Source organism: Sulfuricella sp. T08 (genome assembly GCF_000971475.1).
Lineage (GTDB): Bacteria > Pseudomonadota > Gammaproteobacteria > Burkholderiales > Sulfuricellaceae > Sulfuricella.
In genome coordinates this window covers 1-115,343 of sequence record NZ_DF967523.1, presented here as the reverse complement: position 1 = coordinate 115,343, position 115,343 = coordinate 1, and the positions used below count along the sequence as shown (strand labels likewise).

General features: G+C 57.4%; 103 protein-coding genes and 1 tRNA gene (1 of these 104 running past the window's edge). 42 read left to right on the top strand and 62 right to left on the bottom strand.

The features are described from left to right. Positions 1-1,783, top strand: partial view of a valine--tRNA ligase gene (locus SCT_RS02260; RefSeq protein ID WP_059418595.1) — the 3' portion only. Its footprint begins 953 nt before the window's first position; 1,783 of the gene's 2,736 nt are visible here — the last part of the coding sequence; its start codon lies off the left edge, out of view; its stop codon occupies positions 1,781-1,783. A gap of 238 nt (positions 1,784-2,021) precedes the next feature. On the opposite strand, the gene SCT_RS02255 is transcribed toward SCT_RS02260, so the two are convergent. The 11 genes from SCT_RS02255 to moaC all read right to left on the bottom strand — a co-directional run bounded on the left by SCT_RS02255 (position 2,022) and on the right by moaC (position 11,308). Next, positions 2,022-2,921: a hypothetical protein gene (locus SCT_RS02255; protein WP_059418530.1), complete on the bottom strand. Its 900-nt coding sequence runs from the start codon at positions 2,919-2,921 to the stop codon at positions 2,022-2,024. Between the two features lie 104 nt (positions 2,922-3,025). Further along, positions 3,026-4,369 (bottom strand): OmpP1/FadL family transporter, encoded by a 1,344-nt coding sequence (locus SCT_RS02250; protein ID WP_059418528.1) that lies wholly within the window; start codon positions 4,367-4,369, stop codon positions 3,026-3,028. Between the two features lie 241 nt (positions 4,370-4,610). After that, positions 4,611-5,732, bottom strand: a complete 1,122-nt coding sequence (locus SCT_RS02245; RefSeq protein ID WP_059418525.1) for a radical SAM protein — start codon at positions 5,730-5,732, stop codon at positions 4,611-4,613. 1 nt (position 5,733) lies between these two features. Next, a complete protein-coding gene (locus SCT_RS02240) occupies positions 5,734-6,804 on the bottom strand; it encodes a geranylgeranyl reductase family protein (protein WP_059418522.1) in 1,071 nt (356 codons plus the stop codon). Then, positions 6,801-7,853 (bottom strand): lipoate--protein ligase, encoded by a 1,053-nt coding sequence (locus tag SCT_RS02235; RefSeq protein WP_059418520.1) that lies wholly within the window; start codon positions 7,851-7,853, stop codon positions 6,801-6,803. Before SCT_RS02235 ends, SCT_RS02240 begins: the two co-directional genes overlap by 4 nt. After that, the gene (locus tag SCT_RS02230) at positions 7,817-8,869 is read right to left on the bottom strand and encodes a radical SAM protein (RefSeq protein WP_059418518.1); all 1,053 of its coding nucleotides are present in this window, start codon (positions 8,867-8,869) and stop codon (positions 7,817-7,819) included. Before SCT_RS02230 ends, SCT_RS02235 begins: the two co-directional genes overlap by 37 nt. 1 nt (position 8,870) lies before the next feature. Continuing rightward, complete coding sequence (locus SCT_RS02225; protein WP_059418517.1) at positions 8,871-9,311, bottom strand: glycine cleavage system protein H; 441 nt, start codon at positions 9,309-9,311, stop codon at positions 8,871-8,873. An 86-nt stretch (positions 9,312-9,397) separates the two neighbouring features. Further along, positions 9,398-9,904: a DsrE/DsrF/DrsH-like family protein gene (locus SCT_RS02220; protein WP_059418515.1), complete on the bottom strand. Its 507-nt coding sequence runs from the start codon at positions 9,902-9,904 to the stop codon at positions 9,398-9,400. A gap of 58 nt (positions 9,905-9,962) precedes the next feature. Then, positions 9,963-10,190, bottom strand: a complete 228-nt coding sequence (locus tag SCT_RS02215) for a sulfurtransferase TusA family protein (protein ID WP_009206413.1) — start codon at positions 10,188-10,190, stop codon at positions 9,963-9,965. Between the two features lie 100 nt (positions 10,191-10,290). Next, positions 10,291-10,632, bottom strand: a complete 342-nt coding sequence (locus SCT_RS02210; RefSeq protein ID WP_059418593.1) for a rhodanese-like domain-containing protein — start codon at positions 10,630-10,632, stop codon at positions 10,291-10,293. A 196-nt stretch (positions 10,633-10,828) separates the two neighbouring features. Then, on the bottom strand, positions 10,829-11,308 hold the full coding sequence (gene moaC, locus SCT_RS02205) for a cyclic pyranopterin monophosphate synthase MoaC (RefSeq protein WP_059418587.1): 480 nt from the start codon (positions 11,306-11,308) through the stop codon (positions 10,829-10,831). A 51-nt stretch (positions 11,309-11,359) separates the two neighbouring features. Between moaC and SCT_RS02200 the strand changes: the two genes are divergently transcribed. From SCT_RS02200 to SCT_RS02180, 5 genes are all read left to right on the top strand, one after another. Beyond that, positions 11,360-12,790, top strand: a complete 1,431-nt coding sequence (locus SCT_RS02200) for a M48 family metalloprotease (protein WP_059418513.1) — start codon at positions 11,360-11,362, stop codon at positions 12,788-12,790. A gap of 98 nt (positions 12,791-12,888) precedes the next feature. Continuing rightward, entirely contained in the window at positions 12,889-13,197 is a 309-nt protein-coding gene (clpS, locus tag SCT_RS02195; RefSeq protein ID WP_059418512.1) for an ATP-dependent Clp protease adapter ClpS, read from the top strand. A gap of 1 nt (position 13,198) precedes the next feature. Beyond that, positions 13,199-15,463, top strand: coding sequence for an ATP-dependent Clp protease ATP-binding subunit ClpA (clpA, locus tag SCT_RS02190; RefSeq protein ID WP_059418510.1), 2,265 nt, complete (start codon positions 13,199-13,201; stop codon positions 15,461-15,463). Positions 15,464-15,551: 88 nt separating this feature from the next. Next, a complete protein-coding gene (locus tag SCT_RS02185) occupies positions 15,552-17,354 on the top strand; it encodes a sensor histidine kinase (RefSeq protein WP_059418507.1) in 1,803 nt (600 codons plus the stop codon). Next, a complete protein-coding gene (locus tag SCT_RS02180; protein ID WP_059418505.1) occupies positions 17,351-17,980 on the top strand; it encodes a response regulator transcription factor in 630 nt (209 codons plus the stop codon). Before SCT_RS02185 ends, SCT_RS02180 begins: the two co-directional genes overlap by 4 nt. A gap of 38 nt (positions 17,981-18,018) precedes the next feature. Here the strand turns inward: SCT_RS02180 and dsbG are convergent, their stop codons facing one another. From dsbG to SCT_RS02135, 9 genes are all read right to left on the bottom strand, one after another. Beyond that, on the bottom strand, positions 18,019-18,786 hold the full coding sequence (gene dsbG / locus SCT_RS02175) for a thiol:disulfide interchange protein DsbG (RefSeq protein ID WP_059418503.1): 768 nt from the start codon (positions 18,784-18,786) through the stop codon (positions 18,019-18,021). 7 nt (positions 18,787-18,793) lie between these two features. Next, positions 18,794-19,621: a TlpA disulfide reductase family protein gene (locus tag SCT_RS02170; protein ID WP_059418502.1), complete on the bottom strand. Its 828-nt coding sequence runs from the start codon at positions 19,619-19,621 to the stop codon at positions 18,794-18,796. Positions 19,622-19,632: 11 nt separating this feature from the next. Continuing rightward, complete coding sequence (locus tag SCT_RS02165) at positions 19,633-20,154, bottom strand: DsrE family protein (protein WP_202812098.1); 522 nt, start codon at positions 20,152-20,154, stop codon at positions 19,633-19,635. 198 nt (positions 20,155-20,352) lie between these two features. Continuing rightward, positions 20,353-23,604, bottom strand: a complete 3,252-nt coding sequence (locus SCT_RS02160; RefSeq protein ID WP_059418499.1) for a molybdopterin dinucleotide binding domain-containing protein — start codon at positions 23,602-23,604, stop codon at positions 20,353-20,355. A 10-nt stretch (positions 23,605-23,614) separates the two neighbouring features. Then, positions 23,615-24,754: an NrfD/PsrC family molybdoenzyme membrane anchor subunit gene (gene nrfD / locus SCT_RS02155; protein WP_059418498.1), complete on the bottom strand. Its 1,140-nt coding sequence runs from the start codon at positions 24,752-24,754 to the stop codon at positions 23,615-23,617. Positions 24,755-24,757: 3 nt separating this feature from the next. Then, positions 24,758-25,474, bottom strand: a complete 717-nt coding sequence (dsrO, locus tag SCT_RS02150; protein WP_059418496.1) for a sulfate reduction electron transfer complex DsrMKJOP subunit DsrO — start codon at positions 25,472-25,474, stop codon at positions 24,758-24,760. A 270-nt stretch (positions 25,475-25,744) separates the two neighbouring features. Then, the gene (locus tag SCT_RS02145; RefSeq protein WP_059418494.1) at positions 25,745-25,957 is read right to left on the bottom strand and encodes a DUF2892 domain-containing protein; all 213 of its coding nucleotides are present in this window, start codon (positions 25,955-25,957) and stop codon (positions 25,745-25,747) included. Positions 25,958-26,040: 83 nt separating this feature from the next. After that, the gene (locus SCT_RS02140; protein WP_059418493.1) at positions 26,041-26,709 is read right to left on the bottom strand and encodes a Crp/Fnr family transcriptional regulator; all 669 of its coding nucleotides are present in this window, start codon (positions 26,707-26,709) and stop codon (positions 26,041-26,043) included. A gap of 1 nt (position 26,710) precedes the next feature. Beyond that, positions 26,711-28,081 (bottom strand): sigma-54-dependent Fis family transcriptional regulator, encoded by a 1,371-nt coding sequence (locus tag SCT_RS02135; RefSeq protein ID WP_059418491.1) that lies wholly within the window; start codon positions 28,079-28,081, stop codon positions 26,711-26,713. Between the two features lie 251 nt (positions 28,082-28,332). Here SCT_RS02135 and SCT_RS02130 point away from each other — a divergent pair, with 251 nt between their 5' ends. From SCT_RS02130 to SCT_RS02100, 7 genes are all read left to right on the top strand, one after another. Beyond that, complete coding sequence (locus tag SCT_RS02130) at positions 28,333-28,530, top strand: hypothetical protein (RefSeq protein ID WP_059418489.1); 198 nt, start codon at positions 28,333-28,335, stop codon at positions 28,528-28,530. 63 nt (positions 28,531-28,593) lie between these two features. Then, on the top strand, positions 28,594-29,862 hold the full coding sequence (locus tag SCT_RS02125; RefSeq protein WP_059418487.1) for an NAD(P)/FAD-dependent oxidoreductase: 1,269 nt from the start codon (positions 28,594-28,596) through the stop codon (positions 29,860-29,862). A gap of 68 nt (positions 29,863-29,930) precedes the next feature. Next, on the top strand, positions 29,931-30,128 hold the full coding sequence (locus SCT_RS02120) for a hypothetical protein (RefSeq protein ID WP_059418485.1): 198 nt from the start codon (positions 29,931-29,933) through the stop codon (positions 30,126-30,128). 64 nt (positions 30,129-30,192) lie between these two features. Next, positions 30,193-31,461 (top strand): NAD(P)/FAD-dependent oxidoreductase, encoded by a 1,269-nt coding sequence (locus SCT_RS02115; RefSeq protein WP_059418483.1) that lies wholly within the window; start codon positions 30,193-30,195, stop codon positions 31,459-31,461. Between the two features lie 162 nt (positions 31,462-31,623). Continuing rightward, the gene (gene acnB / locus SCT_RS02110; RefSeq protein ID WP_059418481.1) at positions 31,624-34,179 is read left to right on the top strand and encodes a bifunctional aconitate hydratase 2/2-methylisocitrate dehydratase; all 2,556 of its coding nucleotides are present in this window, start codon (positions 31,624-31,626) and stop codon (positions 34,177-34,179) included. Between the two features lie 6 nt (positions 34,180-34,185). Then, positions 34,186-34,797, top strand: coding sequence for a glutathione S-transferase (locus tag SCT_RS02105; protein ID WP_059418478.1), 612 nt, complete (start codon positions 34,186-34,188; stop codon positions 34,795-34,797). Between the two features lie 46 nt (positions 34,798-34,843). Next, a complete protein-coding gene (locus tag SCT_RS02100; protein ID WP_059418476.1) occupies positions 34,844-35,227 on the top strand; it encodes a hypothetical protein in 384 nt (127 codons plus the stop codon). Here SCT_RS02100 and mnmA read toward each other — a convergent pair. Genes mnmA through SCT_RS02085 form a run of 3 tightly spaced genes read right to left on the bottom strand, consistent with a single transcriptional unit; the run spans position 35,221 to position 37,269 of the window. Beyond that, entirely contained in the window at positions 35,221-36,288 is a 1,068-nt protein-coding gene (gene mnmA, locus SCT_RS02095; RefSeq protein ID WP_059418474.1) for a tRNA 2-thiouridine(34) synthase MnmA, read from the bottom strand. The genes SCT_RS02100 and mnmA overlap by 7 nt on opposite strands. Continuing rightward, complete coding sequence (locus SCT_RS02090) at positions 36,278-36,799, bottom strand: hypothetical protein (protein WP_059418471.1); 522 nt, start codon at positions 36,797-36,799, stop codon at positions 36,278-36,280. The genes mnmA and SCT_RS02090 overlap by 11 nt, the downstream gene beginning before the upstream one ends. 23 nt (positions 36,800-36,822) lie before the next feature. Beyond that, entirely contained in the window at positions 36,823-37,269 is a 447-nt protein-coding gene (locus SCT_RS02085) for an NUDIX hydrolase (protein ID WP_189799639.1), read from the bottom strand. 100 nt (positions 37,270-37,369) lie between these two features. On the opposite strand from SCT_RS02085, the gene queC reads away from it, so the two are divergent. The 4 genes from queC (at position 37,370) to SCT_RS02065 (ending at position 39,975) form a co-directional block, all read left to right on the top strand. After that, positions 37,370-38,056 carry a 7-cyano-7-deazaguanine synthase QueC gene (gene queC / locus SCT_RS02080; protein ID WP_059418468.1) on the top strand — a complete coding sequence of 229 codons (687 nt, stop codon included), beginning with the start codon at positions 37,370-37,372 and terminating at the stop codon, positions 38,054-38,056. An 88-nt stretch (positions 38,057-38,144) separates the two neighbouring features. Beyond that, positions 38,145-39,329 (top strand): YeeE/YedE family protein, encoded by a 1,185-nt coding sequence (locus SCT_RS02075; protein WP_059418466.1) that lies wholly within the window; start codon positions 38,145-38,147, stop codon positions 39,327-39,329. Between the two features lie 92 nt (positions 39,330-39,421). Beyond that, positions 39,422-39,497, top strand: a tRNA-Lys gene (locus SCT_RS02070). Positions 39,498-39,588: 91 nt separating this feature from the next. Next, positions 39,589-39,975, top strand: a complete 387-nt coding sequence (locus SCT_RS02065; protein WP_059418463.1) for a glutathione S-transferase N-terminal domain-containing protein — start codon at positions 39,589-39,591, stop codon at positions 39,973-39,975. A 7-nt stretch (positions 39,976-39,982) separates the two neighbouring features. Here the strand turns inward: SCT_RS02065 and SCT_RS02060 are convergent, their stop codons facing one another. Beyond that, positions 39,983-42,160 carry a bifunctional diguanylate cyclase/phosphodiesterase gene (locus SCT_RS02060; protein ID WP_082098144.1) on the bottom strand — a complete coding sequence of 726 codons (2,178 nt, stop codon included), beginning with the start codon at positions 42,158-42,160 and terminating at the stop codon, positions 39,983-39,985. Between the two features lie 83 nt (positions 42,161-42,243). Beyond that, on the bottom strand, positions 42,244-44,409 hold the full coding sequence (locus tag SCT_RS02055) for an HDOD domain-containing protein (protein ID WP_082098143.1): 2,166 nt from the start codon (positions 44,407-44,409) through the stop codon (positions 42,244-42,246). Between the two features lie 226 nt (positions 44,410-44,635). Here SCT_RS02055 and SCT_RS02050 point away from each other — a divergent pair, with 226 nt between their 5' ends. Next, positions 44,636-45,742, top strand: a complete 1,107-nt coding sequence (locus SCT_RS02050; RefSeq protein ID WP_059418460.1) for an HD-GYP domain-containing protein — start codon at positions 44,636-44,638, stop codon at positions 45,740-45,742. 34 nt (positions 45,743-45,776) lie between these two features. Here the strand turns inward: SCT_RS02050 and SCT_RS02045 are convergent, their stop codons facing one another. The 23 genes from SCT_RS02045 to SCT_RS01935 all read right to left on the bottom strand — a co-directional run bounded on the left by SCT_RS02045 (position 45,777) and on the right by SCT_RS01935 (position 73,268). Beyond that, on the bottom strand, positions 45,777-48,101 hold the full coding sequence (locus SCT_RS02045) for a bifunctional diguanylate cyclase/phosphodiesterase (protein ID WP_059418458.1): 2,325 nt from the start codon (positions 48,099-48,101) through the stop codon (positions 45,777-45,779). Positions 48,102-48,116: 15 nt separating this feature from the next. Beyond that, positions 48,117-48,752 (bottom strand): methylamine utilization protein, encoded by a 636-nt coding sequence (locus SCT_RS02040; RefSeq protein WP_144408199.1) that lies wholly within the window; start codon positions 48,750-48,752, stop codon positions 48,117-48,119. Continuing rightward, complete coding sequence (locus tag SCT_RS02035; RefSeq protein ID WP_159107869.1) at positions 48,749-49,186, bottom strand: nuclear transport factor 2 family protein; 438 nt, start codon at positions 49,184-49,186, stop codon at positions 48,749-48,751. Before SCT_RS02035 ends, SCT_RS02040 begins: the two co-directional genes overlap by 4 nt. Before the next feature lie 200 nt (positions 49,187-49,386). Further along, the gene (gene hypE / locus SCT_RS02030) at positions 49,387-50,436 is read right to left on the bottom strand and encodes a hydrogenase expression/formation protein HypE (RefSeq protein ID WP_059418452.1); all 1,050 of its coding nucleotides are present in this window, start codon (positions 50,434-50,436) and stop codon (positions 49,387-49,389) included. Then, positions 50,429-51,538 carry a hydrogenase formation protein HypD gene (gene hypD / locus SCT_RS02025; protein ID WP_059418449.1) on the bottom strand — a complete coding sequence of 370 codons (1,110 nt, stop codon included), beginning with the start codon at positions 51,536-51,538 and terminating at the stop codon, positions 50,429-50,431. The genes hypE and hypD overlap by 8 nt, the downstream gene beginning before the upstream one ends. Continuing rightward, entirely contained in the window at positions 51,535-51,759 is a 225-nt protein-coding gene (locus SCT_RS02020) for a HypC/HybG/HupF family hydrogenase formation chaperone (RefSeq protein ID WP_059418447.1), read from the bottom strand. Before SCT_RS02020 ends, hypD begins: the two co-directional genes overlap by 4 nt. 3 nt (positions 51,760-51,762) lie before the next feature. Next, entirely contained in the window at positions 51,763-54,153 is a 2,391-nt protein-coding gene (locus SCT_RS02015) for a carbamoyltransferase HypF (protein ID WP_059418445.1), read from the bottom strand. A 3-nt stretch (positions 54,154-54,156) separates the two neighbouring features. Beyond that, on the bottom strand, positions 54,157-55,020 hold the full coding sequence (gene hypB / locus SCT_RS02010; protein ID WP_059418443.1) for a hydrogenase nickel incorporation protein HypB: 864 nt from the start codon (positions 55,018-55,020) through the stop codon (positions 54,157-54,159). 12 nt (positions 55,021-55,032) lie between these two features. Continuing rightward, complete coding sequence (gene hypA / locus SCT_RS02005; RefSeq protein WP_059418441.1) at positions 55,033-55,374, bottom strand: hydrogenase maturation nickel metallochaperone HypA; 342 nt, start codon at positions 55,372-55,374, stop codon at positions 55,033-55,035. Next, positions 55,367-56,488 (bottom strand): hypothetical protein, encoded by a 1,122-nt coding sequence (locus SCT_RS02000; protein WP_059418439.1) that lies wholly within the window; start codon positions 56,486-56,488, stop codon positions 55,367-55,369. The genes hypA and SCT_RS02000 overlap by 8 nt, the downstream gene beginning before the upstream one ends. A gap of 53 nt (positions 56,489-56,541) precedes the next feature. After that, the gene (locus tag SCT_RS01995) at positions 56,542-59,667 is read right to left on the bottom strand and encodes a type I restriction endonuclease subunit R (RefSeq protein WP_059418437.1); all 3,126 of its coding nucleotides are present in this window, start codon (positions 59,665-59,667) and stop codon (positions 56,542-56,544) included. Position 59,668: 1 nt separating this feature from the next. Continuing rightward, the gene (locus tag SCT_RS01990) at positions 59,669-60,613 is read right to left on the bottom strand and encodes a Kiwa anti-phage protein KwaB-like domain-containing protein (RefSeq protein ID WP_059418435.1); all 945 of its coding nucleotides are present in this window, start codon (positions 60,611-60,613) and stop codon (positions 59,669-59,671) included. 2 nt (positions 60,614-60,615) lie between these two features. Further along, a complete protein-coding gene (locus SCT_RS01985; RefSeq protein ID WP_059418433.1) occupies positions 60,616-61,170 on the bottom strand; it encodes a hypothetical protein in 555 nt (184 codons plus the stop codon). Between the two features lie 108 nt (positions 61,171-61,278). Next, complete coding sequence (locus SCT_RS01980) at positions 61,279-63,630, bottom strand: AAA family ATPase (protein ID WP_059418431.1); 2,352 nt, start codon at positions 63,628-63,630, stop codon at positions 61,279-61,281. Then, on the bottom strand, positions 63,630-65,249 hold the full coding sequence (locus SCT_RS01975; protein ID WP_059418430.1) for a restriction endonuclease subunit S: 1,620 nt from the start codon (positions 65,247-65,249) through the stop codon (positions 63,630-63,632). The genes SCT_RS01980 and SCT_RS01975 overlap by 1 nt, the downstream gene beginning before the upstream one ends. Then, positions 65,239-65,634 (bottom strand): nucleotidyltransferase substrate binding protein, encoded by a 396-nt coding sequence (locus SCT_RS01970; protein WP_059418428.1) that lies wholly within the window; start codon positions 65,632-65,634, stop codon positions 65,239-65,241. Before SCT_RS01970 ends, SCT_RS01975 begins: the two co-directional genes overlap by 11 nt. Before the next feature lie 60 nt (positions 65,635-65,694). Further along, positions 65,695-67,281, bottom strand: coding sequence for a class I SAM-dependent DNA methyltransferase (locus tag SCT_RS01965; protein ID WP_059418426.1), 1,587 nt, complete (start codon positions 67,279-67,281; stop codon positions 65,695-65,697). A gap of 181 nt (positions 67,282-67,462) precedes the next feature. After that, complete coding sequence (locus SCT_RS01960; RefSeq protein WP_237759552.1) at positions 67,463-67,687, bottom strand: HypC/HybG/HupF family hydrogenase formation chaperone; 225 nt, start codon at positions 67,685-67,687, stop codon at positions 67,463-67,465. A 5-nt stretch (positions 67,688-67,692) separates the two neighbouring features. Next, positions 67,693-68,184, bottom strand: coding sequence for a HyaD/HybD family hydrogenase maturation endopeptidase (locus SCT_RS01955; RefSeq protein ID WP_059418423.1), 492 nt, complete (start codon positions 68,182-68,184; stop codon positions 67,693-67,695). A gap of 68 nt (positions 68,185-68,252) precedes the next feature. Further along, a complete protein-coding gene (locus tag SCT_RS01950) occupies positions 68,253-69,956 on the bottom strand; it encodes a nickel-dependent hydrogenase large subunit (RefSeq protein ID WP_059418421.1) in 1,704 nt (567 codons plus the stop codon). A gap of 9 nt (positions 69,957-69,965) precedes the next feature. Beyond that, positions 69,966-71,120, bottom strand: a complete 1,155-nt coding sequence (hybB, locus tag SCT_RS01945; protein WP_059418420.1) for a Ni/Fe-hydrogenase cytochrome b subunit — start codon at positions 71,118-71,120, stop codon at positions 69,966-69,968. Between the two features lie 10 nt (positions 71,121-71,130). Continuing rightward, the gene (gene hybA / locus SCT_RS01940; RefSeq protein WP_059418418.1) at positions 71,131-72,096 is read right to left on the bottom strand and encodes a hydrogenase 2 operon protein HybA; all 966 of its coding nucleotides are present in this window, start codon (positions 72,094-72,096) and stop codon (positions 71,131-71,133) included. Further along, positions 72,093-73,268, bottom strand: a complete 1,176-nt coding sequence (locus SCT_RS01935) for a hydrogenase small subunit (RefSeq protein WP_189799637.1) — start codon at positions 73,266-73,268, stop codon at positions 72,093-72,095. Before SCT_RS01935 ends, hybA begins: the two co-directional genes overlap by 4 nt. Before the next feature lie 275 nt (positions 73,269-73,543). On the opposite strand from SCT_RS01935, the gene SCT_RS01930 reads away from it, so the two are divergent. The 5 genes from SCT_RS01930 to SCT_RS01910 all read left to right on the top strand — a co-directional run bounded on the left by SCT_RS01930 (position 73,544) and on the right by SCT_RS01910 (position 76,754). Then, positions 73,544-74,263, top strand: a complete 720-nt coding sequence (locus tag SCT_RS01930) for a DUF4198 domain-containing protein (protein WP_059418417.1) — start codon at positions 73,544-73,546, stop codon at positions 74,261-74,263. Then, entirely contained in the window at positions 74,260-74,685 is a 426-nt protein-coding gene (locus SCT_RS01925; RefSeq protein WP_059418414.1) for an ABC transporter permease, read from the top strand. The genes SCT_RS01930 and SCT_RS01925 overlap by 4 nt, the downstream gene beginning before the upstream one ends. 101 nt (positions 74,686-74,786) lie before the next feature. Then, positions 74,787-75,428, top strand: a complete 642-nt coding sequence (locus SCT_RS01920) for an energy-coupling factor ABC transporter permease (RefSeq protein WP_059418412.1) — start codon at positions 74,787-74,789, stop codon at positions 75,426-75,428. Continuing rightward, positions 75,425-75,976, top strand: a complete 552-nt coding sequence (locus SCT_RS01915; protein ID WP_059418410.1) for a hypothetical protein — start codon at positions 75,425-75,427, stop codon at positions 75,974-75,976. Before SCT_RS01920 ends, SCT_RS01915 begins: the two co-directional genes overlap by 4 nt. Beyond that, entirely contained in the window at positions 75,969-76,754 is a 786-nt protein-coding gene (locus tag SCT_RS01910) for an energy-coupling factor ABC transporter ATP-binding protein (protein WP_059418408.1), read from the top strand. Before SCT_RS01915 ends, SCT_RS01910 begins: the two co-directional genes overlap by 8 nt. On the opposite strand, the gene nikR is transcribed toward SCT_RS01910, so the two are convergent. Further along, a complete protein-coding gene (nikR, locus tag SCT_RS01905) occupies positions 76,751-77,230 on the bottom strand; it encodes a nickel-responsive transcriptional regulator NikR (protein WP_059418406.1) in 480 nt (159 codons plus the stop codon). The genes SCT_RS01910 and nikR overlap by 4 nt on opposite strands. A 125-nt stretch (positions 77,231-77,355) precedes the next feature. Between nikR and corA the strand changes: the two genes are divergently transcribed. After that, positions 77,356-78,414: a magnesium/cobalt transporter CorA gene (gene corA / locus SCT_RS01900; protein WP_059418404.1), complete on the top strand. Its 1,059-nt coding sequence runs from the start codon at positions 77,356-77,358 to the stop codon at positions 78,412-78,414. Between the two features lie 70 nt (positions 78,415-78,484). Then, the gene (locus SCT_RS01895) at positions 78,485-79,753 is read left to right on the top strand and encodes a mechanosensitive ion channel family protein (RefSeq protein WP_059418402.1); all 1,269 of its coding nucleotides are present in this window, start codon (positions 78,485-78,487) and stop codon (positions 79,751-79,753) included. Between the two features lie 186 nt (positions 79,754-79,939). Here SCT_RS01895 and rpmG read toward each other — a convergent pair whose 3' ends face one another. The 3 genes from rpmG to radC all read right to left on the bottom strand — a co-directional run bounded on the left by rpmG (position 79,940) and on the right by radC (position 81,120). Continuing rightward, a complete protein-coding gene (gene rpmG / locus SCT_RS01890) occupies positions 79,940-80,107 on the bottom strand; it encodes a 50S ribosomal protein L33 (protein ID WP_009206460.1) in 168 nt (55 codons plus the stop codon). A gap of 11 nt (positions 80,108-80,118) precedes the next feature. Next, positions 80,119-80,355, bottom strand: a complete 237-nt coding sequence (gene rpmB, locus SCT_RS01885) for a 50S ribosomal protein L28 (RefSeq protein WP_009206461.1) — start codon at positions 80,353-80,355, stop codon at positions 80,119-80,121. Positions 80,356-80,445: 90 nt separating this feature from the next. Beyond that, positions 80,446-81,120 carry a DNA repair protein RadC gene (radC, locus tag SCT_RS01880; RefSeq protein WP_059418400.1) on the bottom strand — a complete coding sequence of 225 codons (675 nt, stop codon included), beginning with the start codon at positions 81,118-81,120 and terminating at the stop codon, positions 80,446-80,448. A gap of 38 nt (positions 81,121-81,158) precedes the next feature. Between radC and coaBC the strand changes: the two genes are divergently transcribed. Together coaBC and dut are read left to right on the top strand one after the other, a co-directional pair. Next, complete coding sequence (gene coaBC / locus SCT_RS01875; protein WP_059418397.1) at positions 81,159-82,367, top strand: bifunctional phosphopantothenoylcysteine decarboxylase/phosphopantothenate--cysteine ligase CoaBC; 1,209 nt, start codon at positions 81,159-81,161, stop codon at positions 82,365-82,367. Between the two features lies 1 nt (position 82,368). Next, on the top strand, positions 82,369-82,830 hold the full coding sequence (gene dut / locus SCT_RS01870) for a dUTP diphosphatase (RefSeq protein ID WP_059418581.1): 462 nt from the start codon (positions 82,369-82,371) through the stop codon (positions 82,828-82,830). Positions 82,831-82,970: 140 nt separating this feature from the next. Here dut and SCT_RS01865 read toward each other — a convergent pair whose 3' ends face one another. Then, positions 82,971-83,384 (bottom strand): hypothetical protein, encoded by a 414-nt coding sequence (locus SCT_RS01865; RefSeq protein ID WP_059418394.1) that lies wholly within the window; start codon positions 83,382-83,384, stop codon positions 82,971-82,973. A gap of 62 nt (positions 83,385-83,446) precedes the next feature. Between SCT_RS01865 and SCT_RS01860 the strand changes: the two genes are divergently transcribed. From SCT_RS01860 to SCT_RS01850, 3 genes are all read left to right on the top strand, one after another. After that, positions 83,447-83,944 carry a Mut7-C RNAse domain-containing protein gene (locus tag SCT_RS01860; RefSeq protein WP_059418392.1) on the top strand — a complete coding sequence of 166 codons (498 nt, stop codon included), beginning with the start codon at positions 83,447-83,449 and terminating at the stop codon, positions 83,942-83,944. 96 nt (positions 83,945-84,040) lie between these two features. Next, positions 84,041-84,244, top strand: a complete 204-nt coding sequence (locus tag SCT_RS01855; RefSeq protein ID WP_144408198.1) for a hypothetical protein — start codon at positions 84,041-84,043, stop codon at positions 84,242-84,244. 716 nt (positions 84,245-84,960) lie between these two features. Then, positions 84,961-85,899 carry a hypothetical protein gene (locus SCT_RS01850; protein ID WP_059418389.1) on the top strand — a complete coding sequence of 313 codons (939 nt, stop codon included), beginning with the start codon at positions 84,961-84,963 and terminating at the stop codon, positions 85,897-85,899. Between the two features lie 67 nt (positions 85,900-85,966). On the opposite strand, the gene SCT_RS01845 is transcribed toward SCT_RS01850, so the two are convergent. Beyond that, positions 85,967-89,365 carry an exodeoxyribonuclease V subunit beta gene (locus tag SCT_RS01845; RefSeq protein WP_059418386.1) on the bottom strand — a complete coding sequence of 1,133 codons (3,399 nt, stop codon included), beginning with the start codon at positions 89,363-89,365 and terminating at the stop codon, positions 85,967-85,969. Next, a complete protein-coding gene (locus tag SCT_RS01840) occupies positions 89,352-92,183 on the bottom strand; it encodes a PD-(D/E)XK nuclease family protein (protein ID WP_144408197.1) in 2,832 nt (943 codons plus the stop codon). The genes SCT_RS01845 and SCT_RS01840 overlap by 14 nt, the downstream gene beginning before the upstream one ends. A gap of 276 nt (positions 92,184-92,459) precedes the next feature. Between SCT_RS01840 and trxA the strand changes: the two genes are divergently transcribed. From trxA to SCT_RS01815, 5 genes are all read left to right on the top strand, one after another. Continuing rightward, positions 92,460-92,786 carry a thioredoxin TrxA gene (trxA, locus tag SCT_RS01835; RefSeq protein ID WP_009206476.1) on the top strand — a complete coding sequence of 109 codons (327 nt, stop codon included), beginning with the start codon at positions 92,460-92,462 and terminating at the stop codon, positions 92,784-92,786. 138 nt (positions 92,787-92,924) lie between these two features. Beyond that, positions 92,925-94,184 (top strand): transcription termination factor Rho, encoded by a 1,260-nt coding sequence (gene rho / locus SCT_RS01830; RefSeq protein ID WP_059418381.1) that lies wholly within the window; start codon positions 92,925-92,927, stop codon positions 94,182-94,184. A gap of 115 nt (positions 94,185-94,299) precedes the next feature. Continuing rightward, complete coding sequence (gene rpmE, locus SCT_RS01825; RefSeq protein WP_059418379.1) at positions 94,300-94,503, top strand: 50S ribosomal protein L31; 204 nt, start codon at positions 94,300-94,302, stop codon at positions 94,501-94,503. A 76-nt stretch (positions 94,504-94,579) separates the two neighbouring features. Beyond that, a complete protein-coding gene (locus tag SCT_RS01820; RefSeq protein WP_059418376.1) occupies positions 94,580-96,034 on the top strand; it encodes a M48 family metalloprotease in 1,455 nt (484 codons plus the stop codon). A 23-nt stretch (positions 96,035-96,057) separates the two neighbouring features. Continuing rightward, positions 96,058-97,713 carry a glycosyltransferase family 39 protein gene (locus SCT_RS01815; protein WP_059418374.1) on the top strand — a complete coding sequence of 552 codons (1,656 nt, stop codon included), beginning with the start codon at positions 96,058-96,060 and terminating at the stop codon, positions 97,711-97,713. A 10-nt stretch (positions 97,714-97,723) separates the two neighbouring features. On the opposite strand, the gene SCT_RS01810 is transcribed toward SCT_RS01815, so the two are convergent. Together SCT_RS01810 and SCT_RS01805 are read right to left on the bottom strand one after the other, a co-directional pair. Continuing rightward, complete coding sequence (locus SCT_RS01810) at positions 97,724-98,674, bottom strand: PA2778 family cysteine peptidase (RefSeq protein WP_059418372.1); 951 nt, start codon at positions 98,672-98,674, stop codon at positions 97,724-97,726. A gap of 9 nt (positions 98,675-98,683) precedes the next feature. Further along, entirely contained in the window at positions 98,684-99,079 is a 396-nt protein-coding gene (locus tag SCT_RS01805) for a PA2779 family protein (protein WP_059418370.1), read from the bottom strand. A gap of 172 nt (positions 99,080-99,251) precedes the next feature. Between SCT_RS01805 and mobA the strand changes: the two genes are divergently transcribed. Beyond that, complete coding sequence (gene mobA, locus SCT_RS01800; protein ID WP_059418368.1) at positions 99,252-99,854, top strand: molybdenum cofactor guanylyltransferase MobA; 603 nt, start codon at positions 99,252-99,254, stop codon at positions 99,852-99,854. Positions 99,855-99,964: 110 nt separating this feature from the next. Here the strand turns inward: mobA and pbpG are convergent, their stop codons facing one another. Next, a complete protein-coding gene (gene pbpG / locus SCT_RS01795) occupies positions 99,965-100,882 on the bottom strand; it encodes a D-alanyl-D-alanine endopeptidase (RefSeq protein ID WP_082098140.1) in 918 nt (305 codons plus the stop codon). Positions 100,883-101,120: 238 nt separating this feature from the next. Between pbpG and SCT_RS01790 the strand changes: the two genes are divergently transcribed. Next, positions 101,121-101,336: a hypothetical protein gene (locus SCT_RS01790; protein WP_059418365.1), complete on the top strand. Its 216-nt coding sequence runs from the start codon at positions 101,121-101,123 to the stop codon at positions 101,334-101,336. Between the two features lie 4 nt (positions 101,337-101,340). On the opposite strand, the gene icd is transcribed toward SCT_RS01790, so the two are convergent. Continuing rightward, positions 101,341-102,579 (bottom strand): NADP-dependent isocitrate dehydrogenase, encoded by a 1,239-nt coding sequence (icd, locus tag SCT_RS01785; protein WP_059418363.1) that lies wholly within the window; start codon positions 102,577-102,579, stop codon positions 101,341-101,343. Positions 102,580-102,604: 25 nt separating this feature from the next. Between icd and SCT_RS01780 the strand changes: the two genes are divergently transcribed. After that, the gene (locus SCT_RS01780; RefSeq protein WP_059418579.1) at positions 102,605-103,147 is read left to right on the top strand and encodes an rRNA large subunit pseudouridine synthase E; all 543 of its coding nucleotides are present in this window, start codon (positions 102,605-102,607) and stop codon (positions 103,145-103,147) included. Between the two features lie 125 nt (positions 103,148-103,272). Continuing rightward, on the top strand, positions 103,273-103,500 hold the full coding sequence (locus tag SCT_RS01775; protein WP_059418361.1) for a hypothetical protein: 228 nt from the start codon (positions 103,273-103,275) through the stop codon (positions 103,498-103,500). A gap of 147 nt (positions 103,501-103,647) precedes the next feature. Here the strand turns inward: SCT_RS01775 and SCT_RS01770 are convergent, their stop codons facing one another. The 3 genes from SCT_RS01770 to SCT_RS01760 form a co-directional block, all read right to left on the bottom strand. Further along, positions 103,648-105,888: a bifunctional diguanylate cyclase/phosphodiesterase gene (locus tag SCT_RS01770; protein WP_059418359.1), complete on the bottom strand. Its 2,241-nt coding sequence runs from the start codon at positions 105,886-105,888 to the stop codon at positions 103,648-103,650. Between the two features lie 469 nt (positions 105,889-106,357). Next, positions 106,358-106,831 (bottom strand): DUF1854 domain-containing protein, encoded by a 474-nt coding sequence (locus SCT_RS01765; RefSeq protein WP_059418358.1) that lies wholly within the window; start codon positions 106,829-106,831, stop codon positions 106,358-106,360. Beyond that, entirely contained in the window at positions 106,828-109,128 is a 2,301-nt protein-coding gene (locus SCT_RS01760) for an ABC transporter ATP-binding protein (RefSeq protein ID WP_371257722.1), read from the bottom strand. Before SCT_RS01760 ends, SCT_RS01765 begins: the two co-directional genes overlap by 4 nt. Before the next feature lie 270 nt (positions 109,129-109,398). Here SCT_RS01760 and SCT_RS01755 point away from each other — a divergent pair, with 270 nt between their 5' ends. The 3 genes from SCT_RS01755 (at position 109,399) to cphA (SCT_RS01745) (ending at position 115,234) form a co-directional block, all read left to right on the top strand. Further along, positions 109,399-109,881 (top strand): surface-adhesin E family protein, encoded by a 483-nt coding sequence (locus tag SCT_RS01755; protein ID WP_059418352.1) that lies wholly within the window; start codon positions 109,399-109,401, stop codon positions 109,879-109,881. A 570-nt stretch (positions 109,882-110,451) separates the two neighbouring features. Beyond that, positions 110,452-112,611, top strand: a complete 2,160-nt coding sequence (gene cphA / locus SCT_RS01750) for a cyanophycin synthetase (protein WP_059418342.1) — start codon at positions 110,452-110,454, stop codon at positions 112,609-112,611. A gap of 58 nt (positions 112,612-112,669) precedes the next feature. After that, on the top strand, positions 112,670-115,234 hold the full coding sequence (gene cphA, locus SCT_RS01745) for a cyanophycin synthetase (protein ID WP_059418337.1): 2,565 nt from the start codon (positions 112,670-112,672) through the stop codon (positions 115,232-115,234). The last annotated feature ends 109 nt before the right edge of the window (positions 115,235-115,343 follow it).

Sequence of the window (115,343 nt, the reverse complement as noted above, 5' to 3'; positions counted from 1 at the left end):
GCGCAAAAAGATAATCGCTGACCTCGAAGCCCAGGGACTGCTGGTTGAAACCAAACCGCACAAGCTGATGGTGCCGCGCGGCGACCGTACCCACAGCGTCATCGAACCCATGCTCACCGATCAGTGGTATGTGGCGATGGAAGGCCTCGCCAAGCATGGCCTGGAAGTGGTCGCCAAGGGCGACGTGAAATTCGTGCCGGACAACTGGGCTCACACCTACAACCAGTGGCTGGAAAACATCCAGGACTGGTGCATCTCCCGCCAACTGTGGTGGGGCCACCGCATCCCGGCATGGTACGACGAGGATGGCAATATCCATGTCGCGCGCAATCTGGAAGAGGCCCAGAAACAGGCCGGCCCGGACAAACAACTCCGCCAGGACGAAGATGTGCTCGACACCTGGTTCTCCTCCGCACTGTGGCCGTTCTCGACCCTGGGCTGGCCGGACAAAACCCCGGAGCTTGCTACCTTCCTGCCCACCAGCGTATTGGTAACCGGCTTCGACATCATCTTCTTCTGGGTCGCCCGGATGGTCATGATGTCGGAACACTTCACCGGCAAGGTCCCGTTCAGGGAAGTCTACGTGCATGGACTGGTGCGCGACATCCACGGCAACAAGATGAGCAAGTCCAAGGGCAACGTAATCGACCCGATTGACCTGATCGATGGCATCACCCTGGAAGCGCTGGTCGCAAAACGTCAAACCGGCCTGATGAACCCGAAGCAGGCTGAATCCATCGCCAAGCAGACGCGCAAGGACTACCCGGACGGCTTCCCCGCCTTCGGCACCGATGCGATCCGCTTCACCTTCGCCAGCCTCGCCAGCCATGGCCGCGACATCAAGTTCGACCTGCAGCGCTGCGACGGCTACCGTAATTTCTGTAACAAACTTTGGAACGCCACCCGTTTTGTGCTGATGAACACCGAAGGCAAGGACTGCGGCCAGGATGAAACCCTGCCGCTGGAATTCTCGGACGTGGACAAATGGATCATCAGCCGCCTGCAACAGGCCGAAAAGGAAGTCGCCGAGGCTTTCGACACCTATCGCTTCGATATGGCCTCGCGGGCCATCTACGAATTCGTCTGGGACGAATACTGCGACTGGTACGTTGAGCTGGCCAAGGTTCAGATCGCCTGCGGCAGCGATGCCCAGCAGCGCGCCACGCGCCGCACCCTGGTGCGTGTTCTTGAAACCACGCTGCGACTCGCCCACCCTATCATTCCCTTCATCACCGAAGAACTGTGGCAGAAAGTCGCCCCGCTGGCGGGCAAGGGCGGCGAGAGCATCATGCTGCAGCCCTATCCTGACGCTGACCTGAGCCAGGTCGATGAAACTGCAGTCGGGCGCGTCGCACTGCTCAAGGAAATCATCAACGCCTGTCGCACGCTACGCGGCGAGATGAACCTCTCCCCGGCACTCAAGGTTCCGCTAATCGCACTTGGCGACATTTCCATCCTGGCACCCTACATCCAGGCACTAGCAAGGATTTCCGATGTCGCCATCGTCCAGGGTGAGTTGCCGGCAGCGGATGCCCCTGTGGCAGTAGTCGGTGACATCCGCCTGATGCTCAAGATCGAAGTGGACAAGGAAGCCGAGCAGGCACGGCTAGCCAAGGAAATCGCCCGGCTTGAAGGGGAAATCACCAAGGCGCAGGCCAAGCTCGGCAACGAAAGCTTCGTCGCCCGAGCCCCGGCTGCCGTTGTTGCGCAGGAAAAAGACCGGATGGAGAACTTCGGTGCCACGCTGGAAAAGCTCAAGGCACAACTCGCCAAACTCGACTAACGTGAAATAAAAAAAGCATTTCACCGCAAAGGACACTAAAGTTCGCAAGGTAAAACGTGTCGTTCCGCACCACCAATCGGGCAAGCAGTTTAAGTTGTTCTAGCCCTTGAATTAATTCGCGTCCTTTGAGGTTAAATTGCCTATCTACCTTTACCCCCACGAGTCGCACCAAACAAAAAAACCCCACCGAAGCGGGGCAAATTCTTATTTTTAAGCCGTTTCCGGCTTATTGTTGATTTTATTCCTTGCCGCCAGCCGCAGCCACCATGGCCTTCTTGATCGCTTCCGGAGACTCCATGATCTTCATGAAGCTGTTCGAGCCCGACATTTTCAGGTCAGGATAGTCGAGGGCGATACGAAAGCGCGCATACAGCGCGATCACCTTGTTGCCGGTAACCAGCATTTCATGGGGCAGATGCGCAGAGCCCTTGAGATCATTGAAATCGATCACGCCCATGATGTACTTGTCGTCCATGAACTTGTCGCCACCCTTCATGGCCACGCCGAACACGGATTCCTTTTTACCGGTGACGTCTACACGGTAGACCTTGGTACAGCCACCCTTCCCAGCCGCCAGATTGGCCTCGACCGCCTTCACGGCTTCCTCGTAGCTACCGTATTCAGCCAGGGGAACAGGCTCGTCGAAATACTCCATGCCGAACATGTAGTGGAATTTGCGCAGCTTCGAGGCGGTCAGGCCCTTGGCTCCGAACTCTTCCACGCTACCCAGTGCGGCCTTCAGTTTTTCCGTAGTCTGCGGCAGGTCATTCGCCATGCGATAGCCATTGGCCATGTAAGCCGGAGTAGTGTAGGAAACCTGCACGTCATTTCCAACCTTGGTCACTGAAACCCGCTGAGCCGCACCAAAACCGCCATTCTCTGTTTTAGCTGCCGTAGTCTTCATCTCATCATTAGTCACCACGATGATCGTGGTTTCAGGATAGGGGGAATAACTGCCGGCAATGGTAAAACCATTGGCCTGCAATGCAGTTTTTGCCGCTGCCACCTTTTCCGTTACGGTGCCGGGCCCCTTGGATCCCAGCGTGAAGGGTTTGAGCACGTCGGACGCCAAGGCGGACCCCATGCCCAGACCCAGGGTCAAAGCGGTTAGCAACAGATTTTTCAAGATGCGATTCATGCTGTCTCCATATCATTTTATTATTTTAAATAAAAAAGCTGGAAGTGATTTCTCACCTCCAGCCCCTTTTTTTGCTTACTTCACGATGCTAGCTAATGGCCAGATTAGAACTTCATGCCATAAGCGATGCCCAGAGAATCCTGGTGCATCTTGATTTTTTCGGTGCCCGCAGTTCCCAGCCACGAACTAAACAAGCTGGGTCCAGAAACGCTGTTTTCCTGAGCATGCATGTAGGACATAGTGACTTCGGCATCTTTGCCCACACCGTAGGTGAAGCCCAGCGTGTAGTGATCCGTCACCACGCCCGGCGCGATGATGTTGAAAGTCACATCAGTGGACTTGATCGGGTTGTCGCTATGGCTGTAGCCAGCACGCAAGGTCAGTTTCGGGCTATAGGCGTACTCGACACCCAGCTTCAGCACTTCAACATCACCCCAGCCAAAGCCACGGCCATTATCTCCACCCAAGGAATTTGCAACACCACCCCATGCAACCGGAGAATCGGCGGAAGTTCTGCTCGAATTGGCGATTGACTTAACACCAGAGTAGTTAATGCGCTGGTAGTCAAGAGCGATCGTGGTTGAAGAGATAGGCTTGAACGCGATACCCACGTTCCAGTTCTCCGGCATGTCGAAATCGCCCTGCTCGGCAAACAAATCCTTATATTTACTAAACGAGCTCATCTTGATTTTGCTTGAATAGGCCGCACCGATTGACACCATATCGCTCAGCTTTCCCATATAGCCCAGACGAACACCGTATCCCAGCGCATTGTCGTAGCCCACGTTGGTCAGGTAAGCAGTCGAACCACCTGGCGCGTAGTTACGAAACCCCTGCAAACCGTCGGCCTTGAATCGCTCGTAGCCAATCAGGGGCGAAACACCCACAGAATGTTGTTCAGTCAGCTTGTAGGCAAAAGTCGGCGCAATAACCAATTGCAACAGATCCACACCCAGCTTTCCATTACCACATAGCGCGTTATACGGGCCAGCATCACCATTAGCAAATGCGCCGCATGCGGTTCCATTTGCAATCTGGCCACCTTCATAATCAGTATTCATACCGCCATTGCCGTAGACAGTGATGCCAAACGACATTTTGTCGCCCATCATCATGTTGAAGCCGAATTCCGGGACCACGAAGTCGTTGCTTCCGCTATCCGCAGAAAAATTCATACCCGTGGCAGGGCCGCTAGTACCCGTACGCTCCGCGCTACGAATTGGCCTGAACCAATCCACGCCAACATCCAGACGATCGCCGACAAACACCATGCTGGCCGGGTTGTTCGCGCCGCCGAATGAATCCTTGGCCATCGCAGTTGCCGCGCCACCCATACCTTTGGCTGTCATGCCGTAGCCATGGGAAAAATAACCGTTGGTTGCAGAAGCAATCCCTGGCATTGCCAGACCCGCAACAGCCAAAACGCCTACCAGTGCTTTTAATTTCATCTTGTGTGCCCTCCGTTGATCAATTCGTAAATTCTCTATGCCCGGCCGGAATGAATTCGTTCCTGATTGTTAACCTAACCCAGACCTTTCGCTAGCCATGATCTGAATATGTCACAAACCGTTACATGTCTCAAATACTTTTTGAGATTTCAGTGTATTAGCCCTTTCTGATTAACCATTTAATCAACAATAACAATCAATTAACAAATATTGTTCTGTTGCTTTTTTGCAACAACCTGGGTTATTCATGAAATGGTTTTACTAATTCGCCTTTCATCTGAAGTTGAACGATTTCAATATCTTCCGGATTCAACTTAAACGGGTATGACAATATGTTGGCCGGATTGCTGTCGCCATAGGGCCGGTTGCAGGCCGATATTTCAGCATCATCCTTGCCCGGGCAGCCGGAAGTTCGGAATGGCTTGCCGGCGTTGATGAACCTCGCCAATTCTCTTTCCGCCACGCCAAAATCAACCACCTGCCCTGCCTCATCGAACGCCATGCTGCAGAAATCACCACCGGCATAGTCGATGAGGTAGCGGGCGAGTTGCACCCGCCGCCATTGCGCTTTGCCGCAGGCCGGCCAGTCCTCCATCAGGGAACCTTTCTCGGGAAAGAAGGCAAACAGATGGCTATGGCCACCCAACTCCTTGATGCGTTGCACCACTTCGAGCAATTCACGCTCCGTTTCCCCCATGCCGCAAATCAGGTGCGCCCCGAATTTTTCCGGCCCGAAAATTTCCGCCGCCCAGGTTATCGCCTGCCAGTATTTTTCCCAGCGATGCGGGCTATCCACGGCCTTGCCCCGGGTGTGCTCGAAGATTTCCGGCGTTACGGCGTCCAGCGCCACGGTGAAGATATCCGCACCGGCCTGTTTGAGGCGCACCAGGTCGTCGCGTTCCATGGTGGTGGGATTGGAGAGGATGGAAACCGGGAGATGCGGCAGCTCCCTGACCCATTGTGTCAGCAACCCCAGCGTATCGCGGTTCGAATCAGGATGGCTGATCATGGAAATGCACATGCGCTGGAACCGTCCCTTATCCCTGCCAGCTCGAACACGTGCTATCACCTCCCGGTAGCGCAGTGCCGGCCAATCCACGCGGATGAAGTTGCGATCGGCATAATCGCGCGTCTCTTGACGATGCCGCGCCAGACCACAATAGGCGCAATTGGCGCGGCAGCCTTCAGGGTAAGTCAACAGCAGATTGAGGCAATGCGTGCAATCGGTGCGGTACATGCGGCTCGGGATAAGGCCTAGCGTGATGGCGGCTGCCATGCTCATCTGAACATATTCGGGCGAGCGCATCGCCGGTGTTTTGATGCGGCAATCGGGGTGGTAAAAATCAGGGGGCGTCTCACTCATGCTATGGCTCCTCGTAATATTCCGGAAAGGCGACCCATCCGCGCCTCTGCACCCTGTCCTCACTCGCCGCTGGCGTACCCCAATACTTCCCTAACCCGGCTCGACGCACCAAAGCTCGCTCCAGACTGGCACTGAATTGGTCGCGGATAATGTTTTCAAAATTCATCAACGCATTATCCTCGCGCCCCATCAACCAGGCCACTGCGGCCTGCCCTGCCAATTCACCGGACACCACGGCGGCAGCGATGCCTGCACCGGTAATGGGATGCGTCAACCCGGCCGCATCCCCAGCGAACAGAACGTTACCCTCCACCAAATTTTGGCGCAGACCACCGACCGGTATCGCCCCGCCGGTACGATGCAGAATATCCTCTCCCGCCCTGCCCTCCACAACGAGCTTGCGGTGAAGCGCATCCAGCGCTACCTTGGGGTCAGCCGCAAAGCGCTTGTCCACACCGAGGCCGAGGTTGGCTACCCTGCCCTTGGGAAATAGCCAGGCGTAGCCGCCAGGATAGTCTGGAGACAGCCAGATTTCAGTATTCTCTGCGACCTCAGGCAGCGGTACTGAGTATTGCCGGGTGTGCACCGTTTCCAGCCGGGGTAGCCCGAGCGACCGAGCCACGAAGGAGTGCGGCCCGTCGGCTGCGACCAGCAGCCGGTAATCAAAAAGTATCTCGCCCTGTGGCGTAAGCACAACAGCCGACGAACCCGCGTCATCCAGACCGGCCAGGCGGCTGTTCAAGTACAGCCTGGCGCCGTTTTGTCCAGCCTGCTGCGCCAATGCCTGATCGAATGCGGCGCGATCTATCATCAGGCCGGGAAAATCACTTTTTTCCATCCCCCCCGAAGGCAGGTGACTGGTCATGCCCTGAATGCGCTGCTGCAGCATCCCCTCGTGCATAGCGTAACGAGCCAGCGGCAAGGGAATGAATTCGGCACACTGCACCGGCACGCCGATTTCCTTACGACACTCCACCGCGGCCACGCGCAACCCGGCTTGCGCTGCAGCTAATGCCGCCGCGCCGCCAGCCGGCCCGAGTCCGACCACGAGCACGTCCACTTCCACTCTCATCCGACCGCTTGCCGGATCACTGCTGCAAAGTCATCCGGTGTAAGCATCAGCAAATCCGCCTGCTGCCGAGCGAAAAACGACCGGATTATTTCTTCGACCCCATCCATCTGGACATTGCGTAATGCCGCCTCCAGATCAACCACCGCGCGCTTCGGGCTGACGAAGAAATCGCCGCTGAACCATACTTGCTTGATGCGACCGGCGCGCGCATCAAACGCGAGGCTTACCCGCAGCAAGCCACCGGGAAATTTGCGTGATGCCTGCAGGATCGGCATATCCGCCGCCGGACGGTCGATCAGATTGACCCAGTCCGGATGGCCGATCTCGGCCAGCGCATCTTGATAACGCGCCAACTCTGCCGCAGCCAGATTGCCCGGGACGAAGGAAACACCGAACTCCCTGGCGAATGCCCCGGTCAGTGCCGCCTTGACCACCTCAAGGTCGGGCACCTGATCAAGCAGATCGGCCAAATTCGTCACTCGCTCCCGCGCCGAAGAAATTGACTTATCAGAAAACTTTTCGGCCGGGATGCGCAGCACGCGCAGCATTTTTTCCACGTCGAACCGAAGCAGCAGCGTGCCCTGGTACATCAGGGCATTGCCCTCGAACGCGCCGCCGGTTCCGGAAATCTTTTTTCCCTGTACCTCGATGTCATTGCGCGGGCGGTATCTCGCCTCGACGCCCAGGGCAGAGATTCCCTGTGCCGCCGCTTCGCAGACACGGCGAGCAATCTGCTCCATGTCGGCACAGCCGAGAGTGTCTTTGGTAAGGTAGAGTTCCCAGCCGATCTGGGATTCGTCGAAGTAGATCGCCCCGCCGCCGGTTATGCGGCGCTGTACGGTGATATTGTTGGCACGGCAGTAATCGAGATCGAGTTCCTGCTCCGCGCTCTGGTGATAGCCGAGCAGAGCGCTTGGCCGGAAGCGCAAAAAACGCAGGGTGTCGGGGATTTCACCGGCCTGTCGCGCTTCAAGCAGGGCGCGGTTGAGGGCGATATTCTCCGCCGCCGACCTCAGACCGGTATCGATGACACGCCAGGTTTTGCCCATAGCCCGCTCTCCGCCACCATCTCGCCACCCATTGCCATCGAGCAGCAGGTAGAGGCAATACGCGCCTTCCGGCCGAGCCGGGCCGCCAGTTCGACCATGCCGTCGGCAGGATGCGCGATCCCATTCAAACCGGCCATCAGCGCATAGGCATCGATCTCGGCCTTGGCCTGACCTGCCGGGCGTGCACAGCCGAGCAGCAACGGGATATCCGGTAAGGCCTGCCGCGCGTCGAGAAAAAAACGGCCGACTTCAAGGCTGTCAGGCACGCCGAAAGGCCGGTGGGCAGGCGCGTAAAATGGCATCACCACCACCAGCACTACGGCTGACGGCTTGTGGCGACGCAGCATTTCCAGCGCGACCCGTTCGCCAAGAAAGTGACCGTAATGCAGCCCCAACACGATGTGCGGCACCACTTTGAGGCGCGTCGCCACCAGATTCTCCAGCGTGCGTTCGAAGTCGTCCACGCTGCGCTTCAGATGGTAGACCTGGGTAATGGTCTCCTGAGCGCCGATTACATCCATCATGGCGGCATCGATGCCGCTGTCTTCCATCCGTTGCGCCATATCCCTGTCCACCAGAGCTGTATGCATTGCTATCCTGAACTCCGGGAATGCATCTTTGATATGGCGGATAGTCGCGTAGTAAGGATCGTACTCGACTTCGTTGCGGTGATTGGAGCCCCCGGTCAGCAGCATGCCACGAGCGCCGTGCTCGATCTGCTGATTGGCTACGCGCCACAATTCTTCCGGGGTACAAGCCGGAATCATGCTGGCGAGAATTTTGCCCTTGCAGTGGTCACACTGCAACTTGCAGTCCGGCCCGGTAATGGAAACCGCCGGCCAGGCGCTCTTGCCGCAGGAGACGATTTCGGACGTGGCGTAGGATTTGAAGCTTGGGTTGTAGAAGTCGATAACGTCAGTAGCGCCGGCGGCACGCTGCATTTCCCCGACCAGGGCGGCATCCAGCACGATACCCTGTAGCGGCTCGATCCCGGCAACAAGCTTCAGACTATCCATTTCAGGCGCAGCCCGGGAAACCTTCCGTCTGCATCTTGGCCTCGAATGCCTCAGCCGCAGCCTGCCCATTCAGCAACGTGCCCGACTCCCCTGCCCAGTCGCAAGGTTTCATCCTGACCAGCCAGCCAGCACCGTAAGGATCGGCGTTGATCGTGCTGGGCACGGCGACTGCCACCTCGTTGACAGCAATAATTTCGCCACTGACGGGCGCCTTAACCGGGCCGACCCATTTGCCCGACTCAACGGTGCCGGTGGACTTGTTCTGGTCAACCGACCGGCCCGCTTTTTTGGCCGTCCAGGCCACGATCTCACCCGACAGTACGCAGCCGTAAGTGGTCATGCCGACGATAACGGTGCCGTCAGACTCGCGCCGAGCCCAAACGTTATCGTCCACGTTGTAATACAGATCATCGGGGAAATTGCAGCCGCGTACTAAAGCCATTCTTATCTCACCCTTCAAAAGCAAAAAAGGGCAGGCGATATCGCCTGCCCTTTTTTGACTGTATCAGCTCAACCTGCCGGCATACATCAGATGTACAGGCAAATATCGGACTCTCCAGCGAACTCGAAAAATGACGCTGCACCGACAAACTCAACATTTTCGATAAATTGGTTATGATCGAACCCAAACAGTTCCACCGTCATCTGGCAGGCGAGGAATTTCACCTCAGCCTCAACGCAAAGATCACGCAACTCGTCGATTGTGGCAACCCCACAGTTTTTGATGGTCATCTTCATCAACGTGGTCGCCAGTGATTCATAACCGGGAATGCTCGCCTGAACGATATTGGGAATATTCCAGTTGATATCTTTGAACCACTTCGGTCCGAATGGCATCTTCATCGGCATGCCAGGGTTACCCAGCGGGCTGACTTTCAGTCCGCTGGTATCCTTGCGAAGAAGCTGCAATCCGTAGAAAGTACAAAAGACCTGTACATCATAACCCAGGGCTGCGGCCGTTGAAGCCAGAATGAAGGGCGGATAAGCCCAGTCCAGCGTGCCCTTGGTCGCGATGATTGCGAGTTTCTTCGACATGTTTTGTTGCCTCCAGGTTGTAGATAGTTATTATTTGTTTGTTCAAGCTACTATTTTATTATTTCTTCTTCATGAAGAACTGGTACTTGCCGCCTGCTTCGGCAGAAGACAGCAACTCGTTGCCGGTCTGCTTGGCAAAGGCCTGCATATCCTTGACGGAACCCGGGTCGGTGGCAATCACTTTCAGCACCTGACCGGCAGTCAATTCGGCGAGAGCTTTCTTGGTGCGCAGGATGGGCAGGGGGCAGTTCAGGCCGCTGGCGTCCAATTCTTTATCGAAATTCATTTTTCTTAGTCTCCTAAAGTGGTGGGTTTAGATGTAAAAAAGGATTTTATAATATAGATAAGAGCAAATTGCAACAGCCGCGACAATTCCCTGACAAAAATCAAGCCGCCTTGGCGATCGCCAGACCGGACTGCGCCCAGGCAATAATGCCGCCCTGCAGGTTATACACGTTGTCGTGTCCCTTGGCAGCCATGAAGGCACAGGCCTGCGCCGAACGCGCGCCTGAACGGCAATAGAAGACGGTATGGACATCCTTGTCGAGCTCGTCAGCTTTGATCGGCAACAGGTGCAAGGGCAGATGTAGCGCACCTTCGATCACACCATAAGCAACTTCGTTATCACTGCGCACATCCACCAGGGCGAGATTCTTTTTCTCGCTCAACAGGGAGTGCAGCCCAGCAACATCAATTTCCTTGATGCCGAACATATTGGATCCAAACATGGCGATATTTTCCTTCATCAACAAAATCAGAGTTCGCTAATATACCAAAAAGCAGAAAATCTACAATTACTTTTATTTATGCACACTGAATTTTATTTTGCTCAACTCCCGCTACTCCTATTTTATATTAAAGACCACGCAACCGCCCCACAAGTTCCGGAACGCGAATCCCTGCCATACATCCTCCCCATACCCACTATTCTGCCGCCATCCAGCGGCCCGACTTGCCGCCCTGTTTCTCCAGCAGGCGGATGCCATCCATATGCATGCCACGATCCACCGCCTTGCACATATCGTAAATCGTCAGCAAACCGACGCTCGCAGCAGTCAACGCTTCCATCTCGACGCCGGTGCGCCCCAGGGTTTCCGCCGTGACGATGCACTCGATCGCCGCGTTGTGCTCGTCCACATTAAACTCCACGCTGACCTTGGTGAGCGCGAGCGGGTGGCATAAGGGAATTAATTCAGATGTGCGTTTCGAAGCCTGGATCGCAGCAATGCGGGCAACACCAAGAACGTCGCCCTTTTTGGCCCCGCCCTCCAGAATCAGCTTCAGAGTGGCGGACTGCATGGTAATTTTGCCGGCAGCGCGGGCGATGCGGCGAGTTTCCGACTTTTCCGTCACGCCCACCATATGCGCCTGTCCAGCCTCGTCAAAATGGGTGAATCCGCTCATTTTTGGCACCTGAATAATGAACTTATATTTTAAAGCGATTATCATAGCACCATGAATTTACGCCTCCTAGCCCTACTCATCCCGCTGCTGACCATGCCGGGCGTGTTGGCCGATGGCCTGCCCGACTTGGGGGAGGCATCGCAAAGCGGTTTCTCCCCGCAAACCGAGCGCCGCATCGGCGAGGCCATCATGGTTGACGTCCGTCATGACCGCAGCCTGGTGGATGACACCGAACTGACCGACTATCTCAACAACCTGGGCTACCGACTGGTGGCCTCCAGTACGGAAAATCGCCAGGATTTCGAGTTTTTCGTACTGCGCGACAACACTTTGAATGCCTTTGCCCTGCCAGGCGGGTTTATCGGTGTGCATACCGGACTGATACTCGCGGCACAGAGCGAATCCGAGCTCGCCGCCGTGCTCGGCCACGAGATCGCCCACGTCACGCAGCACCACTTGGCGCGCATCATCGCCAAGCAGGAGCAAAGCACGATTACCTCGCTTGCCGCGCTGGCGGTGGCGATCCTGGCTGCGCGCTCCAATCCGCAGGTTGCCAATGCCGCCATGGCGACGGCCCAAGCGACTTCCATCCAGACTCAGCTCGACTTCACCCGCGAACACGAGCGCGAGGCCGACCGTATTGGCATCCAGACACTGACCCAAGCCGGGTTCGACCCGCGTGCCGCGGTTTCTTTCTTCGAACGACTGCAAAAATCCAGCCGTCTGTACGAAAACAACGCGCCGGAATACCTGCGCACTCACCCGATCACCAGCGATCGCATTGCCGACCTGCAGAACCGCCTGGAAGACAAACCCTATCGCCAAGTTCCTGACAGCCTGGAATTCCAGCTAGTGCGCGCCAAACTGCGCGCCGAGGAAGGAACGCCGCAGCAGGCAATCGCGCACTTCGAAGAAGCGCTGCGCGAAAAGAAATACAGCAGCGAAGCCGCCAGCCGATACGGCTTGGCGGCCGCCCTGCTACGCGCCAAGGAGACCGCACGCGCCGAGCAGGAGTTGGCACAATTACGCAAAATCACTGCGCCTAACGCAATTATCGAAAACCTGGACGCACTGATCAAGACTGCCTCCGGCCCGCCAAGTGCCGCCCTCACCCAATACCAGACTGCACTGAAAAGCTTTCCCAATCACCGGGCGCTGGTTTACGGCTATGCCGAAGCCCTGCTACAGAACCGCAACAGCAGCGATGCACTGAAGCTGGTCGGTGACCGGTTGCGCCGCTTCCCCAACGATGGCCGGCTCTACGAATTGCAGGCGCAAGGCTACGCCATGCAGGGCAAGATGCTGCTCTCTCACCAGGCGCAGGCCGAAGCTTACGCCCACCAGGGCAATCTGGTCGCTGCCATCGAGCAGCTACAGCTCGGCCTGAAGGCGGGCGACAGCGATTTCTACCAACTTTCCATTGCAGAGGCGCGGCTCAAGGCATTGCGCGCCGAACATGCCGAGCTCACCAAGAAACCCTAGCATTCAGAGGGGTGTTATTTTTCCTCATTCCCCCCTGGGGGTACTTGAAAAATCCACAGGCAGCGTCAAAATAACTTTAGTATGCTTAAGGGAATCGAATGGGTAGCAAGCGTCAAGAAACTCCGGTACTGGAAACAGTAAAAAGCAGGCTGAAGACCCCGCCACTGTTCAATGTGGTATTGCTGAACGATGACTTCACTCCGATGGAGTTTGTCGTCGAGGTACTGCAGCAATATTTTTCCAAGACCTACGAACAAGCGACGGAAATTATGCTCAAAGTACATACTGAAGGCGTTGGCCTATGTGGGGTGTACCCCAAGGACATCGCCGCAACCAAGGTGGAACAGGTCGTGGCATTCGCCCGGCAGCATCAACATCCGCTGCAATGCGTGATGGAGGAAAAGTGAAATGATCGCACAGGAACTTGAAGTCTCTTTACATATGGCTTTCATGGACGCGCGCCAGAAGCGCCATGAGTTCATTACCGTGGAGCATCTGCTGCTGGCCATGCTGGACAACCCCAGCGCGGCCAAGGTGCTGCGCGCCTGTGCCGCCGACATCGACGAGCTGCGCAAAACCCTCGCCGACTTCGTCACCACCCAGACTCCCACCATAGCCGGCTCGGGTGAGGTGGACACGCAACCCACCCTGGGCTTTCAGCGCGTGATCCAGCGCGCCATCCTGCACGTCCAGTCCTCCGGCAAAAAAGAAGTAACCGGCGCCAACGTACTAGTGGCAATTTTCGGCGAGAAAGATTCCCATGCGGTGTATTTCCTCAGCCAGCAAGGCATTTCCCGCTTCGACATAGTGAATTACATCTCGCACGGCATCAGCAAGGTACCGGAAGGCAATGTGCCGCGCCAGGATCCGGAGCAGGAGGCCGAGCAGGAGTCCGCCCCCGCCGGTGCCCTGGACAACTTCACCCTGAACCTGAATACCCAGGCTCTGGCTGGCAAGATTGACCCGCTTATCGGGCGCGAACTGGAACTGGAACGGACCATACAAACCCTGTGCCGCCGCCGCAAAAACAACCCTCTGCTGGTCGGCGAGGCTGGCGTCGGCAAGACTGCCATTGCAGAAGGTCTGGCGCGGCGCATCGTCGAGAGGGAGGTGCCCGAAGTGCTGGCCGAAAGCACGGTCTACTCGCTCGACATGGGCGCGCTGCTGGCTGGGACCAAGTACCGCGGCGATTTCGAACAACGCCTCAAAGCGGTACTGAAGCAACTCAACGAGGACCCGCACGCCATCCTGTTCATTGACGAGATCCACACCCTGATCGGCGCCGGCGCCGCTTCCGGCGGGACGCTCGACGCCTCCAACCTGTTGAAGCCCGCCCTGAGTTCCGGGCAGCTGCGCTGCATCGGCGCCACCACTTACAACGAATATCGCGGCATCTTCGAGAAGGATCATGCCTTGTCTCGGCGTTTCCAGAAGATCGACGTGCCCGAGCCCAGCGTGGAGGAAACCGTGGCCATCCTGCGCGGACTGAAATCGCGCTTCGAAGCCCACCACGGCGTCAAGTACACGGCGGCGGCACTAACCACAGCGGCTGAGCTGTCAGCACGCTACATCAACGATCGCCACCTCCCCGACAAAGCCATCGACGTGATCGATGAAGCAGGGGCTGCGCAGCGCATCCAGCCGAAATCGAAGCAGAAGAAGACCATCACCAACAAGGAAATTGAGGAAATCATCGCCAAGATCGCGCGCATCCCGCCGAAGAGTATTTCCAGCGATGATCGCAACGCCCTCAAGACCCTCGATCGCGACCTCAAGTCCGTGGTATTCGGCCAGGACAAGTCGATCGATATGCTCGCTTCGGCGATCAAGATGGCTCGTTCCGGCCTCGGCAATCCGCACAAGCCGATTGGCTCCTTCCTGTTTTCCGGCCCGACTGGCGTTGGCAAGACCGAAGTGGCGCGGCAGCTGGCCTACACCTTGGGCATCGAGCTGATCCGCTTCGACATGTCCGAATACATGGAGCGGCACGCGGTATCTCGCCTGATCGGCGCCCCGCCCGGCTATGTCGGCTTCGAACAGGGTGGACTGCTGACCGAACAGGTCACCAAACACCCTTATGCGGTGCTGCTGCTCGATGAAATCGAAAAAGCCCACCCTGATATCTTCAACATCCTGCTGCAGGTGATGGACCACGGCACGCTCACCGACAACAATGGCCGCAAGGCGGACTTCCGCAACGTGATCATCATCATGACCACCAACGCCGGCGCCGAATCACTGACCAAGAGCAACATCGGCTTCACCACCGCGCGGCAGCAAGGCGATGAAATGGCGGAGATCAAGCGGCTATTCAGTCCGGAATTCAGGAACCGCCTGGACGGCACCATTTCCTTTGCGCCGCTCAGCCGCGAGATCATCCTGCGAGTGGTGGACAAGTTCCTGATGCAGCTGGAAGAACAGCTCCACGAGAAAAAAGTGGAGGCCGTGTTTACCGATGCCCTGAAGGATCATTTGGCCAAGCATGGCTTCGACCCTGCAATGGGCGCGCGACCGATGGCGCGGCTGATTCAGGACACCATCCGCAAGGCGTTGGCGGACGAACTACTGTTCGGCCGACTGGCCCATGGCGGCAAGGTGGTGGTGGATATTGACGAGCATGAGAATGTCCGCCTCGAATTTGCCGAGAATAGCGAAAAGGCTGTCAGCGTTTAACTTGGCCGCAAGAAAACAAAAAGGCGCAGGGTTGAATAATCCTGCGCCTTTTTTACAGCCAAGTTTGATAAGACGATAATAAATAGACATGCTCTTTCTGCGACCACTCTACCGGCTTGGCTTTTTCTTGATGGGCGTGACCCTGCTGCTCCAGACATCCCACGCGGACGCAAGCAATGCGACTACGGTACGGATCGGTGTGCTGGCCTATAAAGGTGCCGAGGCGGTACAGGCGGATTGGTCATATGTCAGGAATTGGCTTGTGGACAGCATTCCGGGCCATCGTTTCATTCTGCTTGATTTCGACCAAGCCGGGCTGACGGGTGCGGTGCATGAACGGGCCGTTGATTTCGTCATCACCAGCAGCGGCCACTACGTCGCCCTCGAACATAGCGATGGTGCCAGTCGCATCGCGACCATCGAGTCGCCTTGGGCCCTGTCACCAAGGCAATCGATCGGATCGGCAATCGTGGTGCGCGACGATGCGCGCTTGCACACATTGGCGGATTTGGCCGGCAAGCATGTGCTGGCGGTTGACCCGGATGCGTTCGGGGGTTACCAGATCGCTGCACGCGAATTGCTGGAAGCCGGTGTCGATCCTGAGCATGATCTCGCCAATCTGCAGTTTACGGGTTTCCCGATTCAAAAAATCGTGCATGCAGTTCGTGCCGGCCGAGCTGACGCCGGCATCATTCGCACCTGCCTGCTTGAGCAGATGATCCGCAGCGGCGAGATCGGCGCCGGGGAGTTGCGTGTGCTGGCGCCGATCGCCGCCAAGGGCTTCCAGTGCCAAACATCGTCACGCTTATACCCCGACTGGCCGTTCGCCGCCTTGCGTCATACCCCGGCGGAACTGTCCAAGCAAGTGGCCATCGCCTTGTTGCGTATGCCGCGTACCGCGGATGGCTATAGTTGGGCCGTACCCGCCGATTATCAGGTTGTCGACGAACTGTTCCGCGAACTGAAAATCGGCCCCTATGCCTATTTGCGTCTATGGACCTTCGAGGGCTTGCTGCGGCGCTACTGGGGCTGGCTGCTGCTGATTCTGACTTTGTTGGTCGTTTGGGCAGTGCATACCGTGCGCGTTGAACACCTGGTGAGTCAGCGCACCCGCGCGCTGCGCGCCGCGCAGGAGGAACAGCGCCGCATGGCAGAAGAGGCGCTCTTGCGTCAAACCACGCTCGACCATACCGCGCGACTGGCCATTCTCGGTGAAATGGCAAGCGCGATCGCGCACGAGTTGAACCAGCCGCTGGCGGCGATCCGCAACTTCGCCCGCGGCATGGCGCGGCGCATTACAGCAGGTCGATTGGAGCCTGCGCCCTTGCTGGACGGAACCGGCGAAATCGTCACGCAAAGCGAGCGGGCGGCAAGCATCATTCGGAACATCCGCGCTTTCGCCCAAAAAAGAGCATCCGAACAGAAGTCGGTCGATCTGATAGCCGTCCTGGGTGAAGCCATCGCCCTTTTCACCGGCACCCATCCGCAAGCGCGCGTTATTTGGCAACCCGACGCGACACAACGCGCCAAGGTGTTGGCCGACCCCGTGAAGATCCAGCAGGTCATGCTCAATCTGCTGAAAAACGCGCTGGATGCGCAGCAGACCGCCGGCCATGCACAGGAACCGATCGAGGCGCGGTTCCGGGTGGAAGCCAGCACCTATCTCGTCACCGTACGCGATTCCGGTTGCGGGCTTAAGCCCGAACAATTCGCGCACCTGTTCGAACCGTTCTTCACCACCAAACCCGAGGGCCTCGGCTTGGGTTTATCGCTCAGCAAAAGCATTATCGAATCGCTTGGAGGAACGCTGTCGGCTGTGGCCAACGATAACAATGCAGGGCTGACGGTGTGGTTCAGCCTGCCGAGAGAAGAATTACAGGAAGGTATATGAACGAACGCGATGCGGTGCTATTTGTGGTCGACGATGATGCGGCGATGCGCCGCTCGCTGGTTTATCTGCTCGATTCGGCGGGATGGCATGTAGCGTCTTTCGAGTCGGCGCATGATTTTCTCGACCGTTACGACGGACATGTGCCCGGCTGCCTGGTGCTCGACGTGCGCATGCCCCTGATGAGCGGATTGGAGCTGCAACAAACGCTCAAAGATCATGGCGTACATCTACCCATCATCTTTCTGACCGGCCATGGTGATTTAGCCATGGCAGTACAGGCGATGAAAACCGGTGCCTGCGATTTTATCGAAAAGCCATGCAAGGATCAGGTATTGCTCGATGCGGTTACGCGCGCGGTGCAGCGCAGCATTGAGGAGGGCCGGATCAGTACACAAACCCGCACAGCACAAACCGCTCTGGCGACTTTGACCGCGCGCGAACGCGAGGTGGCGGAGTTGATGGCCGCCGGCAAGCCCAACAAAATCATCGCCCGCGAGATGGCCATCAGTGACAAGACCGTCCAGGTGCACCGCCATAACACGATGGAAAAGCTGGGTGTGCATTCGGCGGCGGAAATCGCCCATCTGTTGATGGAGGCCAAAGCGGGCCATCCTGGCTCGCATTAAGGAAGGCCTGATCGAGCTTTTTCATGAACCGCCCAGGCTCAACGCGGGCCAAGAATCTGGGTCAGCGCCTCTGCCGATGGCGCTCCTTGTATCTTTTGCAGATTGCCGCTGGCATCCTTGTAGAAGATGGTCGGAGTGGCAGAGGCCCCGAGTTGCTGCATCAATCTCTGGTTGGCGTCGAGCTGCGCGCGAACTGTTGCCGATATCTGGCCCAAGGGCTTGACGCCACCACTGGCATGCTGTTGTTCGTGTTGGGTCAGGGCGACTTGCGGATCCTTGGCAGAGAGCAGTGCCGCCGCCTTGCCCGCGCTGGTATCTGTCAGGATGGCGACGATGACGTGACGCAACTGCACCTTGCCGGCAGTGACCCAGGGTCGGGCATCATTCCAGAACTTATTGCAGTAGGGGCAGTTAGGGTCGGTAAACGTGTAGATGACACGCGGGGCATTCTTACCGCCATCGGCAATCCAGGCGCTCTTCTCAAGCTGCTTCCAGATTTTCCCGGTCATGGGTTTGCTGACTAGCCTGTCCAACGGTTCCTGGCTCAGGTTGGCCCCTTTTGCGTCGGTCATGGAGCCGATGATCGCCTGTTTGCCGTCGGCGGTCAGGTAGATGGCCAGCGGCTGTTGCTCGATCATGCCGGCATAGCCGGTCAGCCCGCCTGGCGCAGCAAAGGTGCCTATCACCTCAACACCCCGGGCTTCGAGCGCCTTGATCGGAGCCGGCCAGTCTTTCGCATGTGCACCCAGGGTCATGCCGAGCAAGGCCAACAAAGCGGCAAACAGAACGTATGGGTTTTTAATCATGGGTGATTCACTCCTTATTTGAGAGGTTTTTACGCGAGCGCAGCTGGTTTAATTTACTCGCCAGCGAGGCGGCCGATAGCTCGCCCAGGTGGGTATCGATCAGCCGTCCGTTGGCGTCGTAGAAAAGTGTGGTTGGCAACGCCATGGAGCCAACCTCCCGGCCGACTCCGGCGCCGTGGTCGAGCAGAACGTTGGCGAGATCGAGTCGAGCGGCGGTGAGATAATGCTGGGCTGTCGTCCCATCTTCGCCCTGGTTGGCAAAGACAAAGCGCACTTCCGTTTCCTGTTTTTGCGCGGCGGCGAGCACCGGCATTTCGCGCCGGCATGGAGGGCACCAGCTGGCCCACAAGTTGACGACCATGGGCTTGCCGGCAGCCAGCGCAGCGAGGTCTGCCGGCTCGCCCGCAAGCGTCGTCAACGCCACCTTGGGCAGAGCCGTATTGTCCATCATGAGTATCGCCCCGAACATCGCTCCCCAGGCAATCGCCCCTGCCGCCAGCCCCAGTGTCAGCGGTTTGCGTAGTGCCGCACGGCGCCAGCCCCGCCAGATCGCCACCAGCAACGCCGCCGCCACCCCGGCCCACGGAGTGAAGCCGCCGTCGCGGATATCGAGCATGGACCAGGGCGTGCCGCGGTAAGTGTCGAACCAGATGGCAACGAAGGCGATGCGTGCCACCAGCACAGCTGCGATCAGCATGTCGGTCAAGATGTTGCCTATGCCCGTTTGCTGACCACGCCCGACTAGGCGGCCAACCCCAGCCGCAACTAGCAGAGCCACCATCATCAGCAACAGGGTGATCGGCACGGGGAGGGGGCCCAGATTCACTGTCAGCATGCCCAGCCTCCCTATGGCTGGATCATCACGTAGCCTTCCTGCACCAATTGCACGATCCGTCCGAGTGCACCGGAATTCACCTTCACCCCGGGCAACAGGTTCTCATTGCCCCACTTATTGGCTTTCATGGTGACAACGCATTCCTCGATCTGGGCACCCTGCTTGATCAGGTCTTCGACCATGCCCTTGTAGGGGTTGCCGGTGCTGGTCTTGCGCGCCGCATTGTAAGCTTCGTCGTTAAGCAGCATGTATCCGGCATCCCCATGGAAAACAGCAACCAGGCTCGACTCGGTACCGGCCTGTTTGAACCGTTCCAGCATCAGGTTCATGTGCTTGAGACCAACAGGGGTATCGCCGCTAAATGCGGCATGGTCCAGGTTGAAAACGACCTTCGCCTGTTTTAGTGCGACCGGGACGTCGATCCGGATCTGGGGTGCAGGCGCCGGCTGTTCGGCAATGGCAGGCATGCTAATGGCGGAAGCCATGAGAGTGGAAAGGAAAAGTTTTCGTGCAAAGTGCGACATTGGTTTCATTTTAATTCCTTGGTTGACGTTGAAAATTGGATACGCGAGAAAACACTATCGACCGCGCCAAAAGTCATATTTGACGCGGCATTCCGGAAGATTTTGATTAGCCCTCGATTAGGCGATGCTCGGCATATTTCTTTATGAGGACCGGATAAGCCGCGCAAGAGCACCCCCACCTGCTGTCGGGCAAGCCCGGCCCTCCCGTCACGCCCGCACCAGACGCGCCGGCAAACCCTGCCGCACAGTGGTTCCCGCCACTGGGTCGACGAACACGTTGCGTCCGTTGCGGGTCGGGTCGCTCAATCCCATATCATTGAGATTGATGCCGGCAGCAATCGCCGGCTCGTGCGGCTGCACTTTGTCACCGATGCGATGCGCCCGTGCACCGAGCTCGCGATGGCCAAAACCGTGCTCAACCGCAACTACTCCGCGCTGCACGCCGTGGCGCAGAATCACCGTCGCCTTGGCGCGCCCTCCCGGGGTTTCGAGATAGACCTGGTCGCCGCTGTGCAAGCCCAGTCGAGCCGCATCGTCCGGATGCAGCGCCACCGGGTTGTCGGGGTGAATGCCACGCAAGCGCCGTGCACCGATGCTGTAAGAGTTTTGCAGCGGCGATTTGTAGCTGATCAATTGCAGCGGCCATTCCGCCTCGGGGTACTTCTTGCGTACCGGCGTGCCGTCGGCGAAAGCTGGTTCGTGCCACGATGGAGTGCCGGAAAAACGCTTGCCGGTGAAACTATTTTTGGTGGTGCCAACGTTTTCGTTATAGAGCATCATGGGCTTGGTGTAGCGATGCGTGGCCCAGTCAGATGGGTAAGGCGCTTCCTCCTTCACCGCGTGGACGGCAGCGCCTGCCACCGTCGCCGCTGCCAGCGACTTGATGCCGGCAGATGTGGAGGTTTTGGCCAAGACGGCCCCTGCTGGCGCGGCATGCGCTTTGGGATCGGCCGGAGGTGGTAAGCGCAGGCCGAACATTTCCTTGTAGTTCTGATACCGTCCGCCCCGCGCCAGCATGAAAGCCACCTTGCGCCACTCTTCGGGCTTGAGTGTTTTTTCCAACAGGGGACGGATACGGGCCACGCCGGACAGTTCGATATCCTCGTCGCTCGCTTCCGGCACCGGCGTCTTGCCCTGCCACGCGATATTCGCACCCCCGCGCAGATACCAGTCCTCGGGGCGCTCCAGCGAGCAGGGCTGGCCTTCGTTGTCGGCGAGGCCGGTCGGGCCGAAGCCGGGCAATTGCATGGCCTTGGCCAGCGCGATGAAGAAGGTTTCCATGCCGATCGCCTGGCCATCCGGCAGCTTCTGGGCCTTGGGTTCGACCACCGGCCAGCGCGCCGTGCTCATCTTGACCGCCACCCCACCCCAGGCGCCAGCCCAGCCCCAGCTTTCATAGAGCAGCGAATCCGGCACGATATAGTCGGCAAAGGCCGAGGTTTCATTGATAAATGGGTCGACTGCCACGATCAGCGGCAGCTTCTTCGGGTCGACCAGATCTTTTTCGATTTGCGCGCGCAGTCCCGGCACGCCGTAAAGCGGATTGCAGCTCCACAGGATCAAGGCCTTGAGCGGATAGGGATAGCCGTTGATCGCGCTGGTCAGCCATTCGGACGCCAGGCCGGGGGCATTCGGATACCACGGTGCCTGCGCCGGGTAGGCCTTGCCGCCTTCCTTTTTGCGCTTGAACTCGGAAGTCTTTTCGTAGGGCACGTTGCGTCCGATCGGGATGCCGCTCGGCTTGACCTCGCCGGCAAAATTTTCCAGATTGTAGCGCGGCCCTTCACCGACATCCTTGAAACTGCCTCCACTGACCAGGGTACCCCCCTGGCGGTTGAGATTGCCGATCAGAGTATTCAGCATCACCACCGCATAGGCGTTGTAAAATCCGCTGCCGGACATCATGCCGCCATGCGCGTTGACAGCGGCACGTTTGCCATGGCTGGTGAATTCGCGCGCCAGTCCCTCGATGATCTCCAGCGGCACACCGCAGGCGGCGGAATAGTCGGCCAGGCTGTGCTTCAACGCTTCTTCACGCAGCAGGCTCATCGCGCTTTTGAGCTTGAGCGTATCCGCACCGACCTGTGCCTCGCCGTCAAAGAACAGCTCTGCCACACCCCTGGCTTCAGTGTGAACGACGAGCTTCTTCGCCACCTGATCGAACACGACGAAGGGGTCCTTGTCCTTGTAGCGTTCTTCTTCGGGGAAGACCATGCCCAAGTCGGAACCGCGCAAATAGCGGCCGTCACGCGCATGGCCCGGCTGGACGATCACCAAGTGCGTGGCATTGCTCCAGCTCGCTTCGCCGGACGCCTCGGCCACTTTGAGGTTGGGCTGGACGAGGTAATGCCGGTCGTAGCGTTCCTGCTCGATAATCCAGCGTATCATCGCCATCGCCAAGGCGCCGTCGGTGCCGGGCTTGATTGGCACCCAGCGGCTGCGGTCGCCGGCGGCCAAGCTGTCGGCATTGGTCAGCACCGGATCGACCACCACGTAGCTGAACTGCTTATTGCCCGAGCGCGCCTTGGCAATCAGCGTGCCCTGTCGCTTGAATGGGTTGCCAGCATTGCCGGGCGCAGTCCCGATGAAGATGCAGAACTCGACGTTTTCCAGGTCCGGCTTGGCGTGCGGCATTTTCTTCATGTCGCCGAACATCGCCCCCGAGCCGCTGCGATAAGCACCGCCGCAGTAGGAGCCGTGTCCCACCATGTTGAGGCTGCCGTAGGATTGCTTGATAAAACGGTCGACAAAGGCAAGGCGGCCCTCGTTGGTGCTGGCCATCAGGCCGACCTGATTGACCCTGGCGCCGAGTTCGGGCTGCTGCGCGTCGATCGGCGTCTCCAGGTCGCGCAAGGCGCGTAATCCCTGCACCTCGCCCTCGCCGAACAGGTTGCCGCCTTCGACGATCTCCTTGATCAACTGGTCGAACTCGATCGGCTGCCACTGGCTGCTGCCGCGCGGGCCGACGCGCTTCATCGGGGCCAGCACGCGAAACGGCGAATCCATTTGCTCGAGCACGGCATTACCGCGCCCGCAGGCGGTGGATCGCCCCGCCAGGCCTTTTTCCTCATAGCGCGTGAGCGACACGAAGCTTTCGCGGATCGGCGTCTGGAATGGCAGCGGCGGATCGGCCGACATCGGGCTGTACGGATTTCCTGCCACGCGCAACACCTTGCCGGTTTTTTTGTCGATGCGCACCCGCACGCCGCAGAAGGTGGTGCAGCCCGTGCACATGGTGTAGCTGACCTGCTGTTCCGGGTTGATGCTCAGCGCACCGGTGGCGGGATTTACGCTGAACTCGGGTGCCAGCGAATTACCATTCAACCGCTGCTTCGGCTGGTCCTTGCCAAGCACGTGGTCGAGCATTCTTCCGGCCGTGGTCGAGAAGCCCGCGGCAAAAGCGGTGAGACCGCCGCCTATCGCGGCCTTGCGCAGAAACGAACGACGTTTGTCTTCCATGCTAATCTCCTTAGTGCTGAGCAATCGCGCTGGTGGCGAGTGCGTTGGTTTCTTTTTTGTTGCGGCTGGCAAACGCCTGTCCGGCCCATGGCAAATAATCCACCATCAATACCAGCAGCGCGATCCACAAACCCAGCGTGCCGACTATGCCGAGCAGGCCGTCACCGCCGAGTGGCAGATGGTAATCATAAAGACCGGCGCCGGTTTTAGGGATAGACTGGCCGCCGATGAAGATGGTCCAGCGCATCATCCATGCGCTGTGCACGGCAATCAGCCCGGTAATCAGGCCGCTTGAGGCCGGACGCCAGATGGCCAGCGCCATCGGCAGGATCGTTGCCAGCACCGCCCACACTGCGGTCAGCTGCCATTGCGGCATGCCTGCCACCTGGCTGAAGGCGGCGCTGTGCGAGGGACTCACCCCGGACAGGCTGACGAAAAGCCATCCCCCGCCCAGCGTCAGTACTACCGCTAGAGCGAGCACAAGAAGGCGGTTGAGGCCAATTTCCAGCTGGGTATCATGGTCACCGACAAACCGGTTGAACAACAGGGCCAAACCGATTGCACCGGCGAAGGCGGTTGCCGCGAACTGCAGTGGCAGGAAAGCCGTATTCCACAGCGGGCGGGCGTGAACAACCATCACCTCCATGCCGGTATATAGTGCCACCAGCACGGCGCCCACCAGAGTCAGCAAGGCTGCGGCGGAAATGGCCATTCGCGGCGCTACGCCGCCACGCCCGGCAAGGCGATAGAGGCGGGTCAGTAATGAGTCGCCGCCTTGGCCCTGCACGGCAAAATCTCCGCGCAACGCCAACCATGCATAGAGCAGCAAGCCGACAAGGTAAACCGGGATAAAGAATGAACCCCACGACATCCAGGATTGAGGCTGGAAATGCAGGTAAAAATTCAAGAAACGCCCCGGACCGTGCAGGTCGGCCAGCAGGGCGACGGGCGCCGTCAGTCCGCAGGCCAGCGCACCGAGCAGGGCCAAACGGCCAAGCTTTTCGTACTGTGCGCGACCGAAGACAAAATACGGCAGTGTCAGCATAAAGCTGCCGTAACTGAGCCCGATCAGGAAAAAATACTGCACTGCCCACGGCAGCCAGGCGGTTTCGCGCGTAACGTTGAGTACTTCGATGATTTGGCTGTCCATGATTTAAGCTCCGTGTCCGCTTGGTTGCCATAAAGTACCTTCGCCCTCGACGCGCCCCTGGAAGCGCTCGTCCAGGCCAAGATAAAATACATGGGGTTGTGTGCCCATTTCCGGTTTCAGCACTTTCATCTTGTTCTGATCGACCAGGTGGCGGACTTTGCTGTTCGGATTGTTGAGGTCACCAAAGATGCGCGCTCCGCCCACGCAGGTTTCGACACAGGCCGGCAACAGCCCGGCATCAACCCGATGTGCGCAGAAAGTGCATTTATCCGCTTTGCCGGTTTCGTGGTTGATGAAGCGCGCGTCGTAAGGGCAAGCCTGCACGCAGTAGGCGCAGCCGACGCACCGGTCGCCATCGACTACCACCACGCCGTCCTTGCGCTGAAAGGTTGCACCCACAGGGCACACCGGAATACAGGGCGGATTAGCGCAATGGTTGCACAAGCGCGGCAACATGTAGGTGCCGGTATGCTTACCTTCGTGCACCTCGTAAGTGGAAACGATGGTGCGGAAACTGTTCTCCGGCACGGCATTTTCCATGATGCAGGACACCGTACAGGCTTGGCAGCCGATGCATTTTTGCACATCGACCACCATCGCCCAGCGATGCTTGCCCTCCTCTTCCCCTGCCGCCGAAGCGATTGCCGGAGCCGGAGCCAACGCCGCTCCGACGGTGATGGCCGGCAAGGCGCGCAAGAAATTGCGTCGGGATTGAATCATTTGACCCTCCTTTTGCTGTAAGCGAGCCTTATTGGCTTATGTGCATGATAGGAGAGCAGGCGCCTTGAAGATATTGGATGTTTGTTGCGGTCGACTACACAAAATAACCTATATACATGAATCGGATTTTATGGCACCCGATGAAATCTTGCCGCCAGCAAGGTGGCCCGAAGGGCGGCATTGAAAAGGCCGTCAGCGTTTAGCCTGACCGAAAAAAAGCGCAGGATCTCTAGAATCCTGCGCTTTTCGTTTAAAACCTGGCCGGCTGATTTACTTCTTTTTTTCTTCCACCTGGCAAGTGCTCATGCCGAACAGACTATAGGCCGGGCACCAGTTCATCAGCCCGGTGGCCAGTGGCACGACGCCGATCAGACCCCACAGCCACAGGCCGTCTTCGCTCTTGAGAACGAACACCAAAGCCAGCAATACTATCCCGGCCACGATGCGAAGTACCCTGTCAATTCCACCCACGTTTGCTTTCATTTTCACATCCTCCATTCAAAAAATATTTACGGTATGCAAATCTTAAGCGCGACGGCGCCGGATGTCTGTGACTTTGGTTACACTCACGGCGAAGCTTGCGCAATGTTGCGCAGCACGACCGCATCGAGAATTCTGATCTGTTCCCGGCCCAGAGCGACTAGGCCCTGATCCTGAAAATTTTTTAACAGCCGGCTGATCATCTCGCGTACGCTGCCGAGTTCATCAGCCAGACCCTGATGGGTGGCATTGACGACTTCTCCCTTCGCCAGCAGCAGCGCCGCCAAACGCTGATCGAGCTTGTGAAAGGCAACTTCTTCCACCAGTTGCATCAGGTCGGCGAGGCGTTCGCCGAACAGGTTGAAAATATACGCGCGAAAAGGCGGATGCTGCTCGATCAACTGGGTAAACAACGCCCTCGGCACCACTACCGCCGTCAAGTCATGCTCCGCCACGCCGCGCGCCGGATAGGCGACGTTGCCCAACAAACAGCTGCTGGTAATGATGCAGCTTTCACCGGGCAGAACACGGTAGAGCTGGAGTTCGCGCCCATTCGCCCCAGCCTTGGCCACGCGCACCGAGCCCGACAGAAGCATGGGGAAAGCCTGGCACGGACCGCGTGATTCGAACAACACTGCCCCCGCCGGTGCTTCGATATAGGCGGCCTCCTGGTCGAGCCGCAGCCGCAGGTCGGCGGGCGTATCCCGTAGCGCAGGAAACAGGGTGAGAAGCCGATCCTTGATGATATCGTCCATCTCACTTCTCCGAATGCAGCCCGTAGCGGTTCAGTTTACGATACAACGTACGCTCGCTGATGCCAAGTATATCCGCCACTGTGCGGCGATGGCCGCCGTGATGTTTCAGCAGCTCGCAAATATGGCGGATTTCCATTTCCTCAATAGAGAGGGAAGAGGGAGTAACCGCTACGGTGAGGAGCACCGGATTACCCTCAGACAGCCTCTCCCGCGCTACCGGCTGTGCTTTGTCCCCGTTCAGGCTGTCAAATTGAATATGCCTAGCATGAATCATCCCCTTGCCGGACAAAGCAATCGCCTTCTGCAAAACATTGCGCAGCTCGCGCACATTGCCGGGATAATCATAGCTCATCAAGCGTGAAATAGCGTCTGCAGCAAATCTTGGCACATTCTTCCCTACCCCGCTGATGCGGGCAAGCAATGCATCAGCCAGCGCAGGAATATCTAGACGGCGCTCGCGCAGCGATGGAAGCATGACATCAATACCCGCTATCCGGTAGTACAGATCCTCGCGGAACAAGCCCTGATCCACCCGCTCCAGCAAATTTCGGTTTGTGGCGGAAATGACCCGCACATCCGCCGTCAGGTTTACCGTACCCCCCACCCGACGGTATTCACCTGTTTCCAGCACGCGGAGTAGTTTGGGTTGCATGGAAAGAGGAATTTCCCCGATTTCATCGAGAAACAGCGTGCCGCCATCCGCCAGCTCGAACAAACCTTGCTTGCGGCCGATGCAGCCCGTGAAAGCTCCGCGCTCGTGGCCGAAGAATTCGCTCTCGAACACCGATTCGGCGATAGCAGCGCAATTGACTGAGACATATGGACGCCCCACCCGGGTCGAACGCTTGTGTACGAATTCCGCCGCCAGTTCCTTGCCGACGCCACTTTCCCCATACAGCAGTATCGGTGCATCCGACTCGGCCACACGACCCAGCTTGTCCGCACACTCCAGAAAGGCGGGCGAATGACCGATCATGCGCATTTCGTCGCAATCCAGCTCTTCCGAAGACCCCAACGGCACGATGGCCTCGCCCAAGTAAAGGCAACCGTCCCGCCCGTGAATCGGATACCCCTTGAGGCGCACCCGCTCGGCACGATTATCATTGTCGTAATGAATATGCAGTACCTGGCAAGCCTCACCGGTTGCAAATACCTTCTGGTGTGGGCAGACCTCGCCGTTCTCGTGGCAGGGCACGGAGGAATGATGAGAAATTTCGTGACACAAGCGACCCACAATCTCATCCGGACTCATGCCATATACCTGACAATAAGCATGATTTGCAGAAACCACACGGTAATCCTTATCGATCAAGACGAATGGATTTTCCTGGATATTGATCAGGGATTGCAAATCGAGAGAAAGATCGTTCATTTTGGCGCCGCTCCATGACAAATTGTCATGACACAGTATAGTCATGCCTAAGCCGCCATGCAAATCAAAAAGTTATCGCCTCAGCAAGCCGAAAAAACATTCCCCATGAATGACTATACTGACACATTGGCATGACAGTCTGTCATCACAAAAATAATACCGATTAAATATCATTAATAATCAATAGGTAAAGTTATGGCACGTTGATTGCTTATGGACATACTACAACCTCGTTAAATATGGAGAAAAAAATGGCCGCAAATTGGATCCTGCAAGAAGGTGTAAAAATGGACGACGCGACTGCCAGCGAAGTCGCCAAGATCGCCTGCGCGCTGAAATCCCTGTCAGCCTATACAAGCATGGCGATGGAGAGCGAAGACGCACCGGAAGACCTGCAAGCCATCGTAGACGAAGGACTTGAGGCGATGGCCCGAATTTTCGTCTGGTAACTCGGGATTACTCCCAAAAAAACGGTACCTCAGAAAAACGCTTAACCCAAAGGAACTATAAACATGGCACATATCGTAATTCTCGGAGCAGGCATCGGCGGCATGGCATGCGCATACGAAATGCGGGAGCAAGTTCGCCCCGAAGACAAGGTTACCGTCATTTCAGACTCACCATTATTCCAATTCACCCCTTCCAACCCCTGGGTCGCCGTCAACTGGCGCACCAAGGAAGACATCACCATTCCCATCGCGCCCTATTTTGCGCGCAAGGGCATCAACCTGATCGCGACACCGGCGAAGCGCGTTCACCCAGAAAAAAACCAGATCGAACTGACCGACGACCAGATTATCGACTATGACTTCCTGGTCATCGCCACCGGCCCGAAACTCGCCTTCGACGAAGTAGAGGGCATGGGCCCGGGCAAAAACACTTATTCCATCTGCCACGTCGATCACGCAGTCGAAGCCGGCAAGGCATGGGAGCAGTTCATACGGGATCCGGGCCCAGTCGTAGTGGGTGCCGCGCAGATGGCTTCCTGCTATGGGCCTGCCTATGAATTTGCCATGATCATGGACACCGACCTGCGCAGACGCAAGATCCGCGACAAGGTACCGATGACCTTTGTCACCGCTGAACCCTATATCGGCCATCTCGGACTAGGCGGCGTGGGAGATTCCAAGGGACTGATGGAGTCCGCCATGCGCGACCGCCACATCAAGTGGATTTGCAATGCCAAGGTCACCAAGGTCGAGCCGGGCAAGATGTTCGTCACCGAACTGGACGACATGGGCAACGTCAAGAAGGAGCACGAACTGCCGTTCAAGCACTCGATGATGCTGCCGGCCTTCAAGGGCGTGGATGCCGTATTCGGGATCGAGGGCTTGGCCAACCCGCGCGGGTTCATCCTGATCGATCCGTTCCAGCGCAACCCGAAATACAATAATATTTACGCAATCGGCGTGTGTGTCGCCATTCCGCCGGTGGAAGCCACTCCAGTGCCAACCGGCGCGCCCAAGACCGGCTACATGATCGAAACTATGGTCACCGCCACGGTACACAATATCCGCGCAGTACTCGACGGCAAGGAGCCGGATTTCAAGGCCACCTGGAACGCCATCTGCCTGGCCGATTTCGGCGACACCGGCGCCGCCTTCGTGGCATTGCCGCAGATTCCGCCGCGCAACGTCAACTGGTTCAAGGAAGGCAAGTGGGTGCATCTGGCCAAGATCGCCTTCGAGAAATACTTTTTGCGGAAAATGAAAAAAGGCACCACCGAACCGATTTACGAGAAATACGTACTCGGCGTGCTCGGCATCAAGAAGAAAAAATAAAGCATTATTTTATTGTTGTGCCTCCGTTTTGGGCGGCTTCGGCCGCCCTCTTTTTTAAGGTGAACAGAGTGTCCGTCCAATGGAAACTGCGGGAAGGGGTAAACCTGGATGATGCGACCGCCTGCAATGTCTCCAAGATCGCCTGTGCGCTGAAGTCCCTGTCAATTTATACCCGCCTGGCGATGGAAAGCGAGGACGCGCCTGAAGACCTGCAGACCATCGTAGACGAGGGACTGGAAGCGATGGCCCGAGTCTTCGTCTGGTAATCCCTTATCGTACGAAACTGATCACCCTGAAAACAACGGCATTAACCCCAAGGAACCCGTGCATATGGCACATATCGTAATTCTCGGCGCAGGCACCGGTGGCATGACGTGTGCGTATGAAATGCGGGAGAAGGTCAGGCCTTGGGACAAAGTCACCGTAATCTCGGATTCACCCAATTTCCACTTCGTCCCATCCAACCCCTGGGTCGCTGTCAACTGGCGCACCCGCGAAGACATCGAAATTCCGATCGCCCCCTATTTCAAGCGCAATGGCATCGACCTGATCGCCACGCCAGCAAAACGGGTGCATCCAAAAAAAGACCAGATCGAACTCACGAACGGCCAAATCGTCGATTACGACTTTCTGGTCATCGCTACCGGGCCGAAACTCGCCTTCGACGAAGTAGAAGGCATCGGTCCGGGCAAGAATACACATTCCATCTGTCACGTCGATCACGCAGTCGAAGCCGGCAAGGCATGGAACCAGTTCATCAGGGATCCCGGGCCGATTGTCGTTGGCGCAGCGCAGGGCGCTTCCTGCTTCGGACCGGCCTACGAATTCGCCATGATCATGGAAACCGACCTGCGCAGACGCAAGATCCGCGACAAGGTGCCGATGACCTTCGTCACCCCCGAACCCTACGTCGGCCATATCGGCTTGGGCGGAGTGGGCGACTCCAGGGGGATGATGGAATCAATCATGCGCGAGCGCCACATCAAGTGGATATGCAACGCCATAATCACCCGGGTCGCGCCGGGCAAGATGTTCGTCACCGAACTGGACGACATGGGAAACGTCAAAAAGGAGCACGAACTACCCTTTAAACATTCGATGATACTGCCGGCTTTCAAGGGCGTAGACGCGGTATTCGGCATTGATGGCCTGACCAATCAGAGCGGTTTTATCCTGATCGATCCCTACCAGCGCAATCCCGAGTACGACAATATCTACGCAGTGGGCGTATGCGTCGACATTCCTCCGGTGGAATCCACCCCGGTGCCAACCGGCGCACCCAAGACCGGCTACATGCTTGAGAGCATGGTCAGTGCCACAGTTCACAACATATGCGCTACTCTTGACGGCAATGTTCCCGATCATAAAGCCACCTGGAACGCCATCTGCCTGGCAGATTTCGGCGACACCGGTGCAGCCTTCGTGGCGTTGCCGCAAATCCCACCGCGCAACGTCAACTGGTTCAAGGAAGGAAAATGGGTGCACTTGGCCAAGATCGCCTTCGAGAAGTACTTTTTGCGGAAAATGAAAAAAGGCACTACCGAGCCGATTTATGAAAAGTACGTCCTCAATGTACTGGGTATCAAAAAGCTTAAATAGCGACCTCTGAAGTTTTTCTGTTGTGTCTCCGTTTTGGGGCGGCTTCGGCCGCCCCTTTTTTTGACATTACGAGCAACCGGCATTTCAAGAAGGGTTAAGCGACCTGTCAATAACGGATATAATAGAATATTGTCAAAACACTTTCTTTATCGAGCGCATACCATGCTGAAAGCCTATCGTGACCATGCTGCCGAGCGCACCGCGCTTGGTCTGCCGCCGCTACCTCTTGACACAGGGCAAACTACGGCACTAGTCGAACTGCTGATGAATCCTCCTGCGGGTGAAGAAACTTTCCTCGTCAATCTTCTGGAAAACCGCACTCCTGCCGGCGTGGACGATGCAGCCAAAATCAAGGCAGCTTTCCTCGCCGATATCGCCAACAATAGAGCAAGCTCGCCGCTGGTGAGTCCACAACATGCAGTCAGGCTGCTTGGCACCATGCTGGGCGGATATAACGTCACCGCCTTGATCGCGTTGCTGGATACCGCTCTTGCCGCCGATGCTGCCGAAGCGCTGAAACGCACCACCCTGATTTTCGACGCTTTCCATCAAGTCGCCGACCGGATGAAGGCGGGCAACGCCCATGCCAAAGCCTTGATTCAGTCCTGGGCTGACGGGGAATGGTTTACCGCCAAGCCTGCGCTGGCAGAAGCGATCAAAACCGTGGTGTTCAAAGTGCCGGGAGAAACCAACACCGACGACCTGTCACCAGCCCAGGCAGCCTGGTCGCGCCCCGACATCCCGCTCCACGCCACAGAAATGCTGGTCGCCAAAATGCCTGACGGTCTTGCCACCATCGCCAAGCTCAAGGAAAAAAATCTTCCTATCGCCTACGTCGGCGACGTAGTGGGTACTGGCTCTTCACGCAAATCCGCCATCAATTCGGTGCAGTGGCATATGGGTACAGATATCCCCCACATCCCCAACAAACGCACTGGCGGTATCGTACTGGGCAGCAAGATCGCGCCGATTTTCTTCAATACCGCAGAGGATTCCGGCGCACTGCCGATTGAGTTTGACGTTTCCACCCTGAATACCGGCGACGTGATCGTCATCCATCCCTACAAGGGCCAGGTCACCGACGAAGCAGGCAAGCTCATCGCCAGTTTTACCCTGGCACCGGTCACCTTGGCGGACGAAGTGCGTGCGGGCGGACGCATCCCGCTGATCATAGGACGCGGACTCACTACCCTGGCACGCACCACGCTTGGCCTTCCACACTCGACGCTGTTTGCCCTGCCCACCCCGGTAAATGATTCCGGCAAGGGCTACACCCTGGCGCAAAAAATGGTTGGCCGTGCCTGCGGCGTGGTTGGCGTACGCCCTGGTACTTATTGCGAACCCAGAATGACTACCGTTGGCTCGCAGGACACCACCGGCGGCATGACCCGCGACGAGTTGAAAGAAATCGCCTGCCTCGGCTTCTCTGCTGACCTGGTAATGCAAAGCTTTTGCCACACTGCCGCCTACCCCAAGCCAATAGACATCAAGCTACAACATGCCCTGCCGGATTTCATGACCAGCCGAAGCGGCGTGAGCCTCAAAGCAGGCGACGGGATCATCCACTCCTGGCTGAATCGCATGCTGTTGCCTGATACTGTCGGCACCGGGGGTGACTCTCATACCCGCTTCCCGATCGGGATATCCTTCCCCGCCGGCTCCGGCCTGGTAGCCTTTGGCGCGGCCATGGGCATCATGCCGCTGGACATGCCGGAATCGGTGCTGGTGCGCTTCAAGGGCAAGATGCAACCGGGCATTACCCTGCGCGATCTGGTCAATGCCATCCCCTACGCAGCGATTCTGGAAGGCTCCATGACAGTCGCCAAACAGGGCAAGAAAAATGTGTTCTCTGGCCGTATTCTCGAAATTGAGGGTCTGCCTGACCTGAAAGTAGAGCAGGCGTTCGAGCTTTCCGATGCTTCGGCTGAAAGATCCGCTGCTGCCTGCACGGTGCATCTCAACAAGGAACCGGTGATCGAGTATCTCAACTCCAACATCGCCCTGCTTGGCAATATGATCGAGAATGGCTACCAGGATGCTCGCACCCTGCAGCGCCGCATCGACGCCATGAAAGCCTGGCTGGCCAAGCCCGAATTGCTTGCGCCGGATGCAGATGCCGAATACGCACACATCATCGAGATCGACCTCGCTACTATCAAGGAACCGCTGGTGGCTTGCCCCAATGACCCTGACGACATCAAGCCGCTGTCCGCCGTCGCTGGCGACAAGATCGACGAAGTATTCATCGGCAGTTGCATGACCAATATCGGGCATTACCGCGCCGCTTCGAAAATGATCGAGGATGCCGGAATGGTGACGCCGCGCCTGTGGGTGGTACCGCCTACCCGGATGGATGAATCAGAGCTACGCGAAGAAGGCGCCTACGGTATATTTGGCCGCGCCGGGGCGCGCACCGAAATGCCCGGTTGCTCCCTGTGCATGGGCAACCAGGCGCGGGTTGCCGACAATGCCACGGTATTCTCCACCAGCACGCGCAACTTCGACAACCGGATGGGCAAGGGCGCCCGCGTCTACCTCGGTTCTGCCGAGCTGGCGGGAGCTTGCGCGCGTCTGGGACGCATCCCGACGGTGCAGGAGTATCTTGATCTGGTGAACAGCAAGATCGCTCCCGAGGCCGAGAATATTTACCGTTATCTCAACTTCGACCGGATGGAGGAATACCGTCCGCACAAGATCATTAAACTGTCGCAGGTGTAGCAAGAAATGAAACTGATCATGACCCCTACCAGCCCGTTCGCGCGCAAAGTGCGTATTGTCCTGGCGGAAAAACGCATCGAATACGAACAGGTGATCGACAGCCCATGGGAAGCTGGCTCTCACGTACCCGACTACAACCCGCTCGGCATGGTGCCGGTGCTGGTGCTGGACGACAACCACACCCTGTTTGATTCGCGCGTGATCGTTGAATATCTCGACACTGTCAGCCCGGTGTCCCAGCTGATTCCCAAGGACAGCCGCCAGCGTCTGGCAGTGCGCCGCTGGGAAGCACTGGCCGACGGCGTATCCGACGCCGCTGCCGCGATCTATATCGAGAAGAAACGTCCGGAATCGCAGCAAAGTCCAGAGTGGATCGTGCGCCAGGAACAGAAGGTGTTCCGCGGCCTCGAAGCAATGGCGGAAGAACTGGGCGAAAAGAACTGGTGCACCGGCGAGTTTTTCAACCTGTCCGACATCGCTGCCGGTTGCGCCATGGGGTACCTCGACCTGCGCTTTCCCGAGATTGAATGGCGCAAGTCTCACCCTGTGCTGGCCCGTCTCGCCGACAAGCTGTCGCAGCGACCTTCTTTCAAGGAAACCCTGCCGCCAGCAGCTTGAAGTGTGACGCCCGGATGAACTCCGGGTTAGCTGCTATATTTCAAGGATGATCCGCACGCTCAGCCTCATCCTGCTCTGCCTTGCTCTGCCTCTCACCTCGTGGGCGGCGGGCGAAGCTGTGGCTTATACCTCGCTGGCCATCACCCAACCCGCTGCGGAAGAAACCATCCACGGCAATACCGGCACCTTGGTCGTGGAACTAACGCTATCCCCTGCACTGCAAATCGAGCAAGGGCACCGGATCAAGCTGCTGCTGGACGGCACAGCCATGCCCGTCACGGGAACGACAAGTCTGACGCTTACGGAAATCGATCGCGGCGCCCACACTCTGCAAGCCGCGGTGGAGGGGCAATCGGGGGAAGTTTTGATTTTATCAGAGCCAGTCAGCTTCTATATGTGGCGGGCTTCAGCCCTGTTCCGCCGTTACTGAATCACACCTCCCCCCAGGCACACTTCGCTTTCATACACCACCACCGACTGTCCCGGCGTCACCGCCCACTGCGGCTGGGCGAAATCGATCTCGCAGTTTTCCCTATCCACGCGATGGATGCAGCACGGCGCATCCGCCTGGCGGTAGCGAATCTTGGCGCCATAGACCCAATCCGTGTGGGGCGCATGGCCTGACACCCAGGACAAGTCAGCGGCAACCAGAGCTTCCCTGAACAAAGCGGGATGGTCATGGCCCTGAACGACGATCAGCACGTTGCGCGCCATATCCTTGCCGGCGACGAACCACGGCTCACCCTGCCCGCCGATACCCAGCCCCTGTCTCTGTCCGATGGTGTGATAGGCCAGCCCCTCGTGCCGCCCCACCACTTTACCTTCCGGCGTTTCCATGTCGCCCGGCTGCTTCGGCAGGTAGCGAGAAAGGAATTCGCGAAACGGCCGCTCGCCAATGAAACAGATGCCGGTGCTATCCTTCTTTGCGTGGACCGGCAAACCAGCCTCCCTGGCAATGTCTCGCACCTCGCGCTTATATATTTCGCCCAAAGGAAAAATGGCCCTGGAAAGTTGCGCCTGATTGAGGCGATGCAGAAAATAGCTCTGGTCCTTGCTGCCGTCTTCCGCCTTGAGCAGCTCGAACAGCCCTGCCCGCTCCCGCACTTGGGCATAATGACCGGTGGCAATCTTGTCGGCGCCAAGAGCGATGGCATGATCGAGAAAGGCCTTGAACTTGATTTCTGAATTGCACAGCACATCCGGGTTGGGGGTGCGACCAGCCTGATATTCGCGCAGGAAAAGTGCGAATACCTTCTCACGGTATTCCTTGGCGAAATTCACCGCCTCGACCTTGATGCCGATCTTGTCGGCCACCGCCAGTACGTCCATGAAATCCTGCTTGGCCGGGCAATAGCCGTCTTCGGTATCGTCATCCTCCCAGTTCTTCATGAACAGGCCAACCACATCATAGCCCTGTCGCTTCAGCAGCAACGCCGCGACAGCGGAATCCACCCCGCCCGACATACCCACCACCACACGCTTATTCCTCATTGGGTTCCGCTCCAGCTAGCCATTCATCCAGTGGCACTACGAATGCCGGTTGTCCATTGTCGAAAAACCAGGAATCCACCGCAAACTCCTGGCCAGTCATTTGTTCCACGATGCGCGCCGCCCAATGGTCATTCACCAAAAGCGGAGCTCTCTTCACCGGCTCCAGCACACGGTGGTATTTAAGCCAGTCCTTACTTTCAAGCAGGCGAAGATAACTATTGGCATTGGCAGCTTCATCGATGCAATCCATCCGTCCATCCACGCCATCATCATTCACATTGCGGCCTTTATCGGCCCAGGTCGGAGTCTGCCGTCCAGCGGCAACCTCGAACAGTCCGATCACCAGGGAAATTGCCTTTCTTTCCTCGACTGCATCCGTTGCACGCAGCAACAACCTTCTGGCTGCGAGCAGTTGGTACGCTCTAAGATTAACCCTGGCGGTTGCGGCGCAGTCATAGTTGTAACAAATACTGACTTCATCGGCCTGCGCGGCCAGGCCGAAACACAACATCACCAGGATTATCCACGCCCTCATCAGGAAAGGTGGGTAACCAGTTCCAGAGGATAACGTGTGCCGGCCAGATAATCCTCAATGCACTGAAGCACTAGTGGACTGCGGTGACGCTCAGCCGTGGCTCGAATTTCTTCCTGACTCAACCATACGGCGCGCAGGATACCGCTATCCAACTGTCGCTGCAGCTCGTGTCCATGCACGCTCCCGACAAAGGCAAAGCGCAGGTAAGTGATATCCTTACGGGGGTGACGCCAGCGATAAATGCCCAGCAACCACTCCGGAGTGAAATGATAAGCGGTTTCTTCCAGAGCTTCGCGAACTGCGCCCTGCGCCAGCGTCTCATCAGCTTCCCAATGGCCGGCAGGCTGATTGAAACGAATGCCCTCACCGGTTTCTTCCTCTACCATGAGGAACTTTCCATCTTGCTCAATCACCGCCGCCACGGTGACATTGGGCTTCCAGATCATGGGATTTTCCTGCAAAAAAAGTCGATTTTATCGCTTTTCGAGTTTGATTCAAAACCGGAAGGGCTAAGTGTAGAATTGAAAGCCATTTGAGGGGAATGCCATCTTGAACAAAGCAGTTGTGCTACTGTCGGGCGGACTGGATTCCGCCACCACTCTTGCCATCGCACGTAGCGAGGGATTTGCCTGCTATTGCCTGAGCCTGGATTATGGTCAGCGCCACGGCTCGGAACTGGAAGCTGCACAGCGTGTTGCCGCCGCGCTGGGTGCCAGCGAGCAGCGCACGATTAAACTCGATTTGGCGGCATTCGGCGGCTCAGCCCTGACCGACGAAAAAATTGCCGTGCCAAATGCACCATCGGCCGGCATCCCCGTTACCTACGTACCGGCACGCAACACCATCATGCTGTCGCTCGCGCTGGCGTGGGCGGAGGTACTCGGCAGCCGCGACATCTTCATCGGTGCCAATGCGGTGGACTACTCGGGTTACCCTGACTGCCGCCCTGAATATCTCGAGGCCTTCGAGAAAATGGCCAACCTTGCCACGAAATCCGCAGTCGAAGGCAATACCATGCACATTCGCGCACCGCTGGGCTCACTCTCGAAAGCAGAAATCATCCGCCGCGGCATAGAACTGGGCGTGGATTACCGCCTCACCGTTTCCTGCTACCAGGCCGGAGAGGACGGATCAGCCTGCGGAACCTGCGATTCCTGCCGTTTGCGCCGACAGGGATTCGTCAGCGCGGAAATTGCTGATCCCACCCGCTACCAGCCTGAAACGAATAGCTGAATTTAGTACGAACAGACTATGTATAAATTTTGCATTTAACTCTAAAATCAAACAAGTACGATAAATAACTTGATAGAGGGATAAACAGATGGTTTTTGAGAACTTTGCGCAAGCCCAATCGTTTTTTCTTTGGGCCACCTTTGGCATCGCCCTGATCATGGGGGCGCTCGTAAACAAAACCAATTTCTGCACCATGGGCGCGGTTTCCGACTGGGTTAACATGGGCGACACAGGCCGTCTGCGTGCCTGGCTATTTGCAATTGCGGTAGCGATGCTGGGCGTGGCGGTCCTCGAAGCCAGCGGCCTCGTCAAACTGGCCTCCACCTTCCCGCCCTACCGTGCAAATCAACTGGTCTGGGCCGAAAACCTGCTGGGCGGACTGATGTTCGGCGTCGGCATGACCCTCGCCTCCGGTTGCGGCAACAAAACTCTGATCCGCATCGGTGGTGGCAACCTCAAGTCCATCATGGTCCTGGCCATCATCGCGGTCATCGCCTACTACATGGTCAATCCATTCCCAGGCTCGGACAAGACGCTGTTTACCATGCTGTTCTACGACTGGATACGTCCGCTCGCTGTCACTCTGCAAACCAACCAGGATCTGGGCGCAATCGTCGCCGGCAGCGGCAGCGCCGCCACACCGCGGCTGGCGATCGGCAGCTTACTTGCGCTGGTGCTGATCGGCTTTGCATTCATGTCCGCCGATTTCCGCAGCAACTTCGATAATATCCTGGGCGGCTTGGCGGTGGGTCTGGCCGTGCTGGCCGCCTGGTACATCACCAGCAACGTGATGGTGAGCGCCGACGGACAATCCTTCTCCCTGCAAAATTTCGTCGCCGAGCAATGGGATATGTACGCCAAACCGGAAGAGCTGAAACCCGCTGACAGCCGGCCTCTCTCGACCCAATCCTTTACCTTCATCAACCCCATGGGCCAGACCCTCGGCTACGCTATGGCCGGCTTCAAGCTCACCGCGCTAACTTTCGGCGTTATGTCGGTTGCCGGCGTGATCCTCGGGTCCTTGCTATGGTCCCTGATTAGCAGGAACTTCCGTATCGAATGGTTTGTCTCGGTGAAAGATTTCTTCAATCACTTCGTAGGCGCCATCCTGATGGGTTTCGGCGGCGTTCTGGCAATGGGTTGCACCATCGGCCAGGGGGTGACCGGGGTATCCACTCTAGCGGTCGGCTCCATCATCACCCTGCTGGCCATCATTGCAGGCTGCGCCTCCACAATGAAATATCAGTACTGGAGAATGATGCAAGAAGGCTGATTTAATCAAGACATTAACATCACGAGGCCCCGCTGGACGGGGCCTCGCTCTTGACAGCAAACGCATGCCACGGCATAATCGCTGTTTTTCGGGGGTCGTTAGCTCAGCCGGTAGAGCAGCGGACTTTTAATCCGTTGGTCGCCAGTTCGAATCTGGCACGGCCTACCAAGAAATCCAAAGGGTTAGTCAGCAATGACTAGCCCTTTTCATTTGAGGCCGCCTATGCTTTCATCTTCTCTCTAACACTAGGTAACTCGCCATGAAATGGGTCTTCAAAATTTTCTTCCGCAGCCTGAGAGTCGTTATCGGTCCTTTCATTCTGCTTTGGGAGATCGTGACTACACCGAAGGGCGTTGCGCGCCAGCCCGTTGAACAACGCCAGATCGACCTGCAATGCCGGGGGCTGATCCTCTATCAATTCAGGACCTGCCCCTTTTGCATCAAGGTCCGGAGAGAGATCAGCCGCCTGTCGCTAAATATCGAACTACGTGATGCACAAACAGATCAGCAGAATCGCGAAGCGTTATTGCAGGGCGGCGGCCAGATCAAGGTGCCCTGCCTGAAAATCACGGATGAACAGGGCAATAGCCAGTGGATGTACGAGTCCGCCGATATCATCCAATATCTGCATGAGCGCTTTGCCTAGGAATCTGTTAACCGACTTTATGAGTCTGAAAATTTGATTCCGCTTGACCCAAATAAAATGCGGGTGGCGCCAACGGACCATTTCTCATCAACAGCCCGGTAATTTCATTGCCGGGCAGTGGCTTGCTAAACAGGAATCCCTGCGCTTCGTTGCAATTGAGAGAGTACAAAAATCTGAGCTGCTCGGATTTCTCCACACCTTCCGCGATCAGATTCATCTTGAGCCCTTGCGCCATTGCGCAAATCGCCGTCACGATCGAAACATTATTCGGGTCGCTGGGGAGTCCACGCACAAAAGACTGGTCGATCTTGATGGTGTTGATTGGGAATTTCTGCAAGTAGCTCAAGGACGAATAACCGGTACCGAAGTCATCCAGCGCGATCTTTATTCCCATGCTCGCCAGCATTTTAAGTTTTGCAATCATATGCTCGCCATCGTTCAGCAACGCGCCTTCAGTGACCTCCAGTTCAAGCATCGAACCGTCCATATGGTATTCCTGCAATAACCGCGAGATGCAATCGCAGAATCCGTCCTGTTCAATCTGTTGAGAGGAGATATTCACTGCCATTCGTAGCGGCGGCAGACCGGCATTTTTCCACAGCATGGCCTGTTCGCATGCGGACTTCAGCACAAACTCCCCGATGGAAAGAATCAGGCCAGTTTCTTCTGCCAGTGGAATGAATTCCAGCGGCGACAGGCTGCCATGGAGAGGCGATGACCATCTCACCAAGGCCTCCATACCGGAAATCCTGCCCGTACCAACCCTGATCTGGGGCTGGTAAAAAACCTGAAACTCCTGCCTGTCGATCGCTTTCCGCATCTGCATTTCAATCGAGAGCTTCTCGGCAAACGACACATTCATGCGACCGGAGTAGAACTGGTAACGGTTCCTGCCTTTCGCCTTGCTGTCATACATGGCAATGTCAGCGTTCTTGATGAGGTTGTCTATGGATTCCCCGTCTACAGGGTAAAGCGCGACCCCCATGCTGATGGTTACGTAGAGTTCGTGCCCATCGATCTGGAATGGAACGTCAAACGACTTGATCATTTTCTCCGCCGTTCGAATGGCATCTTCCCGATCTTCGATCTGGGGAAGAAGCAGAGTAAATTCGTCTCCACCCTGACGAGCCAGCGTATCTCCCTCACGTAAACAACCCTTGAGCCGCGATGCCACTTTTTTTAGCAGACTGTCGCCGATTACATGGCCCAGCGTGTCGTTGACAACCTTGAAGCGGTCCAGATCCAGAAACATCACAGCCAGCATTTTCTGGTTGCGTTTAGCCTGGGCAATCGCCAGATCGAGGTGGTCCTTGAACAATATCCGGTTGGCAAGCCCGGTGAGCTGATCATGATAGGCCTGGTAGCTGATTATCTGCTCTGCCTTCTTTCTTTCGGTGACATCCTTCGCCACACCATAGGTACCCACATGCCTTGCGGGCTGATCTGTCATGCCTTCCTCGTACATTCCGAAAGAGCTGAATTCCAGGGTAAGCAGTTTCGACTCGATATTGTGGCGGACCCGGAGTTCCATATTGCGGGACGCACGATCACCAACCCTCTTTTCGTTCAGGATATAACGGGCAGACTCCAGATCTTCGAGATAGATGAGAGCTGAATAATGCTGACCGATCAGACTTTCCTTGCGATAGCCTAGCAACGGTTCCACACGGTCATTGAGAAATGTGAAGCGGCCATTGCCATCCAGCGTATAAATGATGTCCGGTGAGCTGTTCACCATGTAACGGTACCAGCGCTCCGACTCCCCCAACTGGAGATTCATGGCTCTGTTTTCTTTTTCCAGACGACGCTTGATGAGGGCATTCTCGATCTTCAGAAGCAGCTCATCCGGCTCATAGGGTTTTCTCAGGAAGTCGTAGGCCCCATGGCGCAGGGCGCTAATTGCGGAGTCTATGGAAACGTCACCACTGACGACAATGACGCAAGTATCGATCCGCTGCTCGATAATGGAATCCATGACCTGAAGTCCGTCCACATCCGCCATGAAAAGGTCCAGCAGGACGAGATCGAATTGCTGGTTCTGGAGAAGCTCGATAGCAGCGCGCCCTCCATCCGCGGTTACAGTTGCAAAACCATGAAGACCAAGCAGAGCGCTCAGACTGTTGCGCAGGTGCAACTCATCATCTACAACCAATATCAATGGTTGTTCGACCAAAACGACACTCATAGTTGAAGCTCCATCATTTTGCATCCTCCCCAGCGCCAGACCCCTGATCTACCGAAATACGGCGCGAGCCGAAAAGCGACGGATCACCGATCCATCAACACCACCTTTGCCGTTACGGGTAAAAGTATCTGAAAAGCGGTACCCGATATTTCATTGCTCTGGCAGAAAATCCTGCCTTTCAATTCATCGACCAGGTTTTTCACAATCAATAGACCCAGGCCTGCGTGTCCTTTCCCCTTGGTACTGGAGACCGGCTTGAACAGATCCGCCATGATGTGCTTGGGGATTCCGGGGCCGTTGTCCACGAGTGAAATCTCGATATATTCGTTGCCGTCGCGGATGATTTCCCCACGCGTGGAAATGAGCAGCAACCCCCCTTCCTGCATGGCCTCCGCCGCGTTCTTCATCAGGTTAATCAGCACCTGCTTCAGCTTGTCCTTGTCGGCCACGATATTCGGCAGCGACGGGGCAAGCTGGGTTTGCACGGTTATTTGATGTTGCGCAAACAGGGATTCAAAAAAGATTTTGTACAGATCCTGAATCACACCGTTGACGTTCAATTCCTCCAGCGGGTTAGCATAAGCTTCGGTCGCCTCGGTTACCTGCCTGATGATCTTGGTGACGCGATCTATTTCTTCCCTGATGATCGCCAAGTCTCCTTGAACCGTGTCTTCCTGTGGCAGCTTCACGCTCAACAGCTTGATGTAATTTTTTATGATGCTGAGCGGATTGTTGGCTTCGTGCACAACCTGCCTGGCCTTGGCCCGCGATGCGGACATCACCTCGAACTCGGTACGCCGCGCCTGCTCATTATCCACATGCCATGCAGCCAAGGTCTGAGAGGCCTGCTGTGCGAACATCGAAATCAGCTTGCGCTGCTTTTCGACCTGCGGCAACTGAACCTTGGCAAGCCCGAACAACATGGAACCAACGATAGTATCCTGTGCAATCATGGGCTGACAGTAAAACCCTTCTGCCTGCATCAACCGGGCAATCTGGTCGTCCAACACAGTCAAGGTCCCATTTTCCCCGGAAACGAATGAACTGTAGGCTGACCGGACGAGTAGGACGTCGGTGACGATGCTGTTTCCCCTCTTCGGGGGGATAGCCATTTCATTAACCAGTTCATGCTGCGAGGCCAGACTCTTCCCATGAAGAGTGCCCGACTCCTGGTCGCGAAGGAAAAAAATGATATTTTGAAAGCCGAACAGGATATGCAGCGAGCGCTGAATGGCCAACAGGATGCCATCCAGTGAGGGCGGAGCGGAGGTAACGCCCAGCGCAATACCGTCAACCAGGGCAATGTCCCGCACCTCCAAAGCAAGCTGCATCTTTTTCTGGTGGAACTTGTCCTGATCCGGCTTTTCGGGCGCGGCGCCAGCTTCCGCAGCGCCTGTTGTACCCGTGTCGATCTCAATCTCAAGAGTCTGTGCAATCTTGGTGACCAGTTCCCTGGCCTTGGTTATCATCCGCCGGGAGTCTGCCAGGGTGATTCCCAACAACGCAGCCCCGTCCGCCAGCCTCTCCTCGTTACCGGGGTTGGCCAGGCTCATGCTGTTGGCCACATGTGCAATCCTGATCAACGGGTGTGCATCGGTGACCCTTGACGCAAGCACATGATGATAGAGCACTGCGTCCGCCATGAATGAATTCAGGTGCCAGCTGCCTACCAGCCATGCCCCAACTTCGCAATGATTGCTTCCGATTTCTTCCGTTTCCCGCTGCATGAGCTGGAGATCATCATCGACATTGGCAGAGAGCGTGGCATACTGTTTGGGAAAGTTGCTCCACAACACCAACTGACCGACGTCGAGCAGAAGTCCGGTGAGATACGCCTCCTCCGGATGGGGATATGCGGTTTCCTGGGCGATAAGTTTGGCCAGGGTGGCAGAGGTCAGCGACCGACCCCAAAAGGACTTCATGTCAAATTCCGGACTGCTGCTGCTGATATTGCTGAAGACCTGATAAACCGAAGAACTGATGGCAATGGTCCTGACCATATCAAGGCCAAGCATGACCAGCTTTTGTTCGAATGCCGTTATTTTGTTTGGCTTGCCATACAGGGCGGAACTGCTCGCGCCAATGACCTTGGAACTGAGCGCGGCATCTTTGCTAATGATTTCCGCAATTGCGCTAAACGATGTCTCGTTGCTATTGCACGCGTCCAGCACCCGCAATAACACATGCGGCAAGGAGGGGAGACTTGAAGTCTCCAGACTCTGGATCAATGGTGAGGCGACAGGTGCCATACGTATTATTTATAAACAAGACACTAAGAATTTTATCTAAGCTTATACTACATGTCTTTAACCTAGCACCATAACTTTGTTGTATTTTTTATAAAATAGATGCAAGTGTTCCAAAAAAGCAACAGTTATGCGCAGAATATTTAAAGTATAACTTGTAGTCAGGAGAAGCGGTGCGACTTCATATCTTACTCCGTCGTCCGTATTAAATACTAAAAAGAGAGCCCGAATGGCAAATCTTCAAGCCCTTACCCAGCCAAAAATCTTCGACCGCCAGGCGCTGAATGACTATCTGGAAGACCTGGCCGACCTCGCCCCCAAGATCGAGCAGGATGTAGCCCGGCTCAAACAATCGCCTGACGACAAGCAAATCGTCGACAACCTGTTCCGCATTCTGCACAACATCAAGGGCGACGCTGCCTTGTGCAAGGTAGACATGGGCGTCATCATCAGCCATCCACTCGAAACCCTGATGGGGCACCTGCGTACAGGCAAACTGCGCTTCACCGGGTTGCTCGGCGAAATCATCCTGCTGACGATAGATCGCCTGGAATTGGCTGTGGAAGCCTTGGCAGCGGGAAAACCCGTCACCCAGTTGGAACTCGTCAAACTGGTACAAGGACTGGAAAAATTAAGCCAGACCCCGCAAAACCAGCTCGACATCGCCATCAGCGGCGTCATCGAATCAGTCACCGGGTTTCGTCCCACCATGGCGACGCTGCGCAGCACACCACAAAAGTCGGCGATCTCGCGCAGCCAGGAAAGCATCGCCTCGGATCTGCGCTTCTTCCGTTCGCTTGCGCAGCAATTCGAAAGCCGCTCAACCCACTTTCAGGGGCGCAGCACCCGGATTCTTCGCCTTGCCCTGGACACCAACAAGGCAGCAGGCAAACCGGTCGATCCGGTACAACTGGAAGCCGCGGCCTACATGCACGACGTTGGAATGATGTTCCTGCCCGAAGGGATGTGGCTGAACAAACTGGGACGACTGAATGAGGATGACAAGAAAGCTCTGCGTGCGCACCCTGGTTACGGAGCCGGCCTGCTGGAACGGATGGAAGGCTGGGAACTCGCTGCAGAGATGGTGGCACAGCACCATGAAATGCCTGACGGCGCGGGTTACCCGGAAGGCTTGAAATCAGATGCCATCTGCCCGGGAGCAAAAATCCTGGCGATCGTCGACGCTTTTGAAGCCGTGATGCTGAAGCATACTCATCGCGGCCATGGACGTTCGATGCTGCGCGCCATTGCGGAAGTGAATGCCTGCGACAAGCAGTTCGCGGTGGAGTGGATAACCCCCTTCAATGCCGTGGTCCGGCGGCTGATCGAAGGCTGATGGGTTGGGCGTTGCGTAGCGGATCGAACACCTCCTACGTTGCAAATGCGGGCACGCTGTAAGCGGCTATCCAGTCTGGCAAGTCATCAGCCGGCATGGGGCGGGCAATGCCATAGCCCTGGGCAATGTCACATTCATTGTCAGCTAGCCAGGCGAGATCAGCGGAGGTCTCAACGCCTTCTGCCACCACCGTAAGGCCCAATGCGTGACACAGCGCAATCGTGGAGCGGACAATGGCGGCATTTTTGGGTGAGTCGGCAACTGAAAGGATGAAGGTTTGGTCGATTTTTAGCTCGTGTACAGGCAATGTTTTCAAGTAGGCCAGCGATGCCTGGCCGGTGCCGTAATCGTCAATCGAAAGCTTAAAGCCTAACGCAGCCAGTTCACCCAGGTGCGCCAGTGCGAGCGCCGGATCTTCCATTAGCGCGCTTTCGGTAATCTCAAGACACAGCCCATTGGCTGGGAGACTGTGCAATTCGATCAGCCCGCGCATTTGGTCAACCAGGCCGGTGTTGAGGAGATCAAGTGTCGAAAGGTTGATCGACGGCACGATGGAAAGTCCCTCTTCGCTCCATTGCGCAGTCTGTGCGGCAACCGTTTCCAGAAGCCAGGGCGTGATCTCCCGGATGAATCCCGTCTGTTCCGCAAATGGGATAAAGCCTATCGGGGGAACCAAACCCTGCTCCGGGTGTTGCCATCGAATTAGCGCTTCGGCACCCGTAATTTTCCTGCTGGCCAGATCCAGTTTGGGTTGGTAATAAACCAGGAACTCCTGTCGAGCCAGAGCTTCGCGCATTTCCCCGATCAGGGACAAGTGTTCATGTTGCGTCTCTTCACCGATCCCGCTCGCGAAAGCAACGCCAACATGGCGCCGCTTTGCGGCGTTCATCGCAAATTCTGCGCGGCGAATAAGGGTGGGGGCATCCTGCCCGTCCCCCGGGTAGAGGGCGATGCCGATGCTGCCACCGACGTCGAGCCGTTGGCCATCCAATGTGATTGGATCCCGTAATTTCACAAGCACCGATTCCGCGATGCTCATCGCAGAGGCCTGATCAGCCCCTTCCAGCAGGAAGGCGAATTCGTCAGCCCAAAGTCGGGCGACGATGACGGAGCCTGGCATAACGAGACCCAAACGCAAGCCGACCTCCCGCAACAGCCGGTCGCCGATCGGGTGTCCGAGCGCATTGTTGATCATCGCGAAGCGATCAAGATTCAGCACGGCAATGGCGCATGGACAATCCGCAGGCAACTGATTGAAAGCCTCAAGAAAACGAGTCCGATTGGGCAACCCCGTCAGGGTGTCTTCATAGGCGAGCTTGAGGATTTTTTGCTCGCGGCTTGCAACCTGTTCCCGCATTCGGTCGAAGCTCATTGCCAACTGGCCAATCTCATCAGGGGGCAGACTTGGAACAGGCTCGATATAATTCCCCGCTTCGATGCGGCGTGCTGCCGCAGCCAACTCGTTTACCGGACTGACTATGCGCCGTGCCAGCATGACGCTGCCGATGGAAAAAATCACAACGCCAGCCAGCACGATGGTCCACAAGGCCATTTGCAAGGATCGGAAAGGGGCCTCCGCCTGCTCGATTGAACGTTGGAGCACTACCGACAGCTCCTTTCCCAACGGTAGCTGGACGGTCTGGTAATGCTCATCACCGATAGGTACGGCCTGGGAAAGATCATTCGACAACCGCGTCAAAGCACCGGGCAGCGCGCTCCGTTTCGGTCCGTCGAGAGAAGAAGCCAAGACAGCCACGCTGGTTCCGCTGCGCCGTATCACGCTGATCGCCAGACCGTTCATTCCGGACAATTCCTGCGCCCATCGATCATCCACCAGGAAACCCATGGCCACCCAGGCGATACGCTTGGGCGCAAGAATAGGAACCAGGACAATTTGGTACAGCCGGCCATCCTTCATTTGTCTGAAGCCAGTGCTCTTGCCGGCCGACTCCGCAACCAACAGCAGGTCTGGAAAAGGGAACAGGCGAAGTTCAGCGGAGTTGCTTTGGGTGTCGGCAATCAATTGCCCGTCCGGACTGATCACCATCATCGCCTGGGCGCCAATGCGCAAGCCGTGATTGCGGATAACGGAACGCATCGTCGGTCGGTCCTGCGTGGCGATGGCTTCACGGAAGGCAAAGTCCGCCGACAATACGGTAGCCGCCGTTTCCAACTGACGCTGATTCTGCTCAATCAGCCGTGTAAACACCTGAGTGCCGGCTGAAAGCTCACGTTCCATCTCGGCAAAAACGATGCGGCCATTGGTACGGGTAACCAGCGCAAGCACTATCGCCATCACCAATAGCAATAGACCGACGAACACGATAACAATGCGGTACTGGAGAGACCGGACGATCATCGCTTAAGGGCGCCTCTAATAATGATCGGCCTCGACCGGCGGTTTTTGTTTGGCGATGCGCGGTGCAATGTCCATCGCCAAGTTGAGTTGGGTCGGCGCGGCACCGATTTCAATTTCACGTAGGGGAGGCTCGCTGTTTTGACGCGGGTGCCATAGTCTCAGCCGATAATGCCCGGGCGGAATATTCGTGATGAAGGCTCGTCCATTGCCGTCGGTTTTGGCGAAATAAGGGGAGTCAACGACCAGGACATAGGCTTCCATCCAGTCGTGGATATTGCAGCCCAGGGCCACTTCACCAGGCTTGTCGAAAACCACGGGCTGCGCCGGCTTTCCGGCGTAAAGCTTGATCTCGAAGCGCTTGGCCGGGGAAAACGAGTAGAGATGGTGCTTGAACGGGTCACGATTGGGAAAATCAATCGCGGCGCCCGTCTGCACGATCGTAACATACGGGACCAGCTCGCGATCCCTCTGCTCAATAGTCGCGGTTGAATGATGCCTGGCAACGGCTTTGACGACAGGTTCGACGACTACTACGGAATCTTCCACAGGCTTGCCAGCCGTTGTTGCAACATATGCCTCGAAGCTCCCGGCGTATACCGGCCCACCTAGAAGCAGTAATGCTGCCAGGGAAACGGCCTGTGAACGGATCACGGCAAGACCATGATGGCAGGTGCAACCTGCCAGATTTCGGTGGACAGACTGCCATCGCGATAAGTCAGCGCATGCCAGACCTTGACCGGAGGGGTGCCTCCGTATTCTGCCGTGGCTTCTATGGAAGCTCCTTTCGGGTTAGCGTAAGCCCCAAGCTTGCCGAACTTTGCCGGCCGTGGCTTCCCGGCATTAGCGGCGATGAACTTCTGCCAAACCGCACTGATGGCCTCCTTGCCACGATAACGGCCATCGAGAGGGCCGCCGACCCAATCCATGTAGGCATCCTCCGCGTAATCGCGCATCAATGCTTCCAAATCACCAGCCGCTACTGCATTGAGGTGTGCTTTGGCCTTAGCCTCATCCAGTGGGCCCGCAATGGCAGACTGCATAACAGCTGACAGCAAGACAAAAACTCCAATCAAAAAACGGTGCATGGCATTCTCCATGGGTTCGCCGGAAAACCAATCAATCAGCGCTTTCTCCGGCCAGAAAAGCAATCGTGTTTATCGCGGGCCGCCTCATCCAAAATCATCAACGTCCACATATATCATGCTAACACGCAAACTAGTCATTTTATTCCAGAAACCCGGTACAGAATCCGGCTATTGATTGATGCAACCCATGCAAGCTTGGTTCAACAAATGCGGGGAAGTTGTTCCCCAGTCAACCAATCCACGATGCGCCGTCCACCGAAGGCGGTATCCATCTGCACGAAGTGATGATCGTCCTCAACCACCTCACCAATCACCGCCGCATCCTGCCCCAGAGGGTGGCCGTGCATCGCTGCCAGCAGCACATCCGCATCCTCTTGCCGGCAAAAAGCGACCAGCTTGCCTTCGTTGGCAGAGTAAAGCGGGTCGAGGCCCAGAAACTCACAGGCTGCCCTGACCTCAGTGCGGATCGGCAAGTCGATTTCGCGCAGCGTCATGCCAACCCCCGACTGGCGGGCGATTTCGTTGAGGGTAGTGGCAAGCCCTCCGCGAGTAGGGTCACGTAGCACGTGAATGCCGGGTACCGCCGCGATCATGGCTGCCACCAGTCCATGCAGGGCTGCGGTGTCCGACTGGATTGAAGTACCGAAGCTCAAATTCTCCCGCACGGAAAGAATCGCCACGCCGTGGTCACCGACCGTACCGCTGACGATAATCGCATCCCCCGGACGGGCACGGTCGCCGGAAATATTTACGCCATGTGGCACCACGCCTATGCCAGTGGTGGTAATAAATACGCCATCGCCTTTATTGCGCTCTACCACTTTGGTATCGCCGGTAACGATAGGCACGCCGGCTATCCTGGATGCAGCTGCCATGGACTCGACGATACGCGCCAGATCGGCGAGCGGAAAACCTTCCTCCAGGATGAAGCTGGCGGAAAGATACAGCGGCACGGCGCCTGCCATGGCCACGTCATTGATGGTGCCGTGCACCGACAGGCAGCCGATGTCGCCGCCGGGGAAAAACAGCGGTGAGACCACATGGCTGTCGGTGGCCATCACCATGCGCCCCGCCGGAATATGGAAACTCGCCTGGTCATTCATCTGGCGCAGGAATTCGTTGTCAAAAGCAGCCAGAAACAGCTCCTCGATCAACTGCGCCATGGCACGACCGCCGCTGCCGTGGGTCATGTCGACCTGGCCGTTTTTCAGGTCGAGTGGTCGGATATAGCCACGTTTCACATTACTCATGTGCCTTGTACCGTCCGTAAGTGTAATAAGCCGCACACGCCCCTTCCGACGACACCATGCACGAGCCTATCGGATTGTCCGGCGTGCATACCGTGCCGAATACCTTGCAGTCGAGTGGTTTCTTCACTCCGCGGATGATGGCGCTGCATTCGCAGGCCGGGTGATCGGCTACCGACTGATAAGGCAATTCGAAACGTTTTTCCGCATCGTAAACCGCATATTTTTCCCGGATTTGCAGGCCACTGTCGGGCACCCAGCCGAGGCCGCGCCATTCAAAGGTCTTGCGCAACTCGAACACCTCCGCCACCAGGCTCTGCGCCTTGAGGTTGCCATCACGGGTGACGGCGCGAGTGAATTCATTTTCCACCTCGGCGCGGCCTTCGTTGAGCTGCCGCACCAGCATCAGGATCGCCTGCATCACGTCGAGCGGCTCGAAGCCGGCGATCACCACCGGCATGTGGTACTGCTCTGCAAACAGCTCGTAGGGCCGGCTGCCGATCACGGTGGAAACGTGGGCCGGGCCGACCACGCCATCCACCCTGGCCTCTCCGCTCCCCATGATGGCGGAGATTGCAGCGGGGGTAAGCACGTGGTTGGAAAATACCGAGAAATTGGCGAGGCCCATTGTCGCCGCCTGCAGGATCGCCACCGCCGTAGGGGGGGTAGTGGTTTCGAAACCGATGGCGAAGAACACCACCTGTTGGTCCGGATTTTCCTGTGCAATTTTCAGCGCATCGGCGCTGGAGTAGATCATGCGCACATCCGCCCCGCCTGCCTTGGCCTTGAGCAGGCTTACCCGGTTCGAACCGGGCACGCGCAACATGTCGCCGTAAGTGCACAGAATAACGTTGGGGCTATGCGCCAGTTCGATGGCGCTATCCACCCGGCCGATCGGCAGCACGCACACCGGGCAGCCGGGGCCGTGGATCATGTTGATATTGTCGGGCAGCAGGCCCTGGACACCGTAACGGAAAATGGCGTGGGTGTGGCCGCCGCAAAATTCCATCAGGCCGTAGTTTCTATCCGGATGTGCCTCGCGCCGGATATCGGCGGCCAGTTTGCGCGCCAGCGCGCCGTCGCGAAATTCGTCGATGTATTTCATTCTGTCTGCAACCCGATTTCGGCGAACAGTTGCAGGGTCTTGGCCGCTTCTTCCGGATCAAGCCGGTTGAGCGCATAGCCGACGTGTACTATGACGTAATCGCCCACCACCACGCCATCCAACAGCGCCAGCGAAATTTCCTTGCGCACGCCGCCCAGCTCCACCACGGCACTATCGTTATCGAGTAGCTCGGCCACGCGGGCCGGGATTGCCAAGCACATTATTCACTCCATCATCGCAATATAGGCCTGCCCTAGCGCCAGCCCGCCATCGTTGGTCGGGGCCTGACATGCACGGCACACCTTCGCACCCGCTTGCCCCAGGTGAGCGGCAAGTGCTGCGCTCACCAGCCGGTTGAGGAAACACCCCCCGCCAAACACCACACGCTCAAGTCCGGTTCTTTCGATTCCATCCACCACCCATGTCGCCAGCGCATCGGCCAGGGTGGCGTGAAACAGCGCGGCGCCATAACCGGCATCGTCAATTTCAGCCAGCGCGGCAAGCAGCGGGAATAAATTCAGCTCACCATCCTGCACAGTATAACCCTGCTCCATTGGCGCAACAGGGCCATGGCGTTCGGCCACGCCTTCCAGCAGCATCGCCGCCTGACCTTCAAAGGCGGCAACCTGGCGTATGCCGAGCAATCCGGCGGCGGCGTCAAACAGGCGGCCGCAACTCGAACTGAGCGGGCTGTTGAAACTCTGTTCCAGCATCTGCCGCACCGCGCCAGCAGCCGGCACGGCAAAACGGCGTTCGATTTCCTCGCCGCGACCCAGGGCATGCAAGACACTCGCCGCCATGCGCCAGGGTTCGCGTGCGGCGATGTCACCACCGGGCAGCGCCAATTCTTTCAGATGACCCAGGCGTTCAAAATGCGCCCCATCCACCCGCAGCAACTCGCCACCCCAGGCAGCGCCATCCGTTCCCAGACCCACCCCATCCAGCGCCAGCCCCAACACGGGTTCGGTCAACCCATGCTCGGCCATCACCGCAGCAATGTGGGCGTGATGGTGCTGCACGGCGAGCACGGGGAGTCCGCGCTGCCGCGCAAAACCCGCCGCGAAGGAGGTGCTGAAAAAATCTGGGTGAAAATCGTGGGCGACAACCTCTGGCTCGATTTCCAGCACGCCCATCAAGTGCTGCACCGTGTCCTCCAGCGAGCGGCAAGTTGCGGCGTTGTCGAGATCACCAATATGCTGCGAGAGAAAAGCTTCGTCACCGCGAGTCAGGCAGACAGTGTTCTTGAACCAACCTCCGCAAGCCAGCACCGAACGCCCCGCCTTCGACAATTTGATGGCGCGTGGAGTGTAACCGCGAGCACGGCGGATGAATTGATAGTGAGGCGTGAAGAGCGAGGAGTGAGGAGCAAGGTCAAAGGCGCTGAGGTAGTGGTTTTCACTCCTCACTCCTAACCCCTCATTCCTTACTACACTGTCATCGCACCCCACCACAATATCGCGGTCGTGCATCACGAATGCATCGGCAATGGTGGAGAGCCGCCGCAGCGCCTCATCGTTGCCGGTCACCAGCGGCTCGTCGCCGGGATTGGCCGAAGTACAGACCAGCGCCAGATCATGCGGTGCAGCCAGCCATGTTGTACCGGTCGGTCGGCCAACCGCTTCGTGAAACAGCAAATAGTGCAGCGGGGCATAGGGCAGCAACACGCCCAACTCAGCCATGCCGGGCGCCACGCCGGGCAGGGCAACGTCGCATCCCGGCCGCTTTTGCAGCAAAACAATGGGCCGCTCGCGCGCCTCCAGCAGTTGCCGTTCGCCCTCGCCACAAACGACCCATGGCGCAATCGAAGCAATGCCAGCCAGCATCACCGCGAACGGTTTTTCCTCACGCTGCTTGCGCTGACGCAGGCGCGCCACGGCTTCGGCATTGCGCGCATCGCACATCAGGTGGAAGCCGCCGATACCCTTGATCGCCAGAATCTGTCCGGCACGCAAACGGCTCACCGTTTCGGCAATCGGGTCGTCACTCCTGATCGGCTGCCCGTCCGCTTCCAGCAAGGCCAAGTGCGGCCCACACACCGCACAGGCATTAGGCTGGGCGTGAAAGCGACGGTCCAGCGGATCCTCGTATTCGCGCCGGCAGGCCGGGCACAGGACGAACTTCGCCATGCTGGTGTTGGGACGATCGTAGGGCAGATGGCGGGTAATGGTGTAACGTGGACCGCAATGGGTGCAGTTGGTAAAGGGGTAACGGTAGCGCCGGTTTGCGGGATCAAAAATCTCAGCGCGGCAAGCCGGGCAAGTGGCAGCATCGGGCGTGATCCCGGTATGGGCATGGCCGGAGCGGCTTTCCAGAATGGCGAAACCGTGTCGCGGCACAACCTCGGCCGGCGCCGCGCTCACCTCGTCCACCTGCGCCAGGTCGGGCGCATCCTTTTTCAGCCGGCTCAGCAACGCTTCCAGCGCCACCTCGCCGCCCTGCGCCTCGATTTCCACGCCGTCGGCGTCGTTCAGCACCCAACCGCTCAGCCCCAACTCCAGGGCCAGGTGGTAGACGAAGGGGCGAAACCCCACCCCCTGCACTTGGCCGCGGACGCGGATACGCACTGCACGGGGCGAAAAATCCGGACTATCGAGAATGGGTCCGCTGCTCCTCACGCTTCACCCCTCACCCCTCACGTTGCTCAGTTCAGCCTCCAGTTTGGCGACCCTGCGCTTCAGCGCGTCCACCTCATTGGCTTTCTGTTCAGCCGCCTGCTTCATGCCCGCCGCTATCCATTCCCTCCATTCATCCATCCCCTCGCCGCTGACCGCCGAGGTGAGAATGACGCGGATATAGGGGTTGATGCGACGCGCATACTCGATGCACAGCGGCACGTTGAAATTCAGGTAGGGCAGCAAGTCCATCTTGTTGAGCAGCATCACCTCGGCTGCGGCAAACATGTCGGGGTATTTCAGCGGTTTGTCCTCGCCCTCCGTCACCGACAGGATCGCCACCTTGTGCGCCTCGCCCAAGTCGAAGGCTGCAGGGCAGACCAGGTTGCCGACGTTCTCGATCAACAGCAGGCTGTTGTCGGCCAGCGCGAGTTTCTCCATGGCATGTCCCACCATGTGGGCATCGAGATGGCAGCCCTTGCCAGTATTGATCTGAACCGCGGACACACCGGTGGCGCGGATACGGTCGGCGTCGAGGCTGGTCTGCTGGTCACCCTCGATCACCGCAATCCGGGTCTTGTCCTTGAACCGCTCGATAGTGCGGGTGAGCAGCGAGGTCTTGCCGGAACCGGGACTCGACACCAGATTGAGCGCGAAGATGCCGTGTTCGGCGAAATGGCTGCGGTTGGCTGATGCGTACTGGTTGTTTTTGGCGAGAATGTCCTGCTCGACTTGCACCATGCGGCTGGTGTGTGCGTGAGGACGGCCTTGCAACAGACTGCCGTGTTCATGGGCATGAACGTAAGCATGGGTATGTTCTTCGCCATCGATTTTCGTTTCGCCCTGACCGCAGCCGCAAGTCGTACACATTTGAATTCTCCTTTATTCCACTTCGAGTTCCTTGACCTTCATCTCCAGCCCGCCGGTCGGCTCCACCGGATAGTCGCCGCACAGAGGGCAAGGATCATAGCGTAGCTGGATATGAACGGTTTGGCCACAAGTGAGACAACGCCCCTGTCCTTGGGTTGCGACAATCTCCAACTGGGCACCCTCCGCCAGCGTGCCCTTGACCACCGCATCGAAGCAAAAGCGCATCGCCTCAACATCCGCCCCGGACAATTCGCCGATTTCCAGCCATACCGTCTTCACCTGGGTAAAGCCGTTGGACCGGGCGCTGTCCTCGATCACCTGCAGCACGCCCTCGGCCAGCGACATCTCATGCATGCTCCACCTCAATCATATAAGCCACGCAGGGATCCAGCGCCTGCACCAGCAGTTCGGCACTGCGCCGCGCTTCATCGGCGCTGGATGCGGATTTTCCCGTCAGCGCCTCGACGCAGGGCCCGGCCGGATGAAAATTCCATTCGGTGGGCGCGACGATACAGTAATCCGCCACAATACCCTGCCCGTCCAGTTCGGCGCGGTGCAGCAGCAGTCCACGCGCGGTCTGCACCCAAGCCAGGCCGATGCCTGGTCCCAGTGCCGCCCCCTGCACCCAGCCTGGCTCCACTGGCTCGCGCAGACGATCGAGCAGCTCTGCAATCTCGAACAGGCGCGCCAGGAAACGGGCCAGAATCGACGCCCCCTCCTGCCGCAGCAGTTCCGCCAGCAAAGGATGCATCTGCATCCGCGCCAGCGATCCGGTTTCCATCACCCCGCCCTGCCAATGGGGGAGCAGGGCGAAGTGCTCATCACCCTCCAAGCCAGGCAGCACCTCGTTCAGTATGCGTTCGCGACTGGTGTCCGGCATCAGGGCAACCCCGCCGTCGCCCCAGCATCCCTCGCCGTTCCAAAGCTCCAGCAGGTTGCGCGCGGTTTCGGTTTCCGCCAGATGCAGCCATTCCGGCAGCTTCGCTGGATCGGAAAATCCGCGCCAGTCGGCAACAGGCATACCAAGTATGGCCTGGCTCAAGGCCGTTTCAGCCTGCACGGCAAACGTCTGCCAAGCCGTTTCATTCTGGCCTGCCACAGCCTGCGCCAGGCCCTTGCGCAATGCGGCCAGCAGGGCGGCATTGCCTTGGCTTCCCATGATCCCCGGCAAATCCAGCAAGAAACGCCACAACAGTTCCAGTAGCGCCTCGGCCAGCACCAGCCTCTCCCTCTCCACCATCTGGTCTGGCTCGCCCCCCTGAGCAAACGTCAATACCACGGCAGCCGCCGCACCCTGCGCCTTGCCGCAAATGCTGAACAGCATGGGGATCACGGTCGCCGCCTGCTCAACGGTCTTGCCCCGCACCAGCTCGGTCGCCCGCACCAGCGGACGCGGCCGCAGCTCGGCCTGGCCGATGCGCTGTCCATCCCAGTGCAATTTGATGCGGATTTTAGCTTCGAATGTCATTGCACGTTCTTCCGCAATCAAAAAACGATCATGGATGCGCGTCGAATTGCCGCTTACTTGGCCAGCAATTCTTCTGAAAGCGCCTCAGCCTGCTTCAACACCAGTTCCACCGCACGTGCTTCAAGGTCTGGCGGATACTTGTGGCGTTTCAGAATAAGCTTGATTTGGGCACGCATCTTTGCCCGCACCGTTTCCCGCACTGACCAGTCAACGGAGAGATTCCGTCGCAGGAAATCCGTTAGCTGGCGGGCAATCTCCTTCAAAACCGAATCGCCCAGCTCCCGTACCGAAGCTTCATTGGTTTCCAGTGCGTCGTAGAAGGCCAGTTCGTCGGGAGATAACCCCAGGCCATCGCCCCGCTGTGCCGCCTCATTGAAGGATTTCGCCATGGCAATAAGTTCCTCGATGACCTGGGCGGTCTCGATGGCCCGGTTGCGGTAGCGGGTCAATGAGGCTTGCAGCAGCTCGGAGAACTTCTGGTTCTGCACCACGTTGGTGGCGAAGCGGCTCTTGATGTCGTCCTTGAGAAGGCGCTCCAGCAACTCCACCGCCAGATTGCGGTGTTCCATGTTTTTCACGTCGTCCAGGAACTCGTCGGTGAGAATGCCGATATTGGGTTTGTTCAGCCCCGCCGTGGCGAAAATGTCGATAACCTTATCCGACACCAGGGCGCCGGAGATGATTTGCCGCAAAGCGTGTTCTTTGGCCTCATCAGAGAGTTTCGTGTCCTGGGTGCCATGCTTGGTTAGGGCCGACTTGATGGCCTGAAAGAAAGCCAGCTCGTCTCGATATTCCAGCGCTGCATCCAGCGTGCAGCACAGTGCAAATGCCTTGCTGGCGGATAGCACTTGGTCGGCGCAGCGCTTCTTGCCGTCGTCCTGTCCAAGGATGTGGTTGCAGGCGCCAGCCAGGAAGGATAACGCCTTAGTCCGGAACTGAGTGTAGTCAAACCCATGCAGCATGGCTCGCAGGGTGCTAATCTTCTCCATCAGTATCTCCAAGGCCTCTTCTGCCCTGATGGTTGGCCGTCCCTTGCCCTTGGAGTTGGTGTATTCCACCAGTGCATGTTTCAGTTCGGTAGCGATGCCGATGTAGTCCACCACCAGCCCACCCGGTTTGTCCTTGAAAACCCGGTTCACGCGGGCGATGGCCTGCATCAGATTATGGCCGCGCATGGGTTTGTCCACATACATGGTATGCGCGCAGGGGGCGTCAAAGCCGGTGAGCCACATATCCCGGACAATGACTAGCTTCAGTGGGTCGGAAGGGTCTTTAAATCGCTTCTCCAGGCGCTTCTTGATGTCCTTGGTGTAGATGTGCGGCTTGAGCAAGGCCTTGTCGGATGCGGAGCCCGTCATCACCACCTTGATAATCCCTTTCTCGGGTTCGTCGTCGTGCCACTCCGGGCGCAGCGCCACGATGGCGTTGTAGAGGTGGACGCAAATCTCTCGGCTCATCGCCACCACCATCGCCTTGCCGTCCATGGCCGCGAGGCGGTTCTCGAAGTGCGTTACCAAGTCTTCCGCCACACTCTGAATGCGGGGTGGGGCGCCGACGACTTTTTCCAGCGCGGCCCAGCGGCGCAGTGTCAGCGCCTTGTCGGATTCCTCCTCATCCTCGGTCAACTCATCGACTTCCTCGTCGATGTGAGGCGTTTCACCTTCCTTCAGCTCCAGCTTGGCGAGGCGGCTCTCGTAGTAAATGGGCACTGTGGCCCCGTCCTTCACAGCCTGCTCGATGTCGTAGATGTGGACGTAATCGCCGAAGACAGCGCGGGTGTCTTTATCCTCGCTAGAAATCGGCGTTCCAGTGAAGGCCACGAAGGTGGCATTAGGGAGAGCCTCACGCAGGTAGTGGGCGTAGCCATAGCGCACAGCAGTATTGAGCACCGTGCCCATCATCCCGGAAGAATCCTCGACTCCCTGCAAGCGGGCCTTGAAGCCGTATTGCGAGCGATGCGCTTCATCGCAGATGACCACGACGTTTTCCCGCTCGGAGAGAATGGGGAAGTTATCCTCATCCTCGAAGGGCGCGAACTTCTGAATAGTGGTGAAGATGATGCCACCGGAAGGGCGATTATCCAGCTTGGAACGCAAGTCGGGGCGGGTCTCGACACGGACAGGCTTTTCTCGCAGCAGGTCGGATGCCCCCGCGAAAGTCTCGAACAATTGCCCATCCAAATCGTTGCGGTCGGTGACAACCACAATGGTCGGGTTCTGCATTTCAGGAGCCATCATCAGGTGGCCCGCCAAGCAGGTCATCTCAATGCTCTTGCCGGAACCTTGCGTATGCCACACCACGCCGCCCTTGCGCGAACCACCGTGGCGGCTGGCTTGAATGACGCTTTGCACCACGGCGCGCACGGCATGAAACTGGTGATAGCCTGCAATTTTCTTGACGTTGCCATCTTCCTCGAACAGCACGAAGTAGCGCAGGTAATCGAGGAAGAAATCGCGGCGGAATAGCCCTCGTATCAGCGTTTCCAATTGCTGCAAGTCGCCCAACGGGTCAAGTGCTACTCCGTCGATGGTGCGCCAGGCGTTGAAGCGTTCCTGGTCGGAAGAGAGGGAACCAGCGCGAGCGAGGGTGTAATCGGAAATCGCCAACACCTCGTTAAATATGAACAGGTCGGGGATGTCTTCCTTGTAGGTTTGCAACTGGTTGAAGGCCGCCCAGATGTCGGCATTCATATCGGCAGGATTCTTAAGCTCGATGACTGCCAGCGGCAAGCCGTTCACGAACACCACGATATCCGGGCGGCGGGTATGCTTTGGGCCTTCGATGGAAAACTGATTGACCGCCAGCCACTCGTTGTTGTCCGGGTTGGCAAAGTCGATAAGCTTCACCCGGTCGCCGAGGGTTTCGCCGTCGCGGTTGATTTCCACCGGCACGCCATCGGTGAGCCAGCGATGGAACTGGCGGTTAGCCTGCATCAGGCCAACAGCGTTGCCATGGATGACCTGACGGGCTGCATCTTCCAAGATGGTAGCGGGGATGTGAGGATTGATACGTGTCAGCGCAGTCAGAAGGCGGTCAGTCAGGACGATGTGTTTATAGCTCTCCCGTTCCTGTTCCGGGCCGTCCGGGGCGATGTCGGGGCCGAAAATGCGCTCATAGCCCAGCTCCTCAAACCAGTCTAGGGTTGCCTGTTCGGCCATGTTTTCGTCGATGAGGCTCATATCAAATGGCACTGCCTAGTTTATGCTTCACATCGACATCGAAGTTTTCAGAATTGATTTTGGATGTAAGCCGGTCGTTATTCAGGACACGTAATACAGTTTCGATGTCTTCCTCTGTGACCAGTAGTTTTCCATCTGCGGAATATTTTATTCCCCAGTTCTCTTCATCGTTCACTTTTTTAAGATTTGCCAAGAAATTGGCATCCTTGTAGTAGCCAGCTTTCTTGACTTGGGATAACCGCCTCAAACGCCGAATGTTGTTACCTACCAAGGTTGAAATCTCTGAAGCGTTGTCGAACAAATCAAGGGCGTGGAGCTCTTCTACAATCTCATCACGGTTTCGTTCCATGCCCTCCCTGAAGTTCAATGCAGTCTCGAAATTCTTTTTGTCGGCAATAAATGTGGTGTCATCGTAGGAAAAGAAATCGATTTTCCCATCAATTCTGAATATCTCTTTTTGCTCAATATCAACCAGCATGTTGTTTTGAAATATCATGCTGATAAGCTGAGAAACTTTCTTGGTTGTCCAACCCTCGGAGATACGCCGTGCTGCATACAGCGGCGGTTTGCCAGCAAGGTCTAAGCGCGCGATATAGAGCCATGAGTCAATCAATTTCTCGATTGAATCCGCGAGTTCTGGTTCCTCTTCTGCGGTAATTGTGTTTATGATGGACTGAAAATCAGTTTCCGAGGTGGCGATACCCAGGAGGTTGTCATCTAAATCGGCAGTATTGAAGTCATACTCAAGGGCGGCATTGGACTGTTGAATCTTGCCGCTCGTAATGCCACGCAATTTCTTTCGTAATTCATCATCGGCATTGACTTGCAGCACATCGTAAGTGGCTTTTCGGTGCACCAGCTGACGCTTGACCACGTAGAATGAAACGCTCGCCAGATTCCAGTTGAGCGATTTTATTGTTGCAAGCAATTTTTTATTTTTTTCCACGCTTACACCTCAGGGTTACGTTCTGTGACCAAATAAAGCTGTTCTGAAATCTCGACTATCCGGCACTGCTCGTTTCTCCTTAACCGGCCACCCTTCGCCAACAAATAATCCTGGTACTCCCTATCGTTTTTCTCGTAATGCACATCAAAAATGTTGTATCCCATCATGGCGAGAATTGGATTGTTGAAGATGGTGTGCGTCTTGAGCGTCAGCCAAAACATGATGAACATGAAAAAGGCGAAACTAGCGAGCAGCTGGGTGTTCCAGTGCTCAATTACAAAAAATGAAACCATGTAAGGGATAGTGTAACTGACCAACTCACCCGACTTATTTGATACGGACTTGATGGTGACCGGGGAAGTTGAAACCTTGGGAAGCCTAACTGTTGCCCACAAGATAATGCAGCTAACCGCTGCCAAGCCCAGAATTGGCCATATAACGAGTGGGTGCATCAACTCTTGTTTCTCAAAATCAAAACTCTGAATGCAGAAGATGATGGCAAGCGGTGAATAGGCGCTCAGAAAAATAATTACTGAGGAAAATAGCCGTAACTTCATACAAGCTCTTCCTCTGACAATTTGCCACTTGGCACCCTGCGTTTTCCTGACATCAGGCGGGGAAGCAGAGTGTCGTGCTCGGCCATTTTTTCGTCGATGAGGCTCATGTCACTCCCCTTCTTCTTGATTCTCTGGTGGGCTGACTAGCGCAAGCATTTGCCGGAAATGCTCCTTATCAGTATCTTCAATTAGGCTAAGCACGTCCTGGAGCACGGCTTGGGTCTCCGCGAGAATGGATAAGTCGTGCTCAGGTTCCGTGATTTGCTTGAGATGTGAATGAGTATGCAAGAACCGAAGCATGCGAGCCTTTTTCGCCGGGTCAAACGTAATTTGCTCTAATTGCTGGTATAGCTCGTTTGCCTTGCCCGGAAGTCGAAAGGCTAGAAAGGCCTCCAGCACGCGCCTGGCTATGTTTGGCATACCGTAGTTTACGGACAGCTCAACGAACCCTGATGGCCGATTAGCCTCCTCATAGACACATTTAAACAGGTAGTGGTATTCAGACTCATACTGTCGTAGCAGTGGGTCCAATTGCCCTATTGCCGAGTTGCGATGGTCAGCGAGGGTGGTAGAGGTAAGCATGTAGAAGCCAGCTGTTTTTTTCAGCGGTTTTGGCAAGTTGTGAAACCAGTTTTTTGCCAATCTGAAGAAAGCGAAATTATGTGTCAGTATGAATAGCTGGCCAGCGTCTTTGGTGCGGTCTCTCATAAAACCGAAAGCGCTATAGAGTGCATTGGCATCCAGACTGGAAACAGGGTCATCAATCACAACAACCCCATTTTTCAGGTCGAACTCGGTGTCCTGCAATGACTTTAAGAAATACAGAAATGCAATCGCAGTCCGTTCGCCTTCACTGAGGTTTGTCGCGGGTTGTCCGTATCTGGTAAGGGTGTACCCATTTTCGTGTGCAACGAATGCCAGTTCATCCCGGCCAAGGTATGCGCTTATCTCATTGGTCAGTTCGGCGGCGGGCCGATGGTGTTGCCTAATAACTCGAAGCAAAGCCGCGATTTTATTTCTTAGCTCCTTAACCACAGTGGTCGCTGTGTCCTCAGAGGCCTTGCTTGAGCCGATGGATTGCTGCTTGCGTTTATGCTCTTCAAAAGCCTCAGCAGCAAAGTTCTCTTCCAGTTTTTTTCTGGCCTTGGAGATTTCGTTGAGGTAGTTATCCGTCAGGTTATTGTGGGTGGCAATCAACGAACTAATTTTCTCGAAGGCCTCTTTCCCCTGGAGTGCTCCGAGTACGCCTGTCCCAGCCATGACCACGGAGAAGATTGTCCCAAGCACCCCCATTGGCTCATTGGTCAGAGAAGTTATGCCAAAGAAAGGTAGTAAGGCCACCGATGTGAATGGTGACTCCTTCTTGGCTGCCAAAGCCTGGAGAAGTGCATCCAGGTAGAGCGTTACATTCGTGCGATGTAATGCTATTTTGCCTACCGCCTTCTCATACTCTTCTGTGAGGTGGTCATAGAGTAGGGACTGCTCGGGCGGATGCCTCTCCTTGACCTGTCTCTTTGCGGCCTCAATTTTTGAGATGAAGCCCGCAAGTTCGACCTGGAATCGCTTAAAGTCATCATTGAAGTGCGCTTGTAGCTGCTGCAAGCGTTCTTCGGCAAGCGTCTGGCCACAGAAGCGACAAGTCGCTGACGCATGGTCATCTGTATGAAGCGGCAGGCCAGCGCCCACCCACGATGCAACAGGGGGGTCTTTTGCGAGCTCCTCAATCACCCGAGAAACAACAGATTTGCTCAACAAATGTTGAGCCGCACTCGTTAACTCGGAAAGGTTCGGATAGTCAGCCTGAAATACGGGTATCTTGGGTTTTGACTTCCCATCTTTAGCCTGTCTCAGCTCGGCTTTCTGTTGTTCGTTGAGGAGGCGGCTATTGTAGGTATCGTCTTTGAGCTGTCTTAAAGTTTCCTTGAAATTGCGCTTGTCGTAATTGTTGTATGGGCTGCCAGGTGCGGTCAGAAGCTCACGAATGATACGGGCCTGGTCCGTGCAAAATGCTTCGAACTCTGAGAGGGCCGCCTCGTGTTTGGCATGGGCATTGGTTTGTTCTTTCTGTGCATTCTCAAGCTGGACCTTGAATGCTTCAACCTGCCTCTGCTTCTCTACGCTGTCTTCACCCAGAAAGTAGATAGGGGAAAACTGTTTTCCAACTGTCTCGAAGACAGCCGCGTCAATGAAGTTGCGATTAAACACACGTATTGGAGGCAACGCAGCGCTATCTAGGCTCTTATTCGTGACGGAATGCTGGTCGATGATGAACTCGAACTCACCTTCTTGAACAGCTTGCGGATTGCCTAGTTGCCTGAAGAGACTCGATAGGGTTGTTTTTCCGGAGCCATTCCATCCGTAGATGAGGTTGAACCTGCCAAAATCAGGCAAATCCTCTGGCCAAGCAAAATCACGAAATACCCGATAGTTGCGTATGCGCTGGACTCGGGTGATTTTCACTAGGCGGCCTCTTCAACGGGCTCAGAGTCAGTTAGCCGCAGCTTGCCGGACAGTAGGCGGGGGAGCAGGGTGTCGCGTAGGGTGGCGAGGGTTTGGGCTTGCCTCTCGTTTTCAGCTTGTGACTTGAGAGCAACGGAGGCCAGGCTCGAGAATGCCTGAATTGAACTAGGCGATGGAATTAACACAGGCATACCACCGAGCAGTTTGGTAGTTAAACTACCCCGACTGCTGTGTGAATCTGAAAGATTACGCATTTCTTCATATCGTCGAGAAAGATTGAAGTACAACCATTCAGGTGAGCAATTATCTGAACTGGCTCTTACCGCGACAACAGACTGATTTATGTAAGTTTGCACTGCGCAATATGATGTTTGCCCACGTGTATGTCCTTGTCCAGCAGACGCAATCAAAATGTCACCAGGTAACGCCAACTTCGTGGATGAACCTGCAACAGCTTCCTGGCTAATTCGCTTTTCAGTCTCAATGACTATTTTGTTTCTGGTTTCACCAGACGAAAACCAACGAAGATCACCTTTCCAGAACTGCGGGCGACGAGTATCAGGAGTGCCACCACTGAAAATTTTCGCTGCCACCTCTTCAACGGTTCCAACCTGCCACCCCCTCGGCACCAAGCCCAGTTCCGATTCCTCGAAGCTGTCGGGAAAGAGCGCGGAGGTGGCTTCGTCCATGCCTTCCGGGACGCGGCCTTCGGCCTTGGCACGAACAGGGTCGAAATCCACGAACCACGACTTGAAAAGGGCTTGCGCGATGGCTTCAAGCGTGGTGTTGGTTTCGCGCAGCAGGGCGATTTTGTCGTCGAGAGCAACTAGTGTTGCCGAGATTTTCTCCTGCAACTCAAGAGGCGGCAGCATAAATCTAAAGTTGCGCATCAGTCTAAGCGAAACATTTTTGATTGTTGAGCCAGTAGCTAAATTATGGATGTAATTTTGAAATAAATCGCTAGTAATTACATATCGAACAAATTGTTTATCCACGCCTTCACGAACATTGAAGTAACAAGCACTTTTACCTAGGACAACCTTCTCTCCACGATATAGAGCAACATTACCCAATGTTCCATTTATGGAGACAAGAATAGTTCTGTTATTCAAATCTTTTTTGTGTTTATCAAATTCTGAGGCGGGCGTGCAGCGTGTGTTTTCATTGAATATGATTCTTCCATCATTTAAGTTGTTTCCATTGATGAAGTAATAATCACCCTGGTCATCATATTCGGGTGTTCCATGAAGCCCATCACCTAAGATAGTGGTTATCTCCTCCAATCGAACCTCTGTCCACTCAGAACTCATACCACAGCTCCGTTTCTGCACAACCACCTTGTCCCGCTCGATAATCTTGCGGAACGATGCGCTGGTGGTCGCCCAATCCACGATGTCTACTTTCCACGGTAAATCGGAATTAGAAAAATCATCCCCTATCGCCCCCAACACAGAAAAACTCAGCGGCTTGTCTGATACGACGCACAGGTCGAGGTCGGAGTATTCCTTGGCTGTCCACTTGGCGCGGGAACCGAATGCCCATACTTCATACTGAGGCACATGCTTTTGCAGGATGTCTTGGACAATCTGCAAATAGTCTGGGCGAATATCAAGCAGCATGGGTGCGGAGGCGTTGGAGCAAGTCCCTTGCATCCGGCAGGAACGAAGGGATGTGGGAAAACACCTGTTCCGCAATCTCCGAGTCATAGGTATGCGAGGTGCGATTACGGGCAGCCAGATGCCCCATCCATGCTTCGGCATCGGCAATCAAGCCGAACTTTGCGGCTTCCCGAATGGTGTCCTTTTGGGCACTGGCTGCATCAAGGGAAAAAACCTCTTTCAGAACGCGAATCATAAGTTGGCGAGAGACATCCATCGCAATTTCAAAGCGCTGGATGACACCATCCCGCACAGTAAGCAACTGCGGGTATTGCTCATGCTCGATTAAGCCCTGTTCCAATGCGGCAATTGAGAGCTCCAATGCCTCAAAACTCAATTCAGACATACGATAACTTTCTAGTGTATTTATTGGTTATGGCAACGACAGATTCGTGTTCGATGGTGCTCATAGCTTATATCCCAACCTGCCGAGCTTTTCGCGGATGAGGTCGTCAAGTTCGTCGCCTGCCTTCATCTGCTCAGCGAGTTTGGCGGTGAGCATGGCCATCTTGTCGGCGAAGGCCTCGTCGTCGTCCTCGACTTCTTCCGCCCCCACATAGCGACCGGGGGTGAGGACGAATCCGTGCTCGGCAATCGTGCTCAACTTAACGGAAGCGCAAAATCCGGGCTCGTCGGCGTACACCCTCTCCCCCAGCCCCTCTCCCGCTTGCGGGAGAGGGGAGAAAGAGTGCCGCCACGCATGGACAGCTAGTGCGATTTTTTCGATGTCGGTATCGTCGAACACCCGGAATACGCGACCTTCCATGCGGCCCAGCTTGCGCGCGTCAATGAACAGGAACTCGCCTTGGCGATTGCGGCCATTTTTGGTTTTGTCTTTGGCCAGAAACCAAAGGCAAGCCGGAATCTGTGTGTTGAAGAACAGTTGCGGCGGGAGGGCAACCATGATTTCCACCACGTCGGCTTCCACCATTGCCTTGCGGATGGCCCCTTCATTGTTGGTGTTCGACGACATGGAGCCATTCGCCAAAACCACCCCCGCCATACCAGTGGGCTTGAGGTGCCACAGCATATGTTGCAGCCATGCATAGTTGGCATTGCCCGCCGGTGGCGTGCCATACACCCAGCGCGGGTCGGAAGCCAGCTTGTCGCCACCCCAGTCGGATATGTTGAACGGTGGGTTGGCCATGATGTAATCGGCCCGCAGGTCGGGGTGCTGGTCTCGCGTGAAGGTGTCGGCGGGTTCCTTACCGAGGTTGAAATCCATGCCACGTATGGCGAGGTTCATCGCCACCAGTCGCCAGGTCGTCGGGTTGGATTCCTGGCCGTAGATGGAAATGTCGCCGAACTTGCCGCCGTGGGACTCGACGAACTTTTCGGACTGCACGAACATGCCGCCCGAACCGCAGCAGGGGTCATACACCTTGCCCTTGTGCGGGGAAAGCACTTCCACCAGCACTTTGACCACCGAGGCGGGGGTGTAGAATTGGCCACCTTTTTTGCCCTCGGCGCTGGCAAACTGGCCAAGAAAATATTCGTAGATTTCGCCCAGGGTGTCCTTGGCTTTATCCTTTGCGCCGAAGCCAATGGAGGAAATCATGTCAATCAGTTCGCCCAGTCGGCCCGGTTCGAGCTGGGTGCGGGCGAAGCGCTTGTCGAGGATGCCTTTTAATCTGGTGTTGTCCTGCTCAATGGCAATCAGGGCATCGTCGATGCGCTTGCCGATGTCGGGCTGCTTGGCTTGGTTGCGAATGGTTTCCCAGCGCGCGGATTCTGGCACCCAGAAGACGTTGGCCATGGTGAAGAAATCCCTGTCTTCCAGCATGGTGGGAACCTGACTGTCATCACCGAGGTAAAGCTCATGCTTGGGGTCGGCGAAAGCAGCCTGGAGTTCTTCCCGCCGCTCGTCGAAGGCGTCGGAGATGTATTTCAGGAAAATCAGGCCCAGGACGACATGCTTGTATTCGGCGGCGTCCATGTTGGAGCGCAGCTTGTCAGCAGCCGCCCATAGGGTCTTTTGCAGGTCTTGGTTCATGTTGTATCTGTCTTCTCCGAACCAATGCCGTAAAGCAAGGCTCTACTAATTAGGCTATTCAATCAGCATCATACCATTCAGGGGGGTTTTCGCGCAGCGTACTATGAACAGCAGCAAGGGTTCAGCTCAGAAAAAAGCCGACCATACCGGCCGGCTCATCTTACCCGAAAAAAACCCAGTATTAAGCCTGTGGAAAACCGACCACCTGGCCAAAAATTCTCAATGCTTCCTGCGCGACCTGATGCTCGACGCGCTCGTAGGCGAACCCGCCGGCCTGCACCAGAACGTAATCGCCCAGGGCAACCCCGTCGTTCATCAGCATCAGACTGACGCTGCGTAACTCGCCGAAGGCCTCGACCGTGGCCATTTCACCGGCCAGTTCTACGATGCGTGAAGGGATCGCCATGCACATCAGGCCACCTCCTCCTCGAGGCGTTCAGCTGCCATGCCGTGTTGCCGCAATTCTTCTACCAGCTGCGCCACCACTTTCGGCAACAGCACCTCGATCTGCGGTGTCAACGCCATACCGGTGGCCAGAGAGCAAGGCTCCACACCGATCACGGTCACGCCGCCCGGCTGCTCGCCGGTCAGAACGAGCGTGGCCAGCACGTCGGACAAGCCGATCTGGTGCGGCGACAGCTTGGTTTTGAAGAACACCGGCACCGCGTCGCCGGCTATCCTCACCATAGTGCCCGGATGCTTGCCGCTGCGCACCGCGTCGACAATGATCAGATGGTCGGCACAGGCCAGATCGTCGAGCATCTCCATCGCCGAGGTGCCGCCGTCGATCACCTCCACTTCCGGCGGCAGGCGGTATTCGCGCTTGAGCGACTCGACCGCGCGCACACCGATGCCTTCGTCAGAAAGCAGGATGTTGCCGACACCGAGAATGATTATGCGCATTTTTAAAAACCTTTCACCGCAAAGGACGTGAAAAACCTGGTAAACCTTCGCGTCCTTTGCGGTTAGCCTTAGAGGACTTTTACTTTCACTATCTCGCGCTGTTCGTCGTCGAGCACATGCACGGCACAGGCCAGGCACGGATCGAAGGAGTGCACCGTGCGCAGCACTTCGAGCGGGCGCTCCGGATCGGCCACCGGGGTATTGAGCAGCGATGCCTCGTACGGCCCGATAGCATCGCTCTCGTTGCGCGGCGCGGCATTCCAGGTAGTCGGCACGACCGCCTGGTAGTTGGCGATCTTGCCGTCCTTGATCACCACCCAGTGCGACAGCACGCCGCGCGGCGCTTCGTGGAAGCCAACGCCGCTGATTTCGCCTTTCGGGAACACTGGCTTGTTGAAGGTCTTGACGTCGCCCTTGGCGATGTTGTCCACCAGCATCTGCCACTGGCTCCCAAGCACGTCCACCTGCACCGCGCACGACACAGCGCGCGCGGCATGGCGGCCGATAGTGGAATGCAGCGCCGCCACCGGCACCTTGGTCTTGGCAATCGCACTGACGGTGTCGAGGGTCTGGGTGACGTATTTGACTGCGGGTTCGTAGTTGGCCGCCACCATCGCCAAGACCCGGGCCAGCGGGCCGACCTGGGCCGGTTTGCTGTAGAAGGTGGGCGACTTGACCCAGGAGTATTTGCCGTTGTCCTGAAAGTCGGTGTATTCCGGCACGGTCTCGCCCTTGTAGGGATGCAGCGCGCCCTTGCCGCCCTTGTACCAGGCATGCTTGACGCTTTCCTCGACGCCGTCGCGGAAATAAGGGTCGCTGAAGCTCTTGATCGCGTGGAACTTGGACAGGTCGCCGCCGGGAATGTAGCCTCCGGGCAGGGCGAATTGGGTGCCCTTGGTGTCGAGCGGGATATCCGGCACCGACAGGTAATCGGTGATGCCGGCACCGATCTGGGTCCAGTCCGCATAAAATGCGCCGATTGCCGCCACGTCCACCAGGTAGACATTCTTGACGAAATCCGCCAGCTCGTCGATCCAGGTCTTGATCGCCAGCAACCGCTCAACCGTCAGGACAGATTGCGAATCAAGCGCGATCGGGTTAGCCACGCCGCCCACCGCCATATTCTGGATGTGCGGCGTTTTCGATCCGAGAACGGCAACGATCTTGTTGGCCTTGCGCTGCACATCGAGCGCCTGCAGGTAGTGCGTCACAGCCAGCAGATTCACCTCCGGCGAAAGCTTCATCGCCGGGTGCCCCCAGTAGCCGTTGGTAAAAATGCCAAGCTGGCCGGTGCCGACAAAACCGGTGAGCCGCTCCTTCACCTTGGTGAACTCCTGCTTGCTGTTGCCGCTCCAGGTGGACAGGCTCTCGGCCAACTGCGCGGTCTTGGCCGGGTCGCCCTTGAGCGCGGAGGTCACGTCCACCCAATCCAGCGCGGAGAGATGGTAAAAATGCACGATATGGTCATGAATAGCGTGGGCCGTGATGATCAGGTTGCGGATGTACTGCGCATTAAGCGGCACTTCCAGGTTCAGGGCGTTTTCCACCGCGCGCACCGAGGCGATGGCATGCACCGTGGTGCATACGCCGCAGATGCGCTGGGTGATCGCCCAGGCATCGCGCGGATCACGCCCCAGCAGGATCTGCTCGACGCCGCGCCACATCTGGCCGGAAGCCCAGGATTTGGAGACTTTGCCGTTGTCCACCTGGCAATCTATCCTGAGGTGGCCCTCAATCCGGGTGATCGGATCAATCGTGATTCTTGTTCCCATGCTTGTCTCCTAGATTTGCTCTTCTTTCGGAAGAATCGGCAGGTAACGCACCAGCACGATGTAGCCCAGTATCTCCAGCGCAATCAAGCCCACGCTGACCATGATTTCCGGCACCGCCGGGAAATAGTGCCAGCCCGCGCCGGTTTCATAGCCAACCAGGAAGGCATTGATACGCAGGAAAAACCCGGCGAACAGCAGGCAAAACGCGGCAACAAATAATCTGGCCGGCTTCTGCCTTGCGGCGGGCTGCCACAGCAAGACCAGAGGAGCTGCGAACAGTCCCATTTCTACCCAGAACATGAAGGCCTCGATGCTGGGCTCGAACATGAAGCCGAGCGCGCCGCGCACCGCCAGGTCGCCCACCCGCACCACCAGGTAGGCCGCCAGCAAGCCGGTCATCAGGCGTGACAGACCGGTCAGAAGATGCAATTCCAGCGGCCGCTTGAAACCGCTCGACGACAGGCATGATTCAAAGATCACGATGGCGAAGCCGATCATCACCGCCGTCATCAGGAACAGCAGCGGCAGCATGATGGTCTGCCACAGCGGGTGAATCTGGTTGCCGAACACCACAATGAGCGAGCCCAGCGAGGATTGGTGCATGGAAGGCAGCAACACGCCCAGCGCAATGATCAGAAACAGAACTTTGTTGAGCTTTTTATGGATATCCTTGAAGCCGAATTTTTCCAGGAAAGCCGGCGAAAATTCAATCATCATCACGACGATATAGGCGGTAATGCACACCGCCACTTCAAACATCACCGAATTAACCTGGGCATAGCCTGGCCAGAAAATGTGCCAGGTATTCCAGTAGCGGCCCAGATCGAAGATAACCGAGGCACCGGCCAGGGTATAGCCGAACATGGAAGCCAGCAGTGCCGGCCGCACCATCGGGTGGTATTCGCCCTTGTTGAAGATATACACCAGCAGCGCCAATGAATAGCCGCCACAGGCGAACGCCGAGCCGATCACCACATCGTAGGCGATCCAGATACCGAAAGGATAACCGTCACTGACATTGGTCACCGCACCGATGCCCAACACAAAACGGATGCCCAGGATGACGAAGGCGATCGCCACCAGGATGGCCAGGGTGATCGTCACCGGGGTGACCAGCGGACCGCCGAGCGGGGCGGGAGCGGGATGGTTGTGAGTTGCCGACATCGAAGCCTCCTTATTCTTTCTCGTCGTCGCCGTAATTCTTGACGTTGCGCTTGGCGATGTACGTCAACCCGCCGAGGAACACCAGTGGCAGCACCAGCCCGCCGTACAGCGTGTGCTGCATGGTCTCGGAAGTGGCCGCATAGGAGCGCTCCGGCAGCGTGGGCATACCCAGTTTCTCGAAATGTACGGCAGACAGCTTGAGCATCTGGGTACCACCCAGTTCCTTCTCTCCGTAGATCTGCGGCAGGTATTTGGCCGCCTTGGCCGGGAAGGAAGACTGGTCGTGGGTGTTCAGGTTGCCGCGAGGGAATTCGGTGTCATCACCCGGCTTCAGCGCCAGCCGGCGCTTGGCCTCAGCATGCAGGTCGCTGACTTTGCCGAACAGGGTGGCGCCGGTCGGACACACGTAGGCGCAGGCGGCGTACTTGCCTTCCTTCATGCGGTGTGTGCACAGCTGGCACTTGGTGATCTGCGGGAAGGGCCGGTCGTACTGGAAGCGCGGCACGCCGAACGGGCACGCCGCCACGCAATAGCGACAACCGATGCAGGCACCCTTATCGTAGCTGACTATGCCGTTGACCGGGTCCTTGGTCATCGCCGACACCGGGCAGGCTGATACGCACGAGGGATCGACGCAGTGCAGGCAGGATACCTTCATGAAGGCATAGCCGTTCTTCTCGCTGTCCTTGATTTCGCCGCTGCCCTCCTTGTACATCTTGATGACATTGAGGGTCTTGCCGGAAATATCGAGTGGGGTATCCCAGTACTGCTCCGCCGTGGAGAACTCCGGCGGCATGCCGTTGGATTCCTTGCAGGCCGCCACGCATGCCTTGCAGCCGATGCACAGGGTGCTGTCGTAAAGCAGGCCGACCGCTTCGGGCGGCATGGTCTTGTTGGGGCGCGCCTGGGCAGGCGAGCCTGAAGCAAGCATAGCTCCGCCAGCCAGTGCGCCTTTCAGGAAATCGCGCCGTTTCATGGCTCGGCCCTTTCAGTTTTTGTCTTGCCTTCAGTCTTGTCAGATTTTTCAGGCGGCGGCACCGTCACCTGGCCGAGATTCTTGGCCATGGCCGCGGCCGCGCCCACCGCCGCACCGGCTGCCGCCGCTACTACCGCGACGGAAGCGATGGTGGCGCCCGAGCCCTGCTCCTCGACGATACGCGGGAAGCCGAGCGGCGGCACTACGTTCTTCAGATCAGCCAAGGCATGGATCGGCTTGGTGAAGCCGATGCCTTTTTCGGTACAACCGATGCAGGGATGGCCAGTACCGACCGGCCAGCTGGCGTTTCCGACGTCGCCGAACAGGATCGACGGGCAGTTGGCATAGGTTTCCGGACCCTTGCAGCCCAGCTTGTACAGGCAGTAGCCCTTGCGGTGGCCCTCGTCACCGAATTCCATGGCGAAACGGCCGGCGTCGAAATGGGCGCGGCGTTCGCAGTTTTCGTGGATCAGGCGCGAATAGGCGAATTTCGGGCGGCCCAGATGATCGACCTCGGGCAGCTTGCCGAAAGTCAGGAAATGCACCACCGTCGACAGGAAATTGTAGGGGTTGGGCGGGCAGCCCGGGATATTGGGGATCACCTTGCCCAGCACCTCGCTAGCGCTGGACGAGCCGGTCGGATTCGGCCCGGTGGAAGGCATGCCGCCCCATGAAGAGCAACTACCTATGGCCACCACTGCGGCGGCATCGGCGGCGCACTCCTTGAGCATGTCGATCGCGGTCTGGCCGCCGATCTTGCAGTAGATGCCCTTGTCCTTAGTCGGGATCGCCCCCTCCACCACCAGCAGGTACTTGCCCTTGTTCTCCTTCATTGCCAGCCGGCGAGCCGCTTCGACCTGATGGCCGGCAGCCGCGAACAGGGTCTCGTGGTAATCCAGCGAGATCACGTCCAGGATCAATTTTTCCAGGGTGGGATGCTCGGCGCGCAACAGGGATTCGGTACAGCCGGTACATTCCTGAAAGTGCAGCCAGATCACGGAAGGACGCTTTTTGCTTGCCACCGCTGCGGCAATCGCCGCGTCGGCGCCGGGCGGAAGGCCCATGGTGGCAGCCATCGCCGCACACAATTGCAGAAAGCTGCGGCGCGAAATACCCAGCCTGTTTTCAAGCATCACGATATTTTCGCTGCTTTCGATCTTTTTCTCGCTCATCGCTTGGCTCCCGATCTGTTTGGAGTTCGACACGAATTAAGGACATATATGTCTTCTATATAACAGCATAGTAGAAAATACTAAAAAGACAATATGATCCTGTATGGTCATTTGAAAATTCAATCAGGCAGCCCGTCTGAAAATACGATTCCCCAGGATTTGGATTGAAGATTTCCCTGCTGTGACGGGAAACTTGCATCCACGGCACCATGTTGTATGATGTTTTTATAATTCTTCATATAACATTTCCTGCATCCACCCTCGCCGGAGCCAGCATGTCCACATGGCAAACCATAGACTGGAAAATCAGCCTGTCGGTAGCGGCGCTACTCCTCTGTACCATGCCTGCGCTCGCCCACGACCTCTGGCTGGAAAGAGACAGCAACGGCTACCTCCTGTACCAGGGGCACCGGCATTCGGCCCACGCCGGCGCAGAGTTTGTGAACTACGACCCAGCCTTTGCCAAAAGCGCGGTCTGTGTCGATGACAGCGGCACTGTCCGCGCCCCGGCCCTGGTCAAAAACTTCCCAGTCCGCATTGTGGCAAACTGCGCGGCGCTGTTCGTCAGCTTTTCCTCCGGCTACTGGAGCAAGACGGCATGGGAAACCAGGAACGTGCCGAAGAATCAGGCCAGCGGCGTGGTCGAAAGCTGGTTGTCGGAGGAGTCGGTCAAGCGCATCGACCGCTGGGCGCCCGCAGCGGCACAACCACTGACCGACGGGCTGGAACTCACGCCGCTAAGCGACCCCACCCGTCTTAAACCGGGCGATAAGCTGACAGTGCTGGTAACCGAACACAAGCAGCCCCGTGTCGGCGTGCCGGTTGCCTACGGCGGCGATACGCGCGGCGCCAGCGGCGAAGACGGCAAGGTGGTGATTCGCCTGCGCCAGGGCGGCATACAGTTGATCGAGGCCAGCCTCGAAACCCGGCTCGCCGACGGCAAGGCCGACACCCTGGTCCGAGCCACCACCCTGCAGTTCGAGCTGCCGCAATGAAAAACTGGCTGCTGATACTGCTCCTGCTCGCCGCCCCCTGCGCCGCCCACGAGGTCCATCACACCATCGAAACCACCAGCGCAGTCACCGTGCACCTCGTCTATGCCGACGGCAAACCCTACGCCTACGAAGCCTACGAACTCTACCCGGCAGGCAAGGACATTCCGGCCCAAGTTGGCCGCACCGATGCGCAGGGACGCGTTGTCTTCATCCCCGGAGACAACCGGGCATGGCGTCTGAAAGCCTTTTCCACTGACGGCCACGGCACCGACCTGAGCTTCGAATCACCTGCCGTTGCCAGTTCTTCTTCCCCGGTCAGCCAAGGACCGAACCGGCTCAGCCTGATCCTGTTCGGGCTGTCGCTGCTACTGGCCGGCTTCGGCTTGGTCCAGCTCCTGATCAGGCAACGCAAAACCTCATGAAAAACCTGAGCGCACTCAACGAATCCAACCAGCAGCATGGCGGCGAAGGGGCGAAAAAAAACCGCCTGATCTTCAGCTCCTCGATTCTGATCTGAGCAAACATGCATATCCCCGACGGTTTCCTCTCGCCGCAAACCTACCTGCCCGCCTATGCACTCGCTGCCGGCGCCTGGTCGTGGGCGGCGCGCGGCCTCAGGCAGCAGTTGGACGAAACCACCGTACCGCGCCTGGCGATGCTGACGGCGCTGGCTTATGGCTTGGGCCTGGTGATGGTGCCGCTGCCCGGTGGCACCTCCGGCCACGCCTTGGGCGTGGCGCTGCTGGCGATGGCCTTTGGCGTGCGGACAGCCTTCATCGCCTACAGCCTGGTACTGCTGCTGCAGGCGCTGCTGTTCGGCGCGGGCGGCATCACCGCACTGCCGGTGAATGCGCTGGCGATGGGACTGGTCGGCGCGGCCGCCGCAGTCGGCGGCAAGAGGTTACTCAGCGGCGCGGGGGAAACCATCTCAGTCGGCTTCGGCGCCTGGCTGTCGGTGGTGCTGCCGGCAGCGCTGATCGCGCTGGTGCTCGGCATCCAGCCGTCGATTGCGCGGCGCGCCGACGGCACACCGCTGTTCTTCCCATTCGGAATCGATATCACGCTGCCTGCCGTGATGCTGCCGCACCTTGTCATCGGCGCGGGTGAAGCAGTGCTGACCGTGCTGGTATGGCGACTCGCCCGTGCGCGCAGGTGGGTGACATGAATCCGCGCAGATGGCTGCTGGTCTATGCCGCAGCCGTGGTCGCGGCGACCTTCCTGCACCATTCCGTCTGGCTGGCAGCAGCACTCCTGCTCGCCATTACTGCCAGCGGCAAGCTGCGCTGGCGGCTGCTGGGCAAAACCATTCGTGCGCTGCTGGCTTTCAATCTCACCGTCAGCCTCGGCTATCTGGCCGTCACCGCTTGGCAAGGCGGCTTCTCGCCCGACTACCTGCTGCTGGTCAACCTGCGCGTGCTGCTGCTGGTCTACCTCGGCTTCTGGTTCGCCGCGCGCGTGAACCTGCTGGCGGCGCTGCGCGGCTGGCCCTTGCTGACCCTGCTCACCACCTTGGCGCTGGGGCAGATGCAGACCTTCGCCCGCATCGTGCGCGACTTCCGTCTCGCCTTCGAAAGCCGCAACCCGATGCGGCCTCACCTGGCCGACCGCGCCCGCAATGCCGCGGCACAGGCCACTACCCTGTTCGACAAATCGCTCGCCTCGACCACCGAGGTCACCCAGGCGATGCGTTCGCGCGGAGCTTTCGATGATTGAACTCCATCACATCGGCTTCAGCTGGCTTGACGGCGCCCAGGTGTTCGACGATCTCAGCTTCTCGGTCGCAGCCGGCGAAAAGATGGTACTGCTCGGCGCCAACGGCTGCGGCAAATCGACCCTGCTGCAGCTGCTTGATGGCCTGATTTTCGCCGAACGCGGCGGTGTGTACTGGCAGGGCGAGGAGCTGAAACGGTCACGCCTGCAGCAGCGCGATTTCGCGCGCCGCTTTCGCAGCCAGGTGGGGCTCTTGTTCCAGCATCCGGAGGCGATGCTGTTCAACCCGACCGTGCGCGAAGAAATCGCCTATGGCCCGCGGCAGCTCGGCCTGCCGGATACCGACACGCGCGTGGCCAGCTGGGCCGGCGCGCTCAGGCTCGGCCCCTTGCTCGACAAAGCACCCTTCAGCCTGAGCGGCGGCGAGAAACAGAAAGTTGCCCTGGCCAGCCTGCTCGCGCTGGAACCACAGCTCCTGCTGCTGGACGAGCCGGCAGCCAGTCTCGACCCAGCGACGGCGGGCTGGCTGGTGGATACCCTGCTGGATTCGACGCAGACCGTCATCGTCAGTACCCATAACCTGAGCATGGCGGCCGAACTCGGCAGCCGCTGCCTGGTTCTCGGCGAACGCGGCGAAATTCTGTTCGACGGACCGGTAGAGCAGGCGCTCCGCGCCACGGAACTGCTGGAAAAGGCCAACCTGGCCCACCGCCATAAGCATCGCCACGGCGGAGTCGAGCATGTTCATGTACATGCCCACGACTGGGATACGCAGGATTAGGTTTTTGGCTTCAGATGCAGGTGCGGTGCGCCCTTACCCGCCGGCACATAGCCGTGGGCGTGGTGACCATGTTCGACCTCGACCGCGACCAGATTGATCTGACCATGGCGCACACCGCGTTCGGCCATCATGGCCTCGGCGAAGCTGCGCACGGCAGCGGTCTGGCCGCGCAGGATAACGCTCTCCAGGCAGTGCTCGTGGTCGAGGTGAACGTGCATGGTCGCCACTGTCAGGTCGTGATGGCCGTGCTGCAAGGCGGTGAGGCGCTCGGCCAGCTCGCGTTCGTGGTGATTGTAAACATAGGACAGGCTGGCGACGCTGTGGGTTGCTTCGTCGCGCTCCAGCCGTTCCCGTTCCAGGTAGCCGCGCATCAGGTCGCGCACTGCTTCGGAACGATTGCGGTAGCCGCGCTGGGTGATCAGGCGGTCGAATTCGGCGGCAAGATCCTCGTCTATCGAGATGGTAAAGCGTTCCATTGCGACTCCTGGATTTGAGCCGGAAAATCTCCGGTGAGGGCTAATTTAACGTATTGCCGCAGCTTGTCGCAATGAAAAGTGGTTCATAATTGCATTGCAGCATTTCCGTAACCCCTGGAGCAGCCATGTCCAAATTCGCCAAAAGATCGAAAAAAGCCGGTCTGCCGCCCGGCACGCTGGTTCACATTGGGAAAAAACGGAGCGAAAAGACCCGCGTCAGGCTGATCAATTACGACGAATCCAGCTTTCTCGACACGGAAACCGAGGCTGCCGAGGAGTACTGCGCCGCCAAGGCGGCCACAGGCATCACCTGGGTCAACGTCGACGGCATCCACCAGATCGACCTGTTTCAGCGCATCGGCGAATGCTTCGGGCTGCACCCGCTGGTGCTGGAAGACATCATGAACACCGACCAGCGCCCGAAAATGGAGGATTTCGGCGATTACGTCTACATTGTGCTGAAAATGCTGTCCCTCAACGATCGCGGGGAAATCGCCGCCGAGCAGGTAAGCCTGATCCTGGGAAAGAATTTCGTGCTCTCCTTCCGCGAGCAGCATAGCGACATCTTCGACCCGATCGTGGAGCGCATCAAAAGCGGCAAAGGGTTCATCCGCAAGACCGGGGCGGACTATCTCGCCTACGCACTGCTGGATGCGGTGGTGGATCACTATTTCGTGGTACTGGAAAAGCGGGAAGAAGAAATCGACGCCCTCGAGGAGGAAGTCATTGCCAACGCCACACCCAGTACTCTGCAAAGAATCCACAAACTCCGTCGCGAACTGATTTTCCTGCGCAAGGCCATCTTCCCGTTTCGCAACGTCATCGGTGCGCTGGAACGCGGCGAATCAGCCTTCTTCGAGCCAACTTCGCGAATTTACCTGCGCGACATCTACGACCACACCATCCACATCATCGACACGCTGGAAACCTTCCGCGACCTCGCCACCGGCCTGCTCGACATCTACCTGTCCAGCGTCAGCAACCGCATGAATTCGGTAATGCGCGTCCTCACCGTGATCGCCACCATCTTCATGCCGCTCACCTTCCTCGCCGGCGTCTACGGCATGAACTTCAAACACATGCCGGAGCTCGAATGGACCTGGGGCTACCCGGCGATACTGCTGCTGATGGCGACCGTCGGCATTTCCATGCAGGTGTATTTCCGCAAGAAAAAGTGGCTATAAGCCGCAACACTCCGGGCGGCTCTCCGGCCATGCTAGAATTTAGCTCTCTCACTCGTGTTCAAATCACTCCATGCCTCAGAATGCTCACAACCTGCTGACAGACCTACTTTCCGATCTGGAACAAACCACGATACTGTGGCAACTTGCGGTGCTGGGTTTTAGCCTGGCGCTGGCCTGGGGCTTTAACCGACTATTGAGGAGCCACCTGCCGAAATCGGAAGGCGCCATCAAAGTTGGCCTGGGCGGGGTTTCCCGGGTGGCTTTTCCTCTGGTTGCACTGCTGTTGGTGGTGATCGGAAAGACCGTGCTCAAGAACTGGCACTCGGTCAATCTTCTGAATATCGCTACGTCCCTGCTATTAGCCATGGCACTGGTCCGCCTTGCCGTCTATGCGCTGCGCAAGATTTTCGCCCCGAGCGGTTGGCTGCACAGTTCCGAGCGCTTCATTGCCATGACAATCTGGGTCGGCCTCGCTCTGCACCTCACCGGCTTTCTGCCCGAAATTCTGGATGCCATGGACGACCTCAGCTTCCATATTGGCAAGCAGAAAATTTCATTGCTCATTATTTTGAGCGGCATCCTGTCCGTCCTTGTCACCGTGCTGGCGGCGATGTGGCTGGGGCGGATACTCGAAAACCGGGTAATGGCCACAGAGAACCTGAACATGAATCTGCGCGTGGTGCTGTCCAAGCTGATCCGCGCCGCCCTGATCATATTCGGCGTGCTGATCGCCCTGCCCCTGGCGGGCATCGACATCACCGTGCTTTCGGTATTCGGCGGCGCCCTGGGCGTGGGCATCGGTTTCGGCCTGCAAAAAATTGCCAGCAACTACGTCAGCGGCTTCATCATCCTGCTCGACAAATCCATCCACCCCGGGGATGCCCTCACCGTTGAAGGGCGCTTCGGCACGGTTTCAAAATTGACCGCACGCTACATGGTGCTAAAAAGCCTGGACGGCACCGAAGCCATCATCCCGAACGAAACCCTGATCAGTTCCACCGTCATCAACCATTCCTATACCGACCGCCATTTTCGTGTCAGCATTCCGGTACAGGTCAGCTACCAGAGCGACCTGGAACGCGCCATGAAGATCATGAGGGATGCCGCCGCGAAGCAGCCAAGGGTACTTGCCGATCCGGAAACCAAAGTATTTCTCAAATCCTTCGGCGACAACGGCATCGACCTGGAACTAGGCATCTGGATCGACGACCCGGAGGAAGGCCAGTTCGGCCTGAAATCCGACATCAACCTGGAAATCTGGCGCCAATTCCAGGCGGCGGACATCGAAATCCCCTACCCGCAAAGAGATATCCGCATCATCGGCAATCAGCCCAGCTAATCCTGGCAACCCGCGTAGGATGGGTGGAGCGAAGCGATACCCATCATCTATAATCATAAGCAATGGGTATCGGCAAGCCTCCACCCATCCTACGCACTTCGTCTGGCCCCGGTGATCCGGTTGATACAGGCAACAAAAAACCCGCCGAAGCGGGTTTTTTGTTGGGCAATACCTAGGCAAACCAGCTTATTTCAGCTTGGTTTCCTTGTAGTCCACGTGCTTGCGTGCCACCGGATCAAATTTCTTGATCAGCATCTTTTCCGGCATGGTACGTTTGTTCTTGTCGGTAGTATAAAAGTGACCGGTACCCGCAGTGGATTCCAGTTTGATTTTCTCGCGTCCGCCTTTTGCCATTTCTTAGCCCCTTAAATGCTTTCGCCGCGAGCGCGTAGCTTCGCCAGCACGGCGTCGATGCCGTTTTTGTCAATAGTGCGCAATGCAGCGCAGGATAGGCGCATACTCACCCAGCGGTTTTCGCTTTCCACCCAGAACTTGCGATTTTGCAGGTTCGGCAGGAAACGACGTTTAGTCCTGTTGTTGGCGTGGGAGACGTTGTTCCCCGACATCGGCTTCTTGCCGGTGATCTTGCATACGCGGGCCATGGTATTGCTCCAGAAAATAGAAGAATGAATTACGAAAAACGCGATTTATACCATATTTTTGCCCGACAACTCAAGAAGAAATTACTCTCTCTAGAGCAGGCCTCGCTCTGCGAAGGACAGAAAACCGCTTCCGGCAACGATAAAATGATCCAGCACCCGGACGTCCACCAGAACCAGCGCATTTTTCAGCGCCTGGGTCAGCACCTGGTCAGCATTGCTGGGTTCGGCCACGCCGGAAGGATGATTATGCGCCAGGATTACTGCAGCAGCATTGTGATGCAGGGCGCGCTTCACCACTTCCCTTGGATAAACCGAGGTCTGGGTCAAAGTACCGCGAAACAGTTCTTCGCTGACTATGACGCGATTTTGCGCATCCAGGAATAAGGCCATGAAGACTTCGTGGGGCAACCCCTGCAACCGGAGCCGCAAATAATCGCGCACAGCCTGCGGCGAGGACAGCGCATCGCGCTCTGACATCTCTTCATGCAACGCGCGCTTCGCCATCTCCAGAACTGCCTGCAGTTGCGCATATTTCGCCGCACCCATGCCGGGCGTCTGACAAAACTCCTTTTCCCCGGCGGCAAATAAGGTCGTCAGGTTGCCGAAGCGCCCAAGCAGTTCGCGCGCCAGATCCACCGCACTTTTGCCGGGCAGGCCGGTGCGCAAAAAAATCGCCAGCAACTCGGCGTCCGACAGGCTGGACGCGCCTTTCTGCAGGAGCTTCTCCCGGGGTCGTTCGCCTTCCGGCCAATCCGTTATCGCCATGACAAATTCTTTGTTGTTTCAAGTAGAATAAAAGGATTATGACCGATACAGTGAAAAAGCGCCTGGTTCTCGGCGTCACCGGCGGCGTGGCCGCCTACAAGGCAGCAGAGCTTACCCGCCTGCTGGTGAAAAACGGCATCGAGGTGCAGGTGATCATGACCGAAGCGGCCCGCCACTTCGTCGCTCCGGCCACCTTCCAGGCGCTCTCCGGCAAACCGGTTCTGAGCGATTTATGGGACGGCCAGGCAGCCGGCGGCATGGCGCACATCGATGTCACGCGCGGCGCCGACGCGGTGCTGATCGCCCCGGCCAGCGCCGATTTTATCGCCAAGCTCGCACACGGCGCCGCGGACGACCTGCTCTCCGCGGCCTGCCTGGCACGCGCCTGCCCGCTCCTGGTCGCCCCGGCGATGAACCGCGAAATGTGGGACAACCCGGCTACCCATCGCAACATCACCCAGCTCAGGCGCGACGACATCACCCTCCTTGGTCCGGCCAGCGGCTCTCAGGCCTGTGGCGAAACCGGCATGGGACGAATGGTGGAACCGGAAATACTGATAGAGGATCTAGAATCGTTCTGGCATCCCAAGCTGCTGAAAGGCCAACGCGTGCTGATCACCGCCGGGCCGACCTTCGAAGCGATCGATGCAGTGCGCGCCATCACCAACATGAGTTCGGGCAAAATGGGTTACGCTGTCGCCCGTGCCGCCATCGAAGCCGGAGCAGAAGTTACCCTGGTCTCCGGCCCGACCTGCCTGAAACCGCCCACAGCGGCAAAAACCATCGCCGTCACCAGCGCCCAGCAGATGCTTGAAGCGGTCAACAAGGAAATTGGCGAAACCGACATCTTTATCAGCGTCGCAGCAGTAGCTGACTATTACGTGCTCAACCCGAGCGAGCAGAAAATCAAGAAAGATGCTCACATCCTCACGCTGGAACTGGCACCCAACCCCGACATCGTTGCCAACGTGATGAACCTGCCCAACCCGCCGTTCTGCGTCGGCTTCGCTGCGGAAAGCGAGAACCTCTACGAATTCGCCGAAATGAAGCGGCGCCGGAAAAACCTGCCGCTGCTGGCCGCCAACATGGTGCAGGACGCCATCGGCCAGGAAGACAACGAGTTAATTCTATTCGACGACGAAGGCACCCACCCGCTGCCGCGCGCGCCAAAAATCGTACTGGCGAGGCAGCTGATCGCCCACGTCGCCAAGCTTTACCATCATTCAGGAAATAAAAATGAGGCTTGAAATGAAAAAGAATCTGAAGAAAGTCGACGTCAAAATTCTCGACGAACGCCTCAAGCAGCACCCGCCCAGCTACGCCACGCCGGGATCGGCGGGGCTGGACCTGCGCGCCTGCATCGAACACGTCATGACCATCCATCCCGGCCACACCGAGCTGATCCCCACCGGCATCGCCATCCACCTCTGCGACCCCGGCATGGCGGCGATGATCCTGCCGCGCTCCGGCCTGGGCCATAAGCACGGCATCGTACTCGGCAACCTGGTCGGCCTGATCGACTCAGACTACCAGGGGCAGCTCTTCGTTTCCTGCTGGAACCGCGGCCACACGCCCTTCATCCTCAACCCGATGGAGCGCATCGCGCAGATGGTCATCGTCCCGGTGATCCATGCCGAATTCAATGTGGTAGACGATTTCGAAGCAAGCGAACGCAGCTCCGGCGGCTTCGGCAGCACCGGTCGCCACTAAACTCACCCCTCTTCCGGGCGTGAGCGCATAGCGACCGCGCCCAGGAATCCGTATATTTCCTCATGACATTGGGGGCAATATTCCGACTCCTTCCCCCTTGCCGGGAGAAGGGAAATCGGAAGGATCACCTCAATAAATCATTAGCGCCCTCTGGGGCCGCCACCCATTCCCCCTCCCGGACCCATGCCACCGCCACCGGGCCCCATGCCGCCTCCTATACCACCTCCGGGGCCCATGCCACCGCCCATTGCTGGGGGCATATCCGGCAGAGTAACGCCTCGCTCCTTGGCGCGCACCTTCATCTGCTCGTGGTGTTCAGCGCGGATTCTTTCGCGCTCTTCCTGGGTTTTTGCCGCACGCATTTTGGTGCGGTAAGCCATGCGCTCTTCCTGTGTCATCAACTGCGAGCCGTATACCTGCTCCTGATCCTGAGTACGAAGCCGGTCCTGCTGGCGGGTTTGGTCCTGCTGCTTCACTTGATCCTGGCCGACAACCAGTGGTGACATAACCATCATCCCCACAGCCAGCGGCAATAACCATATTTTTTTGGACATAGCGCTTCTCCTTCATGCAAGAAAAGTGGACGGACCCACTTTGATTTATTATAGAGAGTCTTATGGAATCTGCTCCCCGCTTCCTGTGTGACGTGATGCTGGCGCGCCTGGCCCGCTACCTGCGCGCCGCCGGACTGGACACCACTCTGGCAGTCGAGACTGCAACCGATGCGCAAATCCTGCGCGAAGCAATCGTCGAAGGCCGCTGGCTGCTCACCGCCGACCGCAAGATCACGGAACACAAAGCCGCCAAGGGCCACGTCATCCAGCTTCCATTCGGCTCGCTCGACCTCCAGGCGGCAGTCCTGAGTAATCAATTCGACATCGACTGGCTCAGCCACGCCTTCACCCGCTGCCTGATGGACAACACCCTGCTTCAGCCCGCCACCCCGGAGCACGCCCAGCAGGTGCCGGATGATGTGCGTCAAACGGAGGATGAACTATTGGTCTGCCCGCACTGTGGCCGGGTTTACTGGCGGGGATCGCATTACAAACGGATGCGCAGAAAGCTGGCCGAATGGCAGGAAGCAGCGCGGCAAGCCTGGCGGCTCCTTCCATAAAAACACGGAACAAGAGGCGAATAGCCGAGTCAAATAAACAGGTTTGGCGCGAGCCAAGCCATGATTTATCCGCAACTGTTTCTGGAGGGCAATATCATGGACATCCACCTGCCTGAAATGTTTGGCTGGCACCCACATAAAGAAGCAAAACCGAAAACGAAACAAACCTCCGAGCCCAGCCCCATCACCAAATGGTCCGTCATAACCGCATTGGTTCTGCTTGTTCTGGTGATGGCCGGACTGACGGGTTATTATTTCTTTTCTGAATACCTCAGTGAGGTTTTCAAGACTTGGCAATAGTGGTGTGGCGCGCTTTGCGCGGTTGATTTGGGTGCCGGGGGTAGCCCGGCGGACTAGTTTAAACGGCTAAAGAAAGTAACCAAAGAAAGCCGCCCCTATCCACCGCCCCTGCGGGGTTCCCTGTGCTGCTCGCCGAGCCGGGCGGCTGCGGAACTCGGCCTGTGGCCTCAGACAGTCCTCGCCGAAATCCCCCGGCCCTGCTGTGCTGCTCGGCGGTGGACCAAGGGGACCGAAAAGCAAAACAAAACCGCCCCACCCCGCTCTCCCCAACGGGGAGAGCACCCAAAACACGGGCTCCGCCCACAAAACCCAACTCCCCTTCTGCGCCGCTTCGGTTTGACGGGCAAATTGGGATGAAGGCGAGCACTGTTCGAGCTCCGCGGCAGGGCACGGTTTGTGTGCCCTGCTAGGGCGAGTTGCGCAGCCGCCCAATTTGTCCGGCAAACCGAAGGTAGCCCGCAGGACCGGCGCGGCAGGGTGTCTTTTTGTTTGGTTACTTGTATTTTGGACAAGCAAAATAAAGTAACCTGCTGCCGGGCAGCCCCCGGCATCTAAACATTTGCGCGAAGCGCACTCAAAACCCAGCACCGCTTGTAACCACTAGAACAAATGCCTATAGTGGCCCAATTGTCATAAAATGCACAATAGAGCTCTAACATTCCAACACAAAATTTAATCGTGCCTGGCCCCTTTAAATTGAGGCGTAAATAAATGCTATGGAATATTCGGAAATTGAAAAATTGATCTCACTGATTGGTAGCTTCAGCATAGGCGCCGTGCTTGGCGGTGGAATAATATATTTTTTCATAAAATCTTTTATACCTTCATACCTCTCAGAAAAAGCAAAAAATCTAGCTACTAAAGAAGATATTGAATCCCTTACTGATAAGGTGGAGTCAGTAAAGTCAGGTTATGCGCAAATATTAGAAGAGATCAGAAGTAACTATCAGCTAAAATTCGCAGCGGTAGAGCGTGAAAAGAACATCAAGAAAGAAGTGTATATGGAGGCGGTCGAAGCTATAACGCGGAGCCAAAATATCATACCTAGTTTTTCCAATCTTAATCGTAACGAAGAACAAATCTCTTCCAGCATGGTTAGCGATTCGGGAAAGATCGCGAAAGTTCAAATCGTTGGCTCCAAAGAAACTGTAAAGGCAGTTACCGAATACATGGCTGCTATCGGATCAGCCACATTAGATTTGATGCTTGAGCGTAGTGGGCTGATGTTACGAAAAAACTCTATTCATACTCTAGAAAACCTGCGCGACAAGTCGCAGCAAGAAATTGATCGTTACATTGCCATAATGAAAAATCTAAATCTGGAAGGAAATCAAGATCCGGCACTGTGGAAAACTATCAATGGAAACGTCGATTTCGAGCAGAAGAAATACGATAAATTTCAAGCAGAAATTGCTGAACTATGGCAAATACAAAATAAAGAGCATTTGGAATTTATTAGAAAGTGCATGAATAAATTCTTTGAAATATCAGCATTGCTACCCAATGCAGTCCTTTCAGTTAGAAACGAGTTGGACCTGGAAATATCTAGTGACGATTATTTAAATATCTTCAATGACAATATCGAAAAAGGGAAGAAAATCTTTGATGATTTTTTTCGTCGAATAGAGCAAAGAAATGTCCAACGAGTACATTAACTTCGCGCCTACGGCGCCGATCGCTCGTATCTCGTGCCGGTTATGTTGGTGTTAGGCTCAAACCCAGCTAATCGATTTCAAATATCAACCCATTCCCAAACACCAACACCGCCCTCACCCTCTTGGGTGCAAACACCCCCTCCATAGCCACCCGATATTCCCTCATCACCCCCAGATAAGGCGCAGCACATGCCGCCAGATTCCCCTCTTCCGCCCTCTCGGCGGCCTTGAAATCCAGTATCCAGACGTCATTCTTAAACTCAACCAACCGATCGAGACGACGGCTCTCCCCCGCTGCCGTTCGGTAGGGCACTTCTTTCCAGGCATTCACATAGCATGCAGGGTCGAAGAAGCGCTGCAAATGGGGAGCCTGGGTGAGATGCAAGGCATCCTGCCAGAGCGTGTCGAACTCGGCATCGTCCACTTCCAGCCTGTCTTGCATCCATGCCCGGTCGAGCGCCTGCGAAGGCGGGGCGATCCATTCCAGCAGCGCATGCAGCCGGATGCCATGGCGCTGTGCCTCGGTCTGGCGCTGGCTGATCCGTTTGCCGGTGGGGATAGCCTGCGCAGCAGGGGTATAAAAAACGGGGGGCGGCGCGGCTTCGGGTTGCGCCGCGCCTGCGGGCAGCTGGGGCATCTGGCCGAGTTCGCAGGTCTCCCCGGCTTCTTCGCCGGTCAGGGCATTGCGGATTTTTCCGTGCCAGCTTTCCTCGGACTTGCGCGTGCTTTCGCTGCCACTGACGATCAGCGCCTGACGGGCGCGGGTCATCGCGACATACAGCAGGTTCAGGTCTTCGCGCCGCTCCAGTTGGGCTTCGGCATCGAAAACCGGCTGCCACTGCGCAGCACGCTCGCGCTTGCCGGCGTAGAGGAAGAAGTGCTGCGGGCAGGGACTTTCCGGCGGCCAGTCGATTACGGCCCGGTAGCCGCGCTCATTGCGGGGCGAGGCATGAGCGTCGAGCAGCCAGACGATAGGCGACTCCAGCCCCTTGGAGCCGTGGATAGTGAGGATGCGCACGGCGTTGCCGGCATCGCCGACGATGCCTTCGTCCGGGGCCTCTTGCGCCGCCGCACGGCGCAGCTGCTGCAATTCGTTGATGAACTTGGGCAAGCTGGGATAGCGACCGCTGTCCACGTTCAGCGCCAGTTCCATGAAGGCGTGCAGATTGGCCTGCACCGCGCCGCGCATCGCATCCGGCACAGCAGCAGCGTAACGCGGCAGCAAGTCGCCCTCGAAATAGATGCGATCGAGCAGGTCGTGCACCGGCAGGGTGTCGGTGAGTGCAAGCCAGCCTTGCAGCAGGTCCGCTGCCCGCTGTAGGGTCGGGCCTGCCTCACCGCGCACGGCCAATGCCTGCAGGCGCGCCCACCAGGAGCCATCTGGCAGCTTTGCCAATCGCATCAGGTCGTCGTCAGAACAGCCGAACAAGGGCGAACGCAGCGCTTGGGCCAGACAAAGGTCGGCGAAGGGGGTGATCAGGAAAGTCAGCAAGGCGGTCAGATCGCTGCATTCCAGCGTTTCAAGCAACCCACCCTGACGCGAACTGACGTAGGGGATGCGGGCCGTGCGCAAGGCACGCTCGTAAATTTCCAGCCGGGTGCGGCTGCGTTTCAGCAGCAGGATGTCGCGAAATTCCGCCGGCCTGTTCTCGCCGTTCTCCGTGGCGATCTGCCATGACCCCACCATGCTGCCGATTTTTTCCGCCAGTTGCTGGGCTTCCCGTTCGACGCGCTGGTCTTCCTCTTCCTCCAGCGCTTCGGTCAGGGGGTCGCGCAAGATCAGGACTGACGACTGCGCTTCGGCGGGTTCATTTTGATCGCCCTGGGCCAAAGGCAGCACTTCCACCCTGCCCGGAATTTCGGTGTGATGGGCTTGGTGCAGCTCGAAACCGGTGAATTCCTCCTCCTGCCCGAACAGGCAGTTCACCGCCTCCAGCACCGGCGGTGCACTACGGCGGGAAACATTCTGCTGCAACCGGGCCGCGCCGTAGCCTTGCTCCAGAAAATCGGCAGCGATGCCGAACAGGCGCGCATCGGCGCGGCGGAAACGGTAGATCGCCTGCTTCGGGTCGCCCACCAGAAACACCGTCGGCGCGCTGCCTGCACCCGTCGAGGCATCGAGCCAGGAACGCATGATCTGCCACTGCAACGGATTGGTGTCCTGGAATTCGTCGAGCAGGATATGACGGTAGCGGCAGTCGAGCTTGTACTGCATGTACTCAGCGTGGTCGGAACGATTGAGCAACTGGTGGACGCGCCATTCTACGTCGGTGAAATCCACCGCCCGCCGTTCCTCCTTGAGGCGCTGGTAGGCGTCGAGCAGCCCCGCGCCGCAGCGCAGGCCGGCTCGGTTGAAGCGGTAAGCGGCTAGCGCGGCAAGCGCGTCCCGCACCGCCGCAAGGCGCTCGCTCAAACGCCCATGCAGTTCGAGCAGGCGAACTTCGCCCTCCGCGCCCAAACGTTTTGCCTGGTCTTTGCTCGCCTTGCGCTTACGCGGGTCACCTTTCAGGGTGAAGAACACGGCAAAGATCGCCTCAAAGCATTGCGAAAACCCCCTCTCCCCAGCCCCTCTCCCGCCTGCGGGAGAGGGGCTTAAACTCCCCTCGCCCACTTGTGGGAGAGGGGCTGGGGGAGAGGAAGCCTGCTCGCCAATATCCGCCAGTACTCGTGAAAGTCCGATGGCAAGCCCCTTATCCGTGTCCGTATTGATTTCCAGCAGCCCCAGAATAGACTGCAAATCGAGGATCAAACCACTATCGGCAAACAGCTCGGCCAGCACATCCCGCTCCGGCTCCACCGCCAGATCGCGGCGCAATGTCTCTGCAGCAAACGCTGCCGCATCCTCCGCCCCCTGGGTATAAGCCCACCATTCGGCGCGCTTGGCGACGAAATCGAGCAGCAGGCTGCGGGTGTTGTGCAAGCCGTGCTCGGTGAAGAGGAAATCCAGTGCCTGGGCGGATTCCGAACCAGGGTCGGATTGCAGTTCTTCGGCGAACAGCTGCCAGGCTTCCTCGAGCAGCGCGGAGGTCTGGTCAAGCAGCCCCCAGTCGCCGCCCGCCCCGCTGTCCAGCGGGGCGCGCTGGAGCAGTTGCAGAAACCAGCCGTGGAAAGTGTTGATGGTAATGCCGGGCTGGGCGGAGAGGAAGATTTCGAACAGGCTGCGGGCGCGGGGCAGCAGGGACTCGATATCATGCTCCGGAACGGCGCGTTCAAGCAGGAAAGCCCGCACTTCCTCGTCCGGCGCCAGCGCCAGCAGGCGCAGCCAGTCGCGCAAACGCGCTGACATTTCCTGCGCCGCTTTGCGGGTAAAGGTGATCGCCAGGATTTCGGACGGCGCCGCCCCGGCCAACAGCAGGCGCACGATGCGCGACACCAGCAGCCAGGTCTTGCCGCTGCCGGCGCAGGCTTCGACCACCGCCGAAGAAGCTGGATTCAGCGCGGCGCGGTTGATCTCATTGCCCCTCATGGTCGCTCCGATAGTCCTTGCGGCACAGGCCGCTCATCTCGCAGTAAGCGCAGGCCGGAGCGCTGCCCTGGGCGGGCAGCGCAGCGCCCCGGTACAGGGCGTTGAACAGCTCGCGCAGGCGCTGCCCGGTGGCCTTGCTCAGCGCATAAATGTCTTCCTGCTCCACTATCTTGGTGCTGCCATCCTCGTCCACCGGCACAAATGCCGCTTCGACCACCGACTCTTCCAGCAGCAGCGCATACACCGGCAGCTGCACGTCCTCGCCCGGCGTTTCCAGCTTCTTTTGCAGGCCGACGCGGCTCTGGGTCTTGTAATCCAGCACGGCGTAGGCGGCTTCACCATCGTCCGACCGGGTGTCGATGCGGTCGATCCGGCCCTTCAGGGTCAGGCTACGCCCCCCGTCCAGTTCCAGTTCCCGCGTGCGCCACAGCTCGCCGTCGTGCCAGCGCCAGCCTTCCTGCTCGCGCCCCGCCTGCCAGTCGAGATAGGCGGGAATGCGCACATCCCAGCGCAGCGCCCAGGCACGGGCGAGGTAGTCTGCCTCCAGCGCCTGGAGGAATTCTTCCCGGCTGATGTCGCGCAGGGCCTGTTCCATCTCGGCCCGGTCGCAGCCGCTGATGGCGGGATAGCGCTGGTGGAAATGGTGCAGGATGGCATGCACGTGCTCGCCGTAATCCTTCTTTTCCAGCGCCTGCTGCACTTCGTCCAGCTCGTTCAGGTGCAGGGCATGGCGGGCGTAAAACTGGTAGGGGCAGGCCATCAGGCTGTTGTAGCCGCTGGCGGAGAGGGCGACGGGAACCAGTTCGGGCGGCAATGTCGGGCGGGCCGTGGCGGGCAACGGAGTAAGAATATCGGCGGCCTTCCCAAGCAGATCAGCCGCCCTGCGCGGCAGCTCCTCTCCATAGGCCAGTTGGTGGAAGACCTCCAGCCGATCTACCCACGGGCTCGCCAGACTGGGTTCGGCGTTTTTTCGGCCCTGCCAGGTAATGAGCAGGGTGCCGCAGTCCGCCAGCAGCGAGGTGAAGTCCTGCTCCATCTGGCGCAGGTCCTGTTCGAAAGTCGGCAACCCGAGTTGCGCCCGCACCGATTGGTTGAAAAAGGCACTTTCCTTTCCTCTTCCCGGAAAATGGGCGGCATCGCCGCCGGCCACGATTACGCCGTCGAAGCGGCGCAGGCGCGCGGCGCCGAGGTGAGTAAACACCACCGGGCTGGTGATGCCGGTATCGCGGAAGGTGGCGGCTTCGAGCTGGCTGTCGAGCCAGCGCCGCCATTCGCTCAGGGAGAATAGCCCCTGATCCTGGGTCAATTCTTTTTGCAGGCGAGCGAGCAGCCGCAGCAACTGCTCTCCGGCCAAGTCCTGCGCCAGACCCTGGCGCAAGCCTAGCACCTCCAGGCTTTCCAGCAAGCTGGCCAGCCATGCCGCCAGCCCGCGCTTGCGCGCGCCGAAGCGGGCCTGCGCCTGCTCCAGTCGGGCCAGCAGCGCGAGCACGTCCTCCGCACCTTCGCGCTGCGCCAGGCCGCGGTAGTGATGCAGACCGGAGATCACGCTATGGCGCCGCACCAGTTGCTCCAGGCCGTAGACGGCATGCTTGCGTGCCCCAACCTCCCAGTCGGCGAAGATCAGCGGGGATTTGAGCAGGTCGAGCAGATCGAGGTGGTGGAAGCGGCTGGCCATGGCGTCGAGCCAGCGCATCACCACGGCGCTGGCGGCCACGGTGGAAAAGGTCCAGCCGGTTTCGTCCGCAATCAGGATCTGGCCGCGCTCCAGCAGCGCGCGGGCGCGGCGTGCCACCAGCCGGTCCTGGGCGATCACCGCGATGGCGCTTTTGCCTGCCTGCAGCCACTCGCGAATCTGGCTGTCCACAGCCTGCGCCTCCTGCTCCAGGCTGTGCGCTTCAAGCAATTCAAGGCGGCCTCTCAACGGACTTTCCGGACCGCGCTGACGAAATTCGGCGGCGCGCTCGCGCAAGCCGGGCAGATCGGAACAAGCGCCCTTCACGTTTGCCTCTTCTCCCGCCTGCGGGAGAGGATTGAGGTGAGGGCGTCCATCTGAGAGAGAGTTGGGAAAGAGGGTTACAGCCACCGGAGACTGCCAGGCTATTTGCACCAACCTGCTCAAGTCATCGGCTGGAACCTCATCGTCGCAGCCGTACAGGTGTACCGGCTGCCTTTCCCGGTAGCGCCGGAAAAAGTCCTGCTCCATCGGCGTCAGGCCGGACAGGCCGACGGCATACAAGGGTGAGGCAGCAACATCGGCCAAGCCGGCCAGCCGCAAATGGTAGGCGGTGATGCTATCGACGCGGCCATCGCCGCTGAGGCTCATGGCATACCACAACTCGTGCACCAGGCGCGCCTCGAACTGCAGCGGTTCTCCGGCGCGGGTGCGGTAGGCTTGTTCCAGCAGCGCGATAAACTCCGGATAGGAATCCGGCAGGCCGGTTCCCTGCCGGGCCATATCGTCGAACAGGCTGAGCAATTCCCGGCTGACATGCCACAAATCGGCGTCGGCAAACCATTTCCGCTCGCGCAGGGCCTGGTAAAGCAGGGCAGCACGGCAGCTGTCGGGGAGAACCTCACGTCCCAGCGCCACCTCTCCGGCCCATTCGGTCAGGGTGGTCATGCGCGGCAGCAGCAGGGAGGGCGCGCCCGCCGCTTCGCTCAGAGCCTCGCCCATCAAATCGACGGCATGAAAATTCGGCAGCAGTATCACCAGGCCGGTCAGCCTGGGCAGCCGCTCCTGCTCCAGCGCAACGATTTCCCGTGCGGCGACGCGCAGCAGATGGGGGACGGAAACAGTGTCAACCGAAGATTTCCGCATATAATGAATTGATAAGCGTCCGGGAATACCGGGAACAATGGGGAACAACCTGATTTTATCCCGAAACCGGGTGGCATAATCAACGCATTCGTCCAACAATTCCCCTTGCCGGATTTTTTTGGTTAGGATAAAGTTCAAAAATACATTTCATATCCAGCCCATAAACCGGCAACACGTCTGTCACAACACAAAAGCAAACACAATCGTCAAACTGTCACAGCGTTTCACAATCTTTTCCGTTGATTCTCTATTATTTTGAATTGGAGCCAGAATCTCATGAGCGAACATATCCATTACGTCACCGACGACACCTTCGAGCCAGAAGTCCTGCAATCCCCGTTACCCGTACTGGTTGATTACTGGGCGGACTGGTGCGGCCCGTGCAAGATGATCGCCCCGATTCTCGACGAAATTGCGCAGGAATACGCGGGACGCATCAAGGTCGCCAAACTCAATATCGACGAAAACCAGGCCACGCCGCCAAAATTCGGCATTCGCGGCATTCCTACCCTGATGATATTCAAGAATGGCAACATCGAAGCCACCAAAGTGGGCGCCCTGTCCAAGTCCCAACTGACCGCATTCATTGACAGCAATATTTAAAGCCGCTAACCTAGCGCCTGACTGCCCGTTCCTCGGGCTCAGGCGCAAGCTTCTTCCCGCCGCACTCTAAGAAATTCCAGATCCACCTTGCTCTACCTTTGATCCACCTTTTCTACTGATTCATCCTACCCTACCGCCATGCGCTTATCCGATTTAAAACACCTCCCCGTCACCGAACTGGTGGAAATGGCCATCACCAACGAGATCGAGGGTGCAAGCCGCCTGCGCAAGCAGGATCTGATCTTTGCCTTACTCAAGAATCAGGCCAAGAAAGGCGAAAGCATTTACGGCGAAGGCACGCTGGAAGTCCTGCCGGATGGCTTCGGCTTCCTCCGTTCTCCTGACACCTCCTATCTGGCCGGGCCGGACGATATTTATGTCAGTCCCTCGCAGATTCGCCGCTTCAACCTGCACACCGGCGATTCGATCGAGGGCGAGATCCGCACCCCTAAAGAGGGCGAGCGCTATTTCGCACTGGTCAAGGTGGATCAGGTCAATGGTGAACCACCTGAGAACTCCAAGCACAAGATCCTGTTCGAGAATCTGACGCCGCTGTTCCCGAATCAGCCAATGATTCTGGAACGCGATATCAGGGCGGAAGAGAACATTACCGGTCGCGTCATCGACATGGTCGCACCGATCGGCAAAGGGCAGCGCGGCCTGCTGGTGGCCTCGCCGAAATCCGGCAAGACCGTGATGCTGCAACATATCGCCCACTCCATCGCGGCCAACCACCCGGAATGCTATCTGATCGTACTGCTGATCGATGAGCGACCGGAAGAAGTAACGGAAATGCAGCGCTCGGTGCGTGGCGAGGTGGTTTCCTCCACCTTCGACGAACCCGCCACGCGCCATGTCCAGGTCGCCGAAATGGTGATGGAAAAAGCCAAGCGCCTGGTGGAACACAAGAAGGACGTAGTGATTCTGCTTGACTCGATCACCCGCCTGGCACGTGCCTACAACACTGTGGTGCCGTCTTCCGGCAAGGTGCTTACTGGCGGCGTAGATGCCAATGCACTGCAGCGACCCAAGCGTTTCTTTGGCGCGGCGCGCAACATCGAGGAGGGCGGCTCGCTGACCATCATCGCCACTGCGCTGGTGGATACCGGTTCGCGCATGGACGACGTGATCTACGAGGAATTCAAGGGCACCGGCAACATGGAAATCCACATGGATCGCAAGATGGCGGAGAAGCGCCTGTATCCGGCGATCAACGTCAACCGCTCCGGCACGCGCAAGGAAGAGTTACTGATCAAACCCGACATTCTGCAAAAAATCTGGGTGCTGCGTAAGCTGCTCTACCCGATGGATGATCTGGAGGCAACGGAGTTTCTGATCGACAAGATCAAGGCAACCAAGAACAACGCGGACTTTTTCGATTCGATGCGCCGCGGATAACCAGCCGCAGATAAGCGAACAAGCGGACTTGATAAAGCCCGTTTTTTAGAGGATAATCCCTCTTTTTCAAGAATTCGGCCCTAAAAAAAGCCGCCAGATTCCAAGGATTTAAGCCATGAAACCGGAAATTCACCCAGAATATAACGAAATCGAAGTGACTTGCAGCTGCGGCGAAAAGTTCAAGACTCGTTCGACCATGAACAAATCGCTGGGCATTGAAGTCTGCTCGATGTGCCACCCATTCTACACCGGCAAGCAGAAGACCATCGATACCGCTGGCCGCGTCGAAAAATTCCGCCAGAAATACGGCATGAAGTAAGCTTCGACGCTACGCAGCAACATAAAGGCAGCTTGAGGCTGCCTTTTTTGTTTATGGTTAGCTAAAATAAATCGTGATGAGATTCACGCTCGCCTCCAGATTGTTTGCCGGTCTGCTCTGCCTGGGACTGCTCGCCAACTGTGCCGTCAACCCGGTTACAGGACGGCAGAATTTCGTCATGATGTCCGAAAGCGAAGAAGTCCGCACCGGCCAGAAGGGCGACGAGGAAGTCCGCAAGGAATACGGCGTTTACGACAACCCCACCCTGCAGCGCTACGTCAACGAAGTCGGCCAGCACCTCGCGCAGAAAAGCCACCGCGGCAACCTGGAGTACCACTTCACCGTGGTAGACAGCCCGGAAATCAACGCCTTCGCCCTGCCCGGCGGCTATATCTACATCACCCGCGGCATCATGGCTTATCTCAACTCCGAAGCCGAACTCGCCGCCGTGCTGGGACATGAAATTGGCCACGTCACTGCGCGCCACAGCGTGCAGCAGTACAGCGCCTCGATGGCCGCCAGTATCGGCGTGGCGCTGGGCTCTGTCCTGGTGCCGGAATTGCGCGGCGGCGCTCAGGATCTGCTCAGCCTGCTCGGCAACGCATTGCTTTCAGGCTATGGACGCGACCACGAACTGGAAGCGGACCGCCTCGGTGCAGAATACCTGGCGCGCGCCGGCTACGATCCACAGGCGATGGTAAAGGTGGTCGGCGTCCTCAAGAACCAGGAACTGTTCGATGCTGAAATTGCGCGCGGAGAAGGCCGCGAACCGAGGCGCTACCACGGCCTGTTCGCCTCCCACCCCGACAACGATACCCGGCTCAAGGAAGTCGTCGGCGAGGCCAACCGTTTTGTCCAGCAAACTCAATCCGACAGCCGCCAGGCCGCCTATCTGACTCAGATCAACGGACTGGTTTTCGGCGACAGCCCCAGCCAAGGCATCGTCCGCGACAACCGGTTCCTGCATGACGGCTTGGGATTCGGACTGAATTTCCCGCCCAACTGGAAAATCAAAAACAGCCCCGACAAGATTATCGCCCTCAGCCCGGAAAACGACGTGCTCATCGAATTGGTACTGGCTGGCCCCGCACGCGGCACGCCGGCAGATTTTTTGCGCCGCAATATCCGGCTGGACGCCGGCAACGAACTGGATACCACCCCGATCAACGGCCTGCCCGCCGCCATCATGAGCGGGATACGCCAAGGCAAACCGGTCAAGGCCGGCGTGATCTTTTTCCGGGATCAGGCCTTTGTCCTGGTTGCTACCGCAAAAAACCCGGCCGCCTATAACCATCACCGCGCGGCAATATCATCCGCTATCGACAGCTTTCACGCCCTGCAGGATTCCGAGCGTAAACTGGCGAAGCCCACACTCATACACACCCGCACCGCCAAAAAAGGGGAAACCTTCGCCAGCCTGGCGCGCCTGTCCCCACTCGGCAAGAATGCCGAGGGCTACCTGCGCCTGATGAATCACGCCTATCCCAGCGGTGAGCCGCAGGCAGGGCAACCACTTAAAACGGTTGAATAGCCGCCGACACTATCTGACACTCCATGAGCCAACCCACAAACTTGACCAACTCCAGCAGCCGTTCAACCTTCTTCCTGCTTGCCATCCTCTGCCTGGCCTGGATACTGCCCGGCCTGATCGGCCATCAGCCATGGAAACCTGATGAAGCCTACAGCTTCGGACTGATATACCATATTCTCCAAAGCGGCGACTGGATCGTACCGACCCTGGGTGGCGAGCCATTCATGGAAAAGCCGCCGCTGTATTACATCACTGCGGCGCTATTCGGAAAAATATTCTCCTTCGCGCTCCCTGTGCATGACGCAGCGCGCCTGACCACCGGCTTTTTCATGGCGATCGCGTTGCTGCTCACCGGGTTGACCGGCAGAGAACTGTGGGGCAAGAGTCATGGCCGCCTCGCTGTACTCATCCTGATCGGCTGCCTGGGGCTGCTGATCCGTGGCCATGAAATGATCACCGACACCGCCTTGCTGGCCGGATTTGCAATGGCCATCTATGGCTTGGCGCTGAGTCGCAGGAGATTAGCACTGGCAGGTTTCTGGCTCGGCACGGGGACCGGTATCGGCTTCATGGCCAAGGGTCTGATCGCACCCGGAATCATCGGGCTGACAGCCCTGATTTTGCCGCTCGTATTCCGCCACTGGCGCAGCCGGGATTACGCGCTGTGCCTTGCAATCGCCTTCCTCTCGGCAGTCCCATGGCTCACCATATGGCCGATCCTGCTGTATCTGCGCTCGCCGGAACTGTTCCGGGAATGGTTCTGGATCAACAACCTGGGGAGATTTCTGGGATTTGCCAAACTCGGCCCTGGCAGCGATCACTTGCATTACTTAAAAATCCTGCCCTGGTTCGCCTGGCCAGCCCTGCCGATTGCGCTGTGGACACTGTGGCAGGGACGACGCACCGTCTTCGGTCAACCCGGGATTCAGCTTGTGCTCACCGCCTTTCTGGTGATGCTGGGGATATTCAGCCTGGCCTCCGACGCGCGCGAGCTGTATGCCCTGCCGATGCTGCTGCCACTCTCGCTGCTGGCCGCACCGGGCGTCAACACTTTACGCCGCGGCGCGGCCAGTGCGCTGAACTGGTTCAGCATCATGACCTTCGGCTTCATCGCTGGCGTGTTCTGGTTCTTCTGGTTCGCCATCATCTCTGGTCATCCTGTTAACCAGGCAGAACGTTTGCAAAGATTGCAACCGGGTTACATCCCGACTTTCGAACCGATGCACTTTGCCATTGCGCTATTGGCTACCCTTGCCTGGCTGTTCATCGTTTTCTGGGCCAGATCCCTGCCCCGCAATCCGCGCGCCGTTCTCAACTCGGCTACCGGCATCACGCTGGTGTGGGTGATCATAATGACACTAGCACTACCCTGGCTTGATGCCGGCAAAAGCTACCGTTCCATGATCGTCTCCATGCAGAAAGCCTTGCCCGCCCGCCACGCCTGCATTTCGAGCAGCAAATTGGGCGAGCCGCAACGCGCCATGCTGGAATATTACGCCGGCATTCTTACCCGACGCACGGAAACTCACAAGGGAATAACGTGTAATTTGCTGCTGGTGCAGGGCAGCGCCAAGAACCCGGAGACGCCTCCCGGCCCGGAATGGCACAAAATATGGGAAGGTAACCGACCCGGAGACAGATCGGAGCGCTATTGGCTGTTCCGGCGCAATCCGTCCTGAAACTTAGAGCCTATTTCCGCATCTTTTTTCTGATCTGATCCAGGGTATTTTTGGCGGCGCCCGACTCCGGACCACCCAGGAGGACGGCCTGATTTGCCAAGGCCAGGGCTTCAGGATAACGCTTTTGCTCGGCTAGCGCTTGGGCAAGGTTGTTGTAGGCAATGGCGGATTTCGGATGATCCCGCGTTGCCTGCAAATAAGCTTTTTCGGCGCGCTTCCAGTCGCCTTGGGCGTAGGCCGCATTGCCCAGGCCGATGCGGGCGGAAAGATTGCGCGGCCAGCGTTTAAGGGCCGCTTCATAGGCAGCTTCGGCACTTTTCGGCGGGGCTACCTTTTCCAAGGCCACTGCCGCGGCAACATAGGCAGCTTCAGTCGCGGTGCGCGGCATCCTGCCCGGTGGCAGCGCAAGCATCGCCCAGTAGCCGGCGCGCTCCCAGGTATGCTCAAATGTCGTAAAAGGCAGAACCTGCCGCCGCTCCAGGCCGGAACGCAGAACAATTTCCTCGCGCTTGAGGTCGTACCCCACCACCACCGCGTAATGCCAAACCGGATACCAGCTCAGCGCAACATTCTGCAACACGACCACCGGCGAACCGGCAGCCACTTCCGTCAGCAAATCGTCCAGCTTCGGCGCAAGCTCATAAGCCAAAAAACCATTACGCCGCGTGGCAGCCAGCATTTCGACTTGCAGGCTGCCCGCAAGTCCCGGCAGATACACTTGCGGGGTCAGGTCCTGCGGGGTCACTTTTGCGCCACCTGAGTTAAGCACCATGGCGAGTGACGCCGGACCGCACTGGTGGGTTTCCTGGGGATAGAACGGTACCTTGCTGAGTTCCACCTGCTGCGGCAACTGCCTGGAGTGCGTCTTGAGCAGCGCCTGAGTCTGCGGCGTAGCGCAGCCACCCAGCCAGATCAAAAAGAAAACGCCCGCGATCAGGCGGGCGCAGACTCGAAACAACATGGTTCGAATTTACTTGATAGAGCGAGTAAACGGAAACACTTTGGTAAACCCCAGAATATCCGTTACCAGCAGGATCACGAAAATGGTGAACAGTATCCCGATAATTTCCCCACCGGCAGGCATCGTGTCCAGTTTGCCGGCAACTTTCTGTACCTCTTCGTCGGTCAGTGCATCCACACGCGCTTTGGCGGTGTTAACATCGACTCCCTGAATCTGCAATTCCTTACGCACGTCTTCGCGGTCGAGAAAAGTACGGATACGCTCGCGCTCGGATTGGGACTGGGCGGACACGGCCACCTTATCCGTTCCCACCAGCCCGGCATGAGCCGACTGGAGTGGCAGGCCAAGTCCTAAAACACTGGCGATCAGCAAGCGGCTGGTCATGCGCATGAAACGTGAATTCATAATTTTTTCTCCAGTTAAATTTTGGGTGCAACTAACCAGCATATGTTACACAAAACCATTTTTCCCTATGGTTACCCTTTGTTAATCTTCAGCTTAGTCTCAATATATTCCCTGTCAACTAGGCGGCAGGCGAGAGACTTGCTAACATCCGTTCATTCCGGTTAACCATTTGATGAACAGGTCCGCAGTGCCTACCGATCGATTAAACATTAGTGCCGTCATTCTGGCCGGAGGCCGGGCTCGGCGCATGGGTGGCGTCGACAAGGGGCTGGCGCTTCTGAACGGCCGCCCCTTGGTCGCCTGGGTACTGGAACGCATTGCGCCACAGGTCGATGAGCTGTTCATCAGCGCCAACCGCAACTTCGACCAATACCGCCTCTTCGGTCACCCGGCGCTACCTGATGTGTCCCCCGACTTTCAGGGACCGCTCGCCGGGCTGCTCCGCGGCATGACCGAATCCGCCCACCCGCTGATTCTAAGCGTGCCGTGCGACACCCCTTTTCTGCCTGGCGATCTGGTTGGGCGATTGTCTGTCGCGCTCGAGGAAAGCGGCGCAGACATTGCCATCCCGGTTTGCGGTGGGCAAATTCACCGTGCAGTTTGCCTGTGCCGGTGTAGCCTTCTGCCCGGCCTGGAAAATTTTCTCGCTCAGGGTGGTCGGCGGGTCGGGGAATGGCAATCCATGCTTCGGCGCGTCGAAGTGCCATTCAACGACGAACAGGCTTTTCTCAACCTCAACACCGCGGATGAACTAACCCGACTCGGCGCCCGATAAGGCGGCCACCCCAACGAGCATAGATTCAACTCGGATGGCAGGCATCTCTCTCCTGAAAATAAAAAAGGCCCGGCAGGATTTCTGCCGGGCCTTTTATTGAGATAACTTAACTAGCCATAGTGGCGCCTTGCAGCCTTGCTGCTTTCCATCCATTTCTTGATGCGCTGTGCATCAGCAATACGCGACAGTTTTCCCCACGAATCGAGCAGCACGATCACCATCGGCTTATTCGCGATATTCACCTGCATCACTAGGCAATGACCGGCCTCGTTAATAAAACCGGTTTTGGAAAGCCCGATCTCCCAGATTTTGTTTCGCACCAGCATGTTGGTGTTCTTGAACTGAACCCGGCGCGGTCCGCCGCGCATAGCCACATCATAGAAGCCTGTGGTGGTCATTTCACGGATCAGGGGATACGCATAAGCGGCGTTGACCATCTTGACCAGATCCTGCGCGGTCGAGGTATTACTGCTGTTGAGGCCGGTAGAATCGACAAACTGGGTGTGCAACATGCCAAGACTCGCGGCCTTGCGATTCATCGCAGAGACAAAGGCCGGGAGACCTCCGGGATAGACACGGCCCAAAGCCGCCGCCGCACGATTTTCGGAGGACATCAGCGCCAGTTGCAGAGCCAGTTGGCGACTAAGCGTCGTCCCGACCTGGATTCGTGAGTGCGTACCCTTCAACGAGTCCCTGTCTTCGCTACTGATAGTGATCTTTTCATCGAGGGGCAGTTTTGCGTCCAGCACCACCATAGCTGTCATCAACTTGGTGATGGAGGCAATCGGCATGGGCGCATCGGCATTCTTACCGAACAACGTACGTCCGGTCTCCTGATCCACCACCATCGCCGACGACGATTTCAGATTAAGTCCGGAATTGCGGAAGGCGATTGGAGCTTCTTTGTTCGCGAGTTGGGCCTCGGCCTGGAGCGCAATACCTCCAGCCTGGTCCGCTTGGCTGATCTCGCCAGCTATTGTTGCGGATGCAATGAACCACGCGCATCCCACTACCCAATTTAATCGCATGCTTCCTCCTTGAAACCATGACTTTAATAACTTACTTTAAAGTGTAAACCAATTCAGAAAAAAATGTAAACCCAATTTCTACACATATTAGCTCATCCCCATAATTTATCTGGACAAAGAATAATTCAGAGCGCAATCGGCTTTCCATTTATCCAATTAAATTCCCTGGCATTTTCAATGCAACATGCTAATAATTAATATTGATAGTTTTTGCATTGCTTGAAGGGAGAAAATGTTAATGGAACCCGATCACCATGAGGTTTACGTCAATAAGAAATCCAGTCAAGCCGCTATATTGCTTGCACGACTGGAAATCCTGCGTGACGAATTGGGCATGGTGGGTGAAGATCTAATCAACTTACTGCGAAACGCAGGCGTTGTCCCGCTCGCCGAAACCGATTCAGAGCGCAGTGAAAAAGCCGGGGGCGGCTTAGAGCCTGCTTCCGCAGGCTAAAAGCTTACATCTGCTCGATCATCGCCTGCCCAAAAGTCGAACAGGAAACTTGGGTCGCGCCTTCCATCAGCCGAGCAAAGTCATAAGTGACCCGCTTGGCGAGAATCGCTTGCTCCATCGATTTGACGATCAAATCAGCCGCCTCGATCCATCCCATGTGGCGCAACATCATTTCCGCCGACAGGATAATAGAGCCGGGGTTGACATAATCCTTGCCGGCGTATTTCGGTGCTGTACCGTGAGTCGCCTCGAACACCGCCACGCTGTCGGATAGATTGGCGCCCGGCGCAATGCCGATGCCGCCCACCTGTGCCGCCAGCGCATCGGAAATGTAGTCGCCATTCAGGTTCAAGGTGGCAATCACGTCGTAGTCCTCCGGCCGAAGCAGTATCTGCTGCAAAAATGCGTCGGCAATCACGTCCTTGATCACGATGCCATTCGGCAACTTCATCCATGGCCCGCCGTCCAGCAACTCGGCGCCAAATTCGCGCTGCGCCAGTTCGTAACCCCATTTTTTGAAGCCGCCCTCGGTGAACTTCATGATGTTGCCCTTGTGTACCAGGGTTACCGAACTGCGTTTATTGTCGATGGCGTACTGGATCGCCTTGCGTACCAGCCTCTGTGTACCCTCGATCGATACCGGCTTGATGCCGATCGAAGAGGTATCAGGAAAACGGATTTTCTTCACGCCCATTTCCTGCTGCAGGAACTGGATAACTTTTTTTACTTCCGGCGAGCCGGCTTCCCATTCCACACCGGCGTAAATATCCTCGGTGTTTTCGCGGAAGATCACCATATCGGTCTTTTCCGGCGCCTTTACCGGGCTCGGGACGCCCTGAAAGTAAACCACCGGGCGCAGGCACACATACAGGTCGAGCATCTGGCGCAAGGCCACATTGAGCGAGCGGATACCGCCCGATACCGGCGTGGTCAAAGGCCCCTTGATGGAAACCACGTATTCTTTCAGCGCCTGTACCGTCTCATCCGGCAACCAGGTATCGGGATCATAGATCTTGGTGGCTTTCTCGCCGGCGTAGATTTCCATCCAGGCGATCTTGCGCTTGCCGCCATAGGACTTGTCCACCGCCGCATCCACTACCTTGCGCATCACCGGCGTGATATCCACACCAGTACCGTCACCCTCGATGAAGGGAATAATCGGATTGTCCGGAACATTCAGGGAGAAGTCGGCATTCACCGTGATTTTGCTGCCCTGTTGCGGCACTTGAAATTTTTGCGTCATGATTGCGTCCTATATAATGTTGTCCATGAGCCGACTTATCCTGTTCAACAAGCCCTACGGCGTCATCACCCAATTCAGCAGCGACGGCAAGCATGCCACGCTGAAAGAATTCATTCCCCTGCCCGGCGTTTATCCGGCAGGACGCCTGGACACCGACAGCGAAGGGTTGCTCATTTTAACCGATGACGGTCCTTTGCAACACCGCATTAGCGACCCCCGCCATAAATTGCCTAAAACCTATTGGGCTCAGGTAGAAGGCATTCCTGACGAAACCGCGCTGGAAAGTCTGCGCCGGGGAGTGGATCTGGGCGACTTCGTCACCCGTCCTGCCGAGGCCCGCCTCATTGATGAACCCCCGGACTTATGGCCACGCACGCCGCCCGTTCGCTTCCGCAAGCAGATTCCCACTAGCTGGATCGAACTCGTTATCCGGGAAGGCAAGAACCGGCAGGTGCGACGCATGACGGCGAAGGTCGGATTTCCCACCCTGCGCCTGATACGTCACCGTATCGGCGACTGGACGCTCACCGGCTTGGCGCAGGGTGAATGGCGTGAAATAACGGTTTAACCTCAATACTTGAAAAATTTTTTACCCTGCTGTCAACCACACCCCAAACCGGTCGTTATTGGATGTGACGCGCCATCGTGTCACTTGAATTTAAAACTTAACTAGTTAAATTAAAGGAATTAAAAATGAGCAAAATTCTGTCCGCACTGATCGCCGCTGCTTTCGCCGCTGTTACCTTCTCCGCTGTTGCTGCTGACGCTGCCGCTCCTGCCGCTGCTCCTGCTGCTGCCGAAGCGCCTAAGGCTGAAACCGCCAAGCCTGCCAAGAAAGCTAAAAAAACCCACAAAAAAGCCAAAAAAGCTAAAGCAGCTAAAGCTGACGCTGCAATGGAAGCGGCTCCTGCTGCCAAGTAATTCCGGCGCAAGCAACGAAAAAGGCGGGGGTTTCCCCGCCTTTTTTTATGGGATCTACGTTTTACCCCTGATTCAGATTCATCCAAAAAAATCAGGTTACCTACCCGCCCGCCTGGTGACTATAAACAGTCTTTCATGTCTTTACGGTTAATGAAGTGTGGTATTCAGGTTCATGAACTGCTCGAACTCGGCCAACGGCAATGCTCGGCTGAACAGATAACCTTGATGTATATGACAGCCGTTGAGGTTAAGAAAATCCTGCTGCGCCGCGGTTTCCACTCCCTCGGCAATGACGTTCAGCCCGAGCGCTTTCCCCATGGTGATAATAGTCTGCACAATCGCGGCACCATTCGGGTCAGAGCCAATGGCGCGGATAAACGACTGGTCGATCTTGATCTGGTCGAGCGGCAACCGCGTCAGGTAAGACAAAGACGAATAGCCGGTACCGAAGTCATCCATCGAGAAACCGATGCCGATGGCCTTGAGCGCCTGCATCTTGGTGATGGCGTCACCCACGTTGTCGAACATCAGGCTCTCGGACAGCTCGATCTTGAGGCGCGTCGGGTTGGCGCAGGTCGTCAAAAGCACCTGCTGTACCTGAGCAACAAAATCCTGTTGGTGAAACTGGCGTGCGCTGACATTGACGGCAATCTGCAGTTCGCGGGTGTGCGGACTGTTCTCCCAGGCCTTGATCTGGGCGCAAGCGGTTTCCAACACCCATAGGCCGATGGGCAGGACGAGACTGGTTTCCTCGGCAAGCGGAATGAACTCACCCGGCGCAACCAGCCCACGATCCGGGTGCACCCAGCGCAACAACGCCTCGGCGCCGACAAGGCCGTGCGTGCTTTCCATCTGTGGCTGGTAGTAAAGCTTCAACTGCTGGTGCTTCAGGGCTAGGCGCAGATCGGTCTCTAGCGCGCTGCGTTCATCCAGCGCAGTCTGCATGGCGGGGTCGAAGAAACGCAAGGTATTGCGCCCGGCGGTCTTGGAATGGTACATGGCGAGATCGGCATGCTTGAGCAGTTCCTCGACGCTCACATTATTGTTGCAGAATAGTCCTATCCCTATGCTGGTGGTGCATTGGTACTCGCCGCCCTTGAGGTGGTAGGGCCTGGCGAGATCTTCCTGCACCTTGTCCCCGACCAGCTTGGACTGTGCGGCCGCCTCTTCGGCCTCTCCACCCAGGCTTTCCAGCAACATCACGAACTCGTCGCCGCCCAGTCGTGCCACCATGTCGCTCTCGCGCAGGCAAGCGTGCAGGCGTTGCGCCACCTCGACCAGCAGCAGATCGCCGACATCGTGGCCGCGCGTATCGTTAAGCGCCTTGAAATTGTCCATATCCAGGAACAGGATCGCTCCGCAGTGGCCACTGCGGGCCGTAGCCGCCAGCGCCTGGGCCAGCCTGTCCTGCAGCAGACGGCGGTTGGGCAACTGGGTGAGCGGGTCGTAATAAGCCAAGCGGTGGATCTCGGCCTCCGCCTCAGGGTTCTGCGTGATATTGGAATAAGTGCTGACGTAGTGGGTGACGAGCCCATCGGGTGCGGTGACGGCGGAGATCGTCTGCCAATCAGCGTAAATCTTGCCGTTCTTGCGCCGGTTCCATATCTGGCCCTGCCAGTACTTCTTCTGCTTCAGGCTTTCCCACATGCGCTGGTAGTACGCTTGGTCGTGGCGACCGGATTTGAGCAGCGCTGGCGTTTTACCCACCGCTTCTTCCGCGCTGTAACCGGTCAGGCGGGTAAATGCCTGGTTGACCCGCACGATGACTCTGTTGGCGTCAGTCACCATCATTCCCTGTTGCGACTCGAAGGCGATGGCGGCAATGCGCAGTTCTTCCTCGACCTGCTTGCGCTCGGTGATGTCGGTCAACGCGATATGCACCACCGGCTCGGCACCGAATTTTTCCAGCCGCAGATAATCCAGTTGCGCGTGAAAGTGTGATCCGTCCGCACGCTGGAGCACCGCCTCACAACGTTCTTTGTTGCCACGTAGCATTACGCGCAGGAAATCCTGGCTCCAACGGTTGCGATCATCGCCAGTAACGAAGCGGGCAAAACGGCGGTGAATCAGCTTGCTACGCTCTTCCCCCAGCAATGCGGCGCCGCAGAGGTTGATTTCTGCGATCAGCGACTCGCTGGTAAGGGTGAGGTAGCCGACGGGGGCAAAGTCGTAAAGATTCACATAGCGGTCGCGGGATTCCTCCAGGGCGATCTGCGCCTTGCGCAAGGTCTCGTTCTGCATCTCCAGTTCGAGCTGGTGCACCTGGAGTTCGTGCAGGAGTTCCTCAACAGGACGGGCTGTTGGTTCTGTCGCCAGCCCGCCCGCCAGTCGTGCCTCAGCGGATGCCCTGAGCAGTTGAGGATCTTGCTCGGTCGGTTTCTTGCGCATCGCACCTCCTACCTACCCGTTACCTTAGCCCCATTAACCATGAGAGTAATTCGTGGCAAAAAGTTCCATTATTGACCAGTGAGCGCAGCCCTGGAGATCACAAAATTTTTACCTGTTAGACAAGATCTAACTATAGACCAGCTATGATTTATGGCAATGCCTCCATCACCAGCAGGATCATCCACCTTGCTGAAGATGTAGCAGGCATTGAACAACCTTCTCCACGGTCGCGGATCCTGCTGCCAAGTAATACCGACACAGGAAACGAAAAAAAGGCAGGGTTTCCCCCGCCTTTTTTATAGCCATCCTTTAATTCTTGAAAAAGCAGTCAACCCCCGATTAACAGGGATGAGTGCTGATATTTCATGGCGTTATAAAATTTTATCCGTTCACCGGTAAAGTGAATCAGCTCATGGGAGTAACAGCTTGAATGTTCTGCGTTAATCGGCAGTTAATCGCAGTTTACAGGTTAAAGGAAACGATCCAGCAGCTTGCGGCTGCTCTGATCCAGCGTCTGGAAATCCCGGATCAGGAAATGGATGCCGTTGCTGTCGGCGATAAGTAGCGTGGACGCGGCGAGGCGACGGATATCATCCTCCCCCTTGAGAATGAATGTGGTGGGGCCACGATCGGTTTCCACCTGCCATGTGCTGGGCGTGGCGAAGCTGGAGACGCGGCGGATACTGCGAATTTCCGGCATGAATTCCCGGCTTGCCAGCTCCTCCTCCAGAAGAACACGTGATTCGTCCGGCAAATCCGTCAGGCAATCGATCCAGGCCAGTTCGTGCCCGTCAATAGTGACCAGCGAAATCCCCTCCGCGGGAGCGGCGATGGGAAAGGCGTGTACGGGCACCACGCCATCATGAACTTCGCCATCCGCGCCGGTAAAAACCAGCCTGCCGAAAGTATTGCGGGTAAGCTTGAAATCAATGGTCTTGTTCATGCAACGCCCTCCTTGGTTGCGGGCTCGGCATTCCACACCTTGTCGTCCATATCAGTATCCACGTTGCGCGCTTGCGCCTGATAAAGGCGGAAATAGGCACCCTCGCTGGCCATCAGCTCGTCATGATTACCCACCTCGACAACCTGCCCGCGATCGAGCACCACCAGCCGGTCGGCGCGACGCAGGGTGGAGAGGCGGTGGGCAATGGCAATGGTGGTTCGTCCCTGAACCAGGTTATCCAGGGCTTTCTGGATTTCCTTTTCGGTCGTTGAATCGACTGACGAGGTGGCTTCATCGAGGATCAGAATACGCGGATCGATGAGCAGTGCCCGTGCAATGGAGATACGCTGGCGCTCGCCGCCCGACAGGGCTTGGCCACGCTCGCCGGCCAGGGAGTCATAGCCCTGCGGCAAACGCAGAATGAACTCGTGGGCGTGGGCAGCGCGGGCGGCAGCAACGATTTCCGCCCGGGTGGCGTCCGGCTTGCCATAGGCGATATTCTCGGCAATGGTACCGAAGAACAGGAAAGGTTCCTGCAGTACCAGACCGATATTGCGCCGATATTCGGAAACCGGAAGGGAGCGGATATCCACCCCGTCGACACGAATCGAACCCTCTGAAACGTCGTAAAAACGGCAAATCAGGTTGGCGAGTGTGCTCTTGCCCGACCCGCTATGCCCCACCAGACCGATCATCTCGCCGGGGGCGATGCTCAGGTCGACTCCACGAATGACCATCCGGTTGCCATAGCGAAAACCCGCGTTGCAAATCTCGATTCCCCCCTGCACCTGCTCAAGGTGAACCGGGGTGGCTGGCTCCGGAACGCTGGATACGTGATCGAGAATATCGAAAATGCGTTTTGCTCCGGCGGCGGCCTTCTGCGTCACCGAAACTATGCGGCTCATCGAGTCGAGCCGCGTATAGAAACGACTGATGTAGGCCAGGAAAGCAACCAGCACACCGACTGTGATCTCATTGCGCGAGACCAGCCAGATGCCGAACGCCCATACGACAAGCAGCCCGATTTCGGTCAGCAGGGTGACGGTAGGTGTGAACAATGACCATATCTTGTTGAGCCGATCATTCACCGCGAGGTTGTGCTGGTTGGCCTCGCGGAAGCGCGCCGCTTCACGCTTTTCCTGGGCAAAGGCCTTGACTACACGGATGCCGGGTATGGTATCGGCCAGCACGTTGGTCACCTCCGACCAGACCCGGTCGATCTTCTCGAAACCGGTGCGCAACTTGTCGCGCACCACATGGATCATCCAGGCGATGAAGGGCAGCGGAAGCAATGTCACCAGCGCCAGCCAGGGATTTATCGAGAACAGGATCGCCGCGGTCATGAGGATCATCAGCACGTCTGTGGCGAAGTCCAGCAAGTGTAGCGAAAGGAACACGCAGATGCGGTCAGTCTCGGAACCGACGCGGGTCATCAGGTCACCGGTGCGCTTGCCGCCGAAATACTCCAGGGAGAGCCGCATTAAGTGCTCGTAGGTGGTCGTGCGCAGGTCGGCCCCAATGCGCTCGCTCACCAGGGCGAGGATATAGGTACGTGCCCAGCCCAGACTCCATGCCACCAGTGCAGACCCCAGCAACCCCGCAAGCAGGAGTGCCACCACGCCGTAATCGATGGGGGCGCCGTTCTGGTAGGGGATCAGCACCTTGTCCATCAGCGGCATGGTCAGGTAAGGCGGCACCAGAGTGGCAGCAGTAGACGCCAGCGTCAGCAGAAAGCCGGCAAGCAACTGTCCGTTATAGGGCTTGGCAAATCGCCACAGTCGGAACAGGGTCCACGTCGAGGGAGGGACATGGATTTCCCTGGTGCAGATAGGGCACTCTTCCTGGTCCGGCAGGAGCGGCGCCTTGCAGCTGGGGCAGACCATTTCTGCCTGATGGCTGACGGGATGCCCGGCGAGAAAGCCGGCAAGCTGCTGCTCGAAGTGCTCAACCAGGCGCAATGCCGCAGTATTATGGCCAAGGGTGTAGCGCCAGCAGACGAGGCGCGTTTCGTCGTCATGCAGTTCAAGGCTGCCCACCCCGGCATGATCGTGGCGCTGCAGGGCAAGCCCATTCCGGTAAGTCCAGTCTCGCAATGCTGCCTCTTCACGACTCTTGGCAAGCACCCGACGGTTGGTCACGACGACAAGGCCCTGGGTAAAATGAAGGCGCACATCGAGATCAATCTCCAGCCACGCCAGGATCTCCTCTTGGTTGGCCAGCTGAGATTCCACCTCGGTGCGCCAGGCATCGGGCAAAGTTTTTCCGGTTGGCGCCGAAAGAGAGTGGATGTGTTTCACAAATCTACCTTGAATTTTTGTCTGAAAAATCATGACCTCAACCGGGGTCATGCTGGAACGAAGTTTACTTGCCTTGAAACCAAGAGTACAGCATCAGACATTCGACTGTTTTCAGGAGTCGTTGGGGGCTAGCGTCGCAAGAGGCGCACCGCGTTTTTCAGCATCAGACTGGACCGCGGCAGCTTAACCGGGATAGCATATTAGCGCAAAACAGATATGATATTTTTCTCTGCAAAGTTTGTGTTCTCTAAATACTTAAAATGGAACAACATGCAATTGACCACTTTGAATAATATTGAAAGACATGCTTTTCAGGCATATCCATTATTGCAGACAGCCAAACACCTGACGATGCTGTTAGCGCTCACCACCTGCTGCCCGGCGCATGCCGCGGAAGAATGGCTGACCATTCCAACCTCCTCCGACAACATCACCTTTTCCATCGACAAGGTTCATCTTGAACGTAGCGGCAAGGTGGTCAAATTTTGGGAAAAAATCGTTTACACCCAACCAATGGTCAAAGATGAAACTTCCGGCAAGATGATCAAGGAAAAGAAAATGCACCGCATCATGAATTGCGCGGAGCGGACCCAGGGCCTGCTCCACGGCGTAACTTACAGCGAACAAGGCAATTTCATCACCTCCCTCTCACTGGATGAAGACAAAACTCAGATGACTGCAATACCGTACAATACTGTGGCAGAAATAGAGTTTGAAATAGTCTGCGCAGACATCCCCAGCAAGCCAGATTAGCCGCCTACCCGAAAAAATGTTGACGGATCCCGATATTCCGTTTCTGGCGTTTTCGAAATAAATATCTGTTGATAAATAACGTAATCCAGCACATAAAACTGGTCGATGGCTGAAACCGGATAAGCAACAGTGGCATTTGCCACCCCCACCCCATTCTTACGCTCACGCCCATTGCCACACGATTTAAGTAAACCACCGGAAAACTTCAGTCTTAAACATCTAGCCGCAAGCGGGAGAATGGCGATGTGGATACGTTAATGAAAAAATCTCCTTCCCATTGTGGTAAACGGATTGCCGCATGCAGCGTTAATTTTCTAGTTGTTTTAAAATATCCTGTGACATACCTGACCTTAAGAGCCATCAAGGATTCGCACGCCATATGCCACTGAGCTACTTGAGCACGGCGCCCAATCCATACGGTGCCTTTTTGTTTATCCCAGAGCAGTTGCGAGCAACAACACAATATGCTCAAATCACTCTATCCTTCTGGGCTATCCCAAAAAATACGTCGGACCTGCCGCTCGGCCCGCCTATGGCTGGATCTACTGAGAGGCTTATAAAGTATTTTTTATGAAAAAGAATATCGAATTTCTCAAAATCGTGCCCCTGCGTGGACCGAATATATGGACATACCGTCCGGTACTCGAAGCATGGGTTGACATCGGAGACCTGGAAGACTCACCTTCCAATACCATCCCCGGTTTCTACGAGCGCCTGTCCTCATGGCTGCCCTCGCTGATCGAACACCGGTGTGGCGTTGGCGAGCGGGGGGGGTTCCTGCAGCGGGTGCGCGAAGGCACTTGGCCTGGACACATACTCGAGCATGTCACCCTGGAACTGCAGAACCTGGCGGGCATGCAGAGCGGTTTCGGGAAAGCACGCAGCACCTCGGTGCGGGGTGTTTATAAAGTCGTGGTAAGGTCACGCCATGAAGAAGTGAGCCGTGCCTGCCTGTATGCCGCTCGTGATCTCGTCATGGCGGCGATCGAAGATCGTCCGTTTGACATGCCCGCCACGGTCGCCCGCCTGCGGGATATGGCCGATTCCCTTTGCCTCGGCCCGAGCACGACGTGCATCGTCGATGCAGCCTCGGATCGACGCATTCCGGCTATCCGACTGACTGAAGGCAATCTGGTACAACTGGGCTACGGCGCCCGAAGCCGCCGCATCTGGACCGCTGAGACCGACCAGACCAGCGCCATTGCCGAAAGCATTTCTAGCGACAAGGATCTTACCAAGAATCTGCTTCAGGCTTGCGGAGTACCGGTTCCCGAAGGACGCATCGTCGATAGCCCGGAAGACGCGTGGGAGGCCGCCGAGGAGATTGGCGTTCCGGTCGTGGTCAAGCCCCGCGATGGCAACCATGGCCGCGGTGTTTCCACCGAACTGATGACACGTGAAGAGATCGAGGCCGCCTACAAACTGGCGCTCGACGAGGGCAGCGATGTCATCGTCGAGCGTTTCGTGCGCGGCAACGAACACCGGTTGCTGATCGTGGGCGGACGCCTGGCGGCAGCGGCTCGCGGGGAATCAGCCTCCGTGACAGGCGATGGCAGTTCGACCATCATCGAACTCATCGATACCCAGATCAATACCGACCCACGGCGCGGCACGACCGAGGATTACCCGCTCAATCTGGTTCGGGTAGATGAAGACCCGGCCGTCCGGCTCGAAATCACGCGCCAGGGCTTTACTCCTGACACCATACCGCCACTGGGCGCGGAAGTGATGATCCAACGTAACGGCAATGTCGCCTTCGACGTCACCGACCTCGTCCATCCAGATGTAGCTGCGACCGTCTGCCTCGCGGCCCGTATCGTGGGGCTGGATATTGCGGGGGTCGATCTGGTTGCCGAGGATATCTCGCGCCCCCTCGACGAGCAGCGGGGCGCAATTGTCGAAGTCAACGCGGGCCCCGGTCTGCTTATGCACCTCAAACCGGCGAGCGGCGAACCCCGTCCGATTGGCCGTGCAGTCGTCGACAGCCTGTTTTCCGAAGGCGAAAACGGTCGCATCCCCATAGTCGGCATCACCGGTACCAACGGAACCAATCTGGTCGCACGACTGGTAGCGTATCTGCTTCACCTCAGCGGCAAGCGCGTGGGCCTGGCGTGTCGTGACGGTCTCTATCATGATCAACGACTGGTTGAAAAAGGGAATCGTGCGAGTTGGGCAGCCGCTCGTAAAGTGCTGCTGAACCGGGTGGCTGAGGCAGCGGTGTTCGAGAATGGCAGCGATATGATACTCAGCGAGGGGCTGGCCTATGACCGATGCCAGGTCGGCGTCGTCACCGATATTGATCCAGCCCGGCACTTCGGAAAATATTACATTGAGACACCCGATCAGGTGTTCAACGTACTGCGCACCCAAGTCGACGTGGTGCTCCCGGACGGGGTGGCGGTGCTCAACGGCAACGACCCGATGACTGTGGAAATGGCGCCGCTATGTGATGGCGAAGTCATTTTCTTCGGCGCCAATCCTGATGTTCCGGCCATCACTGAGCACCTGACACGGGGGAAGCGAGCGGTGCTTGTGCGCGACACCTTCGTGACACTCGCTACGGGCAGTGAAGAAGTACGACTTGTCGAAGTGTCCGGCATCATGCTGGCAGACGCCGAAGTTGCCGGACTGCAGATCGAGAATGTTCTGGCGGCTGCCGGGGCGGCATGGGCACTCGGTCTGCCTCTGGAACTGATCCGCGCCGGAATCGAAACCTTTAGGCCGGACTAGGTCCGACCAATAAACATCCTACCGCGGCGAAGATGACCGGGTAACTTGGGGAAACAAAATGGAAGTATCACGCATCAGGGCGTTGCGCGGCCCCAATCTGTGGAGCAGGCGCACTGTAATCGAAGCCATTGTGACATGCCGTGAATGCCTGATTGGGGATATGCCCGACTTCGAAGCCAGACTGCGCGCACGGTTCCCGGAAATCGGCTCCTTGAAACCTGCTGGTCACGAAGAATCCATTCCCATGGCGCACGCCCTGGAGTTCGCCGCCCTTGGGCTGCAGGTGCAGGCGGGATGTCCGGTGACCTTCAGCCGCACTGCAGCAACGACTGAGGCAGACGTATTCCAGGTCGTGGTCGAATACAGTGAGGAGCAGGTAGGCCGGCTCGCATTCGAACTCGCTCAAACGCTTTGCTTCGCAGCAGCGAACGACACGCCCTTCGACCTCGCCGACGCACTGGCACGACTGCGCGAACTGGATGAGGACGAGCGCCTCGGGCCCAGCACCGGGGCCATCGTTCAGGCCGCGGTAACGCGCGGCATCCCTTATCGGCGCATGACGTCGGGCAGCATGGTGCAGCTCGGATGGGGCAGCCGGCAGCGCCGCATTCAGGCCGCCGAGACAGACCATACCAGTGCCATTTCCGAGGCCATCGCCCAGGACAAGGAACTGACCAAAATATTGCTCGATGCAGCCGGGGTTCCGATACCTCACGGACGACCCGTGTCGGATGCCGAGGACGCCTGGGTGGCAGCATGTGAAATCGGCGGCCCGGTGGTGATCAAACCCCAGGATGGCAATCAGGGCAAAGGCGTTGCCGTCAATATCGAGACCCATGAACGCGTACTGGCGGCCTATGCCGCCTCTGCCGAAGTCAGCTCCGAAATCATGGTTGAACGCTATATTCCCGGTTATGACTTCCGCCTGCTGGTGGTGGGAAATCATCTCGTCGCAGCGGCACGCCGCGACCCGCCCCAGGTGATTGGCGACGGCGTGCATACCGTCCGCGAACTCGTCGAGCAGGTCAACAGCGACCCCCTGCGCGGCGAAGGGCATTCAACCTCACTCACCAAAATCCACTTCGACGACATTGCCCTGGCGACACTAGCCAAGCAGGGCCACGCCGCAGATTCAGTACCCATGAAGGGTGCGCGCGTGATGCTGCGGAATAATGCAAACCTGAGCACGGGCGGATCAGCGACCGATGTAACCGACGACGTTCACCCGGAACTGGCGGCACGTGCAGTAGCAGCAGCCCAGATGATCGGACTCGACATCTGCGGAGTAGACGTAGTGTGTGACAGCGTGCACATGTCGCTTGAGGAACAAGGCGGTGCTGTCATTGAAGTCAACGCGGCTCCAGGCCTGCGCATGCACATCTCACCCTCGTTCGGCAAAGGACGTGCAGTCGGCGAAGCGATTATTGCCAGCATGTTCGCCGAAGGTGAAGATGGCCGCATACCGGTGGTGGCGGTTGCCGGTACCAATGGCAAAACGACAACCGTGCGCCTGATCTCTCACCTCCTCGGCGAAAAGGGATTGCGCGTCGGTATGACCAACTCGGACGGCGTCTACATCCAGGGGCGGCGTATCGATACCGGTGACTGCAGCGGCCCCAAGAGCGCCCGCACCGTGCTGCGCCACCCCGATGTCGATGCCGCGGTGCTCGAAACCGCACGTGGAGGCGTTTTGCGCGAGGGGCTGGCATTCGACCGCTGCAACGTGGCGGTAGTCACCAACATCGGCATGGGGGATCACCTCGGCCTCAGTTATATCAGCACGGTCGAGGATCTCGCCGTGGTGAAACGGGTCATCGTCGAAAACGTCGCACCTGGCGGCGTTGCGGTTCTCAACGCAGCAGACCCGATCGTGGCGAAGATGGCCGATGCCTGTCCAGGTTCGGTGACCTTCTTCACCAGCGACCGACATCATCCGGTCATGGCCACTCACCATGCGCGCGGCCTGCGCGTGGTGTACGTGGACGGAGACGCCATCGTGGCCGCCGAGGGCAGCTTCGAGCATCGCATCGCACTGGCGCAGATTCCTCTCACCCGGAATGGCTCGATCGGCTTCCAGGTCGAGAACGCGATGGCCGCGATTGCTGCTGGTTGGGCGCTGGGCCTGGACTGGAAAATTATCCACGCCGGCCTGGCCTCGTTTGTGAGCGATGCGGCAACCGTGCCTGGGCGCTTCAACCTGTTCGACTACAATGGCGCCACCCTGATCGCGGACTATGGACACAACCCGGATGCCATCCAGGCACTGGTGAAGGCCGTCGAACACATGCCGGCAAAGCGGCGCGTGGTTGTGATCAGCGGTGCGGGCGACCGGCGTAATGAAGATATTCGCCAGCAAACCCAGATTCTGGGAGAGGCTTTCGACACGGTGATTTTATATCAGGATCAATGCCAGCGTGGGCGGGCCGACGGTGAAGTGCTGGCGCTCCTTCAGCAGGGTCTGGAGCAAGCCAGCCGTGCCACTACGATCGAGGAAATCCGCGGTGAATTCCTGGCTATCGACACCGCCCTGGCGCGCCTGGAACCCGGCGACCTGTGCCTGATCCTCATCGACGAGGTAGATGCCGCACTAGCCCACATCGCGAAACGAGTCGCAGAAGACTGAGTTATGTAGGTTGGGTTAGGGAAGCCCTGAACAAGTTCCTGAACCTGTAAAATAGCGGACATCATCAATCGACTGAAATTGCCCATGAAACAACTCAGTTTTGCAGCCC

Bases quoted from the DNA above. Each gene is read 5' to 3' on its own strand.
- SCT_RS02255 (WP_059418530.1), bottom strand. From the start codon at position 2,921: ATGAATCGCATCTTGAAAAATCTGTTGCTAACCGCTTTGACCCTGGGT.
- SCT_RS02250 (WP_059418528.1), bottom strand. From the start codon at position 4,369: ATGAAATTAAAAGCACTGGTAGGCGTTTTGGCTGTTGCGGGTCTGGCA.
- SCT_RS02245 (WP_059418525.1), bottom strand. From the start codon at position 5,732: ATGAGTGAGACGCCCCCTGATTTTTACCACCCCGATTGCCGCATCAAA.
- SCT_RS02240 (WP_059418522.1), bottom strand. From the start codon at position 6,804: ATGAGAGTGGAAGTGGACGTGCTCGTGGTCGGACTCGGGCCGGCTGGC.
- SCT_RS02235 (WP_059418520.1), bottom strand. From the start codon at position 7,853: ATGGGCAAAACCTGGCGTGTCATCGATACCGGTCTGAGGTCGGCGGCG.
- SCT_RS02230 (WP_059418518.1), bottom strand. From the start codon at position 8,869: ATGGATAGTCTGAAGCTTGTTGCCGGGATCGAGCCGCTACAGGGTATC.
- SCT_RS02225 (WP_059418517.1), bottom strand. From the start codon at position 9,311: ATGGCTTTAGTACGCGGCTGCAATTTCCCCGATGATCTGTATTACAAC.
- SCT_RS02220 (WP_059418515.1), bottom strand. From the start codon at position 9,904: ATGTCGAAGAAACTCGCAATCATCGCGACCAAGGGCACGCTGGACTGG.
- SCT_RS02215 (WP_009206413.1), bottom strand. From the start codon at position 10,190: ATGAATTTCGATAAAGAATTGGACGCCAGCGGCCTGAACTGCCCCCTG.
- SCT_RS02210 (WP_059418593.1), bottom strand. From the start codon at position 10,632: ATGTTTGGATCCAATATGTTCGGCATCAAGGAAATTGATGTTGCTGGG.
- moaC (WP_059418587.1), bottom strand. From the start codon at position 11,308: ATGAGCGGATTCACCCATTTTGACGAGGCTGGACAGGCGCATATGGTG.
- SCT_RS02200 (WP_059418513.1), top strand. From the start codon at position 11,360: ATGAATTTACGCCTCCTAGCCCTACTCATCCCGCTGCTGACCATGCCG.
- clpS (WP_059418512.1), top strand. From the start codon at position 12,889: ATGGGTAGCAAGCGTCAAGAAACTCCGGTACTGGAAACAGTAAAAAGC.
- clpA (WP_059418510.1), top strand. From the start codon at position 13,199: ATGATCGCACAGGAACTTGAAGTCTCTTTACATATGGCTTTCATGGAC.
- SCT_RS02185 (WP_059418507.1), top strand. From the start codon at position 15,552: ATGCTCTTTCTGCGACCACTCTACCGGCTTGGCTTTTTCTTGATGGGC.
- SCT_RS02180 (WP_059418505.1), top strand. From the start codon at position 17,351: ATGAACGAACGCGATGCGGTGCTATTTGTGGTCGACGATGATGCGGCG.
- dsbG (WP_059418503.1), bottom strand. From the start codon at position 18,786: ATGATTAAAAACCCATACGTTCTGTTTGCCGCTTTGTTGGCCTTGCTC.
- SCT_RS02170 (WP_059418502.1), bottom strand. From the start codon at position 19,621: ATGCTGACAGTGAATCTGGGCCCCCTCCCCGTGCCGATCACCCTGTTG.
- SCT_RS02165 (WP_202812098.1), bottom strand. From the start codon at position 20,154: ATGAAACCAATGTCGCACTTTGCACGAAAACTTTTCCTTTCCACTCTC.
- SCT_RS02160 (WP_059418499.1), bottom strand. From the start codon at position 23,604: ATGGAAGACAAACGTCGTTCGTTTCTGCGCAAGGCCGCGATAGGCGGC.
- nrfD (WP_059418498.1), bottom strand. From the start codon at position 24,754: ATGGACAGCCAAATCATCGAAGTACTCAACGTTACGCGCGAAACCGCC.
- dsrO (WP_059418496.1), bottom strand. From the start codon at position 25,474: ATGATTCAATCCCGACGCAATTTCTTGCGCGCCTTGCCGGCCATCACC.
- SCT_RS02145 (WP_059418494.1), bottom strand. From the start codon at position 25,957: ATGAAAGCAAACGTGGGTGGAATTGACAGGGTACTTCGCATCGTGGCC.
- SCT_RS02140 (WP_059418493.1), bottom strand. From the start codon at position 26,709: ATGGACGATATCATCAAGGATCGGCTTCTCACCCTGTTTCCTGCGCTA.
- SCT_RS02135 (WP_059418491.1), bottom strand. From the start codon at position 28,081: ATGAACGATCTTTCTCTCGATTTGCAATCCCTGATCAATATCCAGGAA.
- SCT_RS02130 (WP_059418489.1), top strand. From the start codon at position 28,333: ATGGCCGCAAATTGGATCCTGCAAGAAGGTGTAAAAATGGACGACGCG.
- SCT_RS02125 (WP_059418487.1), top strand. From the start codon at position 28,594: ATGGCACATATCGTAATTCTCGGAGCAGGCATCGGCGGCATGGCATGC.
- SCT_RS02115 (WP_059418483.1), top strand. From the start codon at position 30,193: ATGGCACATATCGTAATTCTCGGCGCAGGCACCGGTGGCATGACGTGT.
- acnB (WP_059418481.1), top strand. From the start codon at position 31,624: ATGCTGAAAGCCTATCGTGACCATGCTGCCGAGCGCACCGCGCTTGGT.
- SCT_RS02105 (WP_059418478.1), top strand. From the start codon at position 34,186: ATGAAACTGATCATGACCCCTACCAGCCCGTTCGCGCGCAAAGTGCGT.
- SCT_RS02100 (WP_059418476.1), top strand. From the start codon at position 34,844: ATGATCCGCACGCTCAGCCTCATCCTGCTCTGCCTTGCTCTGCCTCTC.
- mnmA (WP_059418474.1), bottom strand. From the start codon at position 36,288: ATGAGGAATAAGCGTGTGGTGGTGGGTATGTCGGGCGGGGTGGATTCC.
- SCT_RS02090 (WP_059418471.1), bottom strand. From the start codon at position 36,799: ATGTTGTGTTTCGGCCTGGCCGCGCAGGCCGATGAAGTCAGTATTTGT.
- SCT_RS02085 (WP_189799639.1), bottom strand. From the start codon at position 37,269: ATGATCTGGAAGCCCAATGTCACCGTGGCGGCGGTGATTGAGCAAGAT.
- SCT_RS02075 (WP_059418466.1), top strand. From the start codon at position 38,145: ATGGTTTTTGAGAACTTTGCGCAAGCCCAATCGTTTTTTCTTTGGGCC.
- SCT_RS02065 (WP_059418463.1), top strand. From the start codon at position 39,589: ATGAAATGGGTCTTCAAAATTTTCTTCCGCAGCCTGAGAGTCGTTATC.
- SCT_RS02060 (WP_082098144.1), bottom strand. From the start codon at position 42,160: ATGAGTGTCGTTTTGGTCGAACAACCATTGATATTGGTTGTAGATGAT.
- SCT_RS02055 (WP_082098143.1), bottom strand. From the start codon at position 44,409: ATGGCACCTGTCGCCTCACCATTGATCCAGAGTCTGGAGACTTCAAGT.
- SCT_RS02050 (WP_059418460.1), top strand. From the start codon at position 44,636: ATGGCAAATCTTCAAGCCCTTACCCAGCCAAAAATCTTCGACCGCCAG.
- SCT_RS02045 (WP_059418458.1), bottom strand. From the start codon at position 48,101: ATGATCGTCCGGTCTCTCCAGTACCGCATTGTTATCGTGTTCGTCGGT.
- SCT_RS02035 (WP_159107869.1), bottom strand. From the start codon at position 49,186: ATGCACCGTTTTTTGATTGGAGTTTTTGTCTTGCTGTCAGCTGTTATG.
- hypE (WP_059418452.1), bottom strand. From the start codon at position 50,436: ATGAGTAATGTGAAACGTGGCTATATCCGACCACTCGACCTGAAAAAC.
- hypD (WP_059418449.1), bottom strand. From the start codon at position 51,538: ATGAAATACATCGACGAATTTCGCGACGGCGCGCTGGCGCGCAAACTG.
- SCT_RS02020 (WP_059418447.1), bottom strand. From the start codon at position 51,759: ATGTGCTTGGCAATCCCGGCCCGCGTGGCCGAGCTACTCGATAACGAT.
- hypB (WP_059418443.1), bottom strand. From the start codon at position 55,020: ATGTGTACGACTTGCGGCTGCGGTCAGGGCGAAACGAAAATCGATGGC.
- hypA (WP_059418441.1), bottom strand. From the start codon at position 55,374: ATGCATGAGATGTCGCTGGCCGAGGGCGTGCTGCAGGTGATCGAGGAC.
- SCT_RS02000 (WP_059418439.1), bottom strand. From the start codon at position 56,488: ATGACATTCGAAGCTAAAATCCGCATCAAATTGCACTGGGATGGACAG.
- SCT_RS01995 (WP_059418437.1), bottom strand. From the start codon at position 59,667: ATGAGCCTCATCGACGAAAACATGGCCGAACAGGCAACCCTAGACTGG.
- SCT_RS01985 (WP_059418433.1), bottom strand. From the start codon at position 61,170: ATGAAGTTACGGCTATTTTCCTCAGTAATTATTTTTCTGAGCGCCTAT.
- SCT_RS01975 (WP_059418430.1), bottom strand. From the start codon at position 65,249: ATGCTGCTTGATATTCGCCCAGACTATTTGCAGATTGTCCAAGACATC.
- SCT_RS01970 (WP_059418428.1), bottom strand. From the start codon at position 65,634: ATGTCTGAATTGAGTTTTGAGGCATTGGAGCTCTCAATTGCCGCATTG.
- SCT_RS01965 (WP_059418426.1), bottom strand. From the start codon at position 67,281: ATGAACCAAGACCTGCAAAAGACCCTATGGGCGGCTGCTGACAAGCTG.
- SCT_RS01960 (WP_237759552.1), bottom strand. From the start codon at position 67,687: ATGGCGATCCCTTCACGCATCGTAGAACTGGCCGGTGAAATGGCCACG.
- SCT_RS01955 (WP_059418423.1), bottom strand. From the start codon at position 68,184: ATGCGCATAATCATTCTCGGTGTCGGCAACATCCTGCTTTCTGACGAA.
- SCT_RS01950 (WP_059418421.1), bottom strand. From the start codon at position 69,956: ATGGGAACAAGAATCACGATTGATCCGATCACCCGGATTGAGGGCCAC.
- hybB (WP_059418420.1), bottom strand. From the start codon at position 71,120: ATGTCGGCAACTCACAACCATCCCGCTCCCGCCCCGCTCGGCGGTCCG.
- hybA (WP_059418418.1), bottom strand. From the start codon at position 72,096: ATGAAACGGCGCGATTTCCTGAAAGGCGCACTGGCTGGCGGAGCTATG.
- SCT_RS01935 (WP_189799637.1), bottom strand. From the start codon at position 73,268: ATGAGCGAGAAAAAGATCGAAAGCAGCGAAAATATCGTGATGCTTGAA.
- SCT_RS01930 (WP_059418417.1), top strand. From the start codon at position 73,544: ATGTCCACATGGCAAACCATAGACTGGAAAATCAGCCTGTCGGTAGCG.
- SCT_RS01925 (WP_059418414.1), top strand. From the start codon at position 74,260: ATGAAAAACTGGCTGCTGATACTGCTCCTGCTCGCCGCCCCCTGCGCC.
- SCT_RS01920 (WP_059418412.1), top strand. From the start codon at position 74,787: ATGCATATCCCCGACGGTTTCCTCTCGCCGCAAACCTACCTGCCCGCC.
- SCT_RS01915 (WP_059418410.1), top strand. From the start codon at position 75,425: ATGAATCCGCGCAGATGGCTGCTGGTCTATGCCGCAGCCGTGGTCGCG.
- SCT_RS01910 (WP_059418408.1), top strand. From the start codon at position 75,969: ATGATTGAACTCCATCACATCGGCTTCAGCTGGCTTGACGGCGCCCAG.
- nikR (WP_059418406.1), bottom strand. From the start codon at position 77,230: ATGGAACGCTTTACCATCTCGATAGACGAGGATCTTGCCGCCGAATTC.
- corA (WP_059418404.1), top strand. From the start codon at position 77,356: ATGTCCAAATTCGCCAAAAGATCGAAAAAAGCCGGTCTGCCGCCCGGC.
- SCT_RS01895 (WP_059418402.1), top strand. From the start codon at position 78,485: ATGCCTCAGAATGCTCACAACCTGCTGACAGACCTACTTTCCGATCTG.
- rpmG (WP_009206460.1), bottom strand. From the start codon at position 80,107: ATGGCAAAAGGCGGACGCGAGAAAATCAAACTGGAATCCACTGCGGGT.
- rpmB (WP_009206461.1), bottom strand. From the start codon at position 80,355: ATGGCCCGCGTATGCAAGATCACCGGCAAGAAGCCGATGTCGGGGAAC.
- radC (WP_059418400.1), bottom strand. From the start codon at position 81,120: ATGGCGATAACGGATTGGCCGGAAGGCGAACGACCCCGGGAGAAGCTC.
- coaBC (WP_059418397.1), top strand. From the start codon at position 81,159: ATGACCGATACAGTGAAAAAGCGCCTGGTTCTCGGCGTCACCGGCGGC.
- dut (WP_059418581.1), top strand. From the start codon at position 82,369: ATGAAAAAGAATCTGAAGAAAGTCGACGTCAAAATTCTCGACGAACGC.
- SCT_RS01865 (WP_059418394.1), bottom strand. From the start codon at position 83,384: ATGTCCAAAAAAATATGGTTATTGCCGCTGGCTGTGGGGATGATGGTT.
- SCT_RS01860 (WP_059418392.1), top strand. From the start codon at position 83,447: ATGGAATCTGCTCCCCGCTTCCTGTGTGACGTGATGCTGGCGCGCCTG.
- SCT_RS01855 (WP_144408198.1), top strand. From the start codon at position 84,041: ATGGACATCCACCTGCCTGAAATGTTTGGCTGGCACCCACATAAAGAA.
- SCT_RS01850 (WP_059418389.1), top strand. From the start codon at position 84,961: ATGGAATATTCGGAAATTGAAAAATTGATCTCACTGATTGGTAGCTTC.
- SCT_RS01845 (WP_059418386.1), bottom strand. From the start codon at position 89,365: ATGAGGGGCAATGAGATCAACCGCGCCGCGCTGAATCCAGCTTCTTCG.
- SCT_RS01840 (WP_144408197.1), bottom strand. From the start codon at position 92,183: ATGCGGAAATCTTCGGTTGACACTGTTTCCGTCCCCCATCTGCTGCGC.
- trxA (WP_009206476.1), top strand. From the start codon at position 92,460: ATGAGCGAACATATCCATTACGTCACCGACGACACCTTCGAGCCAGAA.
- rho (WP_059418381.1), top strand. From the start codon at position 92,925: ATGCGCTTATCCGATTTAAAACACCTCCCCGTCACCGAACTGGTGGAA.
- rpmE (WP_059418379.1), top strand. From the start codon at position 94,300: ATGAAACCGGAAATTCACCCAGAATATAACGAAATCGAAGTGACTTGC.
- SCT_RS01820 (WP_059418376.1), top strand. From the start codon at position 94,580: ATGAGATTCACGCTCGCCTCCAGATTGTTTGCCGGTCTGCTCTGCCTG.
- SCT_RS01815 (WP_059418374.1), top strand. From the start codon at position 96,058: ATGAGCCAACCCACAAACTTGACCAACTCCAGCAGCCGTTCAACCTTC.
- SCT_RS01810 (WP_059418372.1), bottom strand. From the start codon at position 98,674: ATGTTGTTTCGAGTCTGCGCCCGCCTGATCGCGGGCGTTTTCTTTTTG.
- SCT_RS01805 (WP_059418370.1), bottom strand. From the start codon at position 99,079: ATGAATTCACGTTTCATGCGCATGACCAGCCGCTTGCTGATCGCCAGT.
- mobA (WP_059418368.1), top strand. From the start codon at position 99,252: ATGAACAGGTCCGCAGTGCCTACCGATCGATTAAACATTAGTGCCGTC.
- pbpG (WP_082098140.1), bottom strand. From the start codon at position 100,882: ATGCGATTAAATTGGGTAGTGGGATGCGCGTGGTTCATTGCATCCGCA.
- SCT_RS01790 (WP_059418365.1), top strand. From the start codon at position 101,121: ATGGAACCCGATCACCATGAGGTTTACGTCAATAAGAAATCCAGTCAA.
- icd (WP_059418363.1), bottom strand. From the start codon at position 102,579: ATGACGCAAAAATTTCAAGTGCCGCAACAGGGCAGCAAAATCACGGTG.
- SCT_RS01780 (WP_059418579.1), top strand. From the start codon at position 102,605: ATGAGCCGACTTATCCTGTTCAACAAGCCCTACGGCGTCATCACCCAA.
- SCT_RS01775 (WP_059418361.1), top strand. From the start codon at position 103,273: ATGAGCAAAATTCTGTCCGCACTGATCGCCGCTGCTTTCGCCGCTGTT.
- SCT_RS01770 (WP_059418359.1), bottom strand. From the start codon at position 105,888: ATGCGCAAGAAACCGACCGAGCAAGATCCTCAACTGCTCAGGGCATCC.
- SCT_RS01765 (WP_059418358.1), bottom strand. From the start codon at position 106,831: ATGAACAAGACCATTGATTTCAAGCTTACCCGCAATACTTTCGGCAGG.
- SCT_RS01755 (WP_059418352.1), top strand. From the start codon at position 109,399: ATGCAATTGACCACTTTGAATAATATTGAAAGACATGCTTTTCAGGCA.
- cphA (WP_059418342.1), top strand. From the start codon at position 110,452: ATGAAAAAGAATATCGAATTTCTCAAAATCGTGCCCCTGCGTGGACCG.
- cphA (WP_059418337.1), top strand. From the start codon at position 112,670: ATGGAAGTATCACGCATCAGGGCGTTGCGCGGCCCCAATCTGTGGAGC.